The 109,960-nt window shown below is 72.3% G+C and carries 115 protein-coding genes, 2 tRNA genes, 1 rRNA gene, 1 other RNA gene and 2 riboswitches (1 of these 121 cut by a window edge); of the genes, 57 read left to right on the top strand and 62 right to left on the bottom strand.

Annotation, left to right across the window (positions count from 1 at the left end):
- The 5 genes from ACIG47_RS17075 to ffs all read right to left on the bottom strand — a co-directional run.
- A protein-coding gene (locus ACIG47_RS17075) for a DNA polymerase III subunit gamma and tau (RefSeq protein ID WP_397432196.1) crosses the window boundary here: on the bottom strand, positions 1–1,290 show its start. Its footprint begins 1,476 nt before the window's first position; the window shows 1,290 of its 2,766 coding nt (coding positions 1–1,290); the start codon lies at positions 1,288–1,290; its stop codon lies off the left edge, out of view.
- A 180-nt stretch (positions 1,291–1,470) separates the two neighbouring features.
- Complete coding sequence (locus ACIG47_RS17070) at positions 1,471–2,133, bottom strand: methionine ABC transporter permease (protein WP_397413210.1); 663 nt, start codon at positions 2,131–2,133, stop codon at positions 1,471–1,473.
- Positions 2,130–3,182 (bottom strand): methionine ABC transporter ATP-binding protein, encoded by a 1,053-nt coding sequence (locus ACIG47_RS17065; RefSeq protein WP_397432194.1) that lies wholly within the window; start codon positions 3,180–3,182, stop codon positions 2,130–2,132. The genes ACIG47_RS17070 and ACIG47_RS17065 overlap by 4 nt, the downstream gene beginning before the upstream one ends.
- A complete protein-coding gene (locus ACIG47_RS17060; protein WP_397413207.1) occupies positions 3,182–4,069 on the bottom strand; it encodes a MetQ/NlpA family ABC transporter substrate-binding protein in 888 nt (295 codons plus the stop codon). Before ACIG47_RS17060 ends, ACIG47_RS17065 begins: the two co-directional genes overlap by 1 nt.
- Before the next feature lie 376 nt (positions 4,070–4,445).
- Positions 4,446–4,542, bottom strand: an RNA gene (gene ffs, locus ACIG47_RS17055) — signal recognition particle sRNA small type.
- Between the two features lie 162 nt (positions 4,543–4,704).
- On the opposite strand from ffs, the gene ACIG47_RS17050 reads away from it, so the two are divergent.
- Both ACIG47_RS17050 and ACIG47_RS17045 read left to right on the top strand, forming a co-directional pair.
- Positions 4,705–4,789 (top strand) — tRNA-Ser (locus ACIG47_RS17050).
- Between the two features lie 135 nt (positions 4,790–4,924).
- Entirely contained in the window at positions 4,925–5,863 is a 939-nt protein-coding gene (locus tag ACIG47_RS17045) for an endonuclease/exonuclease/phosphatase family protein (protein WP_397432192.1), read from the top strand.
- A 65-nt stretch (positions 5,864–5,928) separates the two neighbouring features.
- On the opposite strand, the gene ACIG47_RS17040 is transcribed toward ACIG47_RS17045, so the two are convergent.
- The 7 genes from ACIG47_RS17040 to ACIG47_RS17010 all read right to left on the bottom strand — a co-directional run bounded on the left by ACIG47_RS17040 (position 5,929) and on the right by ACIG47_RS17010 (position 11,910).
- Positions 5,929–6,642 carry a YcnI family protein gene (locus tag ACIG47_RS17040; RefSeq protein ID WP_397432191.1) on the bottom strand — a complete coding sequence of 238 codons (714 nt, stop codon included), beginning with the start codon at positions 6,640–6,642 and terminating at the stop codon, positions 5,929–5,931.
- Between the two features lie 63 nt (positions 6,643–6,705).
- The gene (locus ACIG47_RS17035; protein ID WP_397432189.1) at positions 6,706–7,335 is read right to left on the bottom strand and encodes a hypothetical protein; all 630 of its coding nucleotides are present in this window, start codon (positions 7,333–7,335) and stop codon (positions 6,706–6,708) included.
- 20 nt (positions 7,336–7,355) lie between these two features.
- The gene (locus tag ACIG47_RS17030; protein ID WP_397413199.1) at positions 7,356–8,030 is read right to left on the bottom strand and encodes a LytR C-terminal domain-containing protein; all 675 of its coding nucleotides are present in this window, start codon (positions 8,028–8,030) and stop codon (positions 7,356–7,358) included.
- A gap of 19 nt (positions 8,031–8,049) precedes the next feature.
- The gene (locus ACIG47_RS17025; protein WP_397413197.1) at positions 8,050–8,346 is read right to left on the bottom strand and encodes a type II toxin-antitoxin system VapB family antitoxin; all 297 of its coding nucleotides are present in this window, start codon (positions 8,344–8,346) and stop codon (positions 8,050–8,052) included.
- Between the two features lie 188 nt (positions 8,347–8,534).
- Positions 8,535–10,190: an ABC transporter permease gene (locus tag ACIG47_RS17020; RefSeq protein WP_397432188.1), complete on the bottom strand. Its 1,656-nt coding sequence runs from the start codon at positions 10,188–10,190 to the stop codon at positions 8,535–8,537.
- On the bottom strand, positions 10,187–11,131 hold the full coding sequence (locus ACIG47_RS17015) for an ATP-binding cassette domain-containing protein (protein ID WP_397432187.1): 945 nt from the start codon (positions 11,129–11,131) through the stop codon (positions 10,187–10,189). The genes ACIG47_RS17020 and ACIG47_RS17015 overlap by 4 nt, the downstream gene beginning before the upstream one ends.
- A gap of 68 nt (positions 11,132–11,199) precedes the next feature.
- Positions 11,200–11,910 carry a TetR family transcriptional regulator gene (locus ACIG47_RS17010; RefSeq protein WP_397413191.1) on the bottom strand — a complete coding sequence of 237 codons (711 nt, stop codon included), beginning with the start codon at positions 11,908–11,910 and terminating at the stop codon, positions 11,200–11,202.
- A 132-nt stretch (positions 11,911–12,042) separates the two neighbouring features.
- Between ACIG47_RS17010 and ACIG47_RS17005 the strand changes: the two genes are divergently transcribed.
- Positions 12,043–12,603 (top strand): hypothetical protein, encoded by a 561-nt coding sequence (locus tag ACIG47_RS17005; RefSeq protein ID WP_397432186.1) that lies wholly within the window; start codon positions 12,043–12,045, stop codon positions 12,601–12,603.
- 67 nt (positions 12,604–12,670) lie between these two features.
- Here the strand turns inward: ACIG47_RS17005 and ACIG47_RS17000 are convergent, their stop codons facing one another.
- From ACIG47_RS17000 to ACIG47_RS16990, 3 genes are all read right to left on the bottom strand, one after another.
- Positions 12,671–13,933, bottom strand: a complete 1,263-nt coding sequence (locus ACIG47_RS17000) for a uracil-xanthine permease family protein (RefSeq protein WP_397432185.1) — start codon at positions 13,931–13,933, stop codon at positions 12,671–12,673.
- A gap of 81 nt (positions 13,934–14,014) precedes the next feature.
- Entirely contained in the window at positions 14,015–14,890 is an 876-nt protein-coding gene (locus ACIG47_RS16995; RefSeq protein WP_397432183.1) for a serine aminopeptidase domain-containing protein, read from the bottom strand.
- Positions 14,891–14,986: 96 nt separating this feature from the next.
- Positions 14,987–15,913 carry an LLM class F420-dependent oxidoreductase gene (locus tag ACIG47_RS16990; RefSeq protein WP_397413183.1) on the bottom strand — a complete coding sequence of 309 codons (927 nt, stop codon included), beginning with the start codon at positions 15,911–15,913 and terminating at the stop codon, positions 14,987–14,989.
- Positions 15,914–15,936: 23 nt separating this feature from the next.
- Here ACIG47_RS16990 and ACIG47_RS16985 point away from each other — a divergent pair, with 23 nt between their 5' ends.
- From ACIG47_RS16985 to ACIG47_RS16930, 12 genes are all read left to right on the top strand, one after another.
- Positions 15,937–16,131 carry a hypothetical protein gene (locus ACIG47_RS16985; RefSeq protein ID WP_397413181.1) on the top strand — a complete coding sequence of 65 codons (195 nt, stop codon included), beginning with the start codon at positions 15,937–15,939 and terminating at the stop codon, positions 16,129–16,131.
- 70 nt (positions 16,132–16,201) lie between these two features.
- The gene (locus tag ACIG47_RS16980; RefSeq protein ID WP_397413179.1) at positions 16,202–16,951 is read left to right on the top strand and encodes a helix-turn-helix domain-containing protein; all 750 of its coding nucleotides are present in this window, start codon (positions 16,202–16,204) and stop codon (positions 16,949–16,951) included.
- A 102-nt stretch (positions 16,952–17,053) separates the two neighbouring features.
- Positions 17,054–17,191, top strand: a riboswitch (FMN riboswitch).
- A 115-nt stretch (positions 17,192–17,306) separates the two neighbouring features.
- The gene (gene pnuC / locus ACIG47_RS16975) at positions 17,307–17,990 is read left to right on the top strand and encodes a nicotinamide riboside transporter PnuC (protein ID WP_397432182.1); all 684 of its coding nucleotides are present in this window, start codon (positions 17,307–17,309) and stop codon (positions 17,988–17,990) included.
- A gap of 44 nt (positions 17,991–18,034) precedes the next feature.
- Positions 18,035–19,174: a Gfo/Idh/MocA family protein gene (locus tag ACIG47_RS16970; protein WP_397432181.1), complete on the top strand. Its 1,140-nt coding sequence runs from the start codon at positions 18,035–18,037 to the stop codon at positions 19,172–19,174.
- Positions 19,175–19,269: 95 nt separating this feature from the next.
- Positions 19,270–20,490 (top strand): acyl-CoA dehydrogenase family protein, encoded by a 1,221-nt coding sequence (locus tag ACIG47_RS16965; RefSeq protein WP_397432179.1) that lies wholly within the window; start codon positions 19,270–19,272, stop codon positions 20,488–20,490.
- 96 nt (positions 20,491–20,586) lie between these two features.
- Positions 20,587–21,975 (top strand): histidine kinase, encoded by a 1,389-nt coding sequence (locus ACIG47_RS16960; RefSeq protein WP_397432178.1) that lies wholly within the window; start codon positions 20,587–20,589, stop codon positions 21,973–21,975.
- Entirely contained in the window at positions 21,963–22,625 is a 663-nt protein-coding gene (locus ACIG47_RS16955; protein WP_397432176.1) for a LuxR C-terminal-related transcriptional regulator, read from the top strand. Before ACIG47_RS16960 ends, ACIG47_RS16955 begins: the two co-directional genes overlap by 13 nt.
- A complete protein-coding gene (locus tag ACIG47_RS16950; RefSeq protein ID WP_397432175.1) occupies positions 22,622–23,536 on the top strand; it encodes a DUF4097 family beta strand repeat-containing protein in 915 nt (304 codons plus the stop codon). The genes ACIG47_RS16955 and ACIG47_RS16950 overlap by 4 nt, the downstream gene beginning before the upstream one ends.
- Positions 23,537–23,602: 66 nt before the next feature.
- Positions 23,603–24,919: a hypothetical protein gene (locus tag ACIG47_RS16945; RefSeq protein WP_397432173.1), complete on the top strand. Its 1,317-nt coding sequence runs from the start codon at positions 23,603–23,605 to the stop codon at positions 24,917–24,919.
- A 160-nt stretch (positions 24,920–25,079) separates the two neighbouring features.
- Entirely contained in the window at positions 25,080–26,225 is a 1,146-nt protein-coding gene (locus ACIG47_RS16940; protein WP_397413165.1) for a glycosyltransferase family 4 protein, read from the top strand.
- 1 nt (position 26,226) lies between these two features.
- Positions 26,227–27,477, top strand: a complete 1,251-nt coding sequence (locus ACIG47_RS16935) for a glycosyltransferase (protein ID WP_397432172.1) — start codon at positions 26,227–26,229, stop codon at positions 27,475–27,477.
- 1 nt (position 27,478) lies between these two features.
- On the top strand, positions 27,479–28,378 hold the full coding sequence (locus ACIG47_RS16930; protein ID WP_397432171.1) for a GDSL-type esterase/lipase family protein: 900 nt from the start codon (positions 27,479–27,481) through the stop codon (positions 28,376–28,378).
- Between the two features lie 3 nt (positions 28,379–28,381).
- Here ACIG47_RS16930 and ACIG47_RS16925 read toward each other — a convergent pair whose 3' ends face one another.
- Entirely contained in the window at positions 28,382–29,269 is an 888-nt protein-coding gene (locus ACIG47_RS16925; protein ID WP_397432169.1) for an NAD(P)-dependent oxidoreductase, read from the bottom strand.
- Entirely contained in the window at positions 29,266–30,174 is a 909-nt protein-coding gene (locus ACIG47_RS16920; RefSeq protein ID WP_397432167.1) for an NAD(P)-dependent oxidoreductase, read from the bottom strand. Before ACIG47_RS16920 ends, ACIG47_RS16925 begins: the two co-directional genes overlap by 4 nt.
- Positions 30,175–30,294: 120 nt before the next feature.
- Between ACIG47_RS16920 and ACIG47_RS16915 the strand changes: the two genes are divergently transcribed.
- Complete coding sequence (locus ACIG47_RS16915; protein ID WP_397413155.1) at positions 30,295–30,675, top strand: winged helix-turn-helix transcriptional regulator; 381 nt, start codon at positions 30,295–30,297, stop codon at positions 30,673–30,675.
- Between the two features lie 42 nt (positions 30,676–30,717).
- Here the strand turns inward: ACIG47_RS16915 and ACIG47_RS16910 are convergent, their stop codons facing one another.
- Positions 30,718–31,125 carry a carboxymuconolactone decarboxylase family protein gene (locus tag ACIG47_RS16910; protein ID WP_397432166.1) on the bottom strand — a complete coding sequence of 136 codons (408 nt, stop codon included), beginning with the start codon at positions 31,123–31,125 and terminating at the stop codon, positions 30,718–30,720.
- Between the two features lie 230 nt (positions 31,126–31,355).
- On the opposite strand from ACIG47_RS16910, the gene ACIG47_RS16905 reads away from it, so the two are divergent.
- The 3 genes from ACIG47_RS16905 to ACIG47_RS16895 are packed head-to-tail and all read left to right on the top strand — an operon-like array spanning position 31,356 to position 33,660.
- On the top strand, positions 31,356–32,186 hold the full coding sequence (locus ACIG47_RS16905; protein ID WP_397432165.1) for an alpha/beta hydrolase: 831 nt from the start codon (positions 31,356–31,358) through the stop codon (positions 32,184–32,186).
- Positions 32,187–32,207: 21 nt separating this feature from the next.
- Entirely contained in the window at positions 32,208–32,750 is a 543-nt protein-coding gene (locus tag ACIG47_RS16900; RefSeq protein ID WP_397432163.1) for an AAA family ATPase, read from the top strand.
- 4 nt (positions 32,751–32,754) lie between these two features.
- Entirely contained in the window at positions 32,755–33,660 is a 906-nt protein-coding gene (locus ACIG47_RS16895) for a phosphotransferase family protein (protein ID WP_397432162.1), read from the top strand.
- 59 nt (positions 33,661–33,719) lie between these two features.
- On the opposite strand, the gene ACIG47_RS16890 is transcribed toward ACIG47_RS16895, so the two are convergent.
- Complete coding sequence (locus ACIG47_RS16890) at positions 33,720–34,205, bottom strand: nuclear transport factor 2 family protein (protein WP_397432161.1); 486 nt, start codon at positions 34,203–34,205, stop codon at positions 33,720–33,722.
- 54 nt (positions 34,206–34,259) lie between these two features.
- Here ACIG47_RS16890 and ACIG47_RS16885 point away from each other — a divergent pair, with 54 nt between their 5' ends.
- On the top strand, positions 34,260–34,862 hold the full coding sequence (locus ACIG47_RS16885; protein ID WP_397432160.1) for a TetR/AcrR family transcriptional regulator: 603 nt from the start codon (positions 34,260–34,262) through the stop codon (positions 34,860–34,862).
- Between the two features lie 2 nt (positions 34,863–34,864).
- Here ACIG47_RS16885 and ACIG47_RS16880 read toward each other — a convergent pair whose 3' ends face one another.
- The 3 genes from ACIG47_RS16880 to ACIG47_RS16870 form a co-directional block, all read right to left on the bottom strand.
- A complete protein-coding gene (locus tag ACIG47_RS16880; RefSeq protein WP_397432158.1) occupies positions 34,865–35,677 on the bottom strand; it encodes a hypothetical protein in 813 nt (270 codons plus the stop codon).
- 623 nt (positions 35,678–36,300) lie between these two features.
- On the bottom strand, positions 36,301–36,915 hold the full coding sequence (locus ACIG47_RS16875; RefSeq protein WP_397432156.1) for a hypothetical protein: 615 nt from the start codon (positions 36,913–36,915) through the stop codon (positions 36,301–36,303).
- A gap of 217 nt (positions 36,916–37,132) precedes the next feature.
- Positions 37,133–37,309 carry a hypothetical protein gene (locus tag ACIG47_RS16870; protein WP_397432154.1) on the bottom strand — a complete coding sequence of 59 codons (177 nt, stop codon included), beginning with the start codon at positions 37,307–37,309 and terminating at the stop codon, positions 37,133–37,135.
- Positions 37,310–37,763: 454 nt separating this feature from the next.
- Between ACIG47_RS16870 and ACIG47_RS16865 the strand changes: the two genes are divergently transcribed.
- Positions 37,764–39,446 carry a DUF262 domain-containing protein gene (locus ACIG47_RS16865; protein WP_397432152.1) on the top strand — a complete coding sequence of 561 codons (1,683 nt, stop codon included), beginning with the start codon at positions 37,764–37,766 and terminating at the stop codon, positions 39,444–39,446.
- Positions 39,447–39,461: 15 nt separating this feature from the next.
- On the opposite strand, the gene ACIG47_RS16860 is transcribed toward ACIG47_RS16865, so the two are convergent.
- Positions 39,462–39,971 carry a GNAT family N-acetyltransferase gene (locus tag ACIG47_RS16860; RefSeq protein WP_397432150.1) on the bottom strand — a complete coding sequence of 170 codons (510 nt, stop codon included), beginning with the start codon at positions 39,969–39,971 and terminating at the stop codon, positions 39,462–39,464.
- Positions 39,971–40,750, bottom strand: a complete 780-nt coding sequence (locus tag ACIG47_RS16855; protein WP_397432148.1) for a GntR family transcriptional regulator — start codon at positions 40,748–40,750, stop codon at positions 39,971–39,973. Before ACIG47_RS16855 ends, ACIG47_RS16860 begins: the two co-directional genes overlap by 1 nt.
- Before the next feature lie 122 nt (positions 40,751–40,872).
- On the opposite strand from ACIG47_RS16855, the gene ACIG47_RS16850 reads away from it, so the two are divergent.
- From ACIG47_RS16850 to ACIG47_RS16795, 12 genes are all read left to right on the top strand, one after another.
- Complete coding sequence (locus tag ACIG47_RS16850; protein WP_397432146.1) at positions 40,873–41,256, top strand: hypothetical protein; 384 nt, start codon at positions 40,873–40,875, stop codon at positions 41,254–41,256.
- Positions 41,256–41,738, top strand: coding sequence for a hypothetical protein (locus tag ACIG47_RS16845; protein ID WP_397432145.1), 483 nt, complete (start codon positions 41,256–41,258; stop codon positions 41,736–41,738). The genes ACIG47_RS16850 and ACIG47_RS16845 overlap by 1 nt, the downstream gene beginning before the upstream one ends.
- A gap of 110 nt (positions 41,739–41,848) precedes the next feature.
- Complete coding sequence (locus ACIG47_RS16840; RefSeq protein ID WP_397432143.1) at positions 41,849–42,001, top strand: hypothetical protein; 153 nt, start codon at positions 41,849–41,851, stop codon at positions 41,999–42,001.
- Complete coding sequence (locus ACIG47_RS16835; protein ID WP_397432142.1) at positions 41,998–42,261, top strand: hypothetical protein; 264 nt, start codon at positions 41,998–42,000, stop codon at positions 42,259–42,261. The genes ACIG47_RS16840 and ACIG47_RS16835 overlap by 4 nt, the downstream gene beginning before the upstream one ends.
- 41 nt (positions 42,262–42,302) lie before the next feature.
- Positions 42,303–42,527 (top strand): hypothetical protein, encoded by a 225-nt coding sequence (locus ACIG47_RS16830; RefSeq protein WP_377223182.1) that lies wholly within the window; start codon positions 42,303–42,305, stop codon positions 42,525–42,527.
- Entirely contained in the window at positions 42,527–42,772 is a 246-nt protein-coding gene (locus tag ACIG47_RS16825) for a hypothetical protein (RefSeq protein WP_397432140.1), read from the top strand. Before ACIG47_RS16830 ends, ACIG47_RS16825 begins: the two co-directional genes overlap by 1 nt.
- Positions 42,772–44,454, top strand: coding sequence for an FtsK/SpoIIIE domain-containing protein (locus tag ACIG47_RS16820; RefSeq protein WP_397432138.1), 1,683 nt, complete (start codon positions 42,772–42,774; stop codon positions 44,452–44,454). The genes ACIG47_RS16825 and ACIG47_RS16820 overlap by 1 nt, the downstream gene beginning before the upstream one ends.
- 2 nt (positions 44,455–44,456) lie before the next feature.
- Entirely contained in the window at positions 44,457–45,155 is a 699-nt protein-coding gene (locus tag ACIG47_RS16815) for a DUF2637 domain-containing protein (RefSeq protein WP_397432136.1), read from the top strand.
- Complete coding sequence (locus ACIG47_RS16810; RefSeq protein ID WP_397432134.1) at positions 45,152–45,490, top strand: WhiB family transcriptional regulator; 339 nt, start codon at positions 45,152–45,154, stop codon at positions 45,488–45,490. The genes ACIG47_RS16815 and ACIG47_RS16810 overlap by 4 nt, the downstream gene beginning before the upstream one ends.
- Positions 45,490–47,133, top strand: a complete 1,644-nt coding sequence (locus ACIG47_RS16805; protein ID WP_397432132.1) for a replication initiator — start codon at positions 45,490–45,492, stop codon at positions 47,131–47,133. Before ACIG47_RS16810 ends, ACIG47_RS16805 begins: the two co-directional genes overlap by 1 nt.
- Before the next feature lie 13 nt (positions 47,134–47,146).
- Positions 47,147–47,374, top strand: coding sequence for a helix-turn-helix transcriptional regulator (locus ACIG47_RS16800; protein WP_377223175.1), 228 nt, complete (start codon positions 47,147–47,149; stop codon positions 47,372–47,374).
- Between the two features lie 53 nt (positions 47,375–47,427).
- Positions 47,428–48,624, top strand: coding sequence for a tyrosine-type recombinase/integrase (locus tag ACIG47_RS16795; protein ID WP_397432130.1), 1,197 nt, complete (start codon positions 47,428–47,430; stop codon positions 48,622–48,624).
- Between the two features lie 69 nt (positions 48,625–48,693).
- Here the strand turns inward: ACIG47_RS16795 and ACIG47_RS16790 are convergent.
- Positions 48,694–48,780: transfer RNA gene (locus ACIG47_RS16790), tRNA-Ser, on the bottom strand.
- A 188-nt stretch (positions 48,781–48,968) separates the two neighbouring features.
- On the opposite strand from ACIG47_RS16790, the gene ACIG47_RS16785 reads away from it, so the two are divergent.
- Positions 48,969–49,721, top strand: coding sequence for a GntR family transcriptional regulator (locus tag ACIG47_RS16785; protein ID WP_397432128.1), 753 nt, complete (start codon positions 48,969–48,971; stop codon positions 49,719–49,721).
- A 218-nt stretch (positions 49,722–49,939) separates the two neighbouring features.
- Here ACIG47_RS16785 and ACIG47_RS16780 read toward each other — a convergent pair whose 3' ends face one another.
- Positions 49,940–50,509: a hypothetical protein gene (locus ACIG47_RS16780; RefSeq protein WP_397432126.1), complete on the bottom strand. Its 570-nt coding sequence runs from the start codon at positions 50,507–50,509 to the stop codon at positions 49,940–49,942.
- Between the two features lie 35 nt (positions 50,510–50,544).
- Positions 50,545–50,865 (bottom strand): hypothetical protein, encoded by a 321-nt coding sequence (locus ACIG47_RS16775; protein WP_397432124.1) that lies wholly within the window; start codon positions 50,863–50,865, stop codon positions 50,545–50,547.
- 175 nt (positions 50,866–51,040) lie between these two features.
- On the opposite strand from ACIG47_RS16775, the gene ACIG47_RS16770 reads away from it, so the two are divergent.
- A complete protein-coding gene (locus ACIG47_RS16770; protein ID WP_397432122.1) occupies positions 51,041–52,000 on the top strand; it encodes a transglutaminase domain-containing protein in 960 nt (319 codons plus the stop codon).
- Here ACIG47_RS16770 and ACIG47_RS16765 read toward each other — a convergent pair.
- Positions 51,978–52,868, bottom strand: a complete 891-nt coding sequence (locus ACIG47_RS16765) for a Sir2 family NAD-dependent protein deacetylase (RefSeq protein ID WP_397413136.1) — start codon at positions 52,866–52,868, stop codon at positions 51,978–51,980. The two genes, ACIG47_RS16770 and ACIG47_RS16765, sit on opposite strands and share 23 nt — an antisense overlap.
- A gap of 112 nt (positions 52,869–52,980) precedes the next feature.
- Here ACIG47_RS16765 and ACIG47_RS16760 point away from each other — a divergent pair, with 112 nt between their 5' ends.
- The gene (locus ACIG47_RS16760) at positions 52,981–54,117 is read left to right on the top strand and encodes an L-histidine N(alpha)-methyltransferase (RefSeq protein WP_397413135.1); all 1,137 of its coding nucleotides are present in this window, start codon (positions 52,981–52,983) and stop codon (positions 54,115–54,117) included.
- Positions 54,117–54,752, top strand: a complete 636-nt coding sequence (locus ACIG47_RS16755; protein WP_397413133.1) for a hypothetical protein — start codon at positions 54,117–54,119, stop codon at positions 54,750–54,752. The genes ACIG47_RS16760 and ACIG47_RS16755 overlap by 1 nt, the downstream gene beginning before the upstream one ends.
- A gap of 18 nt (positions 54,753–54,770) precedes the next feature.
- Here the strand turns inward: ACIG47_RS16755 and ACIG47_RS16750 are convergent, their stop codons facing one another.
- Positions 54,771–55,205: a nucleoside deaminase gene (locus tag ACIG47_RS16750; protein WP_397413476.1), complete on the bottom strand. Its 435-nt coding sequence runs from the start codon at positions 55,203–55,205 to the stop codon at positions 54,771–54,773.
- A gap of 170 nt (positions 55,206–55,375) precedes the next feature.
- On the opposite strand from ACIG47_RS16750, the gene upp reads away from it, so the two are divergent.
- On the top strand, positions 55,376–56,011 hold the full coding sequence (upp, locus tag ACIG47_RS16745; RefSeq protein ID WP_253838007.1) for a uracil phosphoribosyltransferase: 636 nt from the start codon (positions 55,376–55,378) through the stop codon (positions 56,009–56,011).
- 12 nt (positions 56,012–56,023) lie between these two features.
- Here the strand turns inward: upp and ACIG47_RS16740 are convergent, their stop codons facing one another.
- Positions 56,024–59,461: a sigma-70 family RNA polymerase sigma factor gene (locus ACIG47_RS16740; protein WP_397432120.1), complete on the bottom strand. Its 3,438-nt coding sequence runs from the start codon at positions 59,459–59,461 to the stop codon at positions 56,024–56,026.
- Positions 59,462–59,710: 249 nt separating this feature from the next.
- Here ACIG47_RS16740 and ACIG47_RS16735 point away from each other — a divergent pair, with 249 nt between their 5' ends.
- On the top strand, positions 59,711–60,478 hold the full coding sequence (locus tag ACIG47_RS16735; RefSeq protein WP_397432118.1) for a hypothetical protein: 768 nt from the start codon (positions 59,711–59,713) through the stop codon (positions 60,476–60,478).
- Positions 60,479–60,559: 81 nt separating this feature from the next.
- Here ACIG47_RS16735 and ACIG47_RS16730 read toward each other — a convergent pair whose 3' ends face one another.
- The 5 genes from ACIG47_RS16730 to dnaK form a co-directional block, all read right to left on the bottom strand.
- Positions 60,560–60,868 carry a DUF1540 domain-containing protein gene (locus ACIG47_RS16730; RefSeq protein WP_397413125.1) on the bottom strand — a complete coding sequence of 103 codons (309 nt, stop codon included), beginning with the start codon at positions 60,866–60,868 and terminating at the stop codon, positions 60,560–60,562.
- Between the two features lie 146 nt (positions 60,869–61,014).
- Entirely contained in the window at positions 61,015–61,467 is a 453-nt protein-coding gene (locus tag ACIG47_RS16725) for a heat shock protein transcriptional repressor HspR (protein ID WP_397413123.1), read from the bottom strand.
- Positions 61,468–61,558: 91 nt separating this feature from the next.
- On the bottom strand, positions 61,559–62,560 hold the full coding sequence (locus tag ACIG47_RS16720; protein ID WP_397432117.1) for a DnaJ C-terminal domain-containing protein: 1,002 nt from the start codon (positions 62,558–62,560) through the stop codon (positions 61,559–61,561).
- 73 nt (positions 62,561–62,633) lie between these two features.
- Positions 62,634–63,329 carry a nucleotide exchange factor GrpE gene (gene grpE / locus ACIG47_RS16715; protein WP_397432115.1) on the bottom strand — a complete coding sequence of 232 codons (696 nt, stop codon included), beginning with the start codon at positions 63,327–63,329 and terminating at the stop codon, positions 62,634–62,636.
- Complete coding sequence (gene dnaK, locus ACIG47_RS16710; protein ID WP_397413117.1) at positions 63,326–65,191, bottom strand: molecular chaperone DnaK; 1,866 nt, start codon at positions 65,189–65,191, stop codon at positions 63,326–63,328. The genes grpE and dnaK overlap by 4 nt, the downstream gene beginning before the upstream one ends.
- Before the next feature lie 161 nt (positions 65,192–65,352).
- On the opposite strand from dnaK, the gene ACIG47_RS16705 reads away from it, so the two are divergent.
- Together ACIG47_RS16705 and ACIG47_RS16700 are read left to right on the top strand one after the other, a co-directional pair.
- Complete coding sequence (locus tag ACIG47_RS16705) at positions 65,353–65,898, top strand: GNAT family N-acetyltransferase (RefSeq protein ID WP_397413113.1); 546 nt, start codon at positions 65,353–65,355, stop codon at positions 65,896–65,898.
- A 163-nt stretch (positions 65,899–66,061) separates the two neighbouring features.
- On the top strand, positions 66,062–66,334 hold the full coding sequence (locus ACIG47_RS16700) for a hypothetical protein (RefSeq protein ID WP_397413111.1): 273 nt from the start codon (positions 66,062–66,064) through the stop codon (positions 66,332–66,334).
- 1 nt (position 66,335) lies between these two features.
- Here ACIG47_RS16700 and ACIG47_RS16695 read toward each other — a convergent pair whose 3' ends face one another.
- From ACIG47_RS16695 to ACIG47_RS16660, 8 genes are all read right to left on the bottom strand, one after another.
- A complete protein-coding gene (locus ACIG47_RS16695; RefSeq protein WP_397432113.1) occupies positions 66,336–67,463 on the bottom strand; it encodes a dipeptidase in 1,128 nt (375 codons plus the stop codon).
- Positions 67,464–67,549: 86 nt separating this feature from the next.
- Complete coding sequence (locus ACIG47_RS16690) at positions 67,550–70,660, bottom strand: S8 family serine peptidase (protein WP_397432111.1); 3,111 nt, start codon at positions 70,658–70,660, stop codon at positions 67,550–67,552.
- 129 nt (positions 70,661–70,789) lie between these two features.
- Complete coding sequence (locus ACIG47_RS16685; protein WP_397432110.1) at positions 70,790–71,152, bottom strand: RNA-binding S4 domain-containing protein; 363 nt, start codon at positions 71,150–71,152, stop codon at positions 70,790–70,792.
- 47 nt (positions 71,153–71,199) lie between these two features.
- A complete protein-coding gene (locus tag ACIG47_RS16680; RefSeq protein ID WP_397432108.1) occupies positions 71,200–72,777 on the bottom strand; it encodes a glycoside hydrolase family 43 protein in 1,578 nt (525 codons plus the stop codon).
- Positions 72,774–75,206, bottom strand: a complete 2,433-nt coding sequence (locus tag ACIG47_RS16675; RefSeq protein ID WP_397432106.1) for a glycoside hydrolase family 3 N-terminal domain-containing protein — start codon at positions 75,204–75,206, stop codon at positions 72,774–72,776. The genes ACIG47_RS16680 and ACIG47_RS16675 overlap by 4 nt, the downstream gene beginning before the upstream one ends.
- Positions 75,207–75,269: 63 nt before the next feature.
- Positions 75,270–76,145, bottom strand: a complete 876-nt coding sequence (locus ACIG47_RS16670) for a carbohydrate ABC transporter permease (RefSeq protein WP_397413100.1) — start codon at positions 76,143–76,145, stop codon at positions 75,270–75,272.
- Positions 76,145–77,164, bottom strand: a complete 1,020-nt coding sequence (locus tag ACIG47_RS16665; RefSeq protein ID WP_397432104.1) for a carbohydrate ABC transporter permease — start codon at positions 77,162–77,164, stop codon at positions 76,145–76,147. Before ACIG47_RS16665 ends, ACIG47_RS16670 begins: the two co-directional genes overlap by 1 nt.
- A gap of 8 nt (positions 77,165–77,172) precedes the next feature.
- Positions 77,173–78,465: an extracellular solute-binding protein gene (locus tag ACIG47_RS16660; protein ID WP_397413096.1), complete on the bottom strand. Its 1,293-nt coding sequence runs from the start codon at positions 78,463–78,465 to the stop codon at positions 77,173–77,175.
- 182 nt (positions 78,466–78,647) lie between these two features.
- On the opposite strand from ACIG47_RS16660, the gene ACIG47_RS16655 reads away from it, so the two are divergent.
- Positions 78,648–79,757: a LacI family DNA-binding transcriptional regulator gene (locus tag ACIG47_RS16655; RefSeq protein WP_397432102.1), complete on the top strand. Its 1,110-nt coding sequence runs from the start codon at positions 78,648–78,650 to the stop codon at positions 79,755–79,757.
- Here ACIG47_RS16655 and ACIG47_RS16650 read toward each other — a convergent pair.
- Positions 79,754–80,335, bottom strand: a complete 582-nt coding sequence (locus ACIG47_RS16650; RefSeq protein WP_397432101.1) for a TetR/AcrR family transcriptional regulator — start codon at positions 80,333–80,335, stop codon at positions 79,754–79,756. The genes ACIG47_RS16655 and ACIG47_RS16650 overlap by 4 nt on opposite strands.
- A 112-nt stretch (positions 80,336–80,447) precedes the next feature.
- On the opposite strand from ACIG47_RS16650, the gene ACIG47_RS16645 reads away from it, so the two are divergent.
- The 3 genes from ACIG47_RS16645 to ACIG47_RS16635 all read left to right on the top strand — a co-directional run bounded on the left by ACIG47_RS16645 (position 80,448) and on the right by ACIG47_RS16635 (position 83,487).
- On the top strand, positions 80,448–81,071 hold the full coding sequence (locus ACIG47_RS16645; protein WP_397432100.1) for an NAD(P)-dependent oxidoreductase: 624 nt from the start codon (positions 80,448–80,450) through the stop codon (positions 81,069–81,071).
- Between the two features lie 62 nt (positions 81,072–81,133).
- Positions 81,134–82,273, top strand: a complete 1,140-nt coding sequence (locus ACIG47_RS16640; protein ID WP_397432099.1) for a GNAT family N-acetyltransferase — start codon at positions 81,134–81,136, stop codon at positions 82,271–82,273.
- 71 nt (positions 82,274–82,344) lie between these two features.
- Complete coding sequence (locus ACIG47_RS16635; RefSeq protein ID WP_397432098.1) at positions 82,345–83,487, top strand: GNAT family N-acetyltransferase; 1,143 nt, start codon at positions 82,345–82,347, stop codon at positions 83,485–83,487.
- Here the strand turns inward: ACIG47_RS16635 and ACIG47_RS16630 are convergent.
- The 6 genes from ACIG47_RS16630 to ACIG47_RS16605 form a co-directional block, all read right to left on the bottom strand.
- Complete coding sequence (locus ACIG47_RS16630) at positions 83,468–84,961, bottom strand: M81 family metallopeptidase (protein ID WP_397432096.1); 1,494 nt, start codon at positions 84,959–84,961, stop codon at positions 83,468–83,470. The two genes, ACIG47_RS16635 and ACIG47_RS16630, sit on opposite strands and share 20 nt — an antisense overlap.
- 109 nt (positions 84,962–85,070) lie before the next feature.
- Positions 85,071–85,496 carry a hypothetical protein gene (locus ACIG47_RS16625; RefSeq protein ID WP_397432094.1) on the bottom strand — a complete coding sequence of 142 codons (426 nt, stop codon included), beginning with the start codon at positions 85,494–85,496 and terminating at the stop codon, positions 85,071–85,073.
- Positions 85,497–85,622: 126 nt separating this feature from the next.
- Positions 85,623–86,288, bottom strand: a complete 666-nt coding sequence (locus tag ACIG47_RS16620; protein ID WP_397413084.1) for a response regulator transcription factor — start codon at positions 86,286–86,288, stop codon at positions 85,623–85,625.
- Positions 86,285–87,748 carry a sensor histidine kinase gene (locus ACIG47_RS16615; protein WP_397432092.1) on the bottom strand — a complete coding sequence of 488 codons (1,464 nt, stop codon included), beginning with the start codon at positions 87,746–87,748 and terminating at the stop codon, positions 86,285–86,287. Before ACIG47_RS16615 ends, ACIG47_RS16620 begins: the two co-directional genes overlap by 4 nt.
- A complete protein-coding gene (locus tag ACIG47_RS16610) occupies positions 87,745–88,995 on the bottom strand; it encodes a phosphotransferase (RefSeq protein ID WP_397432091.1) in 1,251 nt (416 codons plus the stop codon). The genes ACIG47_RS16615 and ACIG47_RS16610 overlap by 4 nt, the downstream gene beginning before the upstream one ends.
- A gap of 56 nt (positions 88,996–89,051) precedes the next feature.
- The gene (locus tag ACIG47_RS16605; protein WP_397432089.1) at positions 89,052–89,450 is read right to left on the bottom strand and encodes a winged helix-turn-helix transcriptional regulator; all 399 of its coding nucleotides are present in this window, start codon (positions 89,448–89,450) and stop codon (positions 89,052–89,054) included.
- A 125-nt stretch (positions 89,451–89,575) separates the two neighbouring features.
- On the opposite strand from ACIG47_RS16605, the gene ACIG47_RS16600 reads away from it, so the two are divergent.
- Together ACIG47_RS16600 and ACIG47_RS16595 are read left to right on the top strand one after the other, a co-directional pair.
- Positions 89,576–89,929 carry a DoxX family protein gene (locus ACIG47_RS16600; protein ID WP_397413079.1) on the top strand — a complete coding sequence of 118 codons (354 nt, stop codon included), beginning with the start codon at positions 89,576–89,578 and terminating at the stop codon, positions 89,927–89,929.
- 59 nt (positions 89,930–89,988) lie between these two features.
- Positions 89,989–91,107 (top strand): M20 family metallopeptidase, encoded by a 1,119-nt coding sequence (locus ACIG47_RS16595; protein WP_397432088.1) that lies wholly within the window; start codon positions 89,989–89,991, stop codon positions 91,105–91,107.
- 92 nt (positions 91,108–91,199) lie between these two features.
- On the opposite strand, the gene pgi is transcribed toward ACIG47_RS16595, so the two are convergent.
- Positions 91,200–92,915, bottom strand: coding sequence for a glucose-6-phosphate isomerase (gene pgi / locus ACIG47_RS16590; protein ID WP_397413077.1), 1,716 nt, complete (start codon positions 92,913–92,915; stop codon positions 91,200–91,202).
- Entirely contained in the window at positions 92,912–93,676 is a 765-nt protein-coding gene (locus ACIG47_RS16585; RefSeq protein ID WP_397432087.1) for a copper homeostasis protein CutC, read from the bottom strand. The genes pgi and ACIG47_RS16585 overlap by 4 nt, the downstream gene beginning before the upstream one ends.
- A 74-nt stretch (positions 93,677–93,750) precedes the next feature.
- Between ACIG47_RS16585 and ACIG47_RS16580 the strand changes: the two genes are divergently transcribed.
- A complete protein-coding gene (locus ACIG47_RS16580; protein ID WP_397413075.1) occupies positions 93,751–94,935 on the top strand; it encodes a PrsW family intramembrane metalloprotease in 1,185 nt (394 codons plus the stop codon).
- On the opposite strand, the gene ACIG47_RS16575 is transcribed toward ACIG47_RS16580, so the two are convergent.
- Positions 94,891–95,322: a DUF6069 family protein gene (locus ACIG47_RS16575; protein WP_397432086.1), complete on the bottom strand. Its 432-nt coding sequence runs from the start codon at positions 95,320–95,322 to the stop codon at positions 94,891–94,893. The genes ACIG47_RS16580 and ACIG47_RS16575 overlap by 45 nt on opposite strands.
- A 165-nt stretch (positions 95,323–95,487) precedes the next feature.
- Between ACIG47_RS16575 and ACIG47_RS16570 the strand changes: the two genes are divergently transcribed.
- Complete coding sequence (locus ACIG47_RS16570) at positions 95,488–96,660, top strand: sensor histidine kinase (protein ID WP_397432084.1); 1,173 nt, start codon at positions 95,488–95,490, stop codon at positions 96,658–96,660.
- Positions 96,660–97,307 carry a response regulator transcription factor gene (locus ACIG47_RS16565; protein WP_397432083.1) on the top strand — a complete coding sequence of 216 codons (648 nt, stop codon included), beginning with the start codon at positions 96,660–96,662 and terminating at the stop codon, positions 97,305–97,307. Before ACIG47_RS16570 ends, ACIG47_RS16565 begins: the two co-directional genes overlap by 1 nt.
- 15 nt (positions 97,308–97,322) lie before the next feature.
- Here ACIG47_RS16565 and ACIG47_RS16560 read toward each other — a convergent pair whose 3' ends face one another.
- The 3 genes from ACIG47_RS16560 to ACIG47_RS16550 form a co-directional block, all read right to left on the bottom strand.
- On the bottom strand, positions 97,323–98,039 hold the full coding sequence (locus tag ACIG47_RS16560; protein WP_397432082.1) for an ABC transporter ATP-binding protein: 717 nt from the start codon (positions 98,037–98,039) through the stop codon (positions 97,323–97,325).
- Positions 98,039–99,742 (bottom strand): ABC transporter permease, encoded by a 1,704-nt coding sequence (locus ACIG47_RS16555; RefSeq protein WP_397432307.1) that lies wholly within the window; start codon positions 99,740–99,742, stop codon positions 98,039–98,041. Before ACIG47_RS16555 ends, ACIG47_RS16560 begins: the two co-directional genes overlap by 1 nt.
- Before the next feature lie 2 nt (positions 99,743–99,744).
- Positions 99,745–100,833, bottom strand: a complete 1,089-nt coding sequence (locus tag ACIG47_RS16550; RefSeq protein WP_397432080.1) for a thiamine ABC transporter substrate binding subunit — start codon at positions 100,831–100,833, stop codon at positions 99,745–99,747.
- Positions 100,828–100,933: riboswitch (TPP riboswitch) on the bottom strand. Its footprint overlaps the gene before it by 6 nt.
- Before the next feature lie 37 nt (positions 100,934–100,970).
- On the opposite strand from ACIG47_RS16550, the gene ACIG47_RS16545 reads away from it, so the two are divergent.
- The gene (locus ACIG47_RS16545) at positions 100,971–101,252 is read left to right on the top strand and encodes a DUF4235 domain-containing protein (RefSeq protein WP_397413071.1); all 282 of its coding nucleotides are present in this window, start codon (positions 100,971–100,973) and stop codon (positions 101,250–101,252) included.
- Here the strand turns inward: ACIG47_RS16545 and ACIG47_RS16540 are convergent.
- Entirely contained in the window at positions 101,241–102,011 is a 771-nt protein-coding gene (locus ACIG47_RS16540; protein ID WP_397432079.1) for a PAS and ANTAR domain-containing protein, read from the bottom strand. The genes ACIG47_RS16545 and ACIG47_RS16540 overlap by 12 nt on opposite strands.
- Positions 102,012–102,135: 124 nt before the next feature.
- On the opposite strand from ACIG47_RS16540, the gene moaC reads away from it, so the two are divergent.
- Both moaC and ACIG47_RS16530 read left to right on the top strand, forming a co-directional pair.
- Positions 102,136–102,606: a cyclic pyranopterin monophosphate synthase MoaC gene (gene moaC / locus ACIG47_RS16535; protein ID WP_397432077.1), complete on the top strand. Its 471-nt coding sequence runs from the start codon at positions 102,136–102,138 to the stop codon at positions 102,604–102,606.
- Positions 102,603–102,842, top strand: coding sequence for a MoaD/ThiS family protein (locus ACIG47_RS16530; RefSeq protein WP_397432076.1), 240 nt, complete (start codon positions 102,603–102,605; stop codon positions 102,840–102,842). Before moaC ends, ACIG47_RS16530 begins: the two co-directional genes overlap by 4 nt.
- Positions 102,843–102,870: 28 nt before the next feature.
- Here the strand turns inward: ACIG47_RS16530 and ACIG47_RS16525 are convergent, their stop codons facing one another.
- From ACIG47_RS16525 to ACIG47_RS16515, 3 genes are all read right to left on the bottom strand, one after another.
- A complete protein-coding gene (locus ACIG47_RS16525) occupies positions 102,871–103,368 on the bottom strand; it encodes a molybdenum cofactor biosynthesis protein B (RefSeq protein ID WP_397432074.1) in 498 nt (165 codons plus the stop codon).
- Positions 103,365–104,279 carry a sulfite exporter TauE/SafE family protein gene (locus ACIG47_RS16520; RefSeq protein ID WP_397413066.1) on the bottom strand — a complete coding sequence of 305 codons (915 nt, stop codon included), beginning with the start codon at positions 104,277–104,279 and terminating at the stop codon, positions 103,365–103,367. The genes ACIG47_RS16525 and ACIG47_RS16520 overlap by 4 nt, the downstream gene beginning before the upstream one ends.
- Positions 104,280–104,493: 214 nt before the next feature.
- Positions 104,494–104,952: an RrF2 family transcriptional regulator gene (locus tag ACIG47_RS16515; protein ID WP_397432072.1), complete on the bottom strand. Its 459-nt coding sequence runs from the start codon at positions 104,950–104,952 to the stop codon at positions 104,494–104,496.
- A 100-nt stretch (positions 104,953–105,052) separates the two neighbouring features.
- On the opposite strand from ACIG47_RS16515, the gene ACIG47_RS16510 reads away from it, so the two are divergent.
- Genes ACIG47_RS16510 through ACIG47_RS16495 form a run of 4 tightly spaced genes read left to right on the top strand, consistent with a single transcriptional unit; the run spans position 105,053 to position 108,124 of the window.
- Positions 105,053–105,463: a molybdopterin-binding protein gene (locus ACIG47_RS16510; protein WP_397413064.1), complete on the top strand. Its 411-nt coding sequence runs from the start codon at positions 105,053–105,055 to the stop codon at positions 105,461–105,463.
- A 44-nt stretch (positions 105,464–105,507) separates the two neighbouring features.
- Positions 105,508–106,266: a molybdate ABC transporter substrate-binding protein gene (gene modA / locus ACIG47_RS16505; protein WP_397432306.1), complete on the top strand. Its 759-nt coding sequence runs from the start codon at positions 105,508–105,510 to the stop codon at positions 106,264–106,266.
- The gene (locus ACIG47_RS16500; RefSeq protein ID WP_397432070.1) at positions 106,263–107,030 is read left to right on the top strand and encodes an ABC transporter permease; all 768 of its coding nucleotides are present in this window, start codon (positions 106,263–106,265) and stop codon (positions 107,028–107,030) included. The genes modA and ACIG47_RS16500 overlap by 4 nt, the downstream gene beginning before the upstream one ends.
- The gene (locus ACIG47_RS16495; protein WP_397432069.1) at positions 107,027–108,124 is read left to right on the top strand and encodes a sulfate/molybdate ABC transporter ATP-binding protein; all 1,098 of its coding nucleotides are present in this window, start codon (positions 107,027–107,029) and stop codon (positions 108,122–108,124) included. Before ACIG47_RS16500 ends, ACIG47_RS16495 begins: the two co-directional genes overlap by 4 nt.
- Before the next feature lie 71 nt (positions 108,125–108,195).
- Here the strand turns inward: ACIG47_RS16495 and ACIG47_RS16490 are convergent, their stop codons facing one another.
- Both ACIG47_RS16490 and rrf read right to left on the bottom strand, forming a co-directional pair.
- Entirely contained in the window at positions 108,196–109,455 is a 1,260-nt protein-coding gene (locus tag ACIG47_RS16490) for an AGE family epimerase/isomerase (RefSeq protein WP_397432067.1), read from the bottom strand.
- 175 nt (positions 109,456–109,630) lie between these two features.
- Positions 109,631–109,747 (bottom strand): 5S ribosomal RNA (gene rrf, locus ACIG47_RS16485).
- Positions 109,748–109,960: the final 213 nt, after the last annotated feature.

The following is a 109,960-nucleotide window of genomic DNA, read 5'->3' as shown; positions in this document are numbered from 1 at the left end:
CACGGCCCGTGCCGCGGCCGGACCGGTGAGCCCGCTGGCAGACGACGGGTCGGCCGGCGCGGAGGCGCCGGACACGGATGCGGCACCGGCCACGGGCGCCGACGGCGCTCCGGATCCGACGATCCCCCCGCGTTCCAGCCGGTCGATGCGCGCGGCGAGCCCCGCGGCGCCGTCGTCGGCCCCGGGCAGGAGCAGGCGCGCGCACAGGAGCTCCAGGTGCAGGCGCGGCGAGGTCGCACCCGTCATCTCGGTCAGTGCGGCATTCACCAGGTCTGCCGCGCGGGAGAGCTCGGCCACGCCGAGGCGCCCCGCCTGCGTGCGCATGCGGTCGAGCTGATCGGTCGGGATGCCGCGCAGCACGGCGCTGGCCGCATCGCCCGAGACCGCGATGACGATGAGATCGCGCAGGCGTTCCAGGACGTCCTCGACGAACCGGCGCGGCTCGTGCCCCGTCGCGATGATCTGGTCGACGACCCGGAAGATCGAGCCTCCGTCGCGGGCGGCGAGCGCGTCCACGACGTCGTCCAGCAGGCTCGCGTGGGTGAAGCCGAGCAGCCCCACCGCCAGGTCGTAGTCCACGACCCCGCCCGTCGCGCCGGCGATGAGCTGGTCCATCACGGACAGGGAGTCGCGGACGGATCCCCCGCCCGCTCGCGTGACCAGCGGGAGCACCCCGCTGCCCACCTCGATCCCCTCGGCGCCGCAGAGCTGCTCCAGGTACGGGGACAGGACGTCCGGCGGCACGAGCCGGAACGGGTAGTGGTGCGTGCGCGACCGGATGGTGCCGATGACCTTGTCCGGCTCCGTGGTCGCGAAGATGAACTTGATGTGCGGCGGCGGTTCCTCGACGATCTTGAGCAGCGCGTTGAAGCCCTGCGGCGTCACCATGTGCGCCTCGTCGAGGATGAAGATCTTGTACCGGTCGCGCGCCGGGGCGAAGGTGGCGCGCTCACGCAGGTCGCGCGCGTCGTCGACACCGTTGTGCGACGCCGCGTCGATCTCCACCACGTCGAGCGAACCGGGGCCGCCGCGCGCCAGCTCGACGCACGAGGGGCACTCGCCGCACGGGGTGTCGATCGGCGACTCCGGCGTGTTCTTCGCGCAGTTCAGGGTGCGCGCGAGGATGCGGGCGGACGTCGTCTTGCCACAGCCGCGCGGACCGCTGAACAGATAGGCGTGGTTCACCCGCCCGCTGCGCAAGGCTTGCATCAGGGGACCCGTGACGTGGTCCTGGCCGATCACCTCGGCGAACGTCTCGGGCCTGTAGCGGCGGTAGAGGGCGGTGCTCACCCCCGCAACGATAGACGCCACCACCGACACTCGTGTCCCGGCCGTCCACAACGGTGCTCGCGCAGCGTGCGAGAGGCCGGCGCAGCCACGCCCTGCCTGCCGTCGGAGGTCACGGTGGAAGGATCGCGGCTCGGAAGGCCGCTCCTGCGCCCGTACGGGAGTTGTCCACGGACTGCCCCCCTACCGCCGCAGCGCCCGCCGGGCCAGGGCGTTGCCCAGCCACTGGACCGCCTGCACGATCACCACGATGATCACGACCACCACCGCGGTCACGGCCCAGTCGTACTGCCGGTAGCCCTGGACGATCGCGAAGTCGCCCAGGCCACCCGCGCCCAGGTACCCGCCGATCGCGGACATGTCCAGCACGCCCACGAACAGGAACGTGTATCCGAGGATCAGGGGCGCGAGCGCCTCCGGCACCAGCACGGTCCGCACGATCCGGAACGGCGACGCGCCCATCGCACGCGCCGCCTCGACGACCCCGGGATCGATCGAGACGAGGTTCTGCTCGACGAGCCGCGCGAAGACGAAGGTCGCCATGAAGCTCATCGCGAACGTGAACGCCTCGATGCCGATCGTCTTGCCGATGACGGCGCGGGTCAGCGGGCCCAGCGCCACCAGGAAGATGATGAACGGCACCGGTCGCACGATGTTCACCGCGAGGTTCAGCACCGCGAACACGACCCGGTGCTGCAGCAGGTTCCCCGGCCGGGTCAGGTACAGCCCGAGCCCGAGCGCCAGGCCCAGGACGCCGCCGACCAGCAGCGTGATCAGCACCATGAACGCGGTCTGGCCCGCGGCCTCCCAGAGCAGCGGTGTCAGCCGCTCCCAGTCCTCGGTCATGCGTCAGCCCTCCCGTGATCGTCCACCCAGGTCACGCTCCGCAGCGCTGCCACCGCGGCCTCGACGGCAGCGGCCTCTCCGACGAGCTCCACCGTCAACGACCCGTACGGCCGCTCGGCGACCTCGGTGATCCCGCCGAACACGACGGTGCCGTCCACGCCGTGCTCGCGCAGCGTCCGTGTGAGCACGGCCGACGAGCCGGCCACCTCGTCCACGCCGACCGTCACGATGTGCCCGGTGTGCCGGGCCCGTAGCCGGGCCAGCACCTCGGGAGAGGGCCGGTCGCGCAGGGCCGTCGCGACGAACCGCCGCGTGGTGTCGTGCGCGGGCGCGCTGAACACCTGGTAGGCCTCGCCCACCTCGACCACGTGCCCGCGCTCCATCACGGCCACGCGGTGGCAGATCGACCGCACCACGTCCATCTCGTGCGTGATCACCACCACGGTGATCCCGAGCTCACGGTTGACGCGCTGGAGCAGGTCCAGCACGTCGCGCGTGGTCTCGGGGTCGAGGGCCGACGTCGCCTCGTCCGCCAGCAGGATGCGCGGGTTCGTCGCCAGTGCCCGGGCGATCCCGACGCGCTGCTTCTGCCCGCCCGACAGCGTGGACGGGTACACCCCGGCCTTGTCCGCCAGGCCGACGAAGTCCAGCAGCTCCGCGACACGCGCCTCCCGGCGAGCACGCGGCCAGCCGGCGACCTCGAGCGGGTAGGCGACGTTCCCCGACACGGTCCGGGAGGAGAGCAGGTTGAACTGCTGGAACACCATCCCGATCCCGGCCCGGACGGGGCGCAGGCGCGCCTCGCTCAGGGAGCCGAGGGACGTGCCGTCCACCACGACGTCGCCGCCGGTGGTGCGCTCGAGCGCGTTGATCAGGCGGACGAGGGTCGACTTCCCCGCGCCCGACTGACCGATCACACCGAAGATCTCGCCCTCGCGGATGTCGAGGGTGACCCCGTCGACGGCGCGCACCTCGGCGCCCTTCCCCCGGCCCGGGAACACCTTCGAGGCATTCTCGAACCGGATGATGCTGCTGGTCGCCGCAGGCATCAGGAGGCGTCCTCCTGGATGCCGGCCAGGATCTCCTGCAGCTCGGCCGCGGAGTTGTCTTTGATGACGCCGGTGCCGCCCGACGCCTCGATCACGCCGTCGGTGACCTCCGGGGAGTGGTAGATCTCGACGAGCTGCTGGAACACCTCGTTGTCGGCGTCGGCCCCGCGCGCCACCCACACGTTGATGTAGGGCTCGGCGGCCGACGAGTCGGGGTCGTCCGAGAAGATGGCGTCCTCGGCGGTCAGGTCGGCGTCGCCCACGAAGTCGTTGTTGATGATCGAGGCGTCGACGTCCTGCAGCGCGAGCGCCGTCTGGGCGGCGTCGACCGGGGTCACGGTCACGCGCGACTCGTCCTCGAGCACGTCGGCCGGCGTGGAGAACGCGGTGCCGCCGTCGCGCAGGGCGATCAGGCCGGCCTCCTGGAGCACGAGCAGCGCGCGGGCCTGGTTCGTGTCGTCGTTCGGGATGGCGATCTCGCCGCCGTCGGGGATGCTCTCCACGCTGTCGTGCTTGAGCGAGTAGAGGCCGAGCGGGTAGACGGCGGTGGCCGCGATCGGCGTGAGGTCCGACTCGGTGGCCGTGTTGTAGTTGGCGAGGAACTGCAGGTGCTGGAACTGGTTGAGGTCCAGGTCACCGTCGGTCAGACCCTGGTTCGGGAGCTGGTAGTCGCTGAAGTTCACCAGCTCGACGCTGATGCCCTCCTCCTCGGCCAGGTCGGTGAACGTGGTCCAGTAGTCGTCGCCGGAGTTGACGACGCCGATGCGGACCGGGTCGTCGGCCGAGCCCGTGGCGGGGGTGATCTCGTCGGAGCCCGCGCAGGCGCTCAGGGCGAGGGCGGTGGTGACGGCGAGGCCTGCGGACAGGACAGTGGTGAAACGAGACATGGGTGGGTCCTCTCGGAGCGCACGGACGCGGGTGTGCCTGTGCTCAGGATGCGGGGGGCCGGCGTGTTGCGCAGGCCGACGTACGTCGGCGGGCCACGGCCATCAGCAACGTGGCGAGCTCGGGACGGTGCGGGTGCGACCCTCAGCGGGTCGCGGGAAGGTACGGCGCGCTCAGCGGCCGCACATTCGCCCGCCGCGCACGCGGTCGCGACACATGGCGTCGCGACAGGTGCGCGACGTCGTGGCGGCGGTCCAGGTGCGGGTCATGCGGACATCGTGCGTCACCGCAGGGCGCCAGAGCCAGCCACTTCCGGAAAATCCCATGATGCGGACGAAAACCTGTCCACATGGTGGAGGAGCCGCAGAACTCCGGGCATGAGAGGACCCCCCGCACACCCACCAGAGCTCACTTACCCTTGCTGCCTTCCGGCCCTGGGGGAGTTCGGCGAGATGGTGCCGCACGAGGGGTCTGCCCCCAGCCTAACCGATCCCGGAGGCCCGGCCGAACCCGCGAGCCCCCGCACAGGCCGGGCCCACGCCACGATTCGTTGTCCGAGCGAGGTGTCCGGTATCCTCGTCAGGCCGCGCCAGACTTCGGTCCAGTGGCCGCGCGCTCGCCCAGGGGTGGGACGCGAGGAGGATTCGCCTAGTGGCCTATGGCGCACGCTTGGAAAGCGTGTTGGGTTAACGCCCTCGGGGGTTCGAATCCCCCATCCTCCGCAGTCCGATGACGCGAGACATCACCGATGTCTCGCGTCATCGTCGTTTCGCCCCCACGTCATGTGGCGTTACGGGCACGCTCACCTCGGTCTGGTCGGGTTGACCGGCATCGACCCCTGACCTGGAGGAGAGCACATGTCCACGACCCCCGGCATCTCACGCCGCACCATGCTCACGGCAGCCGGCGCCGTCGGCGCCCTCGGTGCCTCGGCCGCACTGGCCACGCCGGCCGCGGCGCAGACCGCGCACGGCGGCAGGCCCGTGATCGGCCCGGCGCGCGGCGAGTGGCTGCACGCCATGAGCTTCAACGTGCGCTACGACCGCGAGGGTCAGACCCAGCCGGGCGAGCCCGACTACTGGCCGGAGCGAGCGCCGCTCACCGCCGCGTTCCTGCGGTTGGAGCAGCCGACGATCCTCGGGGTCCAGGAGGTGGAGTTCAACCAGCTCACGGCGGTCGAGGAAGGCCTGGGCCGCGGCTACGAGATGGTGGGCTTCGGGCGCGACGGCGGAGCCGCGGGCGAGTACTCGGCCATCTTCTACGACGCGCGCCGGCTGACGGTGACGTGGTGGGACCAGTTCTGGCTGTCCGACACGCCCGCCGTGATCGGCTCGGCCACCTGGGGCAACACCGTGACCCGGATCGTCACGTGGGCCCGGTTCCACGACACCGTGACCGGCCGTGACTTCGTGCACATCAACTCGCACTTCGACCACCAGGCCGAGAACGCCCGCCTCCGCAGCGCCCAGGTGGTCCGGGAGCAGGTCGCCGCGGCCGGCCTGCCCGTCGTCTTCACGGCGGACTGCAACGCCGCGGCCGAGGCGTCCGCTCCGTACGACGTGCTGGTGACCGACGGCGGCCTCCAGGACACCTGGCTCGCCGCGGACCGCCGGCTCACGCCGTACGCGGGCACGTTCCCCAACTACGGCACCCCGGACCCGGACGGCACCCGCATCGACTGGATCCTCGCCACGCCCGGCGTCGAGGTGCGCTCGGCGGCGATCAACACGTGGACCCGGGACGGCCGGTACCCCAGCGACCACACCCCGGTGCAGGCGCTGCTGCGCATCGGCTGAGGCCCGGCCGCCGGTGCCGCCCGGTCGCGCCGCCCGGCACGCGGACGGCGCGACCGGTCACGCCATCAGGCGCGACGGCGCGTGGCCAGCGCCACGCCGATCCCCGCGGCACCGACCACGAGCCCGGCACCGCCGAGCCACCGGCCCACCGGGTCCACGGCGTCGGTCGTGGCCGCCGCGGCATCGTCCGCACCGTCGGGCGACGTCGCGGCGCCGTGGTGCCCGTCCTCCTCCGCGGCGGTCGTGGTGAGCACCGGCGCGGGTGCCTCGGGCTCCGTGCCGTCGTCCGCCGGGAGGTCGTCCCAGTCGACGACGTTGCCGTCGGTGTAGGTCTGGTGCGCGGGGAGCACCACGGTGGTGCCCTCCTCGGGCAGCGCGCCGACGCGGACGGCGAACTCCTGGTACTCGTGCGGCGGCACCTCGTGCCCCTCCTGGGCGGTCCAGGTCACGCGGACGGGCGCCTCGTCGACGGTCGCGCCCTCTACCTCGAACGGCTCGTCGAGCGTGGCGGTCTCGACCTTCACGTCCCAGCCGGGCAGGCTGCGCGGCGTGACGCTGAGGAAGGGGGTGTCGGTGGGCAGGTCCACGACCAGCTCCGACGTGGACGCCGTGTCCGACTCCGTGGGCACGCGGAACGTCAGGCTCGCGTAGCTCTCGGCGGCGGTGGTGTCGGGGTTCACGGTCACGTGGGCGTACGCCACCGACGGCAGCAGCACCAGGACGGCGGTGGCGGGAACGGCCGCGAGGGCGCGGCGGGCGGGCATGCTGAAGCGAGTCATGTGCTCGGTCCTTCGTTCTGAGGGGTGTGCGGGCGTGCGTGGACGCGCCCCCGCCCGAGATCCTCAGGCCGCGAGGCGCATCACCAGGGCCGGCGGCGGCCCGCGCTCCGGCGCGACGGACAGGTCGACGGAGCCCGACGGCACCACGGGCACGACCGGCACGAGGGCCCGGCGCACGACCGGGAGCCGCAGCGGAGCCGCCGCGAGCGGACGGACCAGCCAGGACGCGAGCAGCCAGATGCCGCGCTCCACACCCACGAGCAACGCGACGGAGACCACCGTGGCCACGACGTGCCAGAGGAGCATCCCCGCGCCGAGCGTGGTCGGCTCGGCCCCGGCCGCGCAGGCCCCGGCGCCGCCGAGGACGGCTCCGGCCGGGTGCGCATGACCCCAGGCCGTCAGGCCGTCGTCGGGCAGGGTGGGCGCCGCGCACGCGCCGCCCAGGTAGGTGAACGCGCGGTGGAGGGCGTACTGGCCGAGGCCGGCCAGCGCCAGGCCACCGGGCCAGCGCACCTGCCGTCGGACGGCGACCGCGGTCACCGCGAGCAGGAGGGCGCCGAGGAGCGCGATCGCCTCGGCGGGCGGCAGATGACCACCGGCCTCGAGGTGCGCCGTCAGGGCGAGGGCGAGGACGACCACGGCCCACAGGAGCGCGCGGCCGAGGCCCACTGCTCCTGAGGACGGGTCCGGCACAGCACGCACCCTAGCCGGGACTACCCCTCGGGCTGAACCTCGTCGGCGGCCTGCTCCGGCACGGCCGGCATGATCTGCTTCTCCGGCGTGATCGAGTCGGCGGGAACGCAGTCCTCGGCGTTGCGCAGCGGCTGGTCGGCGGCCACGTCGACGTCCTTCACGTCGAGGGGCACGTCGTAGTTCTCGCCGATGAGCAGGTCCACCGCGGGGCCGCCCCGGTCGTCGAGCACCAGGCGCATCTTCGGGAACTGCGCGGCCAGCTCGTAGGCCTGCACGATGCCGGTGCGGCCGAACCGGATCTCCGACTCGGGCAGCACCACGGGCACGTTGCCGACCTCCATGATCTCGAAGCCGCGGTCGGAGAGGACGGTCTCGTGGGCCTGGCCGAGGCCGAGCTGACCGTCGGTCGCGTTGAGCAGGCGGACCTTGATCTCGGAGTAGGCGACCGGGAGAGCACCGTCGGGCTGCCCCTCGACCGCCGGGAGGCAGGCGACCGGGTACGTCTTCTGCTCGGAGGCGCCCACCGTGGTGAACGGCCGGTTGAACGGGGAGCTGATCGCCCCCGAGAAGACCGCGAGCGCGAAGATGCCGCAGACCGCCAGGAATGCGATGAGCACACCGAAGACCACGGCCTGGCGCTCGTGCTCGCGGCGCCGGCGCTCCACGCGCGCCTGGTCGTACCCGGGGGTTGTCACGCGTCGAACCTACCTGAGGTCAGCGGATGGTGAGGACACGAGCGTGGAGCACGGGACGCTGCTGGAGGGCCGCCCGCACGGCGCGGTGCAGGCCGTCCTCCAGGTAGAGCGTGCCCTCGTACTCCACGACGTGCGCGAACAGGTCGCCGTAGAACGTGGAGTCCTCCGCGAGGAGCGTGTCGAGGTCGAGCGTGCGCTTGGTGGTCACCAGCTCGTCGAGCCGTACCTGGCGCGGGGGCACGTCCACCCAGTCGCGCGAACGCGACCGCCCGTGCTCGGGGTACGGGCGGCCGTCTCCTACGGCCTTGAAGATCATCGGTCCGTCCTCACTGGGCTCGGCGGGGCACGGTCCGGGAGCGGCGGTACGACCTGCCTGCTGGGCACCGGACGGGCTCCCGCACACTACCGGACGGTACCTGACCGCGACAGCCGGCAGGACGCCGGAGCGGCGTCCTGCCGCTGATCGCGGTCAGGATCGTTGTCGGAACGTCATCGGCCCGGCCGTCAGACGGCCGGGACGTCCCGGCGGCGGAATCCGAGGAAGGCGAGCACGAACAACAGCGCCGCCACCCCGCCCAGTCCCCACAGGTGCGACGCCTCGACCTGTTCGAGCGCGGGGTTGCCCACCCACCAGAACGGCGAGATCTTGCGTGCCCACTCGGGCAGGTCGAACAGGTCGGCGAACATGCCCACCAGGAAGACGTACCCGACCATCACCCAGGCGACGCCGGTGGCCCGCGGCAGCCAGCCGTAGAGGGCGGCCGCGAGACCGACGAGCACCGCGAGGGCCGGCAGGTACGCGAGGCCCAGCTCCAGGTACTCGCCGAACCGGACGTCGTCGTACCCCGTCGAGGCGGCGCCGAACCAGAGCGCGAGCGCGCCGGTGAGCTGGACGACCACCGTGCCCAGGAGCGCGACCACGAGCGAGGACGCGAACCAGCGCCCGCGGGACACCGGCGTGGCCAGCGTGATCTCCGTGCGGCCCGCCTCCTCCTCGCCCTTGACCCGGAGCGCCGCGGCGGTGCCGTAGGCGGCGGCACCGGCCGCGATGTAGAGGCCGAAGATGCCCAGGAAGGTGCGGACCATGTCCTCGTTGCTGCCGAGGAGGGCCGTGTAGATGGGGTTGCCCTCGACGGCGTCGAGCATCTTCGGCACCTCCCGGATGATGGTGCCGGAGCCGAGCCACATGAGGCCGAGGCCGAGCGCCGTCCACATCAGGGCACCCCGCTGCTGCACCCAGGCCAGCGGCCCGGGGCCGGTCAGCGTGGGCCGGGCGTCGGGGTGGCCCGGGCGGACGGCGACCAGCCCGCCCCCGAAGTCGCGCCGCGAACCCAGGAACGCGGCGACCACGATCAGCACGACGATCGCCGCGACGCACAGGCCGAGCGGCCACCACCTGAGGTCCACGAAGACCCGGGTCTGCTGGACCCAGGCGATCGGGGACAGCCACGACAGGGCGCTGCCGTGCCGCTCCTGGACGTCACCCAGCGCACGCAGGAGGAACGCCGCGCCGAGCGCCGCGAGGGACACGCCGACGGCTCCCCGGCCGTGCTCGTACGCCTGGGCAGCGACGAGCGCGACCGCACCGAAGACGAGCGCCCCGAGCGCGATCGCGGAGGTCATCGCGAACGACTGTCCCGCGTCGAAGCCCTGCGCGGTGACCGCCACCGCGCTGGTCACGGCGATGACGACGTTCATGACGAGCACCAGGAGCAGGGCTGCCACGGACGGCGCATGACGGCCCACCGCACCGGCACGCACGAGCTCGGACCTGCTGCTCTCCTCCTCGGCACGGGTGTGCCGCACGACCTGGAGGATGCTCATCACGGCCAGCGTGAGCACGACCCAGAGGATGAACTCGTTCGCGACGGCGGCGCCGGGGGTGTAGTCGTCGATGCCGTAGCCCGGCCCGGTCATGGAGACCATCGCGGGCGACGAGACCAGCACCGAGCGGGCGGCGCTGGCGTCGGGGTCGTCGAGCAGCACGTACTCGCCGAGCCCGCCCGCGTACAGGAGCGTGACGCCGAGGGTCCACCAGAGGATCCGCGTGCGGTCGCGGCGGAGCATGAACCGCAGCAGCATGCCCGTACCGGTGAGGGTGGACCCGAGCGCGGGGCCGGCGACGGCAGGAACCGGCGGTGTGGCGACGGCGGCGCTCATCGCGTACCTGCCGTCTCGGACTGCAGCGCGTCGCCGTAGTGGCGCAGGAACAGCTCCTCCAGCGACGGCGGGGTCGCGGTGAGGCTGCGCACGCCGAGGGCGGTGACGGCGGACAGCACGGTGCCGATCTGCGCGTTGTCGACGTCGAACGTGACCCGGGTCCCGGCGCCGTCGGAGGGCGTGCCGACCAGGTCGTGCACCCCGATCAGGTCGGCGAGGGCCGCGGGGTCGGCCCCGACCACGGCGGTCACGCTCGTGCGGGTGAGGTGGCGCAGCTCGTCGAGCGTGCCGGACTCGACGTCCACGCCGTTGCGGATGATCGTGACGGTGTCGCACACCTTCTCGACCTCGGACAGGATGTGGCTGCTCAGGAGCACGGACCGGCCCGCCGCCTTGGCCTCCCGCACGTAGTCGGTGAACACGGCCTCCATGAGGGGGTCCAGCCCGGAGGTGGGCTCGTCGAGCACGTACAGCTCGGGGTCGGTCAGGAAGGCCGCCACCAGGGCGACCTTCTGCCGGTTGCCCTTGGAGTAGGTGCGCGCCTTCTTGCGAGGGTCCAGCTCGAAGCGCTCGAGCAGCTCGGCCTTGCGGGCCTTGAGGCGGGCCCGGTCGGCGCGCCCGCTGAGGCGGGCGAGGTAGTCGATGCACTCGCCGCCGGTCAGGTTGGGCCACAGGCTCACGTCGCCGGGCACGTAGGTGATGCGTCGGTGCAGCGCGACGGCGTCACGCCAGACGTCGCCGCCGAACAGGCGGGCCGTGCCGGACTCGGCCCGGAGCAGCCCGAGCAGCACCCGGATGGTGGTGGACTTGCCGGCGCCGTTGGGTCCCAGGAAACCCCGGACCTCCCCGGGCTGGACGGTGAGGTCCAGGCCGTCCAGGGCCCGGACGCTGCCGAAGGACTTGCGCAGGTCGTAGATCTCGATCGCTGGTGTGGCGGTCATGGCGTACTCGCTCTCTGACGTGGTGGGGGTCCGTGTCAGGGCAGTGCCAGTGGGGGCCGGGGAACCGGTCAGCCAGGGGCGGGCGCTGCCCCGTCGCGCGACGGCGGGTCCGGTACGTACAGGAGGTACTCGTCGAGCATGCGGCGAGAGGTGAGGAATCCCTCGGTGAACAGCTCCATCATGGGCAGGTAGCTGTTGGTCATGTAGTCGCGGACGATGGCGGTGAGGTCGCCCGGGTCCGACGGCGGGTCCAGGGTCACCTCGAGCAGCAGCGCGCCGAGGGACGAGAGCGTGAGGTAGCGGGCGCGGGCCGCCTCGTCCCGGCTGGGCACGAGCACCCCGGCGGCGACGCCGTCGCGGGCGTAGCCCACCGCGTCGTCGACCATGTGGGCGAGGAACTCGCGGGCGAGCTCCCCGCCGTCCTGCATCGAGCGCAGCACGTAGCCGAGGATCACGGCGTTCTCCTCGGCGGCGGCGAAGCGCTGGAAGAAGCTCTGCCCGGACGCCACGATCTCGACGTTCTCGCGCTTGAGCCGGCTGATCGTGGCCAGCAGGTGCGCGTCGCACTCGGCGCGGAGCCGGTCCTTCGAGCCGAAGTGGTGCATCACGAGGCCCGCGCTGACCCCGGCGTCGGCCGCGATGGACCGCACGGAGGCGCCGAAGCCCTCGACGGCGAACCGGCTGATCGCGGCGTCCCGGATGCGGGACCGCGCCGTGCGGTCGGCGTCGCCGGGCGCGCCTCCGCCCGGGGACTGCTCGGCACCGCTCGTTGAACGCATGTTCAGCATCCTATACGCGCGTTCAGCCGATGTGCCAGCAAATCACCCGGGGGTGACCCCGAAAAGTGCCGCCTCCCGCGCCGCATACCGGAAATAATGCCCACGAGATACTCACCCCAGACAGGAGAATCCATGATGAGAAGGCTCCACCGGGTCGCCGCTGCCGTGGCCGCCCTCGGGATCGCCACCGCCCTGGCGGCGGTCGCCCCGGCGCAGGCCCGCGACACCGCCGAGCTGACGGCCGCCCCGGCGGTCAGCACCGCCCGTGTGGCGTCCGGTGCCGCGGCTCCGGCCGCGGAGGTGTACTACCGCTCCTGCAAGCCGGGGGTCAACGAGCCCGCCCAGGTGCGCAGCTGCATGTACCTGTACAAGGACGGCCCGCGCTTCTACGGCGAGGCGATGGTCACGGACATCGACGGCGGCAAGGACTACGACGTCCTCGCGGTGGACCTGCGGATCCAGGCCTACGCGGGCGGCAAGTGGCAGCTCCTGAGCGGCACGTGGAAGGACGACGCGGACGGCTGGTTCGGCTACCGCGACCGCGCCTACCACACCACGTGGATGACCTGCTACGGCGCGGGCGAGACGCTGCCGCTGCGCGCGGCGGCCACGATCCGCTACAAGCTGGCGGACGGCACGCAGCGGACGACGGTCACGCGGTACTCGCCGTCGGCCCGTACCTGGTGCCCATGATCGGGCTGACCGCCTGAGGGACCGGCACCGGCCGGCCACGCGTCGTCGCGTGGCCGGCCGGCGCACGTCAGGCCTGGGCCGTGCCGCGCCAGCGGCCGATCGCGCCCATGACGTGGTAGATCACCAGGGCCGCGGCGGTGCCCAGCGCGATGCCGCCGAACTCCAGGTCCCCGGCGGTCCAGGTGAAGTTCGCGATGCCGATGATGAGCGGCACGGCCGCCGTCGTGAGGTTCACCGGGTCGGAGAAGTCGACGCGCGCCTGCACCCAGATGCGGGCACCGAGGATGCCGATCATCCCGTAGAGCATGGTGGTGGCGCCGCCGAGCACCCCGGCGGGCACGGTGGCGATCAGCGCCCCGAACTTCGGCGACAGGCTGAGCACCAGCGCACCGACCGCGGCCACCCAGTAGGCCGCGGTCGAGTACACGCGGGACGCCGCCATGACGCCGATGTTCTCCGCGTACGTCGTGGTGCCGGAGCCACCGCCGAGACCGGCGAGCGTCGTGGCCACGCCGTCCGCGAGCAGCGCCCGACCGGTGAGCCGGTCGTAGTCCCGCCCGGTCATGGCGGCCACCGACTTCACGTGGCCCACGTTCTCGGCGACGAGCACGAGCACCACCGGGAGGAACAGGCCGAGCACGGCCGGGTCGAACGACGGGGCCACGAAGTGCGGCAGGCCGACCCAGCCGGCCTGATCGACCTTCGTGAAGTCGACCTCGCCGCGCACCGCGGCGAACGCATAGCCGATCGCCACGCCCAGCAGGATGGCGAGGCGGCCGAGCAGACCCCGGAACAGGACCTGGATCAGGATGATCGAGCCGAGGGTCACGACGGCGGTGAGGGGGGCCTCCTTGAAGTTGCCCCACGCCGCCGGCGCCAGGTTGAGCCCGATGAGCGCGACGATGACGCCCGTGACCACGGGCGGCATGGCCGCCTGGATCCAGCGCGGGCCCGCGAAGTGCACCACCGCGCCGATGATCGCCAGCAGCACGCCGGTGGCGAGGATGCCGCCGATCGCGACGGACTGGCCGCCCGACGCCGTGGCCGCCAGGATCGGCGCGATGAACGCGAAGCTCGACCCCAGGTAGCTCGGCAGCCGGTTGCCCGTGATCAGCAGGAACGTGATGGTGCCGAGCGCCGAGAAGAAGAGCGTGGTCCCAGGGTCGAACCCGGTGAGCACCGGCACCAGGAACGTGGCGCCGAACATCGCGACGATGTGCTGCAGACCGATCCCGACGGTGCGCGGCCAGCTCAGGCGCTCGTCGGGGGCGACCACCTCGCCCGGGGTGATGCGGGTGCCGTCACCGTGCAGCTTCCAGCCGAGTCGCATCGCTGTTGTCCTTGATCTCGCGGGGCGTCAGTGTCGCGCGGATCTTACCGGCCCACCCCGGTCGAGAACGGCCGGCCCCGGTCAGCAGGTGCTGCTGCGGTACTCGCTGATCACCTCGTCCGGGACCGGCGGCGGGCAGAGGAACCGGGCGTAGCGCTCGTCGTCGTCCACGTACCGCTTGAGCCAGGCGATGCTGTAGCGGGCGATCGTGGTGTCGGGCACGGTGGGCGCGGAGTGGTCCGCGTCGCGCAGCTCCAGGTACGCCTTGTCGCCGTCGGCCGGGAGCGTGTCGTAGAACCGCTCGGCGTGCCGGCGCACCGGCGCGATGACGTCGTCCTCGGCACCGATGACCAGGGTGGGCGTGGTGACCTCCGGGAACGTCTTGTCGGCGCTCCAGGGGGCCAGCGGGATCGCGGCGCGCAGCGCCGGGTCGTCCTTGGCGGCCTCCAGGCTGCCGCCGCCACCCATCGAGTGGCCCATGACGGCGAGCCGGGCGGGGTCGATCCTGTCCGCCACCGCCGTGTCCGCGAGCTGCGCCAGCGCGGCCCGGAGCTGGTCGCCGCGGCGCGGGGGCGCGTCGGCGGTGCTGATCGTGTCGATCGTGAGCACGACGAAGCCCTGCGAGGCCAGGCGCGGCCCGAGCCAGGCGACGGCGGCCTGCGAGGAGCTGTACCCGGGGGCAACGGCGACCGCGCCGAACGTGCCCTCGGACGTGTCCGTGGGGTAGTAGACGGTGCCGCCGCCGAAACCCTCGGCCTCGGCCCGGGTCACGACGAGCGTGGCGACGTCGAACGGGCCACGCGGTGCCTCGATGCTCTGCTCGGTCGGGTCGGGCCCGCGCTGGTGGTCGCCCTCGGCGACGGCCACGGGGACCGCGGCGAGGGTTCCGGCGGCGAGGACGGACGCCGCGAGCGCGGCCCGGACGGCACGAGAAAAGCCACGAGAAAAGCTCTGCATGAACCCTCCCAGGTCGGTGTCGGGGCCCACGCCCCGGCACCGACCCTAGGAAGGTTTCTCTCACCCGGCCTCCCGGGCGGGTGATCCGCGGCCGGCTCAGCCGAGCTGGCGGCGCACCTCGCGGGCGAACAGGTCCAGGTGGTCCAGGTCGGCCAGGTCCAGGACCTGCAGGTAGACGCGCTGGACACCCTCCGCCTCCAGGGCCTTCAGCCGGTCCACCGCCTCGGCGACGGTCCCGGCGATGCCGTGCTCGCGCAGCTCGGCGGGCTCGCGCCCGATGGCGGCCGCGCGTCGCGTGAACTCGGCCTCGTCCTGCCCGACGGCGGCGACGAGCGCCACCGACTGGACGATGGATCCGGGGTCGCGACCGGCGTCGGACAGGGCCTTCTCGACCACCTTGATGCGCGCGCCGATCCCGCTGATCTCCGGGAAGGACTGGTTGTACTCGTCGCCGTAGCGCGCCGCCAGGGCGGGCGTGCGGCGCGGGCCGCCGCCGCCGACCAGCACCGGGATCCTGGCCTGCACGGGCTTGGGCAGCGCCGGCGAGTCGGTGATCTGGTAGTGCTCACCGGAGAAGGAGAACTTCTCGCCGACGGGCGTGCCCCAGAGGCCGGTGACGACGGCGAGCTGCTCCTCCAGGATGCCGAAGCGCTTCTCGGGGAACGGGATGCCGTAGGCGCTGTGCTCGGCGGCGTACCAGCCGGTGCCGAGGCCGAGCTCGACGCGCCCGCCGGACATCTGGTCCACCTGGGCCACCTGGATGGCCAGCACGCCGGGGTGCCGGAACGTGGCCGACGACACGAGCGTGCCGAGCCGCACGGTCGACGTCTCCCGGGCGAGGCCGGCGAGCGTGACCCAGGAGTCGGTGGGCCCGGGCAGACCCTCGCGGCCCATGGCCAGGTAGTGGTCGGAGCGGAAGAAGGCGCTGAAGCCCAGTCGCTCGGTCGCCTGGGCGACGGCGAGCTGGTCGTCGTAGGTCGCGCCCTGCTGGGGCTCGGTGAAGATGCGCAGGTCGAGTGTCACGTCTCGCAGACTACGCTCACCCCGTGACCGGGATCCGCTGGGGCAGCCTCGCCACCGTCGTGGGCGGTGGGCTGATCTTCCTCGTGTGCCTGCTGGGCGTCGTGCTCGGTCATCCGTGGGCCGCCGTCCCCGGGGTGCTCGCGCTGCTCATGGCCGTGCGCGAGGTGCGCTACCTGCGCAGACTCCGGTCGGGCAAGATCCCGTCCCAGGAAAATTAGCGTCGCGCAGGTCACGGTTTGCTCAAGGAGTCTTCACGGGGCTCGGGGGGCACGCGGTAGCCTGCCTGGCATGACCGCCGTCCGTACCCACACGCACGCGCAGGCTGTCGACGCTGCGGTGGACCTGTTCACTCGGCAGGGGTACGAGGGAACCACCGTCGAGGAGATCGCCGACGCCGCCAAGGTGAGCCGCGCGACGTTCTTCCGCCGCTTCCGCTCCAAGGAGGACGTGGTCTTCGCCGACCACGAGCTGCTGCTGGAGGAGGTGGTGGTCATGCTGGCCGCCACCCGGCCCGACGCCCGGGCCAGCGAGGAGTCGGGGCACGACCTGGGCCGCGCCTGGGACCCCGACGTGGACCCGTACCTCGAGGTGTGCCGCGCGGCGCGCATGGTGTTCGACCACCACGTGGGCCAGCGCGAGACGTCGCTCGCGCGCTACGCCCTGCTGCAGCAGGTCCCGGCGCTGCGCGACCGGGAGCTCATCACGACGCACCGCTACGAGCGGGCGTTCACGCACTACCTGCGCGACACCCTGCCGCCGGAGCGGTCGGCCTCCACGGCGTCGATCGCGTTCGCGGCGTCCGTGGTCGCGGTGCACAACGCGATCCTGCGACGCTGGCTGCGCACGCCGTCGCTCGACCTGCGCCCCGAGCTGGAGGAGGCGTTCGCCGACCTGCGGCGAGCCGCCGTCCTCGGCACCTCGGCCAGCCCGCTGGCCGCCGACGGCGCCCCCGCGTCGCGGCGCGTGGTCGTCACCGTGGTGGAGGGGGTGGCCGGGCCCGACGAGGTGGCCCGCGCCGTCCGCGACGCCCTGGTCTGACCGGTCCGGCCCGTGTGGCGCACCGGACATCCCGGGCCCGTTCCCGGGGGAATGCACCCGTGGCATCCTGTGTTCCGCTAGAGATCGTGCAGCAGCAGTTGCACACGTGCTCCGGGGTCGGTGAAATTCCGAGCCGGCGGTGATAGTCCGCGACCCGGGTCGTTCCTTCGGGAGGGACCTGGTTGACCTGGTGAGATTCCAGGACCGACGGTGAAAGTCCGGATGGGAGGAAGCACGTGCGGCGCGCTCCGCCGACCCCTCGGGGTCCCGGCACCGTGCCGTCGTCGGCGCCGTCGTGGCGCGCCGGCCCTCACCCCGGAGTCCCCGTGTGCGGACTTCGGAGAGGGAAAGAGACATGGACTGGTTCCGCGCCGCCTACGACGCGACGTTCCTGGTCGGCGACCAGCAGATCTACTGGCGCGAGGTCATCGGCAACCTGTTCGGCCTGGCCTCCGCCCTGGGCGGGCTGCGGCGCAAGGTGTGGGCCTGGCCGGTGGGCATCGTCGGCAACGTCGTGCTCTTCACCGTCTTCATGGGCTCCTGGTTCGGCGAGACGGGCCGCGCCGACATGCTGGGCCAGGCCGGGCGTCAGATCATGTTCATCGCCGTCTCGGTCTACGGCTGGTACCGCTGGCGGCAGACGCAGCGGACTGGCGGCGTGGGCACCGTGGCCGTGCACCCGGCCTGGGCCTCCTGGCGGGCCCGCGTCGGCCTGGTCACCGGGATGCTCGCCGGGACCCTGCTCCTGACCCCGCTGTTCCGCGCCCTCGGCTCGTACGAGCCGGTGTGGGCCGACGCCTGGATCTTCACGGGCTCCGTGCTCGCCACCTACGGCATGGCCAAGGGCTGGGTCGAGTTCTGGCTGATCTGGGTGGCCGTCGACCTGGTGGGCGTACCTCTGCTCTTCTCCGCCGGGTACTGGGCGACCGCGCTGATGTACGTGATCTACGGCGTGTTCACCCTGGTCGGGTTCTTCGCGTGGTGGCGCATCAGCCGGCGGGAGGGCACGGCGCACAGCGCCGTCGCCGCGCCTGCCTGACCGCTGACCCCGGCCCTGACCCCGATCGCGTACCGTCGGCGCTCGTGAACGCACAGGGGCGTACGGCACGGGTCGGGATCGTCGGATCGGGCTTCCGCGCCCGAACGGTGCTGCGCGTACTGCACGCGCTGCCGGGACGCTTCGAGGTGGCGGGCGTGGCCACGCGCAACGCGGCGGACCGGGAGGCGCTCTCCGCCGGCGGCCTGCCGGCGGCCGGGCTCCCCGGCCTTCCCGCGCCTGCCTGGGCCACGGTCTCCGAGCTGCTGGCCGCCGGCCGCCCCGACCTCGTCGTGCTCACCCTGCCCGCGGGCCCCGCCCAGCCCGTGGTCCGCGACCTCGCCGCCGCGGGTGTCCCCGTGCTCACGGAGACGCCCGCGGCGGGCACCGTCGAAGAGCTTGCCACCCTGCAGCGGCTCGTGGACGACGGCGCCTGCGTGCACGTGGCCGAGCAGTACCACCTGGAACCGCTGATCGGCGCACAGCTCGCGGTCGCGGCGTCGGGCCGGCTCGGCACCGTGACCGACGCGCACGTCGCCGTGGCCCACGACTACCACGGCATCAGCGTGCTGCGGCGGGCGCTGGGCATCGGCTTCGACGACGCCGTGATCACCGCCCGGCGCGACGCGCGCCGCGTGCTGCCGAGCCCCAGCCGTGCGGACGACCCCGAAGACCGTGCCCTGGTCGACACGGTTCACGCGACCGCCTGGCTGGACTTCGGCGACCGGCTCGGCACCTACGAGTTCGACGACGTGCAGTACCGCTCGTGGGTCCGCTCCCCCACGCTCCTGGTCCGTGGCGAACGGGGCGAGCTGCGCGACGACGTGGTACGTCACGTGGGCCCGGACGGCCTGCCGCGGCACGCCACGCTGGAGCGGGTGGCCGCGGGCGGCGCCGGCAGCCACGAGGGCATGTTCCTGCGCGGGTACACGCTCGACGGCGAGTGGCTGTACCGCAATGCGTTCCGCCCGGCCCGCCTGCCCGACGACGAGCTGTCGATCGCCCGCCTCGTCGCCGCGATGGCCGACCACGTGCTGGACGGCGCTCCGTCGCCGTACTCCGTGGCCGAGGCGGCACAGGACCAGTACCTCCAGCTCGCCGTACGGCGGGCCGCGGCGTCGGGCGAGCGGGTCCGTACGAGCCCGCAGCCGTGGGCGCACGGACGGGTCTGCCGGCACGCGGGCTGACCCTCCGGCGCGGTCCGGACAGCCCGGCACCCCCAACCCTCAATGAGACGCCGTATCGCTTGACCTGAGATCCGGTACCGGAGCACCATGGAGGCATGACTCAGACTCCCGGGGTGACGGCGCCCGCCTACGACGTCTCGCAACCGCTCGACATCGACTTCGCCGGCGCCTTCGCCGACGTCACGGAGGAGGAGCGGGCCTGGCAGCTCGCCGTCCGCCGGTTCGTGCAGGACGAGGTCCTGCCCGTCATCGACGGCTACTGGGAGCGGTACGAGGTCCCCATGGACCTGGTCAAGCGCATGGCCGAGCTGGACTTCCTGCGCGACGGCGTGGACGTGCCCGGCTTCCCGAAGGTCTCGAAGATGGCCGAGGGCCTGGCCGCGATGGAGATGTCCCGCGGTGACGGCTCCGTGACCACGATCTGCGGCGTGCAGGGCGGCCTGGCGCTGCGCTCGATCGTGATGCTCGGCTCCGACGAGCAGGTCGAGAAGTACGCCGGGCCCATGGCCCGCGGCGAGATCCTGGGCGCGTTCGCGCTGACCGAGCCCACGCACGGCTCGGACTCCGTGGGCCTGGAGACCTCCGCCGTCCAGGAGACGCGCGACGGCGTCGAGGGCTACGTGATCAACGGCGAGAAGAAGTGGATCGGCTTCGGCTCGATCGGCGACATCTCGGTGGTCTGGGCCCGTGGCGAGGACGGCCAGGTGCACGGCTACATCGTTCCCCAGGACACCCCGGGCTACGAGGCGACGACCATCCAGGGCAAGGTCTCGCTGCGCGCGATCCACCAGGCGCACATCGTGCTGAACGACGTGTTCGTCCCGGCCGAGAACCTGCTGCCGAAGGCGCGCTCCTTCAAGGACACCGGCCGTGTGCTGTTCGCGACCCGCCTCGGCGTGGCCTGGGGCGCCGTCGGGCAGGCCATCGCCTGCTACGAGGCCGCCGTGGCCTACTCGCAGCAGCGCGCGCAGTTCGGCCGCCCGCTCGCGGCGAGCCAGATGGTGCAGGAGCGGCTGACCAAGATGCTGTCGATCCTCACGCAGATGCAGCTCCTGGTGAAGCAGATGACGCGGCTCGACGAGGCCGAGCAGCTCACCGGCCCGCAGGCGTCGCTCGCCAAGTACACGTGCACGCGCGGCGCGCGCGAGATCGCGGCGATCGCCCGCGACCTGCTCGGCGGCAACGGCATCCTGCTGGAGAACCGGGTGGCGCGGCACTTCGCCGACATCGAGGCCCTGCACACCTACGAGGGCACCGAGAGCATGCAGGCCCTCATCATCGGCCGCGAGATCACGGGTACCAGCGCCTTCGCCTGAGCCCTCCGCGCGGAGGCAGGGTAGGGGAAACCCGAGACCCGGGCCGTGGGGTGACGGCATGTCGCGCAGCCTGCGCGTCCGCCTAGTGTCGTGCCCATGACCAGCGATGACGGCCCACCCCGCACCCTCGCGGACCACGTCGCCCCCGCACTCACCTCCGGGGCGGCGTTCTTCCAGGCCCCGTACCACCCCGCGACCCGGCGCGCCGTCGCCGCGCTGGCCGTGGGGTGGGTCTGGCACCTGACCGCAGGCCTCGCCCTGTGGATCCTCGTCCTGGTCTCGTCGGGGCTGGTCCCCGCCCTGGGTGTCGGAGTGCCGCTCCTCGCCCTCGGGCTCCTGCTCGCGCGGCGGTTCGGCACGGCCGAGCGCGCCCGCGTCGCCCGCCAGACCGGCGTACGGCTCGCCGCCCCGCAGCCGGGGCCGCTCCCGACGAGCCGCTCGTCCTGGTCCCGGCTGTGGGCCCCGGTGCGGGACGACCGTGCCTGGGCCGCCACGCTGTACGCCTTCCTGGGGCTGCTCACGACCTCCTTCTTCTTCGCGACCGCCACCGCCCTGGCGGCGGGGGCGGTCGCGGCCGTGGTGTTCGCGGCAGTAGGCCGGGGCAGCGGCCTGGCACAGTGGTCCGGGCTGCCGTGGCCCGCCGCCGTCGGCGGTGCGGTGGCGGCCGCCGTCGTGCTCGTGTGGACGGCGGCCACCCTCGCCCAGTACGGGTCCTACCTCGTGGTACGCCTGGCCACGGTGCTGCTCGGCCCCTCCGCGGCCGAGGTGGCCCGCGCCCGCCTCGTCGCCGCCGAGCGGGAGACCCGCGTGGCCGAGGCCGCCGCGCACACGGCACAGGAACGGGCCGTGGCCCTCACCGAGTCGCGCACGGCCGCCGTCTCCGCCGCCGACACCGAGCGCCGCCGCATCGAGCGCGACCTGCACGACGGCGCCCAGCAGCGCCTCGTCGCGCTCGGCGTCGAGCTGGGCGTGGCCCGCCGGCTCGCCGACAAGGACCCCGGGCACGCCGTCGCCGCACTGGAGCTCGCGCACCGCGAGATCAAGGAGACGCTCGCCGAGCTGCGCGACCTGGTGCGCGGCATCCACCCCGCCGTCCTGTCCGACCGCGGGCTGGACGCCGCACTGTCCGCGCTCGCGGGCCGCAGCCCGGTCCCGGTCCGGGTCGAGGTCGCGGGCGACCTCACCCCGGCGAGCCCGGCAGCACAGGCCGCGGCGTACTTCGTGGTCGCCGAGGCCCTGACCAACGTGGCCAAGCACGCCGCCGCGGACCTCGTGCTGGTGCACGCGAGCGTGGTCCGCGACGGCGGCCCGGCACGCCTGCGCGTCGCGGTGTCCGACGACGGCCGCGGCGGCGCCGAGCTGTCCGCCGACGGCGGGCTGACCGGCCTGCGCGGCCGGGTCGCCGCCCTGGACGGCACGTTCGAGCTCGACAGCCCGCCCGGCAAGGGCACCCGCCTGACCGTGGAGGTCCCGTGCGCATCGTGATCGCGGAGGACTCCGTCCTCCTCCTGGACGGCCTGACCCGGCTGCTCGTGGCCGAGGGCCACACCGTGACCGGGTACGCGGACGCCGGCACCCTCGTCAGGGCCCTGTCCCTGCCGGACGCCGAGCTGCCCGACCTGCTGGTCACCGACGTGCGGATGCCGCCGTCCCACACGGACGAGGGGCTGCGCGCGGCCGTGCACCTGCGCAGCCTGCACCCCGACCTGCCCGTCCTCGTGCTCTCGCAGTACGTGGAGCAGAGCTACGCGAGCGAGCTGTTCGCCCGCGGGGCGCGCGGCCTGGGCTACGTGCTCAAGGACCGCATCGCCGACGTCGACGAGTTCCTCGACGCGGTCACCCGGGTGTCCGGGGGCGGCACGGTCGTGGACCCCGAGGTGGTCACGCAGATCATCGCCCGCCATCCCGGCTCCGACCTCGACGTGCTGACCCGGCGCGAGCGCGAGGTGCTCGCGCTGATGGCCGAGGGCCGCTCCAACGCCGCGATCGCGGACCGCCTCGTGGTGGGGCTGGCCGCCGTGGAGAAGCACGTGACCAACATCCTGACCAAGCTCGGCCTCCCGCCGGCCGCCGACGACCACCGCCGGGTGCTCGCCGTGCTGCGCTGGCTCGACCAGAACGGATCCCGCTCATGACCCAGCCCGTTCCCGGCGGCTCCGCCCCGGACGCCGCGTACGCCCCCGCACCGCCGCAGCGCGGTGCCACCGCCCGCGTCCTGACGACGCTCGGCGGTGTGCTCGGCCTCGCCGCCATCGGAGTCGGCGCGCTGTTCCTGGTGGACCTCATGATGTCCGAGACGGCCACCACCCACCGGACCTACGACGCCGTGGGGACCGTGGAGCTGGTGGCCGACGGCGACGTGACCGTCACGGCCGCCGAGGGCGACGTCGAGGTCGACGCCGTCGCCCGCAGCGGCCTCCGCGATCCCCGGTACGCCGCGGACGAGTCGGCGGACCGGCTGGAGATCACCCACCGCTGCGACTGGACTGCCTTCCTCCCCCGCTGCTCGGGCTCCCTGGAGGTGACCCTGCCCGCCGCCACGGAGGTGGTCGTGGTCACCGAGAACGGCGACGTCGTGGCCAGCGGGCTGGCCGGCGAGCTCTCCGTGCGGTCGAGCAACGGCCGGATCGAGGTGGCCGACATCGGCGGCGCGGTGGTGGCGCGGTCCAGCAACGGGGACGTCACCGTGCGGAACGCCGGCTCCGACGTGGAGGCCTCCTCCTCCAACGGCGAGGTCTCCGTGGACGAGGTGGACGGCTCGGTCACCAGCGAGAGCAGCAACGGCCGGATCACGGTCGGCACCGTGGCCGGCGACGCGTGGGCCCGGACCAGCAACGGCTCCGTGGAGATCTCCGCGGTGGAGGGGAACGTCTACGGGGAGACCAGCAACGGGCGCATCACCGTCGTCGGTGACGGCGAGCCCGTGGCCCTGACCGTCCAGACGTCGAACGGCGACCAGGTCGTCGAGGGACCCACCGACCCGGACGCCGACCGGACCGTCGAGATGCGCAGCTCGAACGGCGATGTCGCCTACCTCGTCCCGTGACCGCCGGACCATCGGGCCGGAGGCGATACCCTTCGTCCGCCGATGCCGCCGTCGATCAGTGCAAGGATGTGGCCCGTGCCGAGCCCGTCAGACATCTCGACCAGCCCCCGGACCGGGGGCAGGGACCTCCTGCGGTCCGCCAGCCGGATCGTCACCTCGTGGCCGGCCCTGTGGGCCGGGTTCGTGCTGGTGCACGGCTGGATCATCCTGCAGGCCTGGGTCTTCGGGGGGCAGATCCTCGGCGACGTGAACCTGTACGAGTGGTGGGTCCGCACCGGGATGAGCGACGGGTGGTGGCCCGTCTTCAGCTACGACTGGGTGTACCCGCTCGGCGCGCTGGGGCCGATGGCCGTCCCGGCTCTGCTGACCAGCTCGACGGACGGCTACTACTGGGTGTGGATGGGCCTGGTGACGGCTGCCAACGCCGTCGCCGTGGCCGTGCTCGGCCGGGCGCGGCCGCACGGGCCGGCCGCCGTCTGGTTCTGGCTCGCGTTCCTCGCCGCCCTCGGCCCGATCTGGATCGGCCGGCTCGACGGCCTGCTGGCCCCGATCATCCTGGTGGCGCTGCTCGTCGCGGTCCGGCGCCCCGCCCTCGCCATGACGCTGGCCACGGTGGGTGCCTGGATCAAGATCGCCCCGGGTGCGGTGGCCCTCGCGCTCGCCGCGACCGCGTCGAACCTCAAGGACCTGCTGCGGAACGTCGTGCTTCCGGGAGCTGCGGTGACCGCCGTCGTCGTGGGCGTCGCGATGGCGGGTGGCGGGCAGGACAACGTGCTCGACGTGTTCGGCGAGCAGGGCGACCGGCAGCTCCAGGTGGAGTCGGTCGCCGCCACGCCGTTCACGGTAGCGCGGCTGTGGGACTCCTCGATCCAGGTCGAGTACGACGACGTCATCTACACCTACGAGGTGCTCGGGGCAGGGCCGGACGCCGTGGCCCAGGCGCTGGACGTCGCGCTCCCGGTGGCCGCGATCCTCTTGGCGGCGCTCGTCTGGTGGACCGCCCGGCGGCGCCCGGACCGGGTGGGCGACATCCTGCTGCTCGGTGCCGCCGCGGAGCTGCTCGCGCTCATCGTCTTCAACAAGGTGGGCTCGCCCCAGTTCATCGCCTGGATCGGGCCGCCGCTGGCGGCCGCCATCGCGCTGGGCAGTCGCAGCCAGGGCACCCGGCGTACCTGGTTCCTGCCCGCCCTCGGCACCCTGATCGTGGCGCGGCTGACCATGGAGATCTACCCGATCCGCTACGGCGAGTTCCTCGGCGGCTGGCCGCTGGCCACGACCGTGGGGGCGCTGCGCAACGCGCTGCTCGTGGCACTGCTGATCGGGGCCGTCGTCCGGCTGGTGCAGCTCGCGCGGACGCGCAGGACCGTCCCACGGCAGCACTGAGGGTCGGTTCAGGGGTGTTCCCCATGCCAGGTGGCTCGTGGCTCCGCTACGGTCAGGAACGTGACATCCTGTCCCGCGGTTACCGTCTCGACGCCACCCGTTCCCCGGATCGCCGCATGGAAGCCTCTGCCCGGACATCGACGACCGGCAGGTTCGTAACGTGCGCGTAGCCATCGTTGCGGAGAGTTTTCTGCCGCAGGTCAACGGAGTCACCAACTCCGTCCTGCGGGTACTCGAGCATCTGCAGGAGCGGGGGGACCAGGCCATGGTCCTCGCTCCGGACGCCGATGCCTCCATCGGGCACGTCCCGCCCTTCGTCAGTGGTGCCCCCGTGGTCGAGCTCGGCTCGATCGGCTTCCCCGGGTACCCCGACGTGCGCCTCGTCGTCGGCAAGAAGTGGCGCACCGAGCGCACGCTGGCGACGTTCGCGCCCGACGTCATCCACCTGGCCTCCCCGTTCATCCTCGGCTGGCGCGGCATCCTCGCCGCCGAGCGCCTCCGCCTGCCGAGCGTCGCCGTCTACCAGACGGAGGTCCCGGGGTACGCGGCGCGCTACGGGCTGGGCGGCTTCGAGCCCCTGCTCTGGAAGCGGGTCAAGGACATCCACGAGCGCGCGACGATGACGCTCGCCCCGTCCACCGCGACCATGCGGCAGCTCGAGAACCACGGCGTGCCCAACCTGCGCCTGTGGGGTCGCGGCGTGGACACGCAGGCGTTCCACCCGCAGTTCCGGGACGAGGCGTGGCGCCGCACGATCGGGGGCGGCCGCGAGATCCTCGTCGGGTACGTGGGCCGGCTGGCCGCCGAGAAGCAGGTCGAGGCACTGCGCGTGGTGCAGGACCTGCCGGGCGTGCGCCTCGTGATCGTCGGTGACGGCCCCGAGCGCGAGCACCTGGAGCACGTGCTCCCCCAGGCCCGCTTCACCGGGCTGCTCCGGGGCGCCGAGCTGTCCCGGGCGATGGCCAGCCTCGACGTGTTCGTGCACCCGGGCGAGCTGGAGACATTCGGTCAGACGCTCCAGGAGGCGCACGCCAGCGGCGTGCCGGTCGTGGCACCCGCGGCGGGCGGGCCGCTGGACATCGTCCGGCACTCCCACGACGGCTGGCTGTACCCTCCAGGTGACCACGAGGCACTCCGCGCACGCGTCGTCGACCTGGTGGGGGACGAGCGCAAGCGGCGGGCCTTCGGCACCTCGGCACGAGAACGTGCCGAGAGTCGTACCTGGCACGACATCTGCTCCGAGCTCATGGGGCACTACGAGGACGCGGTCCGGGTGCACGCGAGAGCAGGCTCAGCGGAGGTATGACGTGCGGATCGTCCACGTAGCGAACTTCTACAGCCCCCGGTCGGGGGGCATCCGGACCGCCATGCACGCCATGGCCGGGCAGTACCTCGCCCGGGGGCACGAACCCGTGCTCGTGGTGCCCGGCCGGCGGGACGGGGTGTCGCTCGTGGACGGCGTACGGGTCGTCAGCCTCGCGGCACCGCGTGTGCCGTTCTCCGGGGGCTACCGCGCCGTGGTGCAGCCCGGCAAGATGCGCGGGCTGCTGGAGACGATCGCACCCGACCGGCTCGAGGTCAGCGACCGCACCACGCTCGCCGGGCTGGGCGACTGGGCCCGCGAGGCCGGGGTGCCGTCCCTCATGATGCTGCACGAGCGGGTCGACGGCGTGCTGCGGTCCTGGATCCCCGGCGCCGCCGCGGGCGGTCAGGCCGCGGCGCTGGGCGCGGCCGTCACGCCGGCCCTCGCCGACCTCTACAACCGCGCCACGCTCACCCGGTTCGACCGGCTGGTCGCCACCACCCAGTTCGCCGCCGGCGAGGTGGAGCGGCTGGCCGCCCGGTCCCGTGGCACCACGCTGCCGCCGCTGTACCGCGTGCCGCTCGGCGTGGACCTGGAGCGGTTCCGGCCCGACCGCTGGTCCGCCGAGGCCCGTGCCGAGTACGCGCCGGCCAGCACCGCGCTCATCGTGCTCGCGAGCCGGCAGTCCACCGAGAAGCGCCCTGACCTCGCGATCGACGCCGCCGCACAGCTCGTGCGCGACGGCCGCCCCGTGCGGCTCGTCGTCGCCGGCTCGGGACCGTTGCTGCCGGCGATGCGACGCCGGGCCGAGGCCGCCGGGCTGCCCCACCGGTTCCTCTCGTTCGTCCCCGACCGGGACCGTCTCGCCACCCTGCTCACCTGCGCCGACGTCGTCATCGCGCCCGGTCCGATCGAGACGTTCGGGCTGGCGGCGCTGGAGGCGCTGGCGTCCGGGACGCCCGTGGTCTGCAGCTCGACGAGCGCCCTGCCCGAGGTGGTCGGCACCGCCGGTGCCGCGGCCGCGCCGGAGGCGGCGGCTCTCGCCGTCGCCCTGCACGAGGTGCTGGACCGCGACGTGGACCAGCGGCGCAAGGCCGCCCGCGCCCGCGCCGAGCTGTTCCCCTGGAGCGCCACCGGCGACGCGATGCTGGAGCTGCACTCCCGCCGGGCCTTCGAGCTGCGGCCCGACCCGGGACGGTCCGACGTCACCGACCCGTCCGGCCCGATCCACGTGGGCAGCGCGGGACGCCGGTGAGATGACGTCGGCGTCGGGACGCGGCCGCCTGGTAGCCCTCGGTGACTCGATCACCGTGGGCGTGGGTGACTCCGTGGGTCCGGACGCCGTGCACGGCCCCGGCTGGGCCGCGCACCTGGCCACGGTGCTCGGCATGACGGAGTTCACCAACCTCGCCACCAACGGCGCCCGCTCCCGGGACGTCGCGGAGGCACAGCTCGCCGCGGCGCTCGCCCTGCGGCCACGGCTCGCGACCGTGCTCGTGGGCGGCAACGACGTGCTCCGCAGCGACTTCGACGCCCGGCTGACCCTCATGGACCTGCGCCGGAGCGTCCAGGAGCTGCGCGGAGCCGGCGCCGACGTCGTCCTGGTGCGGCTGCCCGTGATCGGCCTCTTCGAGCTCGCCCCGCGCCCCGTACGGCGCGTGATGCGGCGCCGGGTCGCCGCCGTCGACGCCGCGGTCGACGAGGTGGCCTCGGCGAGCGGCACCGACCAGGCGCCGGGACGCGTGGTCGTGGTCGACGCCGCGCACGCCATCGCGCCCGCCGGGGCGAAGGCCTGGCACATCGACCGCGTGCACCCGTCGCCGGCCGGCCACCGCCGTCTGGCGCTGGCAGTGGCGGCCGCTCTGGCGACCCTCGACCCGGCCTACGCGGTGGTCCCCGACGGTGCCGACGCGGCCCGGCAGGTCGCCGCCCGGCTGCCCGCGGCGCCGGCCCCGCCCGACCTCCGGCAGCGCGTGACGTGGCTCGTGCGGGCCGGGCTGCCGTGGTGCGTCCGGCGCGGGCGGGACTTCCTGCCCGGCCTGCTGCGCGCCGTGGCGCACGACCTGCGGGCCGAACGGGCGCTCACGCACGGCAGCATGGTGACGAGCCTCGCCGACTCCGGCCTGGACCCGCGCCGGCGGATCGGCCGCGGCTGAGCCTCAGCCCCGTGTCTCGACCCGCGGGCGCATCGCGTCGATGATCCGGGTCCAGTTGTCGCCGCCGTGGCCGTGCTCGCGCGCCCAGGTGTAGTAGGCCCGCACGGCCTCCGGCAGGGCGCGGTCGACGCCTGCGGCCTCGCTGGTGGCGACGATGTGGTCAGCCGTCGCGCCCATCATCGTGACGGTGCTCAGGTGGCCGGGGTGCTCCCCCGCCTCGAGCTGCGCGCCGGGGTTCTCGCCGGCCTCCAGGATCGCCCCGGTGCCGGCCAGGGTCTGGAGGAGCTCCGGCAGGGCGGCGGTCGGCCGCACGCCCGCGGACTCCAGCAGGGCGGTGGCGTGCATGAGGGCCGCGAGCGCCGTGAGGAACACGTCGAGGTTGGCCTGGTACATGAGCTGCGCCAGCCCCGGGTCCTCGCCGAGGTAGCGGGGTGCGCCGAGCGTGCCGAGCACGTCCCGGTGCGCCTCCAGGAGCCTGGCCGGGCCGCTGTAGTACACGTAGGCGGCGTCCGTGCCCACCATCGGCGCGGGGACCATCACGCCGCCCGTCAGGAAGCGGGCTCCGTGCCCGGTCACCCAGGCGGCGCCTTCGCGGGTCCGCTCGGGCGAGTCCGAGCTGAGGTTCACGACGGTGCGGCCCGCGAGGGCCGTGGTCGCCGGCCCGAGCACGTCGTACATCGCCGGGTAGTCGGTGAGGCTGAGGATCACGAGCCCGCTCGCGGCGACGGCGTCCTCGGGCGTGCCGGCGAGCCGGGCGCCCGCCGTGACGAGGTCGGCGGCGCGGCTCGGCGTCCGGTTCCAGACGGTGACGGCGTGACCCTGGGCGAGCAGCGTCCGGGCCATGGCCTGGCCCATGGGGCCCAGGCCGAGGACGGTGACGGTGGTGCTCATCGGGCGGCCTCCGCGGGTTCGGGGGTGGTGGACCGGTCTGCCCGCAGGCTCTCGTAGATGCGGGCGAAGGCCTCGGCGCCGTGCCCGGCGGCGATCTGCCGGGCGATCAGCTCCTGCACGGCCGCGACGGGTGCGGGGTCGACCCCCTGCTCCCGGCTGGCGCGCACGATGTGGCTCAGGTCGGAGAAGTCCAGGCTCTGCTGGCCGGGCACGGTGTAGTCGCCGCCGTCGACCACCGCGGCGTCGTGCGCGAACCCGGCCGTCATGGCGCTGAGGAACGGGGTGGCGCGGGCGGCGAACTCGGTGGCGGTCACACCGACCGAGCCGACCATCGCGGCGCCGTGCAGGAAGCCCGCGAACATCGTGTACATGCCGGAGAGCATGGCCAGGTCGTACAGCGAGGCGAGGCCGCTGTCGGCGCCGTCGTAGGTGCTGGTGGCCCAGCGGTCGAGCACGGCGCGTGCGGTGGCGAACACGTCCGCGGAGCCGCTGTACAGGATCGACGCCTCGGCGGTGCCGATCATGGGCGGGGTGGCCATGATCGCGCCGTCCAGGTAGGCGACGCCGTTCCGCTCGGCCCAGGCGGCGAGCTCGCGGGCCTCGTTCGGCGTGGTGGTCGTGAGGTTCACGAGCGCCGTGCCACGCATGGTGCCGATGACGGGGTCGAGGGTCTCGTGCACGGAGGCGTGGTCGAGCAGGCAGGCGATCACGAGCGGGTGGGCCGTCACGGCGTCGGCGACGTCGGACGGCGCCGCGGCTCCCCGTGCGGCCAGGTCGGTGGCGCGGGCCGGGGTGCGGTTCCAGACGGTGGTGGCATGGCCGGCGTCGAGCAGGGTGGCGGCCAGCGCGCTGCCCATGGCGCCCAGGCCGAGCACCGTGACGCCGGTGGCGTCGGGTGTGGTCATCGCAGGGTTCTCCTCGGTAGAAGGTGACCCGACCATGCTCCGCGGGCGACGTACCATCATGGAAGTACCCACTATTTACTGGGGTACTTACCTTTCGGTAAGCCCCGGTAAGGAGGCCCGATGACGAAGTCACCCCGCACGGGGCCCTACATCTGCGGCATCGATGCCGCCCTCGACGTCGTGAGCGGCAAGTGGAAGGGCCTGATCCTCTGGGAGCTCGACGAGCACGGCGTGCGCCGGTTCGCCGAGCTGCGCCGTGGGCTGCCGGGCGTGAGCGAGAAGATGCTGACCCAGCACCTGCGGGAGATGGAGGCCGACGGGCTCGTGCACCGGCAGGTGCACGCCGAGGTGCCGCCGCGCGTCGAGTACACGCTCACCGAGCACGGCCGCGCCCTCAACGCCGCGCTGGGGCCGCTCGGCGCCTGGGGCGTGGAGCGCATCCGGCGGGAGGGTTCCGGCCTGGTCGAGCACCGCGACGCGGCAGCGCTCCCCCGGCCCTGAGGTGGCTCGGCGACGCCCGTGTGGGCGCCGCCGGCCGCGCCGTCAGGACAGCGGCATGAGACCGCGCTCGGCGAACACCTTCCGCGCCGCGGCGACGGCGTTCAGGGCGCGCGGGAACCCGCAGTAGACGGAGCTGTGCAGAAAGACCTCGATGATCTGCTCCGGCGTCAGGCCGACGTTGAGCGACGCGTCGATGTGCACCTCGAGCTGTGCCTCGCTGCCGCCCATCGCGGTGAGGATGCCGAGGGTCACCAGCTGCCGCTGCTGCGGCTCCAACCCGGGCCTGGAGATGATGTCGCCGTACCCCCACGCGACGATCTGATGCCCGAGCTCGGGGGCGATGTCGGCCAGCGAGTCGATCACTCCGTGGCCGGCGTCGTCGTGGATGGCATCGAGGGCCGCCATACCGGACGCGAACCTCTCCGCGCGCGTCGCCGCGTTATCGGACATCGTTCTTCTCCTTCTGAGCTGCCGTCAGGGGTGCACTGGCTCGATCGGTGACACAGGAGCGAGCGCCGGTGGGCGCGACACCAGTCCAGCCCATGCGTGGGGGCCAGCGCAAGACAACGATGCAGGTCAACCGAGATTTCTCCGGGCGGAATCAGGGTGGAGACGGGGCGTCGGGCGGCTCGGGCGAAATTCGCTGCGGCGGGAGCGGCGGGGGCGCCTAGCCTTGCGGCGTGACCACGCTCGTGCCGCATGTCCCGCTCCCGCCGGACCAGGACGACGGCGTCCGCTACGCGTACGGACGGGACTCGTCCCGGCGGCCGGACGTCCCCCGCGGCACCACGACGGAGCTGGACTGGCGTAGCACCACCTACCCGGGAACGTCCCGGAAGGTCTGGATCCACGTTCCGGCCGCCTACGACCCGGCCGAGCCGGCAGCCGTCCTCATCTTCCAGGACGGCTGGTGGTACCTCGACCCCGACGGCGACGTGCGCGGCGGGATCGTGCTCGACAACCTCGTCCACCGCGGCGACATCCCGGTGACGATCGGGGTGTTCGTCGACCCGGGCGTGCTCGACGCCGGGGAGCGGAACCGCAACGCCGAGTACGACGCGTTCGACGCCCGGTACGGCACCTTCCTCGCCGACGAGATCGTCCCGGAGGTCCGCCGGCGCTTTGCCGTCTCCGACGATCCGGACCGCTGGGGCATCGTCGGCGGCAGCAGCGGCGGCAACTGCGCCGTCACCGCGGCCTGGCACCACCCGGACCGGTTCCGGCGGGTCGCGTGCTTCCTGTCCAGCTTTGCCCAGATCCCCGGCGGAAACCCGTATCCCGACCTCCTGCGCACGACCCCGCCCCGGCCGTTGCGCATCTTCTCGCAGGCCGGGCACCGAGACCTGCGCTGGGACCAACCCGACCACAACTGGCTCGCGGAGAACCTCCGGTTCGCCGCGGCCCTCGCCGAGGCGGGCTACGACTTCCGCCTGGTGCTGGGCGACGGCGGTCACAACCCCAACCACACCGGGGTGCTGCTGCCGGACGCATTGCGCTGGCTCTTCCGATAGGCCGTCGGCTACGTTCGCGCGGTGCGCAGGGTGTCGGTGGTCGGAGCGTCCGGGTCGGGCAAGTCCACGTTCGCGCGGCGCCTCGCGGAACGCCTCGACGTCCGGCACGTGGAGCTCGACGCGCTCTACTGGGGGCCAGGCTGGACCCCTCGGCCCCAGGAGGACTTCGTGCGGGACGCCGAGCGCGCCGTGGCCGAAGAGGCCTGGGTGGTCGACGGCAACTACTCCGTGCTGCAGCACGCGGTCTGGGCCCGAGCCGACACGGTGGTCTGGATCGATCCCCCGGCTCCGGTCGTGCTCGCGCAGGTCTACCGGCGATCGTTCCGGCTCGCGGCGGAGCAGACCGAGCTGTGGCCGGGGACCGGCAACCGCCAGCCCTGGCACGACGTGGTGCGTCCTTGGGCGAGCGACTCGATCGTGCGGTGGGCGTGGTCGCAGCTCAGGCGGCATCCTGAGCTGTACGGGGCGGCGATGACCGATCCGGCGAACACCCACCTGACGTTCCACCGGCTGCGGTCGCGGCGGGCGGCCGACGGGTTCCTCGTCCAGGTGGCGGGGCACTGATCTGGTGACGGCGCACGAGGACCGGTTGTCCGCTGACCTGCTGGCACACGCGCTGGCGACGCTCGAGGTGGCCAGGACGAGCACCGCGTCACCCACGGAGGCACGGTCCGGTGCCGGGGTGTACCACGTGCGGACGTCCACCGGCCGCCCCGCATACCTCAAGGTCACTCCCGCCACGCTTGGCCGGGCGGTGATGGCCGGCGCGGAGCGTGAGCTGCGGTTCTACCGACAGGTCGCACCGAGCCTGCCTGTAGCAACTCCCGCACTGCTCGGCACCGTGTCGGCACCTGACGGCCTCGCGCTCCTTCTCGCCGACGCCGGGACCGAGCGCGCGCCGACCGCCTGGACCGACGGCGACTGGGCACTGCTCGGCCGCGCTCTCGCCCGGATCCACGCCACACCGGTCCCCGACGGTGAGTGGACACGCCCGGACACCCTCCTGACGGCGGTCGAGACCCCGGACCTCGACCGGATCCGGGCCTTCTGGGCGCCCGTCCTGCCGAGACTCGAGTCGCTGCTGGAACAGCGCACCGAGACCATCGATCAGCTCACCTCGCAGCCGACGGCGTTCGTCCACGGGGATTGTCACGCGGCCAACATCGTGCACGGTGAACGCGGGCCCGTTTTCTGCGACTGGCAGTCGACGGGGCTGGGCAGGGCGTCGGCGGACCTGGCCTTCCTGAGCGTGCGGGCCACGCCCACGGGTGCTGAGGTGTCACCGGCCCTGGTCGAGACGTACCTCGCTCACCGCCGGCAGCCCGTGGATCCGGACTGTCTCAAGCGGGCGGTCCTTCTCGAGGAGCTGGCTGTCTACGTCTTCGAATGGCCTGCCTTCGCCGCATACAACGACGCGACGGGTGTCGCCCGGGTGCGGCGCCGCGCGGCGGACCTGGCCGACCGACTCGGGTGATCCTTTCAGCTGCTCGCCCGCCAGGTCATGCGTCGGCACGACTGACGTCCCGGTGGGGCCTACCCCGCGAGCGCCGTCTGGAAGATGCCGAAGTTGCCTGTCATCCACAGTGCCGTCAGCGTGAGACCGGCGATACGCCACCCGTCCGGCGTCCGCTCGAACCGGTTGGTGTAGTAGCCGTACACGGTCTGGTCGCTGCCCCCGGTGCTGTTCGGCAGGTGGTGGCTGGCCCGCTCGTAGGCGACGCAGGTGGCGTGGTCGTCGTCGTCGAAGGTGACGACGTGGTTCGTGATCATGTGCTGCGTCGCGGTGAAGGACTCCATCCGCGGTGCGGTCATGGCGACCCAGTCGTCGGCTGCGAGGCGCACGGCGGGCTGCCCGAACCCCGCGCTGAAGTCGACGTCCACCTCGTCGGCGAAGCAGCTCCGGAAGAGCGCCCAGTCGCGGGAGTCGGTGCCGGTGGCGTACCGGAGCTGGACGTCGCTGATCTCGGCACGGTCCAGGAGACGGAGCAGGGCCTTGTCGGTTTCATGTGACAGTGTCATGTCAACCACGGTGCGCCCATTCATATGACACTGTCAAGTAGGGTGGATCGTGTGGTGACCCGAATCGAGACCGCCGCCGCGACCCGGCGAGCGCTGGTCCGCGCCGCGGCCGAGCTCCTCGACGACGGCGGCCCGGACGCCGTGACCCTGCGCGCGGTGGGCGCCCGCGCCGGCGTCTCGCGCGGCGCGCCCTACGGGCACTTCGCGAACAAGGAGCACCTGCTCACCCAGCTCGCGATCGACGCCTGGGGCGCACTCGCGGACCAGGTGCGAAAGCTGCGGGACGTGGGAAGTACGCCGGCCGAACGCCTTGAGCAGGCACTGCTGGCCCTCATCGAGGTCGGACGGCGACGCCCCCACCGCTACGCCCTGATGTTCAGCACCCCCGCGGACGACGCCGAGTCATCGGCGGCGGCGCGCCGCCTGGAGGACGAGTTCCTCACCATCGTGGCCGACGTCGTGGGCGAACCCGACGCGCTCCGCTACGGCGCCCTGCTGATGTCGAGCGCGCACGGGATCGCGGGGTTGGAGCTCAGCGGGCACCTGGCCACGGAGAAGTGGCAGGTCGACGGGGAGGAGCTGGTGCGGATGCTGGTGGACGGGGTCACGAGGGGTGCGGGTCGGGCGGGCGGGATCGAGCGCTCGATCCGAGGCTGATGTCAGGAGGGTGCCACGCCGCTTTCGCCACGATCGACGGGAAGCAACGCGGCAAACGGCCAGGGGGTGACATCAAGGTAGTAACGATGGACCAGTGCGCGGGTGCGTTCGTCGGGTGGGAGTGCGTAGCTGTTGGAGGAGAGCTGGTCGACGACAGCACGGACCACGCGGTCGGCCTCCGGCAGGCTTTCGTCGGGAAGCGGTCGCCCCTGTAGGCGATGCATGTACCCCAGTCGTCGCATCACGATCAGAGTCTCCAAGGTCCGCCTGCGGAGGCCAGACGCCTCCTCGATCGGCCTGTGATCCTGACGTGCCAGGTCATGTAGGAACTGGGCGGTGCGAGTGGGGTCCGCCAGTTGCGGCCGCCAATCCGGTTTGCTGGCGAGGACGCGGCAGAGCGCGTCGAGGGCTGAGCGGTCCGCGTCAGTCGGGAAGCTGATGATGCTTGCTGCGTCCAGCGGTGCGGCCTTGGGCCTGCCAAGATGGTCCGCGATGCTCATCCAGGCACGACCCCGCCTGTGCAGCTGAGCGATAGGTGCGGCGTAGCGGCCGGTACCCAGGACCGCAATTCCGATCGGGGCGCCAGCCCCGGTCGCGACCCATGCGGTGATCTTCCACTGGTCGGCATTACGCGTCGCACCCGTTTCGGGCACCGCGTAATGGTCGTACGGCAGGTCCACTGTGACCTCATCGGCACCAAGTCGCGCACCTGCAGGCGTGAACGTGATCTCGCACGCACGACGCTGAGGTCGCCCGGGCACGATCAGCCCGCCATCGACGGGCCTGGCAGCCTTCAGCCACGCGCTTAACGTCATCGACTTAGGATGCCGCACATACACGGCGTTTCGGGCGACGCGAAGCTAGGCGTCCGGAGCACAGGAGTCTCGCCATGGGCTACCTGGTGCACAACGGGGACCAGGGCGGCAAGTCGCCCGCCAAGGTGTCAGCAGGCGAAACCGGACTGAAACGGAGTGCCCGGCATGACGAAGGCCCCCAGATCCGCAGAATCTAGCGGTTGGGGGCCTTCAGGGTGCGGTAGCGGTGGGGTTGGAGAGGGCACTTGTACGGCGTTGCACGTGGAACGACACAACCTGGCTGACCTGCGCAGATACCGTGATCGCACTCTGACCGGCTTGGATGCGTTGGCACCAATGCGGACCGCAAACCGGAGCGAAAACGGAGACATCCTGGCGCGTTCGGGGTGGGGCGTCGTTCGGCTCCCTGCCACGTGGTTCGTCGGCGTAGTGCCGGGTCAAGGCTGGCACTTGCGCCATCACGCAGTGACGCGGAGCGGCCTTGACGTGGTACCTCGTCGATGAAGATCCTCCGAGGGCCGGACGTCGTTCCACTGGTGAGATGACTCGCTGACCGGCCCCGGTACCGGTCTCGTGCTCGGTGTCGGACGGCCACCCCAAGACATCTGAATCTCGCCTGCGGATCAGTTGGCCGGCTCAACCTCACCTGGGTTTCCGTCCGGCGGGAGGAAGATGATCTGAGGCACATGCTGCCGTTTGGCGAGTTGCTGTGCCCGTTCCGTCTGGTCCGAGTCCACGCCCAGATCGATCCGGACAGCTTCGCGAAACTCGTCAAGGCGTTTGTCGATCTTATGCCGGTCCAACGTCGCCTGTCGTTTCGCGGCTTCGATGTCACCAGCGTGGTAGTGATTCTCCGTCTCGCCGAGGAGAAATACCGCCTCGTGGATCTCTCGCGCGATCTGGTAGGCCGCCTCGCTGCCGTAGATGCCGACCCGTTCAAGCGCGAACTCGATGGATTCAAAGTCCATGTCTCCCCATGGCGCTTCCGGCCCCTTCCCAGCGGAGAGCGCATACAGGTAGTCGTCTGTGATCGCGCGGTAATGGCGGTACGCCTGGAGAAAGTCGAGATACGCGTCGCGGCGGTAGTCGAAGAGTCGGGCCGTTCGCTCCCGAGAGTGCCCGCTAGTCGAGTCCTGCTTTGCCCAGCGGCGCTGAAGGAACGAGTGTGCAAGCTGGAGGGCTCCGCTCAGCAGCGCACCTACCACGACGCCCAGCAACGCCCACACTTCGGGTCTCATGGCTCGAAAGCGTAGCCCGGCACTCGATCGACCGGGCCCCACCAACAACGGCAACCTCGCAGGTCGGACCAGAGCTCGCGTCCGACCGCGGACGACCTGACGCGTTGGCGTCGGGCGGGCGGTTGTTAGGCGGTTGCTCGACCTAACCGGCTACGGGCGCCGGCCGCCGTGACCGCCCGCGATATACGGGAGGTGCTGGGGCCCTGCATCCATCTGCTCAGGACCTCTCGGGAGCCGTGATGAACGCATACGCCTCGGCGACTGCCCTGACCTTGTTCACATCGAGGTTGGGCTTAGGCTTCGCCAGCGCCCCGATCAACGCCTGGAGCATCAGCCGGCGCACTTCGTCGCGCAGCTCCTCGATGGGCTTCTCGGGTGCCGTCTCGTCGGCCATTTGACGTCCTCCTGTTCCCCCGCGCGCTTCGTACGCAGCGAGCTTTGACGCCGAAGGTACGGCGATTCATCAGCGCCCGCCCGCGATTCGACGTCGGGAGGTCGAAGATCACCCACTCCACCGCGACTTGCTGACGTCTACTGAACGGGCTCCAGAGCGCAACGGCTCTGGGGCGACTGCCGGACATTTTCTGTCCTGTATGGGCCAGCGACGCAGGTGGGGTGCGGTGGGGGTGCGGCCGGAGGCGCCCCCAGGCGCCGGAGGTCGCGGGGGTCCCCATCGCGGGGCCCCGCCGAAGGCGCGGGCCCGCGCGCCGCCAGGCGCGCCTTGATCTTATAGAGGTCAACTCGGCAATCTCCGACTCTCGACCAGGCGATCGATGCGCCGCCTTCGGTATCGAAGTTCACCCGTTGTCTTCGTTACTCGCCGGGCAAGCCCACGCTAGCGTGTGGATATGACGGCAGAGCAGCCCGAAGAGAAGACAACTCACGATCCCAAGCCGACGTCTGAGCGGATCACCAAGCTCGCGGAGCGCGTTCTTGACGGAGACATCGCTCTGCCGGAATTTCAGCGCCCATTTGTGTGGAAGCGCCCACAGATACTCCAGCTACTCGATTCCATCTACAAGAATTACCCGATTGGGAGCCTTCTGGTCTGGGAATCTCGTCAAGACCTAAAGAGTAAGCGGTCGATTGCAGACCTTGACGTTGGTCCAAGATCTGCCGAGTACCCCGTTAACTACCTGCTCGACGGCCAGCAGCGTCTCTCGACCATCTGTGGCGCCCTCAACTGGACGCCTGGCGAAGCAAAAAGCGTCTGGAACGTCTATTTCAATCTTGCAACGGCGTCTTTCCATCATGCAGATTCTGTCGAAGAGCTGCCCATCACACAGATCCCGCTTCGGCTACTGAAGAGCCCGTCCGAATTTTTCAGTAGAACGTCGGCTATCGAGACGGATGGGCTTCAGCGCAGAGCCAAGTTTCTGTTCGATCGGTTCACGGATTATCAAGTTCCTCTTGTGACGCTAGGCGACATGAGCATTCGTGACGTCGCGCCGGTCTTCGAACGCATTAACTCGACGGGCACCCGGCTCACGATTTTCGACCTGATGCGCGCGGCCACATGGTCGACAAGCTTCGACCTGGGCAAGTCGCTAGGAAGCATCAAGGCAGGCCTCGAACCCAAGCGATTCAACTCGATTGAGGACAAGACGCTCCTTCGAGCGCTCGCCGCTGCGGCGGGCAAGGATTTCTCGGCGGACAGCATCGATCAGCTGCGTGACGCCAGTGAGGAGAATCTGAACGAGGCTTCGACGGAGTTGGGAAGGGCCTCCGAGCTTGCTGCGGATTTCCTTTCGACTGAGGTCGGTGTACCTCGCGCAGAAGCACTGCCATACACGAACCAATTTGCCGTCCTGGCAGAACTTTTTAGAGCACTTCCACAGCCCAACGCCACTCAATTGGCGGCAATTCGACACTGGTTCTGGCGGACCACGCTTAGCACTTACTTCGCTGGCTGGAACAACAGCCAGATGGCGACGGATGCCCGAGTGGTCCGCGAGTTCGCGGACGGCACGCGGGCCGAACTCGACCACGCGTGGGTGGTGCCCACGAGGACCCTGTGGAAGAACCGGCCGTTCCGATCTAATAGTGCGGTATCCAAGATGCTCGGCCTGATGCTCGGTGCAGCCAAACCGCGAGATTTGATATCCGGACAAGTTATCGACGTCGACAAGTCGCTTGCATGGTCGAATGATAAAGAGTTTCACCACTTCTTCCCGCAGCAGTTTCTGTCGAGCACCGGCAGGGACGTCTCCGAGATTAATGCTGTCGCGAACATTGTTCTGCTGACTTCGGCAAGTAACATCAATATCAGCAACAAGGCACCGAGCCAATATCTGGGCGAGATTATCGCGAATGTTGGCCGAGACAAGGTGGTCGAATTACTCGCCACCTGCCTGGTCTCGGAGGCTGCGCTTGACGCCGCGCTAGTGGACGACTTCGACCTATTTCTTGAGGAACGTTCGAAGACCCTTCACGAGCACGTCCAGGCGCTCTGCGATTGGGATGATCAGGTGCCCAAAGAAGTCGAAGCATCCAGTGGTGACAGCGATTCAGAAGACTCGCTGACGGACTAGCCAGCGCCTGCGGCATTAGCTTGCGGCGACGTAGACCGCGGCTGGCTCATTGAGACCGTCACCATAGTGGTGTGTGAGGTCGGCGATTCGGACAGCTCCGAGGCGTTCATACAGCCGGATCGCGGCTTGGTCCTTGAGCATGACGTCGAACGCGATGGCGAGTCCTCGGGCCCGGGCGAATCCGAACACAGCTTCCATCAGGAGCTGGCCGGCTCCGGTGCCTCGGTGGCCGGGATCCACGAATAGGCGTGCAGGGATTGCCAAACGGTCGATATCGCCATGACTGTGCTCCCGCCAAGCCCGTGCGGCGTCATCCTCGGGTACGGCACGTATGAGCGCGACCTGCCCGATGGGGAGACCGTCTTCCACAGCCGTCCAGCTTTGCAGCTCACGGTCGTGGCGGAGCCAGCCTTCGGGGTCCGCGACACCTTCGACGGGGTAGCCGTCCTGGGCGTGCACCCGGACCAGTGCGGCGGCGAGGGCAGGAAGGTCTTCGTCGCGACGGGGACGAATGGTCACGCTCATCAGTAGTCCACAGGCATGTCGTAGTCGAGTGCCGAATAGTCGGCGCGCATGCAGAAGTTCGTCACCTCGAACGGCTGCTTGTCGGCGGTCATGCCGGTATGCCACAGGTCGATCATGGGCACGCCCGGGGGCAGGTCGAGCGCTTCGGCCTCTTCCCGGGTGGCCGGCCGCGCAGTGATCTCCTCGCGGATGCTCGCGATCGTGTATCCGAGGTCTTCGAGATGCCCGTAGAGAGCACGCTTGCCGAGGTTCTCGGCCTTCGCGAGGGCAGTGCCTTCGGCGATGGACCACGGGATGAACGTGATGCCGATCTGCATCGGCACCTCATCCGCGTAGTACCAGTTCTCTCGCCTGACGACGTCGGTCCCCGGCTCGACGCCGAGCCGTTCGGCCACGTCGACGTCAGCCGGGACGCGCTCGGCACTGCGAACGTCGACCCGCGGCGTCTTGCCCTGTGCTCGGGCTTCAGCTCCGAACGGGCCGTGCCGGGTGACTGCTCGCATCGGAGTCGTGTACCGCAGGCGACCGAATCGCATCCAGCGCGGACGCTCACGGACGAAGTACCCGCGGCCGTGCTCAGAGCGGACCAAGCCCTCTTGGATGAGTTCCTGGACGGCAGCCCGGGCCGTGTTCCGCGCACCGTGGTACGTCGCAGCTAGGACGCGCTCAGAGGGCAGTTTGTCGCCGGCGTTTAACTCGCCGGAGTGGATCGCTTCCCGCAGCGCGGCAGCGATCTCGCGCGCTTCGGCGTTCTCGCCGTGGGGTCGCTGATCAGGCATGAAGCCAACACTAGCGAACTGGTTCAAGCCACCCTCTTGCGCAACTGGCTCAAGCCAGTCTATGGTCTGTGTCACTGGCTTAAGCCAGTTGCCAACCAACAGGTGACCGAGGAGATGCAGAGATGGCGATGTTCGCTGTGGACAGCAACCGACAGCAGATGATGGCGACCGGCGTTGTGGAGCCGGTCAATGAGTGGATCGAGGTGGACGGCAAGCGTCGTCCGGGCGATGTCCAGGCCCGCGACGAGAACACGGGCGCCCTGCTGTGGGGTGTCGAGGTCGTGTACCAGTCGGTGAACTGGGGCCGGGTCTCCACGGAGTCGGTCAAGGTGACGGTCCCGGCCCGGGAGATGCCCGCCCCGTCGCTGTTCTCCCCGATCAAGTTCGAGGACCTGGTTGCCTCGGTCCGCGTCGACCGCCGCAACAACGGGCTTACCACCTCGTGGGAGGCATCCGGCATCTCCGAGATGGCCGGCGCCAAGACCGCACCCAAGGCGGCTGCCTGATGACGGCGCCTGTGGGGCACCTGCTCGCGGTGCTCCGGGTTCTGGACGGCCTGTGGTCGATCGGCGCCCTGACCATCACGCTCGGCTCGGACACGCTCTACCCCGACCGGGAATCCTCGGGAGTGGGTGTGCTGGTCCTGGACGTGCACGCCGACGACTTCGCCGGGGCGGAGCGGATTGCGGCACGTGCGGGCTTGGAGCCGGCCGCGCAGTCGGTCCACGCGCTCAGCTACAGCCTGCCTGTGCAGCTGCGGCGGGACTGGTCGGGCTGGATCTGCGATGACCCACGGATGGTCCCGTACTCGGTCCGGGTGACCGCGTTCGAGCCGCTGGCCGATCACCCCACACCGACTGGTCCGGGTGCCAGGGATGGGTGGGAGTCAGTCTCGCTGTTCGGTGCGGGCAGCGACACCGACGAGCACACCGATGGCATCGCCGACGAGTCGGCTAGCTCCGGCGACGGCGTGAAGGCGGCTGCGTGATGAACCTGCCGCGTCACGCATCGGGGGCGGCGGGGGCTTCGGTTCCCGCCCCCTCGGGTCCGGCCCGTCGGGTCCTGACCCTGATCTCTCGCGCCTCGTGGCTGTTGGCCATGGCCGGCCTGGTCGCGTTCATCGGCGGTGCACTGACCGACATGGTCTGGCTGGTCGGCGCCGGGACTGCAGGATTCCTGACCGGGACCGGGCTGCTCTTGCCCGCCGCTCTCGGCCTGGCCCTCCTGCCCCGGGCAGGTGGTTCCCAGTGACCCGTGCCGATGACCTGGCCATCGCCGCCGACTACCTGATTCAAGCCGTGAACGCGCTTGCCCGTGCAGCGCGTGTCCTGAACAGCACAGGAGCGCTCGGCGCTGCCGATCAGATCCAGGGCATGCACGACCTGGCCAAGCCGCTACAGGAAGACATCCGCCGCGCGGCCCGTGCCGCACACCGCGTCGAACGGCCCGAGTTCTACGACGCGCGTGGCCGATGGGTCGGCCGGCCGGCCGGCAACGGGGGTCAGGGCTGATGCCGAAGCGGTGGGCGTACACGGGCCCAACCGATCCCGCGATGGATGAGGCCGCCAAACGCCGAGACCTGGTCACCACGGCCCGGGACGGCGTCACTCAGATTCACGAGGCGTACGCGCTGCTCGCATTCGGTGGGGCGTACCTGGTCCCCCTGGACGCCGACCTGGCCGAGCGGATCTATCAGGTGCGGGTGCAGCTGCACGCGCTGATCGATGAAGCCGAAGCCCTCGTGCGACCGCATGAGGCCAAGGAAGGGATGACCTGATGTCTCAGAACACGACCAAGAAGATCAACCGCCGAGTGGTCGAGGCGCTGGAGGACGCCGCCAAGTACACCGACGCCGCTCTCGTGCAGTGGTCCCAGGCCCGGAACCGGATCGAGGACGCGTGGGACGCCTCAGGCCTGCACAGGGACCTGGGCGAGGAGTCGTGGGCCGTCTACAACACCATGAGCGCCGCGCGTGGAACGATCCTCACCCGCCTGCGGGCCGAGCGGGACGGGGACGAGTGATGAACCCGGCCGCGAAGTTCCGTGACTACGACGCCCGGGCCCGCTCCCGGATCATCGCCGCGACAACAGGCCGCCCCGGTCGCCTGGGCCTGCTCTGGCGCATCCTCGTTCGCGTCGCGGTGTTCCTGGCCCGCCGGTCATGGGGGTTCACCCGAGCGTGCGGTACCTGGGCCGTCAAGCACCCCGGCGTCCCGGTGGTCGGGCTCGTGCTCGCGTTCCTCTGGCACGGGGCCCTCGTGCTGGCGGAGTGGCCCGGGGACCGCAGCACCGGCCCTCTGCTCCTGCTGGTGGCCTCCATGAGCCCGGGCCTACTCCTGGGCTTGTGGGCCGCCCTGTTCCCGTGGCACTACCGGCGTCGGACGAACGCCTGGGCAATCCGCCGATCCTGGGTCAAGACCGCGCAGGCGTGCGGGCTCCACCGTCTGGAGAGGGACGGCACGGTCACCGTGTCCCGCCTGCGCAAGGTCCTCCACGGACGTGGGTCCGTGACCCTGCGAATCCAGACCTTCGAGGGCCAGACCCTGGACACCATTCGCAGGGCGGCGCCGGCCCTCACCACGGCGTACTCCGCGCACGGCTACGACACCGTGCAGGTCACCCCGCGCATCCTGGACCTGGTGCTGTTCACCTCTGCACGCCTTGCCCCCCGCTCGGCAGGACTGCCCAACCCCGACAAGATCACCACCAACGCCGTCCCCGTCGGGCGCACTCGCTCCGGTGATGAGTGCCGCCTGGTCATCCAGGGCCGACACACCTTCGTCGTCGGCGCCTCCGGCTCCGGCAAGGGCTCCGTGCTCTGGTCCGTCGTCGGCGGTCTCGCCCCCGCCGTGCACGCCGGCCTGGTTCGCCTGTGGGGCGTGGACCTCAAGAAGGGTCTGGAGATCGAGACCGGCCGCGCACTGTTCGGGCAGGTCGCCTATTCCGCCGAGGACGCCGTACGGGTCCTGCGTGCCCTCCTGGCCGTCATCGATGAGCGCGGCGCCGCGATGCGCGGAGTCTCCCGCCTCCACGTGCCGGCCGCCGGTGACCCGCTGCACGTCCTGATCGTGGACGAGCTCTCGGACCTGATGGCCTACGCCGAACCCGACACCCGCCGTGAGGCTGAGCGGCTCATGTCCAAGATCCTCACCCAGGGACGCGCCCTCGGCGTCGTCGTGCTCTCGTGCGGACAGAACCCCCGTCAGGAAGCCGTGGGCGGCACCCGCTCCCTCTACACCCAACGCATCGCCCTCCGGCTCGACAGCGAGACCGAAACCGTGATGGTCCTGGAAGGGCTCGCGCCCCTGGGTCCCGCGCACACGATCAACCGCAACGACCCCGGCACCGCCTATCTCGTCACCGAAGACGGCACCCCCGTACTCGTCCGGTTCGACTACTGGTCAGACGACCTGATCCGCGCCACCGCCCTGCACTACGCCGCCCCCACCGACGCTGCAGCTGCACCCCTCCTCGACGCTCCCGCCGCGCCGCGCTCGGGGATGGACGCCGCCGAAGCCTGGGCCCGCGCTGGTGGACGCCTCGCCGTCGTCGCCAACCCCGACGACATGCCTACCGACGCCGACGTACCGGAAGACAACCCGGCTCCTCGTCCGCGCAAGCCCCGCGCCCCGCGCAAGCCCCGGGCACCCCGTGCGCCCCGTGCCGCCCGCCCGGCCGCTGCTCCGGCCTCAGAGGAGGACTGACGATGAACACCGCACGGCCCGCTCGCACTGCCGGCCCGGTGGCCCGGATCGCCGCCGACTCCCGGCCCGTCCTGATCGTCACGGTCATCACCACCGCGGCCGTCGCCCTGGCGTCGTTCGCCCTGTCGTTCGCTTCGCTACGCGACGCCGCACTCTGGGGCCGTGTCCCCGAAGGGATCGCGTTCCTCGTCCCCGTCGTGATCGACGCCTCCGTGCTCGTCTACGGACTCGTTGCGCTGGTGCTCCGTTCCCGGGGTCGCTCCTCGGCCTGGGCCTGGACACTGATGCTGCTGTTCACCGTCGTATCCATCGGCGCCAACGCCGCTCACGCCTACGACGTCGGCCCGCAGTTGCGCACGGTCGTCGGCGTCGTCCTGGTCGCCCTCGCACCCCTGTCCGTCCTGACCTCCACCCACGCCCTTGCCTCCCTCGTCGTGACCGACGACCCGACGCCGGCTGTCGAGCCCAACCACGTAGAAGCTGAGCCCGCCGAAGCGCTGCCGTCGCCGGCCCCGCTGCCGGCCCTCGAACCTGCGCCGGCTGATGATGAGTCGGCTGTCGATGAGCCGGCTACTCCAGTTCCGTCATCGGCACCCGTCCCCGTGCTGGGTCCGGTCCGGTCGTCACGGACCTCCCGCCCTCGTGGCCCCGTTGAGCAGAGCATCCTGCCGGGCCTGGACATGCCAGGGGTGACGGCATGAGCACCGACCGGCTGACCGGCGCTGCCTGCGCCCGCCCGGAAAACGTCAGGCTCCCGTGGATCAGCGAGAACGCCGCGCCCGCCGACATGGCTCGCATGTTCGGTGTCTGCGCCCGGTGCCCCATCGCCGCTGCGTGCGCTCGTGAGGTCGTCACGAAGGAGACCACTGCCGGGTTCTGGGCCGGCGCCGACCGCACACAGTGGCGCGAGGTCTCCAGGTCCGACCTGTTCGCCGAACTGTCCGACGACACCGCGCCCGTGCCGGTGCAGGGGACGCTGCCCCTCGATCTTCCCGGTCTCGACACGACTGCCGATGTTGTGGAGGTAGCTGCCTGATGGTCTCGTTCCGCACCACCCTCGACACGCACGCTGTGGGCCTCGACGTCGAGGATGCCGCCCGCCAGGCGCGCGACCTTGCCCGTGCTGGTGCTGAGGCCAACGGGGTCTGCACCTCGCCCGTGGTGCGGTCCGTGTTCGACCGCGAGACCGGCGTCACGCACCTGGTGCCGATCCCCTGCGGCTCCACTCGTGAGTCCAAGTGCAAGGCGTGTGCCGAGAAGGCTCGTCGTCTGCGGATGCACCAGTGCCGCGAGGGCTGGCACCGCGACGACGAACCCGACCTGCCCCCGGCACCGACTGCGGCACCCGACGAGGACGAGGACGACGACGAGAAGGAGGACGAGCCAGCTCCTGAGCGGGTGACTCGCTCGACTCGTCGTCGTCCCGATGTCCCGGACCTGCCCACGCAGAAGATGAGCAGCGGCACCCTCGGGCGCACCTTCACCGACCCTCGCACCGGCCAGACCTTCCGGCCCTCGATGTTCCTGACTCTGACGCTCGGCTCATACGGCGACATCGGCCGCCGCCGTCGCGCTGACGGCACGTGGGAGTCCACCGGGGTCCCGGCCAACCCCCGCACCTACGACTACCGCAAGGCAGCGTTGGACGCCCTGATGTTCTCGCGCGTCGTCGACCGGTTCATGCAGAACCTGCGGCGCTGCGCCGGCTACACGGTCCAATACTTCGCCGCCGTCGAGCCTCAGAAGCGCCTGGCCCCGCACCTGCACGCCGCGATCCGGGGCACCATCCCGCGCGCCATCGTGAAGCAGGTCGCCGCCGCTACCTACTTCGCTGCCTGGTGGCCGCCGTGCACCGACGCAGATGTCGTCTACGGCGAGCACACCGAACCCCCGGTGTGGCATGAGGAGTCCGCGAACTACCTCGACCCGCACACGGGTGAGGTCCTGCCGACGTGGAAGGAAGCCACCGCCCAGCTGCAGGACCCCGCGCACGTCGTCCGGCTCGGCAAGCAGGTGGACATCAAGGGCCTCCTGGGTGGCACGCCGGACTCTGACCATGCGGTGCGCTACCTGTGCAAGTACCTCACCAAGTCCATCTCCGGCACCTACGCCGCAGGAGATGACGACGCCGACACCGCCGCCCGAGTCGCCTACGACAAGCACGTTGACCGGCTGCACGCTCACGTGAGGGTCCTGCCCTGCGGCCCCGACTGCGCGAACTGGCTCCGGTACGGCGTCCAGCCCAAGAACCCCACGCCGGGCATGAAGCCCGGTGGGTGCCTGTCTCCGGCGCACGACCGGGAGAACCTCGGCCTGGGTGGTCGCCGTGTCCTGGTCTCGCGCGGGTGGTCGGGCAAGACCCTCACGCAGCACCGTGCCGACCGTGCCGCCGTCGTCCGCCAGGCCCTGGAAGCCGCGGGCATCGAGCACGACGACGCCGACCGGCTCTCGACCACGCAAGAGACCAGCGATGGGCACGCCCGGTACGTCTGGCGTGAGCCCGAAGCCGGGTCCTACACCTACGCAGCTGTGATCACCGCGAGCCTGCAAGAGCACCTCCGCCGGCGTGGGCAGTACGACGCCGCGAAACAAGCCCTCGGCCTGGCCCCACCTGGATCAACAGGGCCTGTGGATAACCGTTCGGCAACCGCCGCAACACCAGCCGCGCACGCGGCCTGATGAAGGGGATGTCATGGGTAGCAACGACAACGTGAGGTCGATCGGCGCCGCATCTTCGCGCCGGCTGATGACGCCGGACGAACTGGCCGAGTACCTGGGTGTGACGCTGCACTGCGTCTACGCCTGGTCGAGCCGTGGCGGCGGTCCGAAGGTGCTTCGTGTCGGGGCGCGGCTGCGGTATCGCCCGGCCGAGGTTGAGGCGTGGCTGGACAGCGTCACCGACACCCGAAAGGCGGGCTGATCGTGGGAGGACGAGAAGCCCTGGAACCTGGTCGATGGGGCCACATCAGCAGCGTGGAGATCAAGCCCGGCAAGTGGGTGGCACAGGCACGGTTCCGCGATTTCGCGGGTCACTATCACCGTCCTCAAGCCCGTGGGGCGTCGGCGCCGAAGGCTGAACGCGCGTTGGAAGACAAGCTCCACGCCATGCGTGACGCGGGGCTCGTCGGTGGGGCAACGGCGGTCGAGCCAGAGACGTCGATGTCAGATGTGTTTGACCAGTGGGTCCGCGAGAAACGTGCCGAGGGTCAGGTGGCCTCGCAGTCGCTCAACACCTACGTCGCCACGCTGGACCGTGAATTGCGGCCGGCTCTTGGCGCCTTGCGGGTGCGGGAGGTGACGCCTGTCGCGGTGAACCGGGTCCTGATGGCGCTGAGCGCTGCCGGCAAGCACGACACCGCCCGCCAGACCCGCAACGTGCTTTCGCAGGTCATGATGATGTGCGTCCGCTACGGCGCTGCACCGTTCAACCCTGTTCGCGATGCCGTGACCGTTCGCAAGCCTCGGCGGGCTGAGGTGCACACGCTCGAACTGGACGACATCGTGAAGCTGCGGGCCGCCGTCCGACGTTGGGAAAACCGTCCCCCGGCCACTCGTGGCAAGCGGAGCATCACGCTCCTGCCCCAGATCGTGGACACGATGATCGGCACGGGCCTGCGGATCGGTGAGTGTCTAGCGCTGCGGCAAACGGACCTCGACCTGGACGCCGAGGTGCCGACGCTCACCGTGACCGGCACCGTGGTCCGGGTCGAGGAGACCACGCCGGCGGGCGTCGTCAAGGGCCGGCTGGCACGACAGCCCAAGCCGAAGTCAGACACCTCGCGACGCACGATCACGCTTCCCGACTTCGTGGTCACGGCGCTCCGAGAGGCGATCGGCCTGGGCCTCGACGGCGGGCCGGACAAACTCGTGTTCCCATCGACGGAGGGCACGCCCCGCTCCCCCGGCCGTGTTCGTGAGCAGCTGCGCCAGGCTCGCGAGGGAACGGGCATCACCGTGACGCCGCACGACTTCCGCCGGACGATCGCGACCCGGGTCGCGAATGAGACGACCATCGCGAACGCGACGGCGCTGCTCGGACACGCTGACGAAGGAACCACCGTGCGGCACTATGTGAGGCGGACGCACATCGCCCCGGACCTGCGGATCGTCATCGATCAGCTCGTCCAACAGGCAGAGGCCGAAGCCGGTCCGGAAGCCAATCCGGAGTGAAAACGGAGTGCCCGGCATGACGAAGGCCCCCAGATCCGCAGAGTTACGCGGTTGGGGGCCTTCTGGGTGCGGTAGCGGTGGGATTTGAACCCACGGTGGACTTTCACCCACACACGCTTTCGAGGCGTGCTCCTTAGGCCGCTCGGACACGCTACCTTTGCCCACCGCATCAGCAGCGGGCCGTAGCAGGATACCCGGTCGGACCCCGGTTCCACGAATCGGTTGCCGTGCCGTGGCACACGTTGCGTCAGATCGGCGGTTGTCCTACGAAACGGCGGGCCACGCCCGGCGTCCTCGGCCCGACCGTAGAGCACCTCCGACGGTCGCGACCGTAGAGTGGGTACATGGCGACGACCGCTGACGCAGAACCCGGCTCCGCCACCGCGGACACCGCCGCGACGGACTCTGCCGCGGCCACAGGCCACACCGAGACCGCGGAGGCCAAGGCCGGAGATCTCGTCGAGCGCACGGCCGCCGCCATCCGTACCTGGATCATCACCGGCACGGCCCGCCCCGGGGAACGACTCTCGGAGAAGTCCGTGGCCGAGACCCTCGCGGTCTCGCGGAACACCCTCCGCGAGGCCTTCCGGGTGCTCACCTACGAGAACCTGCTGGTGCGACGCCCGCACGCCGGCGTCATGGTCGCCGTCCCGACGCTCGCCTCGATCCTCGACATCTACCGCGTGCGCCGCATGGTCGAGGGGCAGGCCCTGCGCGACGCCCTGCCCGGGCATCCGGCGACGGCGATCATGCGCGACGCCGTCGAGACCGCCGAGCGGGCCCGTGACGCGCAGGACTGGCGCGCGGCGGGCACCGCCAACATGGAGTTCCACCGCGGCATCGTCGCGCTCTGCGACAGCGAGCACCTCGACCGGCTCTACGCGACGGTCTCGGCGGAGCTGCGCCTCGCGTTCGGCCTGCTCGCGAACCCGGAGTACCTGCACGCCCCCTACGTGGCCCGCAACGCGCGGATCCTGGAGATGACTCTCTCCGGCGACAGCGCGGCGGCAGCCGCCGAGCTGGACGACTATCTCGTGCAGTCCGAGCGGACGGTCGCGGCGGCGTACTCCCGGCGGACGCCGCCGGAATCCGCCTGACCACGACGCGCGGAGCCCAGACCGCCCCGGCCGATCCCACCCCGCCGGGCCACTCCGCCGGCGTGCCTCGACCGGCCGGCCAGGACGACGCGACTCGACCCGGATCGGTGTGCCTCGCGCAGGCGTGACACTCTCGGTAGACAACGTCTACTGCCAGCAACACACCCTCGCGGGGCCACCTCACCCCGGAGCGGTGACCGCCGAAGGCGCGCGGATCCTCACCGCACCGGCAGCACCCGCAGCAGCTCGTCGAGCTGCGACCGCGTGGTTGCCACGTACCCGCCACGCACCCGCATCGCCGCGTCCCACACCTCCCGCTCCCCCGCCGACTGCCGCTCCAGCACGCTCATGTTCTCGGTGAGGTCGAGGCGCCGGTTGAACCCCTGGACGGTGTCGCGCCATCGGTGCAGCCCGTTGACCAGATCGGTGTCCCGGCGCCGGTCGAGCGCACCGGAGACGAGCGCGGCGTCGACGGCGGACACCGCGAGCCGCGCGAACACCGCGCGGAGCCGGTCGTCGGCGGTCCGGGCGAACTCGTTGTCCGCGAGCACCGCCCGGTTCCGCTCCAGCTCGCGCCGCACCGCGGCGAGCACCTGGGCGTGCCGCTCCGCCTCGCTGCTCAGGCGCTCGACGACGAGGCCCGTCATGCCCGCCACCAGGGTCAGCGAGTTGACGGCAGGCTCCCACCGGGGCTCCCCGGGGAGCACGAACCAGAGCACGCCGAGCACGAAAGCCGTGGCGAGCAGCCCGTAGGTGACCGTGGCGACGGCGGTGCGTGCGGCAGTCACGTGCCGCTCCACCAGCCAGCCCGGTCCCCGCACGGTCAGGCCCAGATGGTGAACGGCCGCTCGTCCACCCGGCGCCCTGCCACGCCCGGCGGACCCACCACGTAGACACGGTCGCCCGGGCGCAGGGTCGCGAGGACGCGGTCGAGCGCGACCACGGCATCGTCGGGATCGTCGACCATCAGGTCGAGGCGCAGGGAGAGGATCCCGGCGCGCACCGCGAGCCGGGTCCGGTCGGCCGTCCCGGTGTCGCCGTCGGCGCCGCCTGACCGCGGCCTGCGGCGGATCCGCGGCACCGCCCGGACCAGGAGGCCGAGCCGACGCCGCACGGGCCACTGATGCGCTGTCGTCTTTGCCATGGCGGTCATCCTCCGGCGCGGGCGGGCGGTTCTCGCTGCACGACCAGAGTAGCGACGTCCTACATAAGTATCTAGGTTGTCCGACAATCTTGCTTCGCCGTGACGGCGGTGGCCGGGACTGTCGCCCGCCCGTGCCGGAGAGGTAGTGTGCCGACACCGCCGAGGGAGGACACCGATGCCCGCACCCACGCTCTTCGACTACACGGACCACAGTCCGTACTCGAACCCCGGAAACCACGCCGGCTACTTCGCCGAGCTGAGCACCGACCCGGAGGCGCTGCACCGCTTCGCCTGCACCGCCGTCGTGCACTACCGCGCCGGCGGGCCGGCGCTGACCGAGGCGCAGAAGGCCGACCCGGACCGCCGCTGGCTCTCCTCGATCCTGGACGCCGCCGAGTCGCGCGCGCCGCTCGACGGGCCGCGCACGCAGGCACAGCAGGTCGCCGGATGCTGCCGCGACCACACGCTGCTCACCCTGGGCGTGCTGCGCACGCACGACGTGCCGGCCCGGTCCCGGATCGGGTTCGCCCGGTACATCACACCGGACTGGCACACCGACCACGTGGTGGGCGAGCGCTGGGACGGCACCCGCTGGGTGCGCTACGACCCCGAGCTCGACCAGGTGGACTTCGACTTCGACGTGCACGACATGCCGACCGGACCCGCCTCCCCGTTCCTCACGGCGGCCGAGGCCTGGCTCGCGATCCGCGCGGGCACGGCCGACCCGGCGACGTTCGGCGTCGGACCGGACCTGCCGGAGGACGTGCGCGGCCGCGACTTCGTGCGGTCCTACGTGCTGTACGAGGTGGCGCACCGGCACCGCGACGAGCTGCTGCTCTGGGACCTGTGGGGGCCTCAGCTCGGCACGCGGTTCGTCCGCGAGGCCGCGGGCGGGCAGGCGGCGGCGTGGGTCCGCGACGCGGGTCTACCCGGTGCCGACATGTCGGACGCCGAGTTCGACGCCGTCGCCGACGAGCTGGCCTACCTGCTCGTCGCCGCCGACGCCGGGGACGGCGAGGCGGCCGACCAGCTCGCCGAGCTCTACCGCGAGGACGCCCGGCTGCACCCCGGTGAGCGCGTGCTGACGCTCTCCCCGACAGGCCACGGCGGCGTCACCGACCTGGCGGCCCGCTGAGGCGCCGCGCCAGCTCCTGCAGGACGTCGCTCGTACCCGCGTCGATCTTCACCGTCGCGTACTTGTCGCCGCGGGTGATGCCGCGGTTCACGATCACCACCGGCTTGTCCGCCTCGGCGGCGTGCCGCACGAACCGCAGCCCGCTCATCACGGTGAGCGACGACCCGGCGACCAGGATCGCGTCGGCGGAGTCCACCAGCGCGTACGCGCGCTCGACCCGCTCGCGCGGCACGTTCTCGCCGAAGTAGACGATCTCGGGCTTGAGCACGCCCCCGCAGAACTCGCAGGGCGCGGGCCGGAAGTGGGCGGTCGACTCGATGACGGCGTCGGCGTCGGGCGCGATCTCGATGTCCGCGACCTCGCCCACGGACTCCAGGAAGCCCGGGTTCAGCGCGTCGAGCCGTTCGGCGAGGTGCGCTCGCGAGATGACCCGCCCGCAGGACAGGCAGATCACCCGGTCGTAACGTCCGTGCAGGTCGATGACGTTGCGGGAGCCGGCGTCCTCGTGCAGCAGGTCCACGTTCTGCGTGATGATCCCGGCGAGGACGCCCCGCTCCTCCAGGGTGACCAGCGCGCGGTGCCCGGCGTTCGGCAGCGACCGGTTCACGTGCGTCCAGCCCACGTGGTTGCGGGCCCAGTAGTGCCGGCGGAACTCCTCGTCGCCCACGAACTGCTGGTAGGTCATGGGGTTGCGCGGCGGGGAGTCGGGGCCGCGGTAGTCGGGGATGCCGGAGTCGGTCGAGACCCCGGCACCCGTGAGCGCGGCGACGCGGAGGCCGGTCAGCACCTCCACGGCGTCGTCCACGGTGGTGCGGGCCACCTCGACGGCCTGCGGCTCCCAGGTGGTGGGACGGGCTTGAGGAAACACCCTCCGAGGGTATGCCCCGGCACCCGGCCGCACGCCCTCTGTGTTCCATTTCGCACAGGGCCGCGGCCCGCTAGCCTGGGGCCCGGCATGCACAGCGGCATGAGGGGACGGCGTGGGCGACTCGGCAATCGCAAGGATCGACAGCACCCTGGCGGGTGACGACTTCGGCTGGTCGGTGACCCTCGTGGGCGAGGACCAGTCGGACAAGCTCGCCACACTGGCACAGCACCTCGACGACGGTCACTCCACGTCGGGTGACGGCAAGCGGGTCCCCTCCGGCTACGCCTACTGGGGCATCGGGCCGACCATCGCCTGGTTCAACGCGTCGAACGACCCGACCTACATGGTCATCAAGGTCGGCACCGAGATGTTCCGCCGGCAGTGGCGCAGCATCTCGCCCCTCGTCACCGACGAGTGCGTGCACCTGGTCAGCCTGGGCGTCGGCACGGGCGCCAAGGACGGGATGTTCCTGGAGACCATGCACCGGGCCCACCCGTCCATGCTCTACGTCCCCGTGGACATGAGCGCCGAGATGCTCCGCACGGGTTCGCGCACCGCGGTCCGCGACGCGCACTTCCCCCTGGACCGCTCCCTGGGCCTGCAGATCGACCTCTCCCTGGACGGCAACCTCGAGGAGCTCAAGCTGTTCCTCGACCGCCTGGTCGGCGACGAGGCGATCCTCTACTCGCTGGTCGGCAACACGGTGGCCAACTTCGACGACGACCAGGAGTTCCTCAACGGCGTGGCCCGGGTGCTGCGCCCGCAGGACCGGATGCTCGTCGAGTTCGCCACGACGGAGGACCTGACGGCGACGGCCGTGCGGGCGGCGGAGGCCGAGTACCGGCAGACCCGCGGGTTCGTCGAGTTCGTGGCGAGCGCGGTGCGGTACAACACCGACCTCCGGATAGACCTCGACCAGATCCGGTTCGCCGGCTCCGTCGAGGACGACAGCATCCTGCTGCGGGTGTACTGGCAGAACGCGAGCGGCGAGGAGATCCGGATGCTGATCCCGGGCAGCCGCCCCATCCACCTCGCGCCGCAGGACACCATCCGGCTGTACACGACCCGCAAGTACACGACCGAGCGCATCGACCAGCTCGTCGCGGGCGCGGGACTGCGTGCCACGCACGTCCAGCGGGAACGGTTCCGGCACACGCAGCGGCCCAGCCCGTTCGGCCTGGAGCTGCGCCTCCTGGCCCACGACGAGTCGGCGCCCGCCAAGCTGCCGGCCTTCGACGTGTGGAAGTGATGCGGCAGCGGCTGCGTCTGCTGCGCCGCCGGGTCGTGGCGACCTGGACGAGCCGCCGCTGGGCACGACGCCGCAGGGTCACGGTCGCCGTGGTCACGTACGCGCTGCTGGGTGTCGCCTTCGTGCTGGGGATCCTCTGGATCCTGGGCATCGGCCCCGAGTGGGAGCCCTGGGTCAACTCCCTGACCCTGCTCGCAGGTGTCACCGGGCTCGTCGTCGAGCGGCAGAACGCCGAGACCGAACGCCGCTCGGAGGTGGTGGGCTCGGTGGGCTTCGAGCTGCAGCAGAACCGTGCCGTCGTCGAGCGCCGGCTCGCCGGGCTGCGCACCGGCGGTGCACGGGCCCTGTCCGTGAGCCCGCGCCTGGCCCTGTCCGCCGTCGACGCCGCGCTCGCCTCGGGGGTGCTGTCCCGATCGCCCGACCGCGCGCTCGTGGAGAAGCTCCACCGCTGGCGCGAACACGTGCAGGGCTACAACTGGCGGCGCGACCTCACCGAGTTCGAGCTCATGCTCATCAAGCACCAGGACGCCGACGACGCCGGCTCGGCCATGTCGAGCCTCGCCAACGAGCGGCTGTACCTGCTGCGGCTGCGGACGCTGCTGGACCAGCTCCACGCCGCCCTGCCCCAGGTCTGACGAGCCCTGCCCGCCCGGTCAGCGGCGCCGGGCCTCGAAGAACTCGCGCAGCAGCAGGCCGCACTCGTCCGCACGGACGCCCCCGAGCACCTCGACCTCGTGCAGCGCCCGCTGGTCCCGCACCAGGTCCCACACGGAGCCGGTCGCACCGGCCTTCGGGTCCCAGGCCCCGAGCACGAGGCGTCGCACCCGGGCCTGCACGAGCGCGCCCGCGCACATCGGGCACGGCTCCAGCGTCACCACGAGCGTGCAGCCGGTCAGCCGCCACTCGCCGCGCGCCCGGGCCGCGGCCCGCATCGCGAGCACCTCGGCGTGCGCGGTCGGGTCCCCCGTGGCCTCCCGCTCGTTGTGCCCGACGCCGATCGTGCGCCCCGACTCGTCGAGCAGCAGGGCTCCGACCGGTACGTCGCCGGTGCCGAGGGCGCGGCGTGCCTCGTCGAGCGCGGTACCCATCAGGCGCTCCCAGTACGCGCGCCGCTCGGCGACGCTCATCCCCGCGGTGTCAGACACACAGGTCACCCTAGTGACCCGCAGGTCCGACAACGCGTCGGCAGGTGTGGGGCTCGCTACGTTCCGGGGTTTCGCGCCGTGTCGGTGCGCCGCCGCCCGGTAGCGTTGGCGTCATGCGCCTCCACGTCGTCGATCATCCCCTGGTCGCCCACAAGCTGACCGTCCTGCGGGACGAGACCACGGCCTCGCCCACCTTCCGCCTGCTGGTGGACGAGCTCGTCACGCTGCTGGCCTACGAGGCCACGCGCGAGATCGCCACCGAGCCCCACGAGGTGAAGACGCCGATCACCACCATGACGGGCACCCGGCTCGCGTCCCCGCCGCCGCTGGTGGTGCCGATCCTGCGCGCCGGCCTGGGCATGCTCGACGGCATGAGCCGCCTGCTGCCCACCGCCGAGGTCGGGTTCCTCGGCCTGGTCCGCGACGAGGAGACCTTCAAGGCCGTCACGTACGCGAACCGGCTGCCCGACGACCTCACGGGCCGCCACGTCTTCCTCATCGACCCGATGCTCGCCACGGGCGGCACGCTGGTCGCCGCCATCGACTACGTGCTGGAGCGCGGCGCCCGCGAGGTCACCGCGGTGTGCCTGCTCGCGGCACCGGAGGGCATCCAGCTCCTGGAGGAGCACGTCGGCGACCGGGCCAACCTCACGGTGGTCGTCGCCGCCGTCGACGAGCGGCTCAACGAGAAGGCCTACATCGTGCCGGGTCTGGGCGACGCCGGGGACCGGCTGTACGGCATCGTCTGAGCGACCGGGGGGTCACTCGCAGTAGCCGCCCCAGGGCCAGCCCCGGCCCGTGCGCGAGGGGCCTGCCGTCGCGGCGGGCGTGGCGCCCTGCTCCGGTTCCGGGGCCGGCTCGCACACGTCGCTGCCGTCCGGGTTGAGGCAGGCGGCGCCCTTGGCCCAGAAGGACCGCTCGACCGTGTGCGTGTTCCCCTCCAGCTCGCGCGTGAGCCGCACGCTCACGTTGCTGCCCTCGCTGATGAGGGTGTCGCGGACGAGCGTCAGCGGGGTGGTCTGGCCCGCGGCGACCTGCGCCTCGGCGCCCACCTCGCCGCTGCTCTCCCGCACCAGGACACCCATCCAGTCGTGCGCGGTGCGGTTCTCGACCGCCGCCGTCAGCGCCACCCGGTAGTCGGTGCACTCGGCGGCGACCGTCACGCCCAGGTCCTGCGTGGGCCAGGTGAGCTCGGCGCACGACTCGAACTGCGTGTCGAGCGTGCCCAGCGTGCGACCCGCCGCCTTCACCTCGACCGTCGAGGTGCCCCAGACCACCGGGTACTCGATCTGCATCGCCTCGCCGGCGGCGACCGTCCGGGACACGCCACCCACGTGGAACAGGACGGGCAGGGTCGACTCCTTGTTGCTCACCGAGACCACGAAGGTCTGCACCGAGTGGTCCTGCGTCGCGTCGAACTCGCAGGCGCCCGCGGCCACCGTCGAGGAGACCACCGCGGGGGCGATCCGCGCGGCACCGTAGGACGCCGTCGGGTGGGTCTTGGGCACCACCGGGTCCACCGGGAGGTCGCCGTCGGTGTCCACGCCCTCGCGGGAGAGGCGGAACGTGACCTCGCCCGCCGGGAGCTGCGTGCGGTCCGTGTTCACCGTGAGGGTCACGCTGCCGCCGGCCGCGACCGGGACGCGCACCGACTCCAGGGTGCTGTCGCCCACCGGGACGAGCATGACCGCGGTCATCGTCTCGTCGGTCCGGTTGGTGATCGAGCCCTCCACGGCCACGGTGCCGCCCTGGTTGAGGGTGCGCACGCTCGTGTCCGTGTCCCACTTCGGCACGTAGCAGTCCGCCCGCTGGTGCTCACCGGCGGCGACCCGCGTCGTGTACGTGCCGCCCTCCACGTCGGTGGCCAGGGCGAAGACCGCCTGGCCGGCCGGGAGCCGCAGCCCGTCGGGCACCGTCAGCCGGACCGACTCGCCCGGGGCGAGCGGCTCCTTCGAGGCGACCTGCTCGCCGGCGGCCTCCAGGGCGACCCGGACCGTCCGCTGGGTCGTGTTGGTGTACGTCCCCGTGACGGCCGCCTGCGCGACGCCGGCACCGCCCGTGGCGACGCACGACGCGGCGACCGTGCCGACACCGTCGGCGGCGTCGGCCCAGGCCGAGGTCACCGCCAGGGTGGCCAGCGCCGAGTGGGCGTTGCCGTCCAGGACCGGGCGGACGTTGGCAGAGCCGAGCACGGCGTACTCCGAGGTCGACGGCGTCACCGTCGCGATGTTCAGGGCCACGTCGGCGGTGGCGCCGGGGGCCAGCTCCGTGGCCGCGGCGTCCGTGCCGGCGAGCGGTGTGCAGCGCCACGCGTTCTTCAGCTCGCCCGCGGCGCAGGACAGCTCGGGCTGCGCCGCGGCCGGCGTGACGCCGTCGGGCAGCGTGACGTCGACGGCCCAGCCGCCCGGCGGCACCGCGCGGTCGCCCGTGCTGGTCACCCGCACCGGCAGGGCGGCCGTGCCCGGGCTCGCGAGCGACACGTCGGTGGTCGCGGCGGACAGCTCCTGACCGAAGGGGGAGACCGTGCGGCCCGGGAGGTCGATCTCGGTGGGTTCCATGCCGTCGGCCCAGACCACGGCGCCGACCGGGTAGTCGCCGCCCGCGCCGGCCTCGACCGGCACCACGACGCGGAGCTCCTGGCCGGCGGTCACCTCGCCCAGCGAGCACAGCAGCACGTTGTCCTGCTCCGTCGGGGTGCAGGCCGCCGGGGCCGCGGTCTCGACCAGCCCGACGGTGGCGGGGGTGGTCGGTTCCGAGTCCGGCATCGCCTGCGCGTCGCCGGGCTCCTCGGTGGTGCCGGTGGCAGTGTCCGCGGCGCTGCCCGTGCCGGAGGTGGCGCCGGGCGTCGGCGTCGTACCCGGCTCGGCGGTCTGCTCGGCACCGGCCGGGTCCTCGACCGAGGCCGTCACCAGGCGGGCACCGGCGCCCGTGCCGAACGGCACGTCCGGCCGCGCGACGGTCAGGCCCTCGGGCAGCGTGATCTCGAGCTGCGTGCCCGTGGCCGCGACGTCGCCCTCGTTCTGGACCGTGAGCGACAGCTCCTGTCGCTCACGCGGGCGCATCGGCGTCGACGCATCGGTGTAGCCGACCACGAGGTACGCGCGGCTGGTGGTCTCGCCGGGCTCGATGTCGGTCGGCTGCACGGGACGGCCGTCGACCTGCTCGGTCCCGGGCTGCTCCGACTCGTCGGGCGTGGTGACCACCGTGTCGGCGACGGCCACCGGACCGGCGTCGACCGGCGCCGCCATCTGCAGGGCCGCGACCACACCGACCGCCGCGACCGCGATGGCGCCCGCGGCCACGCTCCCACCGGTGGCGGCGGCCGCCGCGGACGCGACCGCACCCGCCGTGGCGGTGACCGCCGACGTCACCCCGCCGGAGAACGTGCCGGCCGCGCCCACGGTCGCCGTGGTGGCGGCCGGTGCGCCCGCCGCTGCTCCGGCACCGGCACCGGCGCCCGCCTTCGCCGCGACGGCGAGCCCGCCGATCGGGGCCCCCGCGCCCACGAGGGCGAGACCGCCCGCGCCCAGCACCAGCGGGGCGATGACGGTCTTCATGCCGTGCGCCACGTCGTGCAGCTCCAGCACCAGCGCGCTGCAGGTGCCGCAGGTCGCGAGGTGCTCGGTGATCTTCGTGGTCTCCCGCTTGGACAGGCTGTCGCGCACGTACCCGCCCAGCAGCGGGTTGACGGTGCGGCACGTGTCCGACGGTGCGTGCGTGAGGTGCTGCTGCAGGTAGCCGGCCCGCAGCGCCTCCTTGGCCCGGTACAGCAGCGCGGAGACGCCGTTCGGGCTGAGCCCCAGCAACGGCGCCACCTGCGCCGGCTTCACGTCGTCGACCAGCACGTACCAGAGCACCTCGCGCCACCGCTCCGGAAGGTCGGCGTACGCCCGGTAGACCACGCTGCGCTCGAAGTCGGCGAGGGCCGGGTCCTCCTCGGACGCCACCCGGCCCAGCACCGACTCGATCTCGTCGTCCGTGCTCGGCCGGGTACGCACGGCGCCGCGCCGCACGTCGAACGCGCGGTGGCGCACCACGGTGTAGAGGTAGGGGCGGAACCCGGTGTCGGGTCCGGCACCACGGCGGAGCATCTCGAAGAGCTTGCTGAAGGCGTCGGCGACGACGTCCTCGGCGTCGGAGGGCGAGACGTACTGGCGGGCGAGCGCTCGCGCGGCGGCCGCGTGACGCTCGTAGAGCACGCCAAAAGCCTCGCGGTTACCCGACCTGACCTGCAGGATCAGTTCCGCGTCGCTCGGGGTCTCCCCGGTACTGCTCTCGACTTGCTTCACGTCCACCCAGACTCTCGGCCGTGTCCTGCCCAAGACTATAGAGCCACAGCGCGAATCCCAGGGGCTGAAAAATACAAATCGCCCACAGCCTCCGGGTGAAGTGTGCTACTCCGACCCCGAAGGTGCGTCATGATGTATCCCCGTGAGGGTCCCTTCATCATGAGCGAGTCACAGCAGGAGGCGCGGGTGCGAATTCACGACCTGCGCGAGCGGTGGCGCGCCACGAGCCTCGCCTCGGTCTGGATCCGGCCGAACGACTGGGACCACCCCGCCGCAGAGGCACTGGCCGAGGCCCTGGCCGAGGGCCGGGGCGTGATCGCGCCCGCCGAGCGGCTGGGCGCGGCCCGGGCGGCTGTCGGTGCCGGGATCACCGAGGCGCTGGACGACGTGGCGTGCCTCTACGCCGCGTTCGGCCGGCCGACGGACGTGGGCGCGCTGCGCGCCGCGGCGATCGGCTGGGTCGGTGAACGCGAGCGGGTCCCCTACCAGATCGCCACGCGCGACCCGTCGACAGGACTGCCGACCGGCGAGTACCTGGGCGAGCGGCTGCGCGAGACGTACGGCGCGGCCCAGCGCTCGGGCACCACGGCCGGGAGCACGCACTGCCTGCTCGTGCTCGACGTGGGCCTGGACAACCTCGACACCTGGCAGCGGCTGGCACGCTCCGCGGCCATCGGCCGCACGCTGCACCAGGTCTTCGGCGAGGGCCACCCCATGGCCGCGATCGGGGACGGCACCTTCGTGGTGCTCTGCGAGCGCGGCCCCTCGACCGCCGAGCTGGGCCAGTCGCTCCGCCGTGTCGTGGAGCGCAACGCCGAGGTGCTCGGCCTCACCACCGAGGTGCGGCGGCCCACCCGGGTCTGGGTGGAGCGTCTGCCCGGGACGCACGACGACGCACTGCTCCTGCTGGACCACCTGGCTCGCTGAGCCCGCGGCGCCCCGGCGTCCCACGAACCAGCGCAGGGCGCCCGCTCGACGGAGAGCGGGCGCCCTGTCGCTCGTGCGGACTCAGCGCTCCTGGAAGGTCAGGCAGTCGGCGTGGCCCGGGTCCTCGGGACCGGCACCCACCCGGATCGACGGCGCGCCGCACTCCAGGTTGTCGTTGTGCAGGCACTCGCCGCGCTGGCAGGCACCGACGTGGGCGATGACCTTCTCCAGACCACCCTTCGTGCTCAGCGGGATGAACGTGGCGCACGAGGCGTCCCCCGTGTGACCGCCGATCGTGACGGCGCCCGCGTGGCAGCCGTGGTCGTGGTTGTAGCCGCAGCCGTCGATCGAGCACTCGACGACCTCGGGCATCTCCATCAGCGTGCTCATCTGTTCTCTCCTCGCCTGCCGTGCTTGACCTCCGGAATACCTCGATCGTATTCCAGAAATGCAGGAGGCGGAGAGCAAGGAATGCCTTACCTATCTGCCGGTACGCATTTCCATTAAGGAAAGAATGGCATTGCTGAAATCGTCCGTCATTCCTCGCGGCGGTGCGTCGGCCGCCAGAGCACGACGGCGCCGCCGCCGACCCCGCGGTGCTCGAGGTCGACCCGCATCGCCGTGCTGCGGACCCGCTGCCCGCGCTGCACGACGACGACGTCACCGGCGGACGGCCCGGCGGCGAACACCCGGCCCTCCTCCTGGACGCGCATGAGCAGGTCGCTGAGGCGTTCCTCCAGGACCGAGACGTGCGCCTCCAGGTCGAGGATGCGCTTGATGCCGGCCAGGTTGATGCCCTCGACCTGCGCGAGCCGCTGCACCTGGAGCAGGCGTGACACGTCCCGCCGTGAGTACCGGCGGCCGCGCCCGCGCGTGCGCCGCGGCACCACGAGACCGAGCCGGTCGTACTGCCGCAGAGTCTGCGGGTGCATCCCCGCGAGCTCCGCGGCCTTGGAGACGGTGAGCACCGGTGCGTCGTCGTCGATCATGTGCCCTCCCTGTCTCGTCACCGCCGGTCCGGCGTCCCGGCAGATTAGCCGAGACCGGCGCGGCGGGGCACCTGCCCCACCGCGCCGGGTGTCATTCGGCCGCGCGCCGGGCGAGCCCCGCGCGCACGTCCTCGCCGTCGCTCTCGGCAGCGAAGGACTCCAGCGCCTCCCTGGCCTTCTTGCTGAGCTTCTGCGGCACGGCCACCTGCACGCCCACGAGCAGGTCGCCCGTCGCGCTCGCGCTGCGCACCCCGCGCCCCTTGATCCGGAGCACTCGGCCCGACGGCGTTCCCGCGGGCACCTTGAGCCGCACGGTCGACCCGTCGAGGGTCGGCACGTCCAGCGTGGTGCCGAGCGCCGCTTCTGCGAACGTGACCGGCACCGTCATCCGCAGGTTGTGCCCGTCCAGCGTCCAGACCGGGTGGGGCGCCACGTGCACGGTGACCACCAGGTCGCCGGCCGGGCCCCCGTTGGTCCCGGGCTGGCCCTTGCCCCGCAGACGGATCTTCTTGCCGTCGTTGATCCCCGCGGGGATCCGGGCGTGGATGGTGCGGCCGCCCACCTCGAGGTCCGCGGTCGTGCCCTCCACGGCCGCCCGGAACGGCAGCGTGACCTGTGCCGCGATGTCGGCCCCCGGGCTCGGCGCGGTGAACCCGGCCGGCCCCGTGGACGCGTAGCCGGACCTGCCGCCGAACATCGAGCCGAGGATGTCCTCGAAGCCCGCGGTGCCCGCCCCGCCCTGGGAGTAGCGCACCCGCGGGCCGCCCCGGCCCTGGCCACCGCCGAACATCGCGCCCATGATGTCCTCGAAGCCGCCCGCCCCGGCGCCGCCGGGGCCTGCGGAGAACCGCGCACCGCCGGCCATGGCGCGCACGGCGTCGTACTGCCGGCGCTGTTCCGGGTCCGACAGGACCGCGTAGGCCTCGCCGATCTCCTTGAACTTGGACTCGGCTGCGGCGTTCCCCTGGTTCTGGTCGGGGTGGTACTGGCGCGCGAGCTTGCGGTAGGCCTTCTTGACGGCCGCGTCGTCGGCGTCCTTGGACACGCCCAGCACGGCGTAGAAGTCCTTCTCCATCCAGTCCTGACCGGTCATGGCACCTCCTTCCGCACTGTGCTCCCGGAGCCGGGCACGCCGTCAGGGCGTGCCCGGCTCCGGGAGACGAGACCTACTCCGGTCCGACGACACCCACGCGCGCCGCCCGGACCACCTTCTCGCCGATCCGGTACCCGGGCTCGACCACGAGGTTCACCGTGGTGGCCGACGCGTCGGCGTCGGTCGAGTGCATGAGCGCCTCGTGCACGGTGGGGTCGAACTCCTCGCCCACCTTGCCGAACCGCTCGACGCCGAACTTCTGCAGGCTCTGGTCGATCTTCTCCGCGATCGCGGCCATGGGCCCGTCCAGCTCGCCGTGCTGCTTGGCACGCTCGATGTCGTCGAGCACCGGCAGCAGGGCGCTCAGCACGTCCTGCACGCCCCGGTCCCGCGCGGCCTCCTGGTCGCGCAGCGCCCGGTTGCGGTAGTTCGTGAAGCTGGCCCGCTCGCGCTGCAGCGCGTCCAGGTGCTCGGCTGCCTCGGCCTTGGCCTTCAGCACCTCGGCGGCCTCGCCGGCGTCACCGGAGGGCTCGAAGTCGAGCCCCGCCAGCGGGTCGTCCGACGCGCCCTCCTGGCCGGCGGCCTCGCCCGGCTGGTCCGCCGGGGCGGACTCCTCCGGGGTCTCCGCGCCCGCCGCAGCAGGCTCGCCCGGCGTGGCCGGGCGCGCCTCGTCGCCGGAGCTGTCGACCTTGCGCTTGTCCGTGAACTGGAAGGGGTGCTCCCCCGAGCCCTCGGGCTCGGGGGTCCCCTGCGGGTTCTCCTCGGTCACTTGCGCTCGTCCTCGTCGTCCACGATCTCGGCGTCGACGACGTCCTCGTCGGGGGCGGACTGCGCGTTCGCCGCCTGCGGGCCGCCCTGAGCGCCCTGCGCCGCGGGCTGCTCGGCCGAGTACAGCGCCTCGCCGATCTTCTGCGAGGACGCGCCGAGCTTCTCGTACGACGTCTTCACGGCCTCGGCGTCCTCGCCCTCCAGCGCGGACTTGACCGCGGCGATGTCCGCCTCGACCTCGGTGACGACCTCGGCCGGGAGCTTGTCGCGGTTGTCCGCGATCTGCTTCTCCATGGAGTACGCGAAGGCCTCGGCCTGGTTGCGGGTGTCCGCCTCCTCGCGCCGCTTCTTGTCCTCCTCGGCGTGCGCCTCGGCGTCCTTGACCATGCGGTCGATGTCGTCCTTGGGCAGGGCCGAACCGCCGGTGATCTTCATCGACTGCTCCATGCCCGTGCCGCGGTCCTTGGCGGACACGTGCACGATGCCGTTCGCGTCGATGTCGAACGTGACCTCGATCTGCGGCACGCCGCGCGGGGCCGGGGCGATGCCGGTGAGCTCGAAGACGCCCAGCGGCTTGTTGTCCCGGGTGAACTCGCGCTCGCCCTGGAAGACCTGGATGGCCACGGACGGCTGGTTGTCGTCGGCCGTCGAGAAGACCTCGCTGCGCTTGGTCGGGATGGCCGTGTTGCGCTCGATGAGCTTGGTCATCACGCCACCCTTGGTCTCGATGCCGAGGGACAGCGGCGTGACGTCGATCAGCAGCACGTCCTTGCGGTCACCGGAGATGACACCGGCCTGCAGCGCGGCGCCGACGGCCACGACCTCGTCCGGGTTCACGCCCTTGTTGGGCTCGCGGCCCCCGGTGAGCTCCTTGACGACGTCGGTCACGGCGGGCATGCGGGTGGAACCACCCACGAGCACGACGTGGTCGATGTCCGACACGGAGATGCCGGCGTCGCGGATCACCGCGTGGAACGGCGCCTTGGTGCGGTCGATGAGGTCCTGCGTCATCTGCTGGAACTGAGCGCGCGTGAGCTTCTCGTCCAGGTGGATGGGGCCGTTCTCGCTCATCGACAGGTACTGCATCGAGATGTTGGTGCTCGTCGCGGACGAGAGCTCCTTCTTGGCCTGCTCGGCGGCCTCACGGAGGCGCTGCAGCGCGATCTTGTCCTTGGACAGGTCGACGCCCGAGGAGTTCTTCACCTGCTTGATCAGGTGGTCGACGATGCGGGCGTCCCAGTCGTCGCCGCCGAGGCGGTTGTCACCGGAGGTGGCGCGCACCTGGATGGTCGAGAAGTCGTCCTCGTCCTTGCCCACCTCGAGCAGGGAGACGTCGAACGTACCGCCACCGAGGTCGAAGACGAGGATGAGCTCGTCCTCCTTGCCCTTGTCCAGGCCGTACGCGAGCGCGGCGGCGGTGGGCTCGTTGACGATGCGCTGCACGTTGAGGCCGGCGATCTGCCCGGCGTCCTTCGTCGCCTGGCGCTCGGCGTCGTTGAAGTACGCCGGGACGGTGATCACGGCGTCCGTGACGGGCTCGCCCAGGTACTCCTCGGCGTCGCGCTTGAGCTTGCCCAGGATGCGGGCCGAGATCTCCTGCGGCGTGTAGTTCTTGCCGTCGATGTCCACGGTCCAGTCGGTGCCCATGTGGCGCTTGACCGAGGAGATCGTGCGGTCCACGTTGGTGACGGCCTGACGCTTGGCGACCTCACCGACCAGGACCTCGCCAGTCTTGGAGAACGCGACCACCGACGGGGTGGTCCGCGAGCCCTCCGCGTTGGCGATGACGGTGGGCTCGCCACCCTCGAGAACCGACACCACCGAGTTGGTGGTGCCGAGGTCGATACCTACTGCGCGTGCCATGTTGCCTGCCTTCCTCGACAGATTGAGCCTTCTGCACTCAACTTTAGGTCGGGGTCCGACGGGAAGCAAGCTCGCCGCCGCAAAGTTGAGTCCACCTCACTCAACCTCCCCGACCGCCGAAAAGTTCCCACGGCGCTGCCGGGCGTCACTATCGTGTCGTCATGCCCTTCGAGACCCCCCTCGCCGACGGCGTCACGCTGCGCGAGCTGACCAAGGACGACGCCGTCGCGGTCGCCCACGCCTACATCCGCAACCGGGAGCACCTGGCGCCGTGGGACCCGGCCCGGCCCGAGGAGTTCTGGACCGAGCAGTGGCACAAGGACCGGCTGTGGGTCCAGGTGCTCGCCAACACCAACGGGAACGCGCTGTACACAGTGCTCGAGGCGCCGGACGGCGAGATCGTGGGCCGGCTCAACCTCACCGACATCGTGCGCGGCGCCTTCGAGAACGGGCACATCGGCTACTGGATCGACGCGCGGTACACGGGGCGGGGCCTGATGACGGGCGCCCTGGAGGCCCTCGCGGCCCACGCCCGGGACGGTCTCGGCCTGCACCGCCTGCAGGCGGCCACCCTGCCGCACAACACGGCCTCGCAGGCGGTGCTGAAGCGGGTCGGCTTCGAGAAGATCGGCTACGCGCCGAGCTACCTGAAGATCGCGGGCGACTGGCAGGACCACGTCGTGTTCCAGCTGATCCTGCACGACTGAGGGCTGTTTTCACCCCCGTCAACAGGCGCGACGCCTTGACCTGCGGTACACAGGGGTGCACGACCGAGGCCGCGGGGGTGGGGCGTCGGACGCGTACCCCGCGGGCCAGCCCGCGGGGTGGCTGATGCCCGGGGACCCGGGCCCCGACCGGGGGGAGACCACCATGGCAAGCATCCACGGAAGCTCGTTGTCGATCGCGCTCCTGACAGCTCTGCTCGATCCCGAAGAGGACGGCCTGAAGTCACCACACGTCCAGGACCTGCTCCAGGAGGCGCTCGAGACGCGCGAGGACGCGCGCGACGTGATCGTCGCCCTGCTCGCCTCGTCCGGGTCGATGCTGCGGCAGATCAGCCACCACAACGACCAGGACCCCCTGGAGTCCCTGCAGAAGGTGGCCCTGGGCTTCCAGCGCAAGGTGGTCCAGCTCCCCAGCTGAGTCAGCCGTCCGCGACGGCCTCCGCGTCACGCAGGACGCGCAGCACGTTGCCGCTGCACAGCCGGCCGAGGTCGACGTCCGACCAGCCCCGCTCCGCGAGCGCCGCGAGCAGGCGGGGGTAGCCGGTCACGTCCTCGAGGCCCTCGGGGAGGCTGGGCGTGCCGTCGTAGTCGCCGCCGAGCCCGACGTGCTCGATGCCGGCCACCTCGCGGACGTGCTCGACGTGCGCCACGACGTCGGACAGCGTGGTGCGCGGCTGGGGGTGCTCCGCCTGCCACCGGGCGACGAACGGCTCGAAGGCGCCGATGTCGGCGCTCCGGATGCCCTCCGCCGCCGCGGCCTGCGCACCCTCGGCACGCCACGCGGCCACGGCGGGCGACACGAACTGCGGCACGAACGTCACCATGCAGACGCCGCCGTTGGTCGCCAGGGTGCCGAGCACGTCGTCGGGCACGTTGCGGGGCACGTCGCAGACGGCGCGGGCGCTGGAGTGGCTGAAGATCACCGGGGCCTGCGTGACGCGCAGCGCGTGGCGCATGGTGCCCGCGGAGGTGTGCGAGAGGTCGACGAGCATGCCGATCCGGTTCATCTCGCGCACCACGTCCTCGCCGAACGCCGAGAGGCCGCCCAGCACCTCCTCGTCGGTGGCGGAGTCCGCCCAGGGCACGTTGTCGTTGTGCGTGAGCGTCATGTAGCGCACCCCGAGCGTGTGGAGCATGCGCAGGACGGCGAGGGAGCCGTCGACGGAGTGGCCGCCCTCGGCACCCATGAGGGAGGCGATGCGGCCCTCGCTCCACGCCTGCTCGACGTCGGCGGCGGTCAGGGCGAGCCGGAGCGTGTCCGGGTACCGCTCGACGAGGCGGTGCACGCAGTCGATCTGTTCGAGGGTGGCGGTGACGGCGGCCCCGCCCTGGAGCGTCGACGGCACGTACACCGACCAGAACTGGGCGCCGACGCCACCCTCGCGCAGGCGCGGCAGGTCGGTGTGGGTCGTCGTGAGCCGCCGGCCGACGTCGACGGCGTCGAGGTCGTAGAAGGACTGCTCGCGCAGCTCCCACGGAAGGTCGTTGTGCCCGTCCCAGACGGGGTGCTTCTCGAGGAGCGCGGAGATGCGGTCGGCGGTCGTCATGCGGACGACGCTACCGCCCGCCGGCCAGGGGACGTGTCAGACGTACAGGCCACCGGCGTGGCCCGTACGTCTGACACGACGGGGGGTCAGCTCACGCGGTACCAGTAGCAGCCGGCGGTCTCGAAGCCCTTGGCCGTCGACGGCATGGTGATGGTCGTGGCCTCGTCCACCATGCGGTGCCCCGCCAGGTTGGACCGGTTCGCCAGGCCCGTGAACTCCTTGATGAACGCGTAGTAGCAGGTCTCGCCGGCCGCGGCCGGCCCGGGCGTCACGTAGGTGCCGCGTTCGAGCTGGTCACCGAGCACGTACACGCCGTCCTTCGGCGTCGTGTTCCGCGGGGTGACCATGCCCGGGTAGTGGCGCACCCAGGTGCCGCAGTCCATCGACCGGAACGAGCCGTCCGTCGACTTCGCGGTGGCGACGCGCTGCCCGGAGCCCCAGTCCGCGCCGAGCACCACGTCGGCGTCGTTCAGGCGCTCCCAGACGCAGTCCTTCGTGTTCTTGGCCACGTAGGTGGCGGCCGGTACGCCGTAGCCGCCCACGTACCACCACTCGTCCGCGGGCACCGTGTCGGCGGGCTGGTAGACCGGCACCGAGGTGCTGCTCTTGTCCGTCGTGGCGTAGCCCGACTTGCGGCCGGTCACCACGACCGACAGCCGCTTGCCCACGTACGCGCCGGCGATCCGGTACGTCGTCCCCGTGGCGCCCGCGATCGGCACGCCGTTCGAGTACCACTGGTAGGTGACGTACGCGCCGGGCCGCCAGGTGCCCGCGGTGACCCGCACGGTGGACCCCACCCGTGCGGTGCCCGTGATCCGCGGCGTCGGCACGGAGGAGAACCGGGTGCCGATGGCCCGCTGGGTCGAGGTGACGGTCTTGGTCGTGTAGCTGGTGCGCTTGCGCGTCACCGAGACCGAGAGGGTGCGGCCCTTCCAGGTCGACGGGATCCGGTAGGAGGAACCGGTGGCACCGCTGATCGCCCGGCCGTCGACCCGCCACTGGTAGGTGGTGGTGGCGGCCGACGGCGAGGACGGCGGCGCCGACACCGTGACGGTGCCGCCCGGGGCGGGCGATCCGACGAGGCGCGGGCGGGCCTGCGTGAACACCCCGTAGCCGACGGTCTTGGCCGCGCTCGTCCGGGCGGCGCCGTCGTACCCGCGGCGGGAGCCGGTGATGGTCACGGTGAGCTGCTTGCCGCGGTCGGCGGCGCGCGGCGTGAAGGTGAACTTCGTGGCGCCGGAGATCGCGGTCCCGTTGACCTTCCACTGGTAGGTGAACCGCGTGCCGGACGTCCAGGTGCCGGACAGCGCCCGCAGCGTGCTGCCCACGCGGACGGTCCCGCTGATCGTCGGGGCGGCCGCCTTGATCGCGGTCTTCTGGACGACGGGCGTCGGCGCGCTGGTCACGGCCGTGGGGATGTAGCCGTCCGCCGTGCCGACGACGGTCACGGAGAGCGCCGCGCCGGCGTCCCGGCCCTTGGGCGTGTAGGTGGCCCCGGTCGCCCCGGAGATCATCGCGCCCGGCCGGCCGTCGGCGGGGTCGAGGTCACGGCGCCACTGGTAGCTGAGCGTCGCGGCAGGGGTCCACGTACCGACCGTGGCGGTCAGGGGCGTACCCACCTCGTAGGCGTCGCCGGAGACCGTCGGCGCGGGGGTGTCGGTGAACGACTCCTCCTGCGCCAGCTCGTACGCGGCGAGCACGTCGAGCTTGCCCTCGCCCCACACGTTGTTGTCGTCGGCGGTCCCGCCGCAGGCCGTGTTGTTCACGTCGTGCGCCGCGCCGTCGAGGATCGCGCGGGTCCGGGGCACGTCGCCCACGAGGGCGGGCACCGCGTCCCACAGCAGCGCGACGGCGCCCGAGACGTGCGGGGCGGCCATGGACGTGCCGGACCACCGCTCGTACCCGTTGCCGGGGACGGCCGACAGGACGTCGACGCCGGGCGCGGCGATGTCGGGCTTCACGGCGCCGCCCTGGCCGGGGCCCCGCGAGGAGAAGGCGGCGATGCTGCCCGCCGACGAGAACGCGCCGACCGAGTAGGACGCCTGGCGCGCCCCGGGGCTGCCCGAGGACTCGCAGCCCCACTCGCCGTCGTTCCCGTTGGACCAGGTGCTGAAGATGCCGGACGCCTCCCAGGCGGTGATGACGTCCTCCATGAACGGGTCGTTCGTGCGGGACATGCCCCACGAGTTGTTCACGATGTGCGGCCGCTTGCTCGGGTCGGCCGCGCTGCCGTCGGCGCGGGTCGGTGCCAGCATCCACTCACCGGCCGCGACCAGCCAGGAGTCGAGGCAGGCGTCGGCGCAGCCGTTCGCCGCGATCCACCGCGCGCCCGGGGCCACGCCGATGCTCGTGGTGCCGTTGCCGGTGCCGACCATGGTGCCCATCGTGTGGGTGCCGTGGCCGTGGTCGTCCCGGGGCGTGGTGGCGCCCACGTGGGCGGCGTCGAACCAGTTGTAGTTGCTGGTGGTCGTCGCGCCCCGGTACTGCGCGGACAGCGCAGGGTGGGAGCGGCTCACGCCGGTGTCCAGGCCGGCCACGACGATGCCCTCGCCGGTGAAGCCCTGGTTCCACATGTCGTCGGCGTTGATGGCCCTGATGCCGTAGGTCGGGGTGCCCGCCGCGGCCGTGGTCGCGGCCTGCGTCGTCTCCGGCTCCTCGACGGCGTGCTGCGTCGTGGCCCGCACCTCGGCGACCTCGGGCGCGCCGGCGAGCTCGACCGCCTGGTCGAGCGAACCGTCCTCGACCAGGATCGCGTTGGTCGCCCAGTACGACGTGTACTCGGTACCGGAGCGCTCCAGGGCGGCGATCGTGCGCGACTGGGCGGACTCGGCCGCGGCGGTGAGCGTGTCGTACACGTACTGGCCACGCTCGGCCCAGCTCGTGATGCCTGCGGCGGCCGACAGGTCGGGCGCGTCGTCGAACCGCAGCCAGAAGTCGGTGGTGCCGCGGGTCGCGAAGGCCTTCGCGGCGGCGGGGGCGATCTTGTCGGCCGGGTCGACGGCGCCGGGCGAGACCCGGCCGGCGGCGGTGCCGGACGTGTCGGCGGCGTCCGCGCCGCCGCGGGGTGCGTCCCCGGGAGCGGCCGGCGGAACGGGGGCGGGGTCCGGTACGGCGACCGCCGTGCCGGGTGCCGCCAGGAGCGCCAGGGCGGTGGCCGTGGCCAGGGTCCTGGACAGGCGTCGGGTGCGTGGATGCATGGATACTCCAGGCTGGGGCGCCCGGGTTCCGGGCGCACTGGACCTGCGCGCGGCAGGGGATATGCCGTGAACGTAGCGCCCCGGATCAGGCGAAACTCCGAAAACGGAGAGAAATCACCCGGGCATTTCTCAGGATTCGCGGCGGCCGCGCAGCCGGTCGATCTCCCGGCGTTCCCGCTTGGTCGGACGACCCGTGCCGCGGTCGCGCAACCCGACCGCCTCCCGCTCGACGCGCGTGGGCAGCGCCGGGCTGTGGTCCAGGTACGCCCGGACCGCGATCGGGGCGCCGACCCGCTTGGGCAGCAGCTCGACCACCTCGATCACCCGGTCGCGGAGCGGGTCACGCCACGTCACACGGTCGCCCACGGCGACGGACGCCGACGGCTTGGCGACCTTCCCGTTGATCCGGACCCTGCCGGTGCGGCACAGCTCGGCCGCGACCGACCGGCTCTTGGTCAGCCGCACGGCCCACAACCAGACGTCGATCCGCACCCGGCCATCCTGCCATCCGGGAGCGGCGCCCCGCGGGGCGCCGCTCGTCAGGCCGACGGTTCGTACTCGAACCGCTCCACGGTCGCCACGGAGGACGACGGCGCACCGTTGCTCGTCGCGACCACACCGAGCCAGAGCCCGAGGAAGCCCCCGGCGGACACGCTGTCCAGGGTGCGACCGTCGGCCACGGCCAGCGGCGCCGGCGGATCGTCGCCCGACGCGGCGAGCAGCCCGTAGTCCTGGCCCCGGACCTGCAGGACCAGGGTCACCGGTTCCGGGCCGTCCGGCCCGTCGGGCAGGGCACGCTCCCCGAGCACCGTCGCCACCCCGCCCTTCCGGTGCACCGCGCGGACCCGGCGCCCGCCGTCCTCCGAGGTCCCGGTCACCACCAGCACCACGTGATCCTTCTCCGACTGGCGCACCACCAGACCGGCCTGCTCGTCCGGGCTCGCCGGGTCGAAGCGCAGCACGGCCCGGACGGTGACGTCCCGGTGCTGCTGGCGCACGCCCAGGAACGAGGGCGTGCCGGCGTCCGCCAGGGTCTCCGGGCGCAGGCGCAGGCGCCAGCCCTCGCCGTCCGGCGTGGCGAAGTCGGCCGGACCGCGCAGACCGGTCCAGCGCAGGTCGCCGGGCGGCACCACGCCCGCCTCCGGCGGCGGGGGCGGCGTCGCGACAGGTCCTGCGGCGACCGTGGCGGGTACCTCCACGACCTCGGGTACCCGCCCCTGTCCCGGTGCGAAGACGGGCCAGCCGTCCTCCCACGCCACGGGGACGAGGAACGTCTCGCGGCCGAGGTTGTAGTGATAGCCGCCGTAGGTGCGCATGGCCAGCAGCACGGCCCACCACGAGCCGTCGGGCGCCTCCACCAGGTCGGCGTGCCCCACCCCGACGACGTCGGTCCCACGCCCCAGGTGCCGGTGGGTCAGCACCGGGTTCGCCCGGTTGCCCACGTAGGGACCGGTCACCGAGTCGGAGCGCGCGACCGACACGGCATGGTGGAACTCCGTGCCGCCCTCGGCGGCCAGCAGGTAGTAGGTGTCGCCGACCCGGTACAGGTGCGGTCCCTCCGCCCAGACCGCACCCAGGACGGCGCCCCGCCAGAGCACGTGCTCGGGACCGGTGAGCCGCATGGTCGCCGGGTCGAGCTCGCGCAGCCACACCTCGGTCTGGTCGTGCCACTCCGGCTCCCGGGCCAGCCGGGTGCCGTGCAGCCAGACACGGCCGTCGTCGTCGAAGAACAACGACGGGTCGATGCCGTCCTCACCCAGCCAGACCGGGTCCGACCACGGTCCCGACGGGTCGGTCGCGGTCAGCACGAAGTTGCCGCCCCGCGCCCGGTCCTGCTGGTCCACGAGCGTGCAGACCAGCCAGAACACCCCGTCGTGGTACCGCAGCGTCGGCGCGTACAGCCCGCCCGACGAGGCGATCCCCTGCATGTCGAGCTGTCCCGGCCGGTCGAGCGCGTGCCCGATCTGCACCCAGTGGACGAGATCCCGGCTGTGGAACACGGGCAGGCCGGGAAAGTACTCGAACGTCGACGTGACGAGGTAGTAGTCCGCCCCGACCCGACAGATCGTCGGGTCGGGGTGGCAGCCCGGCAGGATCGGGTTGCGGACCGGTGTCACGGCACGACCGTGGCGCCGACCCACCGCGCGTCCGCGGTCGTGACCTCGTGCGCCGTGCCCGTGACCGTGACGACCCGGCGCGCCGCGGGCGCCGCGGCCGCAACACCGGACTCGGGTGCGTCGTTGGGCTCGTTCAGGTCGGCGATGCCCTCGGCGACCACCCTGACAACGCTGTCGGCCGCGTGTGCGCCCACCCACACCTCGACGTCACCGGGCTCGACGACGCGCGTCATCGTGCGGTCGGTGAAGGCGAACCGGGAGGTCGGCACGTCGAACGCGACGGTCGCCGACTCCCCGGGCTCCAGCGTGACCCGGTGGTACCCGAGGAGCTGTGCCGTGGGCCGGGCGACCGAGCTCACGACGTCGTGCCCGTAGAGCTGCACGACGTCGGACCCCGCCACGTTCCCCGTGTTGGTCACGGTCACGACGGCGCTGAACGTGCCACCGGCCTCGACCGTCGGGTCGGCGGACACCAGCTCGCGCGCGAACGTGGTGTACGACAGGCCGAAGCCGAAGGCCCGGACGGGGGTCGAGTCGGTCGACGTCACCTCGGACGCGCCGCCCAGCACCGGGTGCAGGTAGGAGTAGGGCTGCGCACCCGCCGAACGCGGCAGCGACACCGGCAGGCGGCCGGACGGGTTGACCCGCCCGGAGACCACGCCCGCGAGGGCCGTGCCCCCCTCCTCCCCGGGGAAGAACGACTGGAGCACCGCGCCGGGCGTCCTGCCCGCCGTGGCGCTCGCGTCGTCGAGCGCCCAGCCGATCGCATAGGGGCGGCCGGTGAGCAGCACCATCACGACCGGCGTCCCCGTGGCGAGCACCGCCTCGACGAGCTCGCGCTGGACGCCCGGCAGGTCGAGCGACTCGCTGTCGTTGCCCTCGCCCACCGTGCCACGGCCGAACAGCCCGGCCTGGTCCCCGACGACGACGATCGCGACGTCGGCGGACTCCGCGGCGGCGACGGCGTCGGCGAACCCGGAGGTGTCGTCACCCTCGACGTCGCAGCCGCGCGCGAACACGAGCTCGGGCCCGCCCTGACCGCCGAGCTCGGCGGTCAGCGCCTCGGCCACGGACGGGATCTCGAACCCGGCGGGCACGCCCGGGTGGTGTGCCAGCACGTGGTTGGCGAAGGAGTAGCAGCCCATCAGGGCCTCGGGCCGGTCGGCGTTCGGCCCGATCACCGCGACCCGGGACGGCGCGTCGTGCCACGAGCCGAGCGGCAGCACACCGTCGTTGGCCAGCAGCACCACCGACTCCTCCGCGAGGCGCCGGGCGACGTCACGGTGTGCGGGCGAGTCCAGGTCCACGACCGCGGGCGGCGCGTCCTCGTACACGTCCGGCTCCAGGAGGCCGAGCTGCTCCTTCTGGCGCAGTGCGCGCAGCACCGCACGGTCCACGACCTCGATCGGCACGGCGCCGTCCTTGACGAGGGCCGCGAGGGGCTCGAGGTAGGCGTCACCGGTCGGCAGCTCGATGTCGACGCCCGCCTGCAGCGCGGCCGCGGCGGCCGCGCCCCGGTCCGCGGCGATCGCGTGCATGACGTTCAGGAACGCGACGCCGAAGTAGTCCGCGACCACGACGCCGTCGAACCCCCACTTCTCGCGGAGCACGCCCGTGAGGTACTCCTCGGAGGAGTGCATCGGCACGCCGTCGACATCGTTGTACGACGCCATGACGGACCGGACGTCGCCGTCGAGCACCGCCATCTCGAACGGCGGGAGGAACACGTCGGCGATCTCGCGGGGCCCCGCGCTCACCGGGGCGTGGTTGCGCCCCGCCTTCGAGGCGGAGTAGGCCACGAAGTGCTTGAGGGTGGCGTGCACGCCGGCGTCCTGCATGCCTCGCACGTACGAGGTGCCCACCGTGCCGACGAGGTACGGGTCCTCGCCGATGCACTCGTCCACGCGCCCCCAGCGCGGGTCACGGATCACGTCGAGCACCGGTGCGAGGCCCTGGTGGATACCCAGCTCGCGCATCGACTCCCCGATGAGGCGACCCATCTCGGTCACCAGCTCCGGGTCGAACGACGCTCCCCACGCCAGCGGCGTCGGGAAGGTCGCCGCCTTCCAGGCGGCCAGCCCGGTGAGGCACTCCTCGTGCACGAGGGCGGGGATCCCGAGCCGCGTCTCCCGCTTGATGCGGCGCTGCTCGTCCCAGAGCCACGCGGCCCGCTCGACCGGGTCCACCGGCCGCGTGCCGTACACGCGGGTGTAGTGGCCCAGGCCGTTCCTGGTGATCTCCGGGAGCGCTGTGGACCCCTGGTCGCCGGCCATCTCGCCCTGCATCGGCGCCACGACGTTCCCGCCCTGGTCCAGCCAGTACCCGACGAGCTGCGCAAGCTTCTCCTCGAGGGTCATCTGTGCGTGCAGGTCGCGCACGCGCTCCGACACCTCGGGCATCGCCCTCAGCGCCAGCGGCAGCTCCGTCATGGAACGTTTTCCTTTCTCGGTCCTACGTATGTGTGAGACAAGCTCCGAACCCCGGGCGATCGGTCAGCCCTTGACGGCACCCGTGAGGCCGCCGACGATGCGCCGCTCGAAGAGCGAGAAGAAGATCAGCGCCGGGATCATGGACAACGACGTGAAGGCGAGCACCCGTGCGGTGTCGACGGAGTACTGCGAGGCGAACGCCTGGACGCCGAGGGGCAGGGTGTACGACAGCTCGTCGTTCAGGATGAACAGCGGCAGCAGGTACGAGTTCCAGGACGCGACGAACGCCAGGATGCCGGTCGTGATCACGCCCGGCAGGGACAGCGGGACCACCATCCGGAAGAAGAAGCCGAGGCGGCTCGCGCCGTCGATCGACGCCGCCTCCTCGATCTCCTGGGGGATCGCCCGCAGGAACGGGACCAGGATGATCACCGTCGTCGGGAGCGCGAAGGCGATCTGCGGCAGCACGATGCCGCCCATGGTGTTCATGAGGCCGAGGTCCCGGATCAGGATGTACAGCGGGGTGATCGCCACCGTCATCGGGAACATGAGGCCCGCGGCGAACAGCGCGTACATGGCCCCGTTGAGCTTGAAGTCGTACCGGGCCAGGACGAAGCTCGCCATGAGCCCCAGCGCGACGACGCCGACGGTCGTCAGCACGCCGGCGATCGCGGAGTTGCCGACCTGACGCCAGAACACCTCGCTGACCAGGACCTCGACGTAGTTCTCGATCACCCAGGGGCTGGGCAGCCCGGACGGGTCGGCGGTGATCTGCGCGTTCGTCCGGAAACCGCCCGCGATGATGTAGAGCACCGGGGCGATGCAGATGCCGACGAAGAAGAACGCGACCACGTACGTCAGCGGGCTGCCCCAGGCCACCTTCGGGGCCTTGCGCAGCGTTTGCCCGGAGGTGGTGGGGGCTTCGAGCAGCGTCGCCATCACTTCTTCCCTTCCGTGAGCGCGCCCGCCGTGTCCCGGCGCAGCACGTAGCGCTGGTAGACCAGCGCGATGACGAGCGAGACCAGGAACAGCACGACGGCGACGGCGTTGCCGTACCCGTAGTTCCCGGCGAGGCGCCCGTTGAGGACCATGTAGGTCGCCATCGTCGACGTACCCGCCGTCGCGGAGACGTACTGACCCCAGATGATGTAGACGAGGTCGAAGAGCTGGAGCGAGCCGATGATGGACAGGAAGGCCCAGATCCGGATCGTCGGCCCCAGCAGCGGGATCGTGATGGTGCGCTGGATCTGCCAGTAGGAGGCGCCGTCGATGGCGGCGGCCTCGGACAGCTCCTCGGGGATGCTCTGCAGTCCCGCCAGGAAGAGGATCACGGCGAAGCCGATGTACTTCCAGGTGATGATGATCATCAGCGACCAGATGGCGATCTTGGGGTCGGACAGCCAGTCGACGGCCAGGAAGCCCAGGCCCACCTTCTCCAGCAGGTCGTTGACCGCGCCCGAGGTCTGGAGCATGAGGCTCCAGCCGGTGCCGACGATCACCTCGGAGATCACGTACGGCACGAAGATCAGCACGCGGATGATCGACCGCCCGCGGATGTTCTGGTTCAGCAGCAGCGCGAGCACGACCGCCGCGGGCCCCTGCAGCACGAGCGAGAGCACGACGATGAAGCCGTTGTGCATGATCGCCTCGTGGAAGGCGGTGTCGCGGAAGATCGTGAGGTAGTTGTCGAGCCCGACGAACTCCGTCGGCGGCCCGTACCCCTTCCACTTGAAGAACCCGTAGTAGGCGGCGAGCACCACGGGAAGGATCACGAACGCGACGAACACGACGATCGCAGGACCCGAGAGCAGGGTGATCTCGAAGGTCTTGCGCCAGTCGGGCCGGCCGCCCCGCCGCCGGCGGGCCGGGGGCGGCGTGGTGCCGCCCCCGGCCGCCGAGAACCCCTCAGGCGAGGTGGTCACGGTCGTCGCTGAGTTCTCGCCCAGGGAGTGAGTCATCGCTGCCGTTACTCCATCGCGGCCGCGGCGTTCACGGCGTCGACGATGCTCTGCGGGTCACCGTTGCCGGCCAGCATGTCGACGACACCGGCGTTGAGCGCGTTGCCGACGTTCTGGCCGTAGAGGGTGTCGAGCCAGACGGACACGTACGGGGCCTCGTTGTACGCCTCCAGCACCGACTTCAGCGCCGGGTCGGTGACGACGCCCTGGGCGTCCTTGCTGGCGGGCAGCGTCACGAACGCCTCCGCGTAGTTCTCCTGGTACTCCTTCTGCATGAAGAAGTTGAGGAACTCGGCGCACTCCGGCGGGGCCTCCACGAAGCAGGAGTAACCGTCGACGCCGCCCATGAACGCGGCCGGGTCGCCGTCGCCGCTCTCCGTGGCCGGGAACGGGAACCAGCCGAGGTCCGCCAGCGGCTTCTGGTCCGGGGTCAGGGACGCGATCACGCCCGGGTCCCAGGCACCCATGAGCTCCATGGCGGCCTTGTGGTTGGCGATGAGGCCCGCCGAGGAGCCGGCACCCTGCTGGGCCGACGTGGTGAGGTAGCCGTCGTTGAACGGCTCCGTCGCGGCCAGCTCCTGCAGGTCCTCGCCGGCGCGCAGCCAGCACTCGTCGTCGAAGCTGCGCGACGACGCGGCGCTCTCCAGGGTCTCCTGCGAGCACTCGCGCAGCGCGAAGAAGTAGTACCAGTGCGCGGCGGGCCAGGCGTCCTTGGCACCGAGCGCGATCGGGGCGATGTCAGCCGCCTTCAGGTCCGACACCGCGGCGTCGAGCTCCTCCACGGTGGTGGGGGTGGCGGTGATGCCGGCCTCGTCGAAGAGGTCCTGGCTGTAGTAGATGCCGCCGGGCAGGATGGCCGTGGGCATGCCGTAGATCGCGCCGTCGACGGTGAAGGCGCTGAAACCCGCCTCGCCGACGGCGGTCATCGTGGCCTCGTCGATCGAGTCGCTGAGGTCCATGACCTGACCCGCCTCGACGACGTCGGCCAGCTTGCCGCCGCCACGGGCCATGAAGATGTCGGGCGCGTCGCCCGAGTTGAGGGCGGTCTGCAGCTTGCCGTCCATCTCCTCGTTCTGGACGGCCTGGACGTTGATCGTGACGCCCGGGTTGGCCTCCTCGAAGGCCGCGACGGTGTCTTCCCAGTACGCCTTGCCGGCGCCGGTGGTCGAGTTGTGCCAGAAGGTCATCGTGACGTCGCCGTCCGAACCTCCCTCACTGCCGCCGCCGGAACAAGCCGTGGCGAGCAGGGCAACGGTGGCGCCCAAGGCAAGAATGCCTGAGGCCCGCGTCTTCCTCATCATTGTGGAACCCCTTGAAAGTCGTCATCGACGGTCGGCAGGAGCCTGCCGGTTCGACGGACCGCGGAGCCCGTCTCGCATGAGCGTGGCAGTCGGGTCATGGTTTCGTCAAACGGTTTCGATATCGATTTCGAAACGGATTGGCCAGTCGGCTGCCGCCGTGGCCCGGATGTACTGTCTCTTCCGTGCACAGTGGGACGAGTTCACCCGGGTCCACCGCCGGACCGGGTGACGACGCGACGGACGCCTCCGGGACCCCGGAGCCGTCCGTCGTCCAGGCGAGCGCGACCGGCCGCGCCACCATCACCGACGTCGCCCGCGTGGCCGGCGTCTCGGTGGCCACCGTCTCGAAGGTCGTCAACGGGCGCTACGGCGTGGCCGCGGCGACGGCGGAGCGGGTGCTCGGCGTCGTCGCCGACCTCGGGTACGAGTCGTCGCTGGTCGCCCGCAGCCTGCGCCGCCGGCAGACCAACGTGATCGGCGTGCTCGTGGCCGAGTTCGAGCCCTTCAGCACCGAGCTGCTCAAGGGCATCTCGGCGGCCGTCGAGGGCACGGGCTACGAGCTCCTCGCCTACTGCGGTGACGCGGGGCGCTCCGACCACGTGGGCTGGGAGCGCCGCTCCCTCTCCCGCCTGGCGGGCACCCTGATCGACGGGGTCGTCATCGTCACCCCGACGCTCGCGCTGCCGCAGCACGACGGCGTACCCATCGTCGCCATCGACCCGCACACCGGGCCCACCGGGCCCGCCACCGTCGACTCCGACAACCTGGGCGGCGCCCGTACCGCCACCGAGCACCTCATCGGCCTGGGCCACACACGCATCGGCTACCTGGGCGGACGCGCCGACCTGGAGTCCGCGCGCCTGCGCGAGCTGGGCTTCCGGGAGGCGATGGCGGCCGCGGGGCTCACCCCGGACCCGACCCTCGTGCTGGAGGGCGGCTACCGCCCGGACCGGTCCGACCGCCCCACCCACGACCTGCTCGAACGCCCCGACCGACCCACCGCCGTCTTCGCCGCGAACGACCTGTCGGCGATCCACGTGATCCAGGTGGCCCAGGAGCTGGGCCTGCGCGTCCCGGAGGACCTCTCGGTCATCGGATTCGACGACATCCCCGAGGCCGCCGCGTCGACGCCGCCGCTGACCACCGTCGCGCAGTCGCTGCACGAGATGGGCGCCGAGGCCCTGCGGATGGTCATCGCGATGCTGGAGTCGGGCGACACGGCCGGCCGGCACACCCGCCTGACCACCCGCCTGGTCGAGCGCGCGAGCACGGCGCCACCGCCCCCGGCCTAGCCCCGGTCCGGCAGAAGGCCCGGCAGGAGCGGCGCCACCAGGCGGTCTGCGAGACCCGGCTCCGCCGTCGACCCGTCGCCCCAGAACGTGGCCAGGAACGCCTGGTGCAGGGCTGCGCCCACCAGCAGCCGCGCGGCGGCCTCGGCGTCCGCGTCGGGTCGTACCCGGCCGGCATCGCGCTCCGCCTCCAGGTAGGCCTGGACCCGGACCTGCGGGGTCTGCGGCCCCGCACCGTGCGCGGCGATGGCCTCGCGATGGCGGGCGAGGAGCGTGCTGCTGGAGAAGATCGAGGCCGACACGGGGAAGCTCTCGACGTAGAAGTCGAGCAGCCCGGTGACCATGCGCGCGAGGTTGTCCGCCACCGACCCGGAGCCGACGGCCGAGTCCGGCAGCACGAACCCCGGCAGCCGCTCCTGGAGCACCGCCATGAAGAGTCCCTGCTTGTCGTCGAAGTGCCGGTACAGCAGCGCCTCGGAGCAGCCGGCCGCGCGCGCGATCTCCTTGGTGGTCGCGTGCGCGACACCCTGTTCGCGCATGACACGCGCCGCCGCGTCGAGGATCCGCTCCCGTGTGCTCATGCCCGCCATTCTCGCCCCGTTCCCTTGACCCACCATCATGCCTGGTGACAGGGTGTGAGTAAACATTCACTCACACCCTGAGCGGATTCGCTCCGGGACCGGAGGAGGCACCATGAGGATCGCTGTCGTCGGAGCGAGCGGCCGTACCGGCCGCGAGCTCGTCCGGGCCGCCACCGCGGCCGGCCACGAGGTCGTGGCCGTGGTGCGAGACCCGTCGCGGCTGGCCGACCCCCCGGACGAGGTGCGCGTGGCCGACGCGTCCGACGTCGCCGCGCTCACCGCCGCGTTCCAGGGGGTCGACGCCGTCGCGAGCTGCCTCGGCCCCGTACCCGGCGAGTCGCCGCACGTGCTGCGCGACGGCATCACCGCCGTGCTCGCGGCGATGGACGCCGCGGGCGTGCGCCGGCTGGTCGCGATCAGCGCGAGCGGCTGGCTGGTCGACGGCGACGACCCGCTGTCCCGCTACGTCGCCAAGCCCATCCTCAAGCGGGCGCTGGCCGAGGCGAACGCCGACCTGGAAGCCATGGAGACGGTGATCAGGGCCGGCCACGCCGACTGGACGATCATGCGTCCGCCGCGCCTCCAGGACCGGCGCGGGACCGGCCGGTACAAGTCCCGGCGGGACGGCAACGTGCGCTGGGCCTGGACCATCGCCCGGCCCGACCTCGCGCTGGCGATGGTCGACGCGCTGGGCGACCGCACCGCCGTCGGGCAGGCGATCTCCGTCGCCGCGTGACCGGGTGCCCGGCCCGCCGAAATTGGCTCGCCGCCCGACGGCGGGCCGGGCACCCTGGTCCCATGACCACACCCGCCGACCACGCGCCGGAGCAGACGCCGTGGCACGTCACCGCGGTGCCGCCCGTGCCCTCGGCCGAGCATCCGGACGCCTGGCCGTACCACGGCATGACGGCCGTCGAGCAGGCGCTCGAGATCGCCAACGTCGGCCACGACGACCTGGCCCGCACCGCCCAGCAGACCGTGAGCGGCATGCTGCACCAGGAGTACGCGGACAAGCGGCGGGTCGTCGCCGTCCGCGACCTGCCCGGCGGTGCGACGCCGACCGCCGACGACGTGATCGGGTTCGGCTTCCTGTCGATGCCGCGCGAGCACAACACCCACACCGCCGACATCTACGTGGGTGTGCACCCCGACCACCGGCGCCAGGGCATCGGCACCGCCCTGACCGAGCGCCTGGAGCAGGTCGCGGCCGAGGCAGGCCGGACCACGTTCTTCGGCTGGTCGCTCTCCCCGCGCGAGGCGGCAGAGGGCGAGGAGGCGGTGCTGCCCGCCACCGGCGCCGGGCGGCTGCCCGCCGACGCCGCGGGCATCCGGTTCGCGATCGGCCGCGGCTACACGGTCGAGCAGGTGGAACGCATGTCGCGCCTCGACCTGCCGGTGGACCCGGCCGCGCTGGCGACGTTCGAGGCGGACGCGCGTGCCGCCGCCGGCGCCGACTACCGGACGCACACGTGGGAGGGCATCCCCGAGGAGTGGCACGCGGGCTACGCGCAGCTCATGACCCGGATGTCGACGGACGTGCCGCAGGGCGCGCTCGACTTCGGCGAGGAGACCTGGGACGCCGAGCGGGTGCGGGTCTACCTCCAGGACCGGGCCGACAGCGGGCAGCGGCTCCTGACCACGCTGGTGGAGCACGTCCCGACCGGCGAGGTCGCGGGTGGCACGTCGTTCCTGCTGCAGGACGGCAAGCCGGCGTTCGTGTTCCAGGAGGAGACGATCGTGCTGGGCACGCATCGCGGGCACCGGCTCGGCATGCTGGTCAAGGCCGTGAACCTGCGGGAGCTCACGGCGCGCTACCCGCAGACGGAGCGGATCCACACGTTCAACGCGGAGGAGAACGCCCACATGCTCGCCATCAACGTGGCCCTGGGCTTCCGCCCCTCGGGCGCCGAGGCCGCCCTCCAGAAGCTCCTCCGCTGAGTGCGGGCTCCTTGCCCTTCCTCGCCCGAAAAAGCCGTGCTCCGCGACCCGGCCAGGAGCACCCTGGGACCATGACCACACCCTCGTCAGTACCCACCCCGTCGACGGCGACGTGGCGGCTCGTCACCCCGCCGCACCCCGCCTCGCTCGACGACGCCGAGGCGTGGGCCTACCGCGGCATCGCCGACCTGCACGCCACCGCGGCTGCCGAGGACCTCGGCAGCTCGGACATCGCCCCGACGGCCATCGGGATCCTCGTGGGGATGAACAACCAGACCTACCTGCGCAAGCTGCGGCAGATCGCCGTGGTGGACACGCCCGCCGGACCGCAGGTCGTGGGCAGCGCCTTCCTGTTCCTCCACGTGCACTCGAACCCGGAGCTGGCGATCGGCGTGGTCGTGGTGCACCCGGAGCACCGGCGGCAGGGCATCGGGTCGGCGCTGACCCAGTGGGTGCAGGACACCGCCCGCGCCGAGGGGCGTACGACGCTCCTGGCGCCCGTCGACTTCGGCCCCGCGCCGGACTCGGCCGCCGGGATGCTCACGCCGGCCTCGGGCAGCGGTACCGTGGCGGCGGACCTGCCGGGCGTACGGCTCGCGCAGCGGCTGGGCCTGACGCTGGAGCTCGTGGAGCGCCGGTCCCGCATGGACCTGCCCGCGGCGCCGGAGGTGGTGTCGCGCTTCGAGGCCGAGTCCCGCGCGGTCGCGGGCGACGCGTACCGCGTCCACACCTGGACGGCGCCGACGCCGGAGCAGTGGATCGAGCAGTACGCCGCCCTGGAGCAGGCGCTGTCGGACGACGAGCCGCGCGGCGGCCTGGAGGTCGAGTCCGACGTGTGGGACGCGGACCGCATCCGCGGGGAGGAGGCGGCGATCGCCGCCAAGGGCGACCGGTACGTGGTGACGGCCGCCGAGCACGTGGCGACCGGCCGGCTCGTCGCGATGACCATGCTCCAGTGGAACGACCTCAAGCCCGAGCACACCGACCAGCAGGCCACGGTGGTGCTCAAGGAGCACCGCGGGCACCGGCTCGGCATGCTCGTCAAGGCCGTGAACCTGCGCGAGCACGCGCGGCTGCGCCCCGGTTCCCGGCGGATCTACACCTGGAACAACGAGGAGAACCCGCACATGCTGGCGATCAACGTCGCGCTGGGGTTCGTCCCGGCGGGCGGCTGCGCCAACTTCCAAGGCCCGCTCACACCAGCTCCGGAGTGAGGTCCGGCCCGTCGCCGAACGCGGCGTCGCCGTCGAACGGGTGCACCGGTCCACCCAGGTTGGTGCGGGGCAGCCGGAGCAGGTCCTGGTCCACGCCGCCGGGGGTGAGCATGAGCATCCAGTCCTCGGCCATGTCGCGCAGCTCGGTCTCCAGGTTGCCGATCTTGACCACCACCACGTCGGTGCCCCGCGGGTCCAGGCCGAGCGCGGTGAAGTCCGACTCCAGGTGGAACGGCCGGCGGCGCTCGGTCAGGATCACCCGGAGCCCGCCGGCCGCGACGACGCACACGATCCCCGCGAGCGGGTCGTCGGTCCGTACGTGCTCGACCACGCCCCGCAGCGTCACCGGGCCGTGCGGTCCGGCGTCGACGCGCGCACCGGCCTCCACCTCGACCACGGCACCCACCCCGGCGTCGGCGACCAGCCGTGCGGCTGCGGCGTCGGGCAGGGAGGCGTAGACGGCCGAGCGCCCGCCCTCCTCGGGCGGGCGGGCGAAGGCGGGCTCCGCCAGGAGACGGGCGAGCGTCCACGTGACGTCGCCCGCGCCGCCCGCCATGGGGTTGTCGCCGGAGTCGGAGAGCAGGAACGGCCGCGCATCGCTCGCGAGCACGGCCGCGAGGCACTCCTCGTAGGTGCCGGAGGGAGCCACAAGGTCGAACTCGTTCCGCGCGTCCCAGTACCGGCGGGCCAGCCGCCCGGCCTCCTGCACCAGGACGTCCGGCTCGTCCCCGGTGACGACCACGGCGGCCCGGCAGCGCGGCTCGTCCGCCCACGCGTACCCGACCCACAGGGACGCGTCGAGCACGCCGTCCAGCTCCGCGACCCGTGCCACGTCCTCGTAGATGCTCTTCGCCGGCTCGTGCCGGGTGCTGGTCCGCTCCCCCGGCAGCAGCACCGGCACCTGCACCCACGCCTTGTGCGGCCGTCCGCCGCCGTCGATCCGCCGCAGCAGGTCGGTGGCGACGCGCTCCCGGGCCTCGTCGTCGTCCTCGTGCGCCGCCGTGCGGTGGCAGGACACGAGGTCCACGGCCCGGGCCAGGTCGCGGGACACGTTGCCGTGCACGTCCATCGTGGCGGCCACCAGGCAGTCCGGCCCGACGGCGGCGCGCACCGCCCGCGCGAGGTCCGCCTCGGCGTCGGTGTACCCGAGCACCGACATGGCACCGTGCACGTCGAGCAGCACCCCGTCGAACGGACCCTGCGCCTCCAGGGCCAGGCCGATCTCGGTACGGACCGTCTCGTAGACGTCGGTCAGGACCGGGCCGCCCGGGAACGCGGCGGCGCGCAGGACGCCCACCCACTCGGCCGCCCGGCGCAGCGGGGCGCCGTCCCGCAGGAACGGGTACCGCCGGACCAGGTCGTTGCCGCGCAGCAGCGTGAACGCCGCCCACCCCGACCGGTGCGGGGAGTACGTGCTGGACTCGATGGCCATGCCGCAGACCGCGATCCGCGGTCGGCCGGGGGTACGGGTCACGCGCGCAGTGTAGACAGGAGAACCCGGGACAAAGTACCCCTCCGCCACATGTCAGAGCCTCAGGTCACCCGGGTGACCTGAGGCTCTGGTACGGGGAGGTGGCTCCGGCTCAGTCGTTCGCGTCGTCCGGGGTGTCGTCGCCCGGGGTGTCGTCCTGGTCGCCGGCGTAGTTGGCGTCGTCCGGCGAGTCTGCCGACTGCGCCGAGCCCGCGGTGTCGACGGCCGACTCGTTGGGCGAGTCCGCCGACTCCGGCGAGGGGTCGTAGTTCGCGTCGCCGGGCGAGTCCGCCGACTGCGCCGAGCCGGGCGTGTCCCGGGCCGACTCGTTGGGCGAGTCCGCCGACTCCGGCGACGGGTCCGTGGCCGCGTCGGCGCCACCGTCCGACGCGGTGGAACCCGTGAGGGAGACGGCTGCGGCGGCCTCGGTCCGCGGGGCCGGGTCGTTCAGGGCCGCGGCGGTGCTCGCACCCGCGACGCCGATCACGGCTGCCGCCCCGACGACGGCCCAGCGCTTCTTCATGGTCGACGGCTTCATCTCGGTGACCTCCGTTCTCGCGGCACCCGTCCCGGGTGCCTCCTGACGACGAGTCTGCTCCCCGGGGATGAGGTGACGAGGAGACCCCGATGAGACGGCTCTCATGTTTCCCCCGACCATCTTCCCTCAGCCCCGGAACCGGTAGCCCGCGCCGCGCACGGTCTCGATCCGGTCGGCACCCAGCTTCTTGCGCAGGTACCGCACGTACACGTCCACCACGTTGGAGCCGGGGTCGAAGTCGTACCCCCACACGCGGGACAGGAGCTGCTCGCGCGACATGACCTGACCGGGGTGCTGGAGAAAGACCTCGGCGAGCGCGAACTCCCGCGCCGACAGCTCCACCTCGCGCCCGGCCGCGGTCGCGGTCCGGGTCCGCAGGTCCAGGCTGACGCCGCCGTGCTCCAGCCGGTCGGACGCCGCCCCCTCGGCGGTGGCCCGGCGCAGCCGCAACCGGATCCGCGCGAGGAGCTCGTCGAACCCGAACGGCTTGGACATGTAGTCGTCCGCCCCGCCCTCCAGGCCCGCTACCCTGTCGGACAGCGAGTCCCGTGCGGTGAGGATCACCACGGGCAGCGTGGAGCCGACGTCGCGCAGCCGCTGCAGCACCGTGAACCCGTCCAGCAGGGGCAGCCCGATGTCCAGCACCATGAGGTCGTAGCCGCCCGACATGGCGTGCGCGAGCGCCGACGCGCCGTCCGACACCACGGTGGGCTGGAAGCCGTGCGCCTTGAGCCCCTTGCGGACGAACTGCGCGATGCGCTCCTCGTCCTCCGCGATCAGGATCTGGTTCACGCCGCCTCCGTCGTGGTCTCACCCTGAGGTACCGGGGACGGGCCGGCAGGCCACGTCATGACGAACCGCGCGCCGCCGCCGTCGGACCGCTCGACGACGACGTCCCCGCCGTGGCCCTGCGCGATGGCCCGCACGATCGCCAGGCCGAGCCCCGACCCGGGTACGCCACCCGTGGTGGTGCCCCGGGCGAACCGGTCGAAGATCCGCTCCGCGTCCTCGGGCGGGACGCCCGGGCCCGTGTCCCGCACCCAGAGCCGCACCACGCGGCCGGACGGACGGTCGACCACCTGGGTGCCGATGCCGACCTCGTCGTCGGGACCGGTGAACTTCACGGCGTTGTCCGCGAGCTGGAGCACGGCCTGGGTGAGGCGGTGCGCGTCGGCGACCACCTCGGCGTCGGCCCGCGCGTCCACGACCCAGCGTCGCGGCCCGAGGGCGCGCGCCTTGTCGTGCACGTCGTCGGTGAACCGGCCCAGGTCCACCGGGGCGGGGGTCACGAAGTCGGACCGTTCGGCCTTGGCGAGCAGCACGAGCTCCTCCACGATCTGCCCCATCCGGGAGGTCTCGTCGAGCAGGAGGTCCCGGGTCTCGCGCACGTCCGCGGGGTCGTCCGGGTCGAGCACCTCCAGGTGGCCGCGCAGCACGGTCAGCGGCGTGCGGAGCTCGTGCCCGGCGTCGTCCAGGAAGCGGCGCTGGGTCTCGATCGCGGTCGACAGCCGGTCGAGCATCGTGTTGAACGCCCCGGCGAGCTCGCCGAGGTCGTCGTCGGTGGCGACGGGGACGCGCTGCGACAGGTCGGTCTCGGTGACCCGGGTGGCGGTGGCGCTGAGCTGGCGCAGCGGCCGCAGCAGGCGGCTGACGACCACCCATGCGAACAGCCCCAGGGCCACCAGCGCGACCGAGCACACGATCGCGTACGTGCGCATCACCGCGTTCTCGGCCTCCAGCGACCGGTCCAGGGCGGCCGCCATGACGTACGCGCCCACCTCCTGCCGGTCCGGCACGGTCACGGGCACGACGACGAACCACACCCGGCCGACCTCGGTGTCGATCTCCTGCTGGACGGTCCGCTCCGACTGCGGCGTGAGCCCGTCCACCACGTCCTGCACGACGGCGCTCTCGACCACCACGCGGGACGACGTCGGCGGGTTGGACTGCTGGTGCCTGCCGTCCAGGTAGCTGACGAACATCTCGTTGGTGCCCGGGACGTTCCGCTCCATGGCGACGCTCATCAGCCGCCCGGCACCGTGGAAGTCCTCCCCCGTCTCGGGGTCCACGCCGTCGACGGCGAGCCGCTGCAGCTCGCTGACCTCCTGGTCGAAGTCCTCGGAGATGTCGTCCATGATCTGCTGGGACTGGATGGCGTGCGTGAGCAGCCCCGCCCCCAGCAGGCCGATGGCGGTCACCGCCACCACCACGCCCACCACCTTGGCCCGGACCGACGGACGGCTCAGGCTCATGCCGTGCCCACGCCCGCGGCGAGCCGCGACCCGTCGAGCCACGCGGCCACGGCGTCCAGCCGGCGCGAGGTCGCGTCCTGCCAGCCGCGCTCCTGGACGCGGTGCGGGCCCGTGGCCAGCGACAGCAGCACCCCGGCGACGCGGGCCGACAGGTCGCCACGGTCGGCGCCCCGGCCGCGCGGCGCGGCCGCGAACGCGGCGGCGTAGTCCGCCGCGAGCCGGCGCATCCGGGCCGCGGAGGCGGTCCGGGCCGGGTCCGTGCCGCGCACCAGCGACAGCACGTCCAGGTGCGCCACCAGGCAGGCCAGGTCGTCGGCACGGTGCCCGGGGCCCGCGGAGTCGACGTCGAGCAGCCCGGTGATGCGGCCGTCGGTGAGCATGATCTGCGCCTCGTAGAGGTCACCGTGCGTGGGGTCGGTGCCGGTGCCGCGCTCCGCGAGCCGCTCCCCGACGGCACCCGCCAGGTCCGCGGCCCGGCCGGCCTCGGCCGGCAGCGCGGCCCCGATCACGCCCGCGTAGTGCTCGGCCGACTCGCTCCACGCGGGGCGGCGCGGCAGGTCACGCACCTCGCCGGGCAGCCGGTCGAGGAGGTCCAGCACCTCGTCGGGCGACGGGATCCGCGCCCCGTCCCGGACGGCGGCCCGCATCTCGGTGCCACGCAGCGGGGACAGCATCAGCAGGCCGTCGTCGGACCAGCCGAGCGGCCGTGGCACCGGGAGCCCGGCCCGGGACAGCAGCTCGTGCCGTCGGTGCAGGTCGGCGACCTTGCGCGGGCGCAGCACCTTGAGGAACACCCGGGCGGCCGCCGCGCGGGCCTCGATCACCGCACGCCGGGTGGGGCGGTAGGCCCGCACCGTGAGCTCGGGGTGCGCCCGGGCCTGGTGCCCCACGCCGAGCCCCGCCAGCAGCTCCTCCACACCCGCCGGGTCGAACGCCCCGGGCAGCGCGGGCAGCGCCGGGTCGTCCGGGAACCGCCACACCGCGACGGTCGCGTCGCCGTCCGACAGCGTGACCACGCCCGGCTTACTGCTGTCGCGGGCCCGGCCGACGCTCGCGCCGAGCGTCTCGGAGCGGGCCACGCCGTCCCAGCGGACCGTCGCCCGGTACGCCACCGTCGTGGTCGAGCCGGGACGGTGGTCCACCTGACGCACCCGCCAGTCCACGAGCTCGCCGCCGGCCGTCGCCACGGCGGCGTCGAGGAGCCCCGCGGCGGAGTCGCCGGTGAGCAGGTCGAGGTGGGTGTTCACCTCGCCATCCTCGCAGCCGGGCGGCCCGGGAGCCCGCTCATCCGGATGAGAATCCTCTAACCCACGCTCTCCTGCTCGGCCTCCAGCGCCTCGAGCACGTCACGGTGCCGGACACCCCACTCGCCCAGCGGCCGCAGGGCGGTGATCAGCTCGGCGCCCGCCGGCGTCGCGGTGTAGCTGATCTGCACGGGCATGGTCGGCACCACCTCGCGGGTGATGAACCCCTGCCGCTCCAGCTCGCGCAGCCGCCGCGTCAGCAGCCGGTCGGAGATCCCGGGCACGGCCCGCCGGTACTCGACGAACCGCCGGGCACCCGCCACCGCCGCGAACAGGATGGCGCCGGACCAGCGCCGCCCGGCCAGCTCGACGGTGCGCTGGAAGAGCCGGCAGTCGTCCCCGTCCTCCGGGCTCGCCACGGGGGTGCGGGGTGCGCTCCTGGTCGCCTCGGCAGTCACTTACCCATGGTCAGTCACTAACCTGCCCCTTGGCAAGGTGTCTCCGGTGGCGCACGATGCACCGGGCGCCCGGACGGGCGGCCGCTCCTTGCCGGGCCGGGCCCGGCCATCTCTCCGGAGGACACGTGTTCGTCGCTTCTGTCATCGTCTCGGCGCTCCTGATCCTGGTCACCGCGTTCAGCGGGTACGGCAAGCTCACGGGCAACCCGCAGGTCGTCGAGCCGCTCACCACCACGCTCGGCGTGCCACGGCGGCTGATCCCGGTGCTCGGGTCGCTCCTCGTGGCGGGCGCCCTCGGCACCCTCGCCGGGATCTGGTGGGCGCCGATCGGCATCGCCGCCACGGGCTGCTTCGTCGTGTACTTCCTCGGTGCCGTCATCACCCACGCCCGGGCGAAGGACTGGCCGGGCATGGGACCGACCGGGGGCCTGCTGGTGCTCTCGGCCGCGGCGTTCGTGCTGCGGCTGCTCTCGCTCTGAGCCGCCGGGCCGCCGAGCCGTCCGGGCACCCTCTCGGGCCCGGCGGCTACGGTCGGTCCATGGCCTACGACCCGCACCCGGACCTGCCCGCCACCGACGCCCTGCTCGCAGACCTGCGGACCCTGGTGGAGCAGGAGTCGCCGTCGTCGGACCCCGACGCCCTGGCCCGCTCGGCCGACCTCGTGGCCCGGCTCGGCACGGGCCTGCTGGGCGTGGCACCCGAACGGCTCGGGATCCACCTGCGGTGGCGGCTCGGCGGCCCCACACGGGTGCTGGTGCTGGCACACCACGACACGGTGTGGCCGGTCGGCTCGCTGCGCACGCACCCGTTCGAGATCGTCGACGGGGTGCTGCGGGGCCCTGGCAGCTTCGACATGAAGACCGGCCTGGCCATGGCGCTGCACGTGCTGGCCTCGCTCGACGACCGCACCGGGGTCACTCTGCTGGTGACCGGCGACGAGGAGCTCGGCTCCCCGTCGTCGCAGGCCCTCATCGAGGACGAGGCCCGGGGCGCGGCGGCCGCGCTGGTCCTGGAGGCGTCGGCCGACGGCGGCGCGCTCAAGCTGGAGCGCAAGGGCACGTCGATCTACCGGGTGGTGATCAAGGGACGGGCGGCGCACGCCGGCCTGGAGCCGGAGAAGGGCGTGAACGCGTCGGTCGAGCTGGCGCACCAGGTGCTCGCCGTCGCCGCGCTGGGCGATCCCGCCGTCGGCACCACCGTGACCCCGACCGACGCGACGTCGGGCACCACGCGCAACACCGTCCCGGCGGACGCGTCGTTCGCCGTGGACGTCCGGGCGCGGACCGCGGCCGAGCAGGTGCGGGTCGACGCCGCCCTGCGGGCGCTGGCGCCGGTGCTGCCCGGGGCGGTCGTGGAGATCGAGGGAGGGATCAACCGGCCGCCGCTGGAGCGGGCGCTGTCCGCCGACCTGTTCGCCCGGGCGCAGCGGCTCTCGGCGGACGCCGGTCTGCCGCCGCTCACCGGCGTCGCCGTGGGCGGGGCCTCCGACGGGAACTTCACCGCGGGCGTCGGCACGCCCACGCTGGACGGCCTGGGCGCCGTGGGCGGCGGCGCGCACGCCGACGACGAGCACGTGCTGGTCGGGCGCGTCCCCGATCGCACCGCGCTGCTCCGCGCCCTGGTCGTGGACCTGGTGGCGGACAGTCCCGCCCGGTGACCGTCGCCAGGTGCGACGGGCACCGCAGCAGACAGCGGTAGGCCCGCCAGGCAACGCGGCCTGGCGGGCCTGCCGGTGCGAGTGCGGTCGCCTCAGGCGCGCAGCTCGCGGTACTTCGCGATGAGGGCCGCCGTCGAGGGGTCCTGCGCCGCGAGCGCCGCCTCGTCGCCGGCGACCGCCGGGGCGATCTCCAGCGCGAGCTTCTTGCCGAGCTCCACGCCCCACTGGTCGAACGAGTCGATGCCCCAGACGACGCCCTGCACGAACGTGATGTGCTCGTACAGCGCCACGAGCTGGCCCAGCACGGACGGCGTCAGCGCGGGGGCGAGGATCGACGTCGTGGGCCGGTTGCCGCTGAAGACCTTGGCCGAGACCAGCTCCTCGGCGACGCCCTCGGCCCGCACCTCGTCCGCCGTCTTGCCGAACGCGAGCGCCTTGGTCTGCGCGAAGAAGTTCGCGAGGAACAGCCCGTGCACATCGGCTCCCGCGGCCACGGCACCGCCGTCGCCCACGGCGTCGGCCAGCGGGTAGGCGGGGTTGGCCACGGCGATGAAGTCGGCCGGGATGAGCCGGGTGCCCTGGTGGATGAGCTGGTAGAACGCGTGCTGGCCGTTGGTGCCGGGCTCGCCCCAGAAGATCTCGCCGGTCTCGGCGGTCACGGGCGAGCCGTCCCAGCGCACGGACTTGCCGTTGGACTCCATGGTGAGCTGTTGCAGGTACGCCGGGAACCGGTGGAGCTGCTGCGCGTACGGCAGGACGGCGTGCGTGTGCGCGTCGCGGAAGTTGGTGTACCAGACGTTGAGGAGCCCCATCAGCACGGGCACGTTGGTCTCGAACGGCTGGGTCCGGAAGTGCTCGTCCATGGCGTGGAAGCCGCCGAGGAAGTCGGCGAACGCGTCCGGTCCGACGGCGACGGCGAGCGACGTGCCGATGGCCGAGTCCACGGAGTAACGGCCGCCCACCCAGTCCCAGAACCCGAACGCGTTGGCGGGGTCGATGCCGAACGCCTCGACCTTGTCCAGGGCGGTGGACACGGCCACGAAGTGCTTGGCGACGGCGTCCGCGCGCCCGTCCTCGGAGTCCTCGATGGCGCCGGCGGCCACCAGCGAGCGCCACAGCCAGTCGCGGGCGAGCCGCGCGTTGGTGAGGGTCTCCAGCGTGCCGAAGGTCTTGGACGCGACGATGAACAGGGTGGTCGTCGGGTCGAGGTCGGCGGTCTTCTGCGCCACGTCGGTGGGGTCGATGTTGGAGACGAACCGCACCTCCAGGCCGTCCTGGACGTAGGGCTCCAGGGCCTCGTAGGCCATGACGGGGCCCAGGTCGGAGCCGCCGATGCCGATGTTCACGATCGTGCGCACGGGCTCGCCCGTGACACCGGTCCACTCCCCGGAGCGGACCTTCTCGGCGAAGGCGTACACCTTGGCGAGCTCGTCGGCGACGTCGGCCGTGACGTCCTGGCCGTCGACGGTCAGCGGCTCGTCCGACGGGCGGCGCAGCGCGGTGTGCAGCACGGCGCGGTCCTCGGTGACGTTGATGTGCTCGCCCGCGAACATGGCGGCGCGCCGCTCCGCGAGCCCCACCTCGTCGGCCAGGGCGAGGAGCGCGGCGAGCACCTCGTCCGTGACCAGGTTCTTCGAGAGGTCGACGTGCAGGTCTGCGGCCTGGTGGCTCAGGCGCGCGGCGCGGTCCGGGTCGGCGGCGAACCAGCCGCGCAGGTCGGGCCGGAGGTTCTTGGAGAGCTCGGTGAGCGAGCCCCAGGCGTTGGTGGTGGTGGCGTCGACAGGCACACGGCCCGGCTCTGAGGTCATGACTCAACCGTAGTGCGGAGAGCCTGCGCCGCAGCCTCGGCGAGTGTCTGATCCGTCACCTCGTAGCCGGTCTCACCCCCGCCGCCGGGGCCGGCGGCGTCGACCACGGTGCGCTTGGCGGACAGGTGCACCGCGTCCACGCCCACACCGAGCAGCGCGGGTACGTCCGCCGCCGTCACGCCGCCGCCGGCCATGATCTCGATGCCCACCTCGGCGCTGCGCTCGACGAGCGCGGCCAGCCGCTCCAGCCCGTCAGCCGCGCGGGCGGCGCCGCCGGAGGTGAGCACGCGCGCCACGCCCAGCTCGGCGAGCACGTCGAGCGCGGCGACCGGGTCGGCCACGACGTCCAGCGCCCGGTGGAACGTCACCTCGGCGTCCTCGGCGGCCGCGACCAGCTCGCGCACGCGCGCCACGTCCACCTCGCCCGACGGCGTGAGCGCGCCCACGACGACCCCGTCGGCCCCGGCGTCGACGGCGAGCGTGACGTCGCGGAGCATGAGGTCGGTCTCCGCGGCCGAGTACACGAAACCCCCGGGCCGGGGCCGCACCAGCACGTGCACCTCGAGGATCGGCGCGCTGTCGGACGCCGGGACGACCGCGGCGGCAGCGACCACCGCCTCGACGAGCCCGGCGCTGGGCGTGATGCCGCCGGTGGCGCCGAGCGCGGAGCAGAGCTCGACGCGCCGGGCGCCGACGCCCGCGGCGATCACCGCCCCGGCGGGGTCCTGGACTGCGAGCTCGAGCGCGACACGTGGGGGCACGGCGCCAGCGTAGCCGTGCGGGAGGTGCGCGTTCGCCCGCCGTCACGGGGGCCGAGTCGGTAGGGTCCCATGGCATGGCCATCGATCCCAGTGCGATCCTCCAGGGGCGCGCTCCCGGACGTGCCCCCGTCGGAGTGATCGTCGGGATCGTCTTCGCCTCGGTCTGCCTGCTGGTCATCCTGGCCTTCGACGCGCTCACGGGTGGCGCGTCGTTCGTCGTCGGGCTGCTGCTGGCGCTGCTGCCGGTGGCCGTCTGGCTGCCGCTCGTGCTCGCGCTGGACCGGCTCGAGCCGGAGCCGCCGAACGCCCTGGTGTTCGCGTTCCTGTGGGGCGCGGGCGTGGCGGCACTGTTCGCGAGCATCCTCAACACCCTCGGGTTGTCGCTCCTCACCGAGACCGAGCTCACGGGCGAGGAGGAGGGCTGGTACCTCGTCGCGACGTTCGGCGCGCCGGTGGTCGAGGAGCTGCTCAAGGGCGCGGTGCTCTTCGGCATGCTGTGGTGGCGCCGCCAGGAGCTGAACGGCCCGACCGACGGCGTCATCTACGCCGCGATGGTGGGCCTGGGCTTCGCCGCGACGGAGAACGTCCAGTACTTCGTGGACGCGCTCGAGTCGGACCAGCTCGGGTACGTGTTCGTGCTGCGTGCCATCGTCTCGCCGCTGCTGCACCCGCTGTGCACCGCGATGACCGGCATCGGCGTGGCCGTGGCCGCGCTGGCGGGCCCCGGTCCGCTGCGCCGGCGGGCCCCGCTCTACGGTCTGCTCGGCGCGATGGTTCTCCACAGCCTGTGGAACGGCTCGACGAAGTTCGGCATCCTGGGCCTCGCCGGGGCCTACCTCGTCGGTTTCGCCGTGCTCGTCGCGCTGATCGTGATCCTCGCGCGCGACCGCCGTCGGATCGTCCAGCTCATCGGGCACTACCTGCCGCTGTACGGCCCGATCGGCATCGTCACGAACGACGACCTGCGCATGCTGTCCAGCCTGCCGGGCCGCCGCGCGGCCCGGAGCTGGGCGCGCGCGGCGGGCGGGCGGCAGGCCGAGCGCGCCATGACCGACTACCAGCAGGCCGCCACCGAGCTGGCCCTGCTGCACCAGCGGGCCGGGGCGCAGCGCGACCTCGACCCGCACGGCCTGGAGCAGCAGCGGCAGTACCTGGTGTGGGTCATGCAGCAGGCCCGGGCCGCGTTCGTCGCGCGGCTGCCGCACCCGCCTGCGTCACCGTGGGGCGCGAGCGGCTTCCGCCCGCCGGGCCAGCCCTGACCAGCGGCGCAGCCCCACGGCCACGATCACGCCGACCACCAGGTGCTCGGTCGTCAGGAGCGCGACCGTGGCGGGCGTGGTGCCGCCCGCTGCTCCGGTGAGCGACACGAGCAGGGCCACGCCGCACAGCACCAGCCATGCCACCTCGCCGCCGCCCTTGGTCAGGCGCGCGATGACCGCCCGTACGCCCCAGCCGGCGAGGCCGGCCACGAGCGCGGCCACCGCCGCGGCGACGACGGTCACCGGCTGGGTGCTCGCCCCGGCCCGCGCCTGCGGGTCGACGCCGAGCGCCGCGCCGACGAGCCAGACCGCCACGGCGGCGACGGCGGCGGCGAGCGGCACCGCCCAGGCGGGCCACGGGCTACGGGTCACCAGGTTCTCGGCCATGCGTCCTTCTCCTTCTCGGCACGTCCGTCGCGCCTGGTCACAGCCTCCCGACGCGACCACGACCGGGGCATCCGACCGGGGTACCGAGCCGGGTCACCCTTCGGTAGCGGAATCCCCGACCAAGGTCGGTGTCCGACGCCGGGGCGCGTCCGTAGTGTCGCCGGCATGACGACTGGTGATCCGCGGAACTTCCCGCCCGACGACGCCGAGCACGCGCGTTCCTCGCGCCGTTCCGTGGCTCTGGCCATGGTGCTGCTCGGGGTGCTGACCCTCACCACGGTGCTCTCCCGCCAGGCGAGCGGGGGCGACGCGCTGCCCCTGCGTCTCCTGGACCTGGCGGTCGCTGTGGCCTCGCTGGCACTGCTGCCGCTGATGTGGGCCCGCCGCTCGGTGCCCGCCGCGCTCGTCCTGGCGGCGCTGTCGGTGCTCTCGCCGGGCGCCACGCCGGCCGCGACGTCCGGGGTGCTGCAGATCGCCCGGTGGTCGCCCCTGCGCACCGCGGTCCTCGTGGCGGCGGCGAGCGCCGCGGCGCACGCGGCGCAGGGCCTGTGGCGACCGCCGGCGTTCCCCTACGGCTGGTGGCTCCTGTGCGACGCCGCCGTCCACGCCGCGCTCCTGGGCTGGGGCGCCTACCTGCAGGCCCGCGCCCAGCTCCTGGCCGACCTGCGGGCCCGCGCCCACCGCGCCGAGGCCGACCGGGAGCAGGCGCTGGAGGCCGCCCGGTCCGGCGAGCGCAACCGGATCGCCGCCGAGATGCACGACGCGCTCGGGCACCGGCTGTCCCTGCTGGCCGCGACCGCGGGCGCCGTCGAGTACCGGCCGGACGCTCCCCCGGACCAGCTCGCGGCGGCGGCCGGGCGGGTGCGCACCGGCGCCGCCGAGGCCCTGGAGGACCTGCGCCGGCTGGTGCGCCTCCTGCGCGGCGGCGTGGATCAGCTCGCCCCGCCGCCCACGCTCCACGACATCCCCGGGCTCGTGGACGCGGCCCGCTCCGTGGGCGCCACCGTGGTGCTGGACCAGACCGACGACCGATCGGCCGCCGGGCGCGGCGACGAGCCGTCACCTCCGGTCGCGACGGCCGCCTACCGTGTGGTCCAGGAGGGCCTCACCAATGCCCGACGTCACGCGCCGGGCGCAGCCGTCCGTGTCACGGTGGCCACCCGTGCGGACGAGGTCCGGGTGGTCGTGGCCGACGACGGCCCCGCACGTCCTGCGACCAGCGCGCCCGGCACCGGGCTGGTCGGCCTGCGCGAACGCGTCGAGCTCCTGGACGGCACGCTCGACGCAGGCCGCTCACCTGCTGGTTTCGTCCTGGAGGCACGGATACCGTGGGCCTGATGGAGACCCGCCTCGTGATCGTCGACGACGATGCCCTCGTGCGCGCGGGCCTGCGCCTCATGCTCGACGGCGCCGAGGGGATCCGCGTGGTCGGTGAGGCCGCCGACGGCGGGGACGTGGCGCAGGTGCTCGATGCGCACGCGGCCGACGTGGTGCTGATGGACCTGCGGATGCCCGGCGTCGACGGCATCGAGGCCACCCGGCGGGTGCGCGCCCGGCCGTCACCGCCCGCCGTCGTCGTGCTCACCACGTTCGACACCGACACCGAGGTGGCGGGTGCGCTGCGCGCCGGGGCGGCCGGCTACCTGCTCAAGGACATGCCGCCGGCGCGGATCGCCGCAGCGGTCCGCGCGGCCGCGGGCGGCGAGCCGGTGCTCGCCCCTGACATCGCCCGCCGTCTGATGGACACGGTCGCCGCCGGGGGCGGCGAGGTGCGGGAGGCCCGGCAGGCCCTGGACCGCCTGACGGGCCGCGAGCGCGACGTCGCCCTGGAGATCGGGCGTGGCTCGTCCAACGCCGAGATCGGTCGGCGCCTCTACCTCAGCGTCCCGACGGTGAAGGCGCACGTGTCGAACGTGCTGCTCAAGCTCGGCGTGGAGAACCGCACGCAGGTGGCGCTGCTGGTCCAGCAGGCCGGCGCGGTCTGACCCGACCGGGCCGGATCAGCCGCGCAACCCCAGGAACTCAGCCACCCGGTCCGACGCCGGCGCGGTGCGCAGCTCCTGGGGCGCCGCCACCTGGAGCAGCCGGCCCCGGTCCATGACGCCCACCCGGTCGGCCACCGCGGAGGCCTCGGCGTGGTCGTGCGTCACGAACACCGCCGTCGTCCCGGTCTCCACCAGCGCGGCCCGCACCTCGCCGGCCAGGCGTTCGCGGAGCTGCCGGTCGAGCGCCGACAGCGGCTCGTCGAGCAGCAGCAGCCGAGGCCGCGGCGCCAGGGCGCGCGCCAGGGCCACCCGCTGCTGCTCGCCGCCGGACAGGGTGGGCACCGACCGCTGCTCGTACCCGGCGAGCCCCACGAGGTCCAGCAGGGCGGCGACCCGCTCGTCCCGCTCCTGGCGGGTCAGGGGCAGGGTCTCCAGCCCGTAGGCCACGTTCCGCCGCACGTCCCGGTGCGGGAAGAGCTGTCCGTCCTGGAACATCAGCCCGAACCGGCGCCGGTGCACGGGCACCCCGGCGAGGTCGGCGCCGTCGTACAGCACGTGCCCGCCGGCCAGCGGCTCCAGCCCGGCCACGGCCCGCAGCAGGGAGGACTTGCCGCAGCCGCTCGGCCCGAGCAGCGCCACCACCTCGCCGGGCTCGACGGCCAGCGTCACGCCGTCCACGGCCGTCGTGCCGCCGTACCGGACAGAGACGTCCCGGACCTCCAGCCCCGCCATCAGAACTCCCCTCCCGCGCGGTCGTCGCGCAGTCGCTCCGCCACCATCATCACCGTCGCGGCCAGCGCGGCCAGCACCACGGACGCCGCGAGCGCCATCCCGTAGTTCTCCGCCCCGGGCCGCCCGATGAGCCGGTAGATCACGACCGGCAGGGTGGCACCGTCGGGCCGCGCGAGGAACGACGTGGCGCCGAACTCGCCGAGCGACACCGCGAACGCGAACCCGGTGGCCAGCCCGACCGACCGCAGGGCGATCGGCAGGTCCACGGTGCGCAGCACGCGGCCGGGCCCGGAGCCGAGCACGGCGGCGACCTCGCGCAGACGGGGGTCGATGGCCCTCAGCACCGGCAGCACGGTGCGCACCACGAGCGGCACGGCCACGACGGCCTGGGCCACCGGCACGAGCAACCCCGAGGTGCGCAGGTCGACGCCGAGCACCGGCTGGTCCATGGTGATCAGGAACCCGAAGCCGACGGTCACCGCGGACACGCCCAGAGGCAGCATGAACAGGCCGTCGAGCGTCCCGACGGCGCGCCGCGCCCCCACCGACCGGGGCCGACGGGACACGACGAGGGCGACGAGCCCGCCCACGACCAGCGCGATCACCGTGGCGGCCAGCGCGATCCGCAGCGAGGTGGCCGTGGCCTCCCAGACGGTGACGACCAGGGCGTTGCGCTCGCCGGTGGTGCCGAGCGCGAGGTAGTTACCGGGTCCCCAGGAGCCGTCGGGCTCGCGGAACGAGCGGGCCACCAGGCCGGCCAGGGGCAGCACGATGAGCCCGGCGACGATCACGATGCCCGCGAGCGCCGCGGCGGCGTCGGCGGGCGAGCGCCAGGACAGGGGGCGTGCCGTCCGGCGCGCCGAGACGAGGTGCAGGGCGGCCTCGCGGCGCCGTCGGGCCCGCGCGGAGACGGCCAGGGCGCCCGAGATGACCACGAGCTGCAGGATCGAGAGCACGGAGGCCGCCTGCAGGTCCAGGAACTGGGTGGTGCGGGTCCAGATCTCGGTCTCGATGGTCCCGTACCGCACGCCGCCGAGCACGAGCACCACCCCGAACGCGGTGGCGCAGAACAGGAAGACCACCGAGGCCGCGGACGTGATCGCGGGCGCGAGCGAGGGCAGGGTGACGGTGCGGAACACCCGGGCGGGTCCCGCGCCGAGCGAGGCCGCGGCCTCCTCGGCGCGGGGGTCGAGCCGTTCCCACAGCCCGCCCACGGTGCGCACCACCACCGACACGTTGAAGAAGACGAGCGCGACGACGATCCCGGCGAGCGACTCCTCGAGCCCGAGGAACCCGAGGGTGCCGCTGGGCGCGAACAGCGCGCGGAACGCGACGCCGACCACGACGGCCGGCAGCACGAACGGCACCGTCACCAGCCCGCGCGCCAGGGTGCGCCCGGGGAACGCCCGCCGGTACAGGAGGTAGGCGAGCGGCAGGCCGAGCAGCACCGAGAACACCGTGCCGAGCACCGCCTGGGTGAGCGTGAGCCCCACGAGCCGCCAGGTGCGCGGCCGGGACAACACCTCGGCGAAGCCGGTGAGGTCGAGCGCGCCGTCGGGCACGAAGCCCCGCACGACGAGCGCGACCACCGGCCACGCGAAGAAGACGCCGAGGAAGGCCAGGGGGACGGCGACCGCCGCTCCCCACAGGAACGGTGCGAGCCGCGGGCCGCGCCGGGGCCGGTCCGTCGGCGTCCGGCTCAGGCTCAGCCCACGACCGTCTCGGTCCACCGTTCGATCCACTCGTCGCGGTGCTCGCTCACGTCGGCGGGGTCCACCTCGAACGGTGCCTCGGCCTGCGGCGCGAACTTCTGCCAGTCGGCGGGGAGCTCCACCGAGGCATCGGCCGGGTACATGTACATCGACTCCGGCAGGGCGGCCTGCACGTCCTCGGTGAGCAGGAAGTCCACCAGGGCGCGGGCGCCCTCGGGGTTGTCGGAGCCGGCCAGCACGCCCGCGTACTCGACCTGCCGGAAGCAGGTGTCCAGCAGCGCGCTGGTGGTCGACGCGGCGCCGTCCTCGGTCACGGTGAACGCGGGCGACGTCGCGTACGACAGCGCCAGCGGCCGCTCACCGCCCTCGCCCGCCCCGGAGAAGTCCACGTAGTAGGCGTCCTCCCACGAGTCGGCGACCTTGACGCCGTTGTCCACGAGCGACGCCCAGTAGTCCTCGAACCCGTCCTCGCCGAACGCGCCGATCGTCGCCAGCAGGAACGCGAGCCCCGGGGACGACGTCGCCGGGTTGGTCACCACGAGCAGGTCCTTGTATTCGGGGTCGGCGAGGTCCTCCAGGGTCTTCGGCACCTCCAGGCCCGACTCCTCGAACCACGCCTCGTCGGCGTTCACGCACACGTCGCCCTGGTCGACCGGTGTGAGCGCACCGCCCACCTGCTCGACGCCCTCGGGCAGGCCCTCCGGCGTGTACTCCTCGACCACCCCGGCCTCCAGCGCGCGGGAGGCGAACGTGTTGTCGATGCCGAACACGACGTCGCCCAGCGGCGCGTCCTTGGTCAGCACCAGCTGGTTCACGAGCGTCCCGGCGTCGCCCGCCGCACTGACCTCGACGGTCAGGCCCGACTCCTGCTCGAACCGGTCCACCAGCTTCTCGTCCAGCGCCCACGAGTCGTGGGTCACCAGCGTCACGGTGCCCGACGCCGCGCCTGCCGACGTGGTGTCCTCGGAGCCGGTACCGCCCGAACCGCCGGCGCAGCCGGCGACCAGGAGTGCCACGGCGACCGCGCCGCCGACCGTACCGCTGTGGAAGGCGCCCCTGGGGGCACCGGAAAGACGCAACATCGTGCCTCGACTTCCTCCGCCGGTGTGAACCGGATCAGGTTCAAGGGTCTGCGGTTCTCCGCACTCTCAGCGCCGTCGGGGCGCTCCCCTGTCGTTTCCGTGCAGCCTAGTCCGCCGTCGGGGGCTACGGTGTAGAGGTGGCCCAGATTGAGACGGAACAGACACTCGCCGAGAAGGTCGGCACCCTCGCCCTGACTATCGCGGCCGGCTGGGTCGCGCAGAAGGCGGTCAGCATGATCTGGAAGGGTGTGACCGGCAACGACGCCCCCAACAAGCCGGACGACCCGGAGCTGGACCTGGTGCAGGCGACGGTGTTCGCGGCCGTCGCGGCCGGCACGGCGGTGTTCGCCAAGCGCCTGGCCGCGAAGGGCGCGCACACCGCCGCACTGCGTATCGCGGCGCGTCGCTCAGCGGTGTGACCGGCGCGGCCGCCGGGTCAGCAGCGCGTCATGGCTCCGCGGCCGCCCCACCGGCTGGACGGCGTCGAGCGCGCGCGTCAGCGCGGCCTGCGTCACCCCCGCCTTCTCGTCGTCGGCGCGGAGCGCGGCCATGACCTGGTCCGCCGCGAGACGCAGGGGCACGCCGACGGTGGCGGCGACCTCGCGCAGGGTCGCGTCGGCGGTCGCCTCGTCCACTCCGCGTACCGCGACGATGACGCCCTTGACCTGCTCGATCGCCGCCTGGCTGACGAACGCGCGCTGGACCGCCCCGGCCGAGCGGCGGTTCAGCGCTTCCTTCTGGACCGGCGTCACGTCCAGCACGTAGCCCGCCACCTCGGGACCTCCGCCGGATTCTCGACGTTGCCCCTGGCCGATGACCACGACCGATCGCGTGCGCCCGTTCTTGTCGACGATGCGGTGGGCGCAGGCGAACGGCCGGCCGACCCGCAGGGCCTCGCTGGCGGCGCGCACCACCCGGAGGCGGTCGTCAGGGTGCTTGCGGGAACGTAGCGCGTCGAGGCCGGGTTCCACCTCGTGCCGCCGCCAGCCGTGCATGGTGTAGACCTCGTCGGACCACCACCAGTCGCCGGTTGCCAGGCCTACGCGGTACCGGCCGATCAGCAGGTTGGTCCCGATGCCGAGGGCGTCCGCCAGCTCGCCGGGCGCGACCCGTGGCATGGCGGACGGGACGTCGCCGCCGTCCACGAGGGCGAGACCGTGCTTCTTGTCGGGGGACATGTGAACCTCCCAGATCCGAGGGGACCTGGAGCCGCTTCATGACTCCGAGACCAACCACCTTAGAACAGTTCGGATACTTCGGACAGCCGAACGGGCACCGGAGCGCTCGTGGCACCCTGGTCCCGTGAGCTTCACGCATCTGGACGACCGCGGCCAGGCCCGCATGGTCGACGTCACCGCCAAGCAGCCGACGGTCCGTTCCGCCACCGCCTCGGGCACGGTGCGCTGCACCCCCGACGTCGTGCGGGCCCTGCGGGACGGCGCCGTACCCAAGGGCGACGTCCTGGCCGTGGCCCGCATCGCGGGCATCGCGGCCGCCAAGCGGACACCCGAGCTGCTGCCGCTGGCGCACGTGATCGGCGTGCACGGCGCCGCGGTCGACCTCGTGGTGACCGACGACGGCGTCGAGGTCACGGCGACCGTGCGCACCGCCGACCGCACGGGTGTCGAGATGGAGGCGCTGACGGCCGTGGCAGTCGCCGGCCTGGCCGTCGTCGACATGGTCAAGGGGCTCGACAAGTCCGTCTCGCTCGCGGACGTGCGCCTGGAGCGCAAGACGGGCGGCAAGTCCGGCGACTGGGTGCGCGGCGCATGATCACCGTCCGCTACTTCGCCGGTGCCCGCGAGGCGGCCGGGCTCCCCACCGAACAGGTCGACGGGCCGACCTCGGTCGCCGCCCTTCGCACCGCCCTGGCCGGCGCACACCCGGGCCTCGGCGACGTGCTGCCGCGCTGTGCCCTGCTCGTCGCGGGGGCACGGACGACGGACGGTGCCGCGCCGGTGCCGGACGGGGTCACCGTGGACGTGCTGCCGCCCTTCGCGGGCGGCTGAGCCGGCCGGGCTCCGCGCCGTCGCGGGCTCAGTGGTCGGCGCCGTCGAGCTGGGACCGCACGTGGGGCCACAGCGTGAGCACCACCTGGAGCCCGTCGCGCACGCCGCCGGAGGATCCCGGCAGGTTCACGACGAGCGCGCGCGCCCCGTCACCCGACCGGGCGACGCCGGCGAGCCCGCGGGAGAGCACGGCCGTGGGCACCCCGGCGGCGACCCCCTGCTGCCGCACCGACTCCGCGATGCCGGGGATCTGGTACTCGAGCACCTCGGCCGTGCCCTCAGGGGTGAGGTCGCGGGGCGTGATACCCGTACCGCCCGTGGTGACCACCAGCCGGGCGCCGTCGTCGAGCGCGGTCCGCAGCACTCCGCGGACCGGCTCGACGCCGTCGGGCACCAGGTAGGTGCGCACCTCGGTGTGGCCCGCCTGGCGCAGGAGCGACACGGCGGTGGGGCCGGAACGGTCCTCGGCCTCGCCGCGCGCGCAACGGTCGGAGACGGTGATCACCGCTACGTGGTCGGACGTCATGCCGACACGCTATCGGCCTCCGGCTCCGGGGACTGCTCGGACTCCAGGGCCTTGGCACGCCGGTGCGCCCGCACCGACCAGAAGACGGCGGCAGCCCAGCCCAGCCAGATCACCACGTAGACGGGGATCTTCACGGGGTCCGTGGCGGCGATCCAGTCGCTGTTGAGCAGGGTGCGCGTGTTGGTGAGCACGATGACGCCACCCACGAGCGACCCGAGGATGCGCGGCGGCACGAGGCGCACGAGCCAGGCGGCGATCGGCGCGGCGATCAGGCCGCCGATGAGCAGCGCCAGCACCCAGGTGAAGTCGATGCCCTCGCCCGACAGGCCCACGAAGAAGCCGACGCTGGCGGCGATCGCCACGAGGAACTCGCTGGTGTCGATCGAGCCGATCACCTTGCGGGGCTCCAGGCGGCCGCTGGCCAGGATCGCGGGCGTACCCACCGGGCCCCAGCCGCCGCCACCGGTGGCGTCGAAGAAGCCCGCCACGAGGCCGAGCGGGGCGAGGAACCGCTTGCGCAGCGGCTTGTCCGAACGGGTGGGCAGCCCCTGCACCGTGAAGCGCAGCAGCACGTACAGGCCGAGCGCCAGCAGGATGATCGACATCACCGGGGCGGCGATCTCCGTCGACAGCGACGAGAGGAACGTGGCGCCCGCGAAGGCGCCGATCGCGCCGGGGATACCGATCTTGGCGACGACCTTCCAGTCGACGTTGCCGAAGCGCCAGTGGGAGGCGCCGGAAGCGAGCGTGGTGCCGATCTCGGCGAGGTGAACGGTGGCCGAGGCGGCTGCCGGGTTGGTGCCGATCGCCAGCAGCAGCGTCGTGGAGGTGACGCCGTAGGCCATGCCCAGACTGCCGTCCACGAGCTGCGCGCCGAGGCCGACGAGCGCTAGCAGGATCAGGGTTCTCATGGTCGTTGCCTTCCAGGTCCGGGGGGGGTGCGGCACAGGGCCGCGCGAGCGCGGTTCCCCCAGTATCCATCCATCCCGGTCGGAAACAACAAGCATCTCAGACATCGGATTAGTGCGTATGCGGAACGAGGGGCCCGAACCCTCGGGGATCCGTCAGAAAATCAGCCGGACGATTCTCAGGATGTGGACGCCTCCCGGGCGGCCCCGGGCGCCGTCAGGAGTTGGCCCAGGCCGACTCGCCCTGCGTCAGCGCCCGGACCTCTTCCGGCAGGTTGCCCGCCACCAGGTCGGCGAGAGAAACCGCCTCCAGCACGGCACGCACGTTGGCCCGCAAGGCCACCCACACGTGCAGCAGGGGCGCGGCCGCGCCCTGGAACTCCAGGTCGGAGGGCCGGTTGCCCCGGACGAAGACGAGCGGGCCGTCCACGGCGCGCACGACGTCGGCGATCGTGATCGTGTCGGCGGACCGCGCCAGGCGGTAGCCGCCGCCGGCCCCGCGGTGGCTCGTGACGAGCCCGTCGCGGCGCAGGTCGCTCAGGATCCCCTCCAGGAAGCGGTGCGGAATGTCCTGCGCGCGAGCCAGCGCCTCGGCGCGCACGGGTCCGTCGTGGTCGGCAGCCGCCAGCTCTGCGGCTGCTCGGACGGCGTAGTCGGCTCGTGCGGAGATCCTCATGGACCCATTCTCTCTCGGAGGACGGCGGCGGCGCTCCGGGCCGCAGATGAGGAGCGATCAGGCGTTCTGCATCCGCGTGCACGGTGCTAGCGTTCGTTCCGTGCCGCAGATGAGGATCAGAGAAGCGGCGGCGTACCTGGGCGTCAGCGACGACACGGTGCGGCGCTGGATCGACCGCGGGCTGCTCGGCGCGCACACGGATGCGTCAGGCCGCAAGGTGGTCGACGGCTACGAGGTGGCGATGGTGGCCCGCGAGCACGCCTCGCCCCCCGGCCTGCCGTCAGGTCTGCGCAGCTCGGCCCGCAACCGCTTCGTCGGCCTGGTCACCGACATCCGCACCGACGCCGTGATGGCCCAGGTCGAGCTCCAGTGCGGGCCGTTCCGCGTGGTCTCGCTGATGAGCAGCGAGGCGGTACGCGACCTCGGGCTGGAGCCCGGGTCGGTCGCGGTGGCCGCCATCAAGTCCACGAACGTCGTGATCGAGACCGAGGACCGGAGGGATTCCGCATGAGCGGCACGATGGCGAACAGGCCGGTACGCCGCGGGACGACCCGCATGATGACCACGATCGCGGCGGCCGTCGTCGCCGTGGCCCTGGCGTCGTGCGCCGGCCCGGGCTCGGCGGCCGACGACGCCGGGGAGCGGACCCTGACCGTCTACGCCGCCGCGTCGCTGACCGGTACGTTCGAGCAGATCGCCGCCGACTTCGAGGCGGCGCACGAGGGGGTCTCCGTCGAGCTGTCGTTCGCCGGCTCGTCCGACCTCGTGGCCCAGATCCAGCAGGGCGCCCCGGCGGACGTGCTCGCCTCGGCCGACACCGCGAACATGGACAAGCTCGTCGATGACGGCCTGCTCGCCGGCCCGCCCGCCGACTTCGCGTCGAACACCCTGGCCATCGCCGTACCCCCGGGCAACCCGGCCGGCATCGCGTCGCTGGCCGACCTGACCGGCGACGACGTGCAGCTCGTGGTCTGCGCGCCCGAGGTGCCCTGCGGCGCCGCGACGGAGCATGTCGAGCAGGCGTCCGGCCTGACCTTCGCGCCCGTCAGCGAGGAGCAGAGCGTGACCGACGTGCTCAACAAGGTGACCACCGGCGAGGCCGACGCCGGGCTCGTCTACGTCACCGACGTGCGCGGCGCGGGCGACCGGGTCGAGGGCATCGAGTTCCCGGAGTCGGGCAGCGCGGTCAACGTGTACCCGATCGCCGCGCTGGGCGGGAGCGAGGAGCCCGAGCTCGCGCAGGAGTTCGTCGACGCCGTGCTCGGTGCGGACGGGCAGCGCGTCCTCGCCGACGCCGGCTTCGCGGCACCGTGATCCCTCGGTGGGTCGCCGCGGTCGCCGCGGTCGGAGCCCTGCTGGTGCTCCTCCCGCTCGCGGCGATGGCGGCCCGTGTGGACTGGGCGAGCTTCTGGACCCTGATCACCAGCGAGTCGTCCGTCGCCGCGCTGCTCCTGAGCCTGCGGACGTCGGCGGTGAGCACGCTGCTGTGCCTGCTGCTCGGGGTGCCGCTCGCACTCGTGCTTGCCCGTGGACGCTTCGTCGGGCGCGACCTGCTGCGCTCGCTGGTGCTGATCCCGCTCGTGCTGCCGCCGGTGGTGGGCGGCATCGCCCTCCTGTACACCTTCGGCCGCCGCGGTCTGCTGGGCCAGACCCTGGAGGTGGCCGGCGTCCAGATCGCGTTCTCCACGACCGCCGTCGTGCTGGCGCAGACCTTCGTCGCCCTGCCGTTCCTCGTGATCAGCCTGGAGGGCTCGCTGCGCACGGCCGGCACCCGGTACGACGTCGTCGCCGCCACGCTGGGCGCCCGCCCCGGCACCGTCCTGTTCCGGGTGACCCTGCCGCTGGTGTGGCCCGGACTGCTGTCCGGCACCGTGCTGTCCTTCGCCCGGTGCCTCGGGGAGTTCGGCGCGACCATCACGTTCGCGGGCAGCCTCCAGGGCGTGACGCGGACGCTGCCGCTCGAGATCTACCTCCAGCGGGAGACCGACCCCGATGCCGCCGTCGCGCTGTCCCTCGTCCTCGTGGTGCTCGCGGTGCTGGTCATCGGTCTGACCCGGCGGAGCCGGAGCGCCCTGTGAGCCTCTCCCTCTCCGTGCACGTCCCCGAGCGCGACGTCCAGATCGATCTGGAGGTGGCCGACGGCGAGACCGTCGCCCTGCTCGGCCCGAACGGCGCCGGCAAGTCGACGCTGCTGTCCGTGGCGGCCGGGCTGCTGCGCCCCCACCACGGCCACGTCACGCTGGACGGCCGCACCCTCACCCGGGTCGAGGCGGGCCGTACGCGCGCCTGGGTGCCCCCGCATGCCCGGCAGGTGGCCCTCCTGGCGCAGGACCCGCTGCTGTTCCCGCACCTGTCGGTGCGGCACAACATCGCGTTCGGCCCCCGCTCCCGAGGAGCCTCCCCGCGGTCCGCGGCCGCGGACGCCGCACGGTGGCTGGACCGGATCGGCCTGCCCGAGCTCGCCGACCGCCGGCCCGCCGAGGTGTCGGGCGGCCAGGCCCAGCGGGTGGCCGTGGCACGCGCACTGGCGGCCGACCCGCGCCTCCTCCTCCTCGACGAACCCATGGCGGCCCTCGACGTCGACGTCACCCCGGCGCTCCGCCATCTCCTGCGGGAGGTCCTCGCAGGACGGACGGTGGTCCTCGCGACGCACGACGTGCTGGACGCCCTCCTGCTCGCCGACCGGGTCGTGGTGCTCGACGGCGGTCGCGTCACCGAGCAGGGGCCCACCCGTGAGGTGCTCTCCCGACCGCGGAGCGCCTTCGCCGCCCGGATCGCGGGCCTGAACATCCTGACCGGCACATGGTCCGCCCCGGACCGCGCGATCCGCCTCCCGACCGGCGACCTGGTCCAGGGCCGGCTCCACGACGACGGCGGGGCCGCCGACCAGGTGGCACCGCAGCCCGGAGCGACGATGACGGCCGCGTTCCGCCCGTCGGCCGTCTCGATCTTTCCCGAGCGCACCGCGGGCTCACCGCGCAACGCGTGGCCGGTCGAGGTGACCGCGCTCGAACCGCAGAGCGGGCTCGTACGGGTCCGGGCCGGCCAGCTCAGCGCAGGCCAGCTCAGCGCCGACATCACGCCGCAGGCGGCGGCCGATCTGGCGATCACTCCCGGCGACACCGTCTGGTTCACCGTCAAGGCGACCGAGGTCGACCTGTACCCGGCATGACACCCGAGCGGCGCTCAGCGAAAGCACCGCCGGCCGTCAGGCGTCAGGCCTCAGGCCTCAGGCCTCAGGCCTCAGGCCAGGATCTGCCCGGCCTGCTGCGCGGAGGCGGCGAACGAGCCCGTCAGCGGCAGCTCGGACAGGATGACGGCCTGGGCGGCGTGGTAGACGTCAGGCTTGCCGATCCAGGTGCGGCCCGACGGGCGGTTCTCCGTGTCGAGCTCGTGGTGCCACGATCCCTGCGCGGCGTCGATCAGGTGCTCCTGGATCCACCCCCACCACTCGCCCTCGAGCCGGACGTAGCGCTCCTCGCCGGTGACCCTGCCCAGCACGTTCGCGGTGGCGACCGCCTCGGCCGCGACCCAGTGGAACCGCCGCGGCTCCACGGGCGTCCCCGACCAGTCCGTGGTGTAGACGAAGCCGCCACCGTGCTCGGCATCCCAGCCGTCCTCCACCGCACGCTCGAACAGCGCGGACGCCGCCCGGGTGCGACGACCGGCCGTCCCTGCCTCCGCATCGATCTGCAGCAGCAGGCGGGCCCACTCGAGCCCGTGCCCGGGGGTGGCACCGTACGGCTTGAACGGGTCGTGAGGGCGGTCGGCGTTGTACTCGAGCAGGGGCTGCCAGGAAGCGTCGAAGTGCTCGGGGATTCGCCAGTCGTTCGACTCGGCCCAGCTCACCACCCGGTCGCCGATCGCGGCCGCCCGGTCCAGCCACAGCCCGTCACCCGTCGCCGCATGCGCGGCGAGCAGCGCCTCGACGGAGTGCATGTTGGCGTTCACCCCGCGGTAGTCCGATGCCGAGGCCCAGTCCCGGCTCCGCTCGTCGAGGTGCAGCTGATGCTCCGGCTCCCAGAATCGTGCGTCCAGCACCGCGAGGGCCTCGGTCAGCAGCTCGGCCGCGCCCGCGATGCCGGCAACCTTGCCGGTCGACGCCGCCAGCACCACGAACGCGTGGGCGTAGGCCTCCTTCGTGCCGACGAGGTCGTCGCCCTCCCCGCGCGAGGCGAGCCACCCGCCGAACTCGGCGTCAGCGAGCACCTCCCGCAGCCCGGTGATCGCACGAGCCGCATGCTCCCCCGCGCCCTCGACCCCCAGCAGATGCCCGACGGCGAAGATGTGCGCCATCCGCGACGTGATCCAGGTCTCGACGGGGTGCGAGGCGTCCGGGCGGCCGGCGTCGTCGAGCCAGCACGCCGCGCCGTCCTCACGGAGAGACGCCTCGGCGAAACGCAGCAGCGACACGAAGTGCTCCCTGCGCCACGTGGAGTCGGTGATGCCTGCGGCCTGGGAGCTGGTGGATTCCGCGCCGGTGCGGGTCATATCTGCGTTCACACCCGCCACGATAGCCGCGGGGTGCGTGACGACGGCAAGTCGTCCCAGGGCGCGAGGTCGCAGCTCTGTTGGGAGCGCTCTGTTCGGGGCATAGAAATGCGTCAGGGGATGAACCGCTCCCGGCCACCCCCACCAGGGGGTAGTCCGGGGGTTCATCCCCTGACGCTGAATGGTTGTCCGGCGGCGTCCTACTCTCCCACCCCGTCTCCAGGGCAGTACCATCGGCGCTATGAGGCTAAGCTTCCGGGTTCGGAATGGGACCGGGCGTTTCCCCCACGCTATGACCACCGAAACACTATCGAGACCAGGCAACCCCACACCACAAACAGGGGGGGGTTGGTGCCCGTGACTCGGGAACCGCACAGTGGACGCGAACACACACCACACAGACTCATCAAAGAGCCCAGTGCCTTGAAAGAATTTGAGTGTTGAGAAAGTTATCGGCAAGTTAGTACCGGTCAGCTCCACAAGTCTTCAGTCCTTGCTTCCACATCCGGCCTATCAA

It is taken from the genome of Promicromonospora sp. NPDC052451, assembly GCF_044547525.1.
Lineage (GTDB): Bacteria > Actinomycetota > Actinomycetes > Actinomycetales > Cellulomonadaceae > Promicromonospora.
The sequence above is the reverse complement of the archived record's forward strand: the minus strand, read 5'-3'. Positions and strand labels throughout refer to the sequence as shown.

What these genes read in the sequence shown, in the direction of transcription:
- ACIG47_RS17025 (WP_397413197.1), bottom strand. Translation starts at nt 8,346, where the DNA reads ATGATCTTCAAGGCCGTAGGAGACGGCCGCCCGTACCCCGAGCACGGG.
- ACIG47_RS16650 (WP_397432101.1), bottom strand. Translation starts at nt 80,335, where the DNA reads ATGAGCACACGGGAGCGGATCCTCGACGCGGCGGCGCGTGTCATGCGC.
- ACIG47_RS16770 (WP_397432122.1), top strand. Translation starts at nt 51,041, where the DNA reads ATGCCCGCACCCACGCTCTTCGACTACACGGACCACAGTCCGTACTCG.
- ACIG47_RS16860 (WP_397432150.1), bottom strand. Translation starts at nt 39,971, where the DNA reads ATGAGCGTGACCATTCGTCCCCGTCGCGACGAAGACCTTCCTGCCCTC.
- ACIG47_RS16530 (WP_397432076.1), top strand. Translation starts at nt 102,603, where the DNA reads ATGATCACCGTCCGCTACTTCGCCGGTGCCCGCGAGGCGGCCGGGCTC.
- ACIG47_RS16945 (WP_397432173.1), top strand. Translation starts at nt 23,603, where the DNA reads ATGTGGCCCGTGCCGAGCCCGTCAGACATCTCGACCAGCCCCCGGACC.
- ACIG47_RS16800 (WP_377223175.1), top strand. Translation starts at nt 47,147, where the DNA reads ATGGGTAGCAACGACAACGTGAGGTCGATCGGCGCCGCATCTTCGCGC.
- ACIG47_RS16595 (WP_397432088.1), top strand. Translation starts at nt 89,989, where the DNA reads ATGGCCTACGACCCGCACCCGGACCTGCCCGCCACCGACGCCCTGCTC.
- ACIG47_RS16805 (WP_397432132.1), top strand. Translation starts at nt 45,490, where the DNA reads ATGGTCTCGTTCCGCACCACCCTCGACACGCACGCTGTGGGCCTCGAC.
- ACIG47_RS16735 (WP_397432118.1), top strand. Translation starts at nt 59,711, where the DNA reads ATGAGCGAGTCACAGCAGGAGGCGCGGGTGCGAATTCACGACCTGCGC.
- ACIG47_RS16775 (WP_397432124.1), bottom strand. Translation starts at nt 50,865, where the DNA reads ATGGCAAAGACGACAGCGCATCAGTGGCCCGTGCGGCGTCGGCTCGGC.
- ACIG47_RS16730 (WP_397413125.1), bottom strand. Translation starts at nt 60,868, where the DNA reads ATGAGCACGCTGATGGAGATGCCCGAGGTCGTCGAGTGCTCGATCGAC.
- ACIG47_RS16615 (WP_397432092.1), bottom strand. Translation starts at nt 87,748, where the DNA reads ATGAGCCTGAGCCGTCCGTCGGTCCGGGCCAAGGTGGTGGGCGTGGTG.
- ACIG47_RS16870 (WP_397432154.1), bottom strand. Translation starts at nt 37,309, where the DNA reads ATGGCCGACGAGACGGCACCCGAGAAGCCCATCGAGGAGCTGCGCGAC.
- ACIG47_RS17010 (WP_397413191.1), bottom strand. Translation starts at nt 11,910, where the DNA reads ATGCGTTCAACGAGCGGTGCCGAGCAGTCCCCGGGCGGAGGCGCGCCC.
- ACIG47_RS16755 (WP_397413133.1), top strand. Translation starts at nt 54,117, where the DNA reads ATGCGGCAGCGGCTGCGTCTGCTGCGCCGCCGGGTCGTGGCGACCTGG.
- ACIG47_RS16815 (WP_397432136.1), top strand. Translation starts at nt 44,457, where the DNA reads ATGAACACCGCACGGCCCGCTCGCACTGCCGGCCCGGTGGCCCGGATC.
- ACIG47_RS16515 (WP_397432072.1), bottom strand. Translation starts at nt 104,952, where the DNA reads ATGAGGATCTCCGCACGAGCCGACTACGCCGTCCGAGCAGCCGCAGAG.
- ACIG47_RS17020 (WP_397432188.1), bottom strand. Translation starts at nt 10,190, where the DNA reads ATGAGCGCCGCCGTCGCCACACCGCCGGTTCCTGCCGTCGCCGGCCCC.
- ACIG47_RS17070 (WP_397413210.1), bottom strand. Translation starts at nt 2,133, where the DNA reads ATGACCGAGGACTGGGAGCGGCTGACACCGCTGCTCTGGGAGGCCGCG.
- ACIG47_RS16675 (WP_397432106.1), bottom strand. Translation starts at nt 75,206, where the DNA reads ATGACGGAGCTGCCGCTGGCGCTGAGGGCGATGCCCGAGGTGTCGGAG.
- ACIG47_RS17000 (WP_397432185.1), bottom strand. Translation starts at nt 13,933, where the DNA reads ATGCGACTCGGCTGGAAGCTGCACGGTGACGGCACCCGCATCACCCCG.
- ACIG47_RS17065 (WP_397432194.1), bottom strand. Translation starts at nt 3,182, where the DNA reads ATGCCTGCGGCGACCAGCAGCATCATCCGGTTCGAGAATGCCTCGAAG.
- ACIG47_RS16855 (WP_397432148.1), bottom strand. Translation starts at nt 40,750, where the DNA reads ATGCCTGATCAGCGACCCCACGGCGAGAACGCCGAAGCGCGCGAGATC.
- ACIG47_RS16540 (WP_397432079.1), bottom strand. Translation starts at nt 102,011, where the DNA reads ATGTCCCCCGACAAGAAGCACGGTCTCGCCCTCGTGGACGGCGGCGAC.
- ACIG47_RS16625 (WP_397432094.1), bottom strand. Translation starts at nt 85,496, where the DNA reads ATGAAGCCGTCGACCATGAAGAAGCGCTGGGCCGTCGTCGGGGCGGCA.
- ACIG47_RS16525 (WP_397432074.1), bottom strand. Translation starts at nt 103,368, where the DNA reads ATGACGTCCGACCACGTAGCGGTGATCACCGTCTCCGACCGTTGCGCG.
- ACIG47_RS16915 (WP_397413155.1), top strand. Translation starts at nt 30,295, where the DNA reads ATGACGAAGTCACCCCGCACGGGGCCCTACATCTGCGGCATCGATGCC.
- pgi (WP_397413077.1), bottom strand. Translation starts at nt 92,915, where the DNA reads ATGACCTCAGAGCCGGGCCGTGTGCCTGTCGACGCCACCACCACCAAC.
- upp (WP_253838007.1), top strand. Translation starts at nt 55,376, where the DNA reads ATGCGCCTCCACGTCGTCGATCATCCCCTGGTCGCCCACAAGCTGACC.
- ACIG47_RS16785 (WP_397432128.1), top strand. Translation starts at nt 48,969, where the DNA reads ATGGCGACGACCGCTGACGCAGAACCCGGCTCCGCCACCGCGGACACC.
- ACIG47_RS16980 (WP_397413179.1), top strand. Translation starts at nt 16,202, where the DNA reads ATGACCGCCGTCCGTACCCACACGCACGCGCAGGCTGTCGACGCTGCG.
- ACIG47_RS16850 (WP_397432146.1), top strand. Translation starts at nt 40,873, where the DNA reads ATGGCGATGTTCGCTGTGGACAGCAACCGACAGCAGATGATGGCGACC.
- pnuC (WP_397432182.1), top strand. Translation starts at nt 17,307, where the DNA reads ATGGACTGGTTCCGCGCCGCCTACGACGCGACGTTCCTGGTCGGCGAC.
- ACIG47_RS16820 (WP_397432138.1), top strand. Translation starts at nt 42,772, where the DNA reads ATGAACCCGGCCGCGAAGTTCCGTGACTACGACGCCCGGGCCCGCTCC.
- ACIG47_RS16640 (WP_397432099.1), top strand. Translation starts at nt 81,134, where the DNA reads ATGACCACACCCGCCGACCACGCGCCGGAGCAGACGCCGTGGCACGTC.
- ACIG47_RS17045 (WP_397432192.1), top strand. Translation starts at nt 4,925, where the DNA reads ATGTCCACGACCCCCGGCATCTCACGCCGCACCATGCTCACGGCAGCC.
- ACIG47_RS16645 (WP_397432100.1), top strand. Translation starts at nt 80,448, where the DNA reads ATGAGGATCGCTGTCGTCGGAGCGAGCGGCCGTACCGGCCGCGAGCTC.
- ACIG47_RS16810 (WP_397432134.1), top strand. Translation starts at nt 45,152, where the DNA reads ATGAGCACCGACCGGCTGACCGGCGCTGCCTGCGCCCGCCCGGAAAAC.
- ACIG47_RS16550 (WP_397432080.1), bottom strand. Translation starts at nt 100,833, where the DNA reads ATGTTGCGTCTTTCCGGTGCCCCCAGGGGCGCCTTCCACAGCGGTACG.
- ACIG47_RS16840 (WP_397432143.1), top strand. Translation starts at nt 41,849, where the DNA reads ATGGCCGGCCTGGTCGCGTTCATCGGCGGTGCACTGACCGACATGGTC.
- ACIG47_RS16705 (WP_397413113.1), top strand. Translation starts at nt 65,353, where the DNA reads ATGCCCTTCGAGACCCCCCTCGCCGACGGCGTCACGCTGCGCGAGCTG.
- ACIG47_RS16910 (WP_397432166.1), bottom strand. Translation starts at nt 31,125, where the DNA reads ATGTCCGATAACGCGGCGACGCGCGCGGAGAGGTTCGCGTCCGGTATG.
- ACIG47_RS16520 (WP_397413066.1), bottom strand. Translation starts at nt 104,279, where the DNA reads ATGAGAACCCTGATCCTGCTAGCGCTCGTCGGCCTCGGCGCGCAGCTC.
- ACIG47_RS16875 (WP_397432156.1), bottom strand. Translation starts at nt 36,915, where the DNA reads ATGAGACCCGAAGTGTGGGCGTTGCTGGGCGTCGTGGTAGGTGCGCTG.
- ACIG47_RS16965 (WP_397432179.1), top strand. Translation starts at nt 19,270, where the DNA reads ATGACTCAGACTCCCGGGGTGACGGCGCCCGCCTACGACGTCTCGCAA.
- ACIG47_RS16960 (WP_397432178.1), top strand. Translation starts at nt 20,587, where the DNA reads ATGACCAGCGATGACGGCCCACCCCGCACCCTCGCGGACCACGTCGCC.
- ACIG47_RS16660 (WP_397413096.1), bottom strand. Translation starts at nt 78,465, where the DNA reads ATGATGAGGAAGACGCGGGCCTCAGGCATTCTTGCCTTGGGCGCCACC.
- ACIG47_RS17015 (WP_397432187.1), bottom strand. Translation starts at nt 11,131, where the DNA reads ATGACCGCCACACCAGCGATCGAGATCTACGACCTGCGCAAGTCCTTC.
- ACIG47_RS16865 (WP_397432152.1), top strand. Translation starts at nt 37,764, where the DNA reads ATGACGGCAGAGCAGCCCGAAGAGAAGACAACTCACGATCCCAAGCCG.
- ACIG47_RS17040 (WP_397432191.1), bottom strand. Translation starts at nt 6,642, where the DNA reads ATGACTCGCTTCAGCATGCCCGCCCGCCGCGCCCTCGCGGCCGTTCCC.
- ACIG47_RS16825 (WP_397432140.1), top strand. Translation starts at nt 42,527, where the DNA reads ATGTCTCAGAACACGACCAAGAAGATCAACCGCCGAGTGGTCGAGGCG.
- dnaK (WP_397413117.1), bottom strand. Translation starts at nt 65,191, where the DNA reads ATGGCACGCGCAGTAGGTATCGACCTCGGCACCACCAACTCGGTGGTG.
- ACIG47_RS16565 (WP_397432083.1), top strand. Translation starts at nt 96,660, where the DNA reads ATGGAGACCCGCCTCGTGATCGTCGACGACGATGCCCTCGTGCGCGCG.
- ACIG47_RS16700 (WP_397413111.1), top strand. Translation starts at nt 66,062, where the DNA reads ATGGCAAGCATCCACGGAAGCTCGTTGTCGATCGCGCTCCTGACAGCT.
- ACIG47_RS16845 (WP_397432145.1), top strand. Translation starts at nt 41,256, where the DNA reads ATGACGGCGCCTGTGGGGCACCTGCTCGCGGTGCTCCGGGTTCTGGAC.
- ACIG47_RS16930 (WP_397432171.1), top strand. Translation starts at nt 27,479, where the DNA reads ATGACGTCGGCGTCGGGACGCGGCCGCCTGGTAGCCCTCGGTGACTCG.
- ACIG47_RS16560 (WP_397432082.1), bottom strand. Translation starts at nt 98,039, where the DNA reads ATGGCGGGGCTGGAGGTCCGGGACGTCTCTGTCCGGTACGGCGGCACG.
- ACIG47_RS16750 (WP_397413476.1), bottom strand. Translation starts at nt 55,205, where the DNA reads ATGGGTACCGCGCTCGACGAGGCACGCCGCGCCCTCGGCACCGGCGAC.
- modA (WP_397432306.1), top strand. Translation starts at nt 105,508, where the DNA reads ATGATGACCACGATCGCGGCGGCCGTCGTCGCCGTGGCCCTGGCGTCG.
- ACIG47_RS16670 (WP_397413100.1), bottom strand. Translation starts at nt 76,145, where the DNA reads ATGGCGACGCTGCTCGAAGCCCCCACCACCTCCGGGCAAACGCTGCGC.
- ACIG47_RS16580 (WP_397413075.1), top strand. Translation starts at nt 93,751, where the DNA reads ATGGCCATCGATCCCAGTGCGATCCTCCAGGGGCGCGCTCCCGGACGT.
- ACIG47_RS16925 (WP_397432169.1), bottom strand. Translation starts at nt 29,269, where the DNA reads ATGAGCACCACCGTCACCGTCCTCGGCCTGGGCCCCATGGGCCAGGCC.
- ACIG47_RS16635 (WP_397432098.1), top strand. Translation starts at nt 82,345, where the DNA reads ATGACCACACCCTCGTCAGTACCCACCCCGTCGACGGCGACGTGGCGG.
- ACIG47_RS16575 (WP_397432086.1), bottom strand. Translation starts at nt 95,322, where the DNA reads ATGGCCGAGAACCTGGTGACCCGTAGCCCGTGGCCCGCCTGGGCGGTG.
- ACIG47_RS16690 (WP_397432111.1), bottom strand. Translation starts at nt 70,660, where the DNA reads ATGCATCCACGCACCCGACGCCTGTCCAGGACCCTGGCCACGGCCACC.
- ACIG47_RS16665 (WP_397432104.1), bottom strand. Translation starts at nt 77,164, where the DNA reads ATGACTCACTCCCTGGGCGAGAACTCAGCGACGACCGTGACCACCTCG.
- ACIG47_RS16720 (WP_397432117.1), bottom strand. Translation starts at nt 62,560, where the DNA reads ATGACCGGTCAGGACTGGATGGAGAAGGACTTCTACGCCGTGCTGGGC.
- ACIG47_RS16995 (WP_397432183.1), bottom strand. Translation starts at nt 14,890, where the DNA reads ATGCAGAGCTTTTCTCGTGGCTTTTCTCGTGCCGTCCGGGCCGCGCTC.
- ACIG47_RS16920 (WP_397432167.1), bottom strand. Translation starts at nt 30,174, where the DNA reads ATGACCACACCCGACGCCACCGGCGTCACGGTGCTCGGCCTGGGCGCC.
- ACIG47_RS16890 (WP_397432161.1), bottom strand. Translation starts at nt 34,205, where the DNA reads ATGACACTGTCACATGAAACCGACAAGGCCCTGCTCCGTCTCCTGGAC.
- ACIG47_RS16570 (WP_397432084.1), top strand. Translation starts at nt 95,488, where the DNA reads ATGACGACTGGTGATCCGCGGAACTTCCCGCCCGACGACGCCGAGCAC.
- ACIG47_RS16725 (WP_397413123.1), bottom strand. Translation starts at nt 61,467, where the DNA reads ATGATCGACGACGACGCACCGGTGCTCACCGTCTCCAAGGCCGCGGAG.
- ACIG47_RS16695 (WP_397432113.1), bottom strand. Translation starts at nt 67,463, where the DNA reads ATGACGACCGCCGACCGCATCTCCGCGCTCCTCGAGAAGCACCCCGTC.
- ACIG47_RS16880 (WP_397432158.1), bottom strand. Translation starts at nt 35,677, where the DNA reads ATGACGTTAAGCGCGTGGCTGAAGGCTGCCAGGCCCGTCGATGGCGGG.
- ACIG47_RS17060 (WP_397413207.1), bottom strand. Translation starts at nt 4,069, where the DNA reads ATGTCTCGTTTCACCACTGTCCTGTCCGCAGGCCTCGCCGTCACCACC.
- ACIG47_RS17005 (WP_397432186.1), top strand. Translation starts at nt 12,043, where the DNA reads ATGATGAGAAGGCTCCACCGGGTCGCCGCTGCCGTGGCCGCCCTCGGG.
- ACIG47_RS16830 (WP_377223182.1), top strand. Translation starts at nt 42,303, where the DNA reads ATGGATGAGGCCGCCAAACGCCGAGACCTGGTCACCACGGCCCGGGAC.
- ACIG47_RS16950 (WP_397432175.1), top strand. Translation starts at nt 22,622, where the DNA reads ATGACCCAGCCCGTTCCCGGCGGCTCCGCCCCGGACGCCGCGTACGCC.